Origin of the sequence: Vreelandella venusta, from assembly GCF_044809155.1 — a bacterium.
GTDB classification, from domain to species: Bacteria; Pseudomonadota; Gammaproteobacteria; order Pseudomonadales; family Halomonadaceae; genus Vreelandella; species Vreelandella venusta_B.
Genome location: NZ_CP085241.1, coordinates 575,905 through 691,247, shown reverse-complemented (window position 1 = coordinate 691,247; position 115,343 = coordinate 575,905). Strand labels below are relative to the sequence as shown.

The following is a 115,343-nucleotide window of genomic DNA, read 5'->3' as shown; positions in this document are numbered from 1 at the left end:
GCACGATATTCGTCAACTCAGCGTTACGCTCGCACGCAGTGCCGCCCATACAAGAGCACTGGCGATGAGCGCAGCCCTTGAGATTGCCCACACCGATGCCCCGTCTCCCGGCATGGCAGCGGTCGTTCAAGATATGGAGCGCTTAGCCGAGTACACCCAGCGATTATCTCGTCAACTCGACCAGTGTGCTGAGCAGATCGCCGATCAAATCAAGCAGGATGCCCAAGCGGTGGCGCACCAATGCCAGGTCACTCAAACGTTAACTCAGGCAGCGCAAGAAGCCGAAAAAGTCATAGAGCAGTTAACCGACCAAGCGCGACATATGTACAAGGTGATTCACCACAGCACCACGACAGCTTGCCTGCACGCAGCAAAACTGGAGCACGCTGCCTGGAAAAGCCGGCTGTATAAACAGCTGCTTTCAGCCCAGTTCGATGAAACATTAGAAGATCACCAACACTGCACCCTTGGCCAGTGGTACTACCTGGGCGATGGAAAACGCTACCAGCAGACAGCCGCTTACCGTGCACTGGCCGGCCCCCATCGGCGCTTCCATGAAAGTGGTTTGGAAGCACTGCGCTTTGCTCGGCAAGGAGACCATACCGGACAATTGGCGTCGCTTGCGTTAATGGAAGAGGCAAGTCTCCAGCTAGTGCAGCAGCTTGATCAGCTCATTGAGTATGCCGTGTATGAGGTCCCACTTGCGACGGGCCATCGCTCCCCCTTGGCTGATGCGCCCTAACGCCCACTTATCTGCTGAGCGCACATCGTATTGGCATCTGTGCCATGCTGAAGACGAACTACACTTCCCTACTGCTCTCAGCAAGAGGCTATATGGTGCACATCAAAAAGCTAGACCTCGCATTACAAGGGGGTGGCTCCCACGGTGCTTATACCTGGGGGGTTATTGACCGCCTTTTAGAAGACGACCGTATTGAAATTGAAGGCATTAGCGGCACCAGCGCAGGCGCTATGAACGGCGTTGTCATGGCGGATGCTCTCACCCGTGGCGACAAAGAGACAGCGCGTAAAGCGCTTCGTGATTTCTGGCATGCGGTTAGCCGTGCGGGTATGACAAGCCCTATTCGACGCTCCCCTCTGGATGTGCTGACTGGCAACTGGAGCCTGGACCACTCGCCTGGCTATATTGCGATGGATCTCATGAGTCGCCTAGTGTCGCCTTACCAATTCAACCCACTCAATATCAATCCACTGCGTGATATTGTGGCTGAACACGTCGATTTTGAACGAGTACGACGCTGCGAACAGCTTAAACTTTTTGTTGCTGCGACCAACGTACGCACGGGCAAACAGCGCGTGTTCCGGCGTGAGGAGATGAGCATTGATGCGGTCATGGCTTCCGCCTGCTTACCTTTTGTCTTTCAAGCCGTAGAAATAGAGGGCGATGCGTATTGGGATGGCGGCTACATGGGCAACCCAGCGCTGTTTCCATTAATGGAGGAGTGCACGGCTCGGGATATTATGTTGGTGCAGATCAATCCTGTCAGCCGCGACGATGTGCCTACCTCTGCCTCAGCCATTATGAATCGTCTCAATGAGATCACGTTTAATGCATCGCTGATAAAAGAGATCCGCATGATTGCGCTGCTGAAACATGCCTTTGAAGAGCAGGGCATCGAAAACAGCTATCAGCAGGCCCTGTTTCACCGCATCAGCGGCGAGCAAGCATTAGAAAACCTTTCTGTTTCCAGCAAGATGAACGCGGAGTGGCCTTTCCTCTGCCACCTGTTTGAACAAGGGCGTGATGCCGCCGAGCGCTGGCTCGCAGAGCATTTTGAGGCACTGGGTAATTACTCATCGTTGGATATCGATGCTGTGTATCTTCATGAATAGGCAGGGCTTCATTCCAAACGCAGGCGGGCGTGGCGCTAACTTGGCACCCTGCTGAACCAACGAACAGCATGGCCAACGTGGGCGATCCATTCCCGTCTGTCTGAGCAAAAAAGGCGCAACGTGCCTAACCCAAATAGGGGCACGCCCTATTTGCAAGATGCATGTTCATTGACCATTCTAATGATTCTGCTACCTAAGGATCCCCCGACTGGAATGTACAAGGAGCACATCTCTTATGCACCATCAGGTACTTTTGATTACCGGCGCTTCAAGCGGCATTGGAGCCGCCACTGCGCGTGCCGCCGCTCGCGAAGGCTACAAACTCGTGCTTGCCGCCCGCTCAGCCGACAAACTGGCCTCCCTCGCCCATGAACTCGGCCCTGAGAACGTACTTACCTGCGAGGTGGATGTCACGGACCTAAGCCAGCAACAGGCGATGGTTGACCATGCGCTTGAAACGTTCGGCCGGATCGATGCGGTCTTTGCTAACGCAGGGCGCGGCGGCTCACCCGGTGGCTTTAGCAGCGCTGATCACAACGCTTGGCGGGAGATGATTCTTACCAACATCTATGGCGTTGGCCTTACGCTGCAAGCCTGCCTGCCCGCGTTAAAACGTAGCCAAGGGCACGTGCTGCTCACCGGCTCTGCTGCCGGCCGGACGACCATCCCCGGCTCTATGTATAGCGCCACTAAATGGGCCGTCACCGGTATTGGTTACAATCTACGCGAAGAGTTACGCGGCACCGGCATGCGTGTCACGCTGATTGAACCCGGTATGGTCGATACCCCCTTCTTTGATGAGCCGCCCGAATACGCGCTAGAAGATCGCGATATCGCCAATGCTGTCGTCTATGCACTCTCACAGCCGCCCCATGTGGACGTGAACGAAATTCTGGTGCGTCCTACTCCCCCCAGAGAGTAACGCCACCCAATCGACGGCTTGCATTTACCAGCTTTCGCCCGCATAACGATTAATTACCAAGCGTGCTAACGAGATTAGCCCGACCAATGTACGTTTTGCAGGTGACCCATGAGCCAACTCGCTACCACTGCACTGTCAGTGCTGGATTTAGCACCCATTCGCCAAGGCGGCAACGCGGCTGAAACGTTTGATAATAGCGTTGCCCTGGCACAGCGAGCTGAACAGCTCGGATACACCCGTTATTGGCTCGCCGAGCATCACAACATTGCGGGCATTGCCAGCGCAGCAACCGCAGTGCTGATTGGACACGTCGCTGGGCACACCTCGACCATTCGCGTTGGTAGCGGCGGTATTATGCTGCCCAACCACCCGCCGTTGGTGATCGCGGAACAGTTCGGCACACTGGAAACGCTCTATCCTGGCCGTGTTGATTTAGGTTTGGGCCGTGCGCCCGGCTCTGATGGCGCAACCATGCAGGCCATGCGTAGAAATGCTCACGCGGGGGTCGATGATTTTCCACAGCTGCTTAATGAGCTACGCAGCTATTTAGGCGATGCGGATCCTCGTCAGCGCGTGAAAGCCGTTCCAGGTCAAGGCACTCACGTACCTATTTGGCTACTCGGCTCTAGCGGCTATAGCGCACAGCTAGCCGCTAAGTTAGGGCTGCCCTTTGCCTTTGCCGCCCAATTTGCGCCAGGCTATCTTTTTGAAGCGCTCAGGCTCTACCGCGATAACTTCCGTCCGTCGGAACACCTAAACAAGCCACACGCCATGGTAGGCCTACCCGTTATGGCGGCTGAAAGCGATGCAATGGCGCATTACCTAGCCACCACGGCACAGCAGAAGTTTCTTAACCTGATCCGTGGCAAGCCGACGCAGTCGCAGCCGCCGGTTGAGCAGCTCGACTGGTCGCCCGTTGAGCAGGCTCGGGTCAGCCAGTTTTTAGGGGCAGCCATTATCGGTGGGCCAGCGACGGTTAAAGCAGAGCTTGAAGAATTCCAAGCACGCACCGGTGCGGATGAACTCATGATTAATAGTGATTTTTACGATCATGCAGACCGCATACGCAGCTATGAGATCGTTGCAGACGTAGCCCGCTAAGCGGCCACTCTTAACGAGCCTTCCGCAATTCTATCCCTTGGCGATAAGAAAGGCACCGGCTGCGACCATGAGTGAACCTGCCGTACGGTTGGTGCCTTTCTGCGCGCGCTCTGACTGGAAGAACCGCCGCGCAGAAGAGGCAAACGAGGCCACCAGCATCAAGCCCAGCATTAGCCCCACCAGCGTTAAGCCCACCACGAGGAACATATCGCTGCTATTGAGCACCGTAAGGTCAATAAAGGTAGGCAAGAACGCAATGTAAAATAAGATCACTTTTGGATTAGACGCTGAAATCAAGAATCCTTGCGTGAAGCCCTTAAGCGCATCACGGGTCGATACGCTGTTGTTATACGCTGACGTTAGCGCGTGGTTGGTCACCTCGGCGGCCCACATCTGCCAGCCAAGATAAAACAGGTAGGCAGCCCCCACATAGCGCAGTACGGTGAAAGCCTCACCCCAGTTCTCAGCTAGCGCAGCCAAGCCATAAAACGCCAGTAATAGGTAAATAATGTCGCTTGCTGTCATACCCAGCGCCAGCGGAACACACTGGCGAGTGCCCGCTGCCATTCCCTTAGCCAAAAGCGCAAAAATACCGGGGCCTGGCGTTACCGCAAAAATAAAAATTGCTAAAAAATAGGTGAGCGCACTTTCTATCGTCATGATCCGGCCCTATGAACACATCAGAGTATGCTAACGTACGCCATGCCCTGATTATTTGGATAACAGTCTTACGGACACACCGCCCATGTCAGCACACACATTTACGCCAATGACGTCTGAAGATTTCATTACGTTTTGGCCAACGTTTCAGTCCATTGTAGCGGCACAGGAAACCTACGCGATAGACCCTAACATCACGTATAACGATGCCTTTGCATTATGGTGCCAAACGCCGCTTCACAGCATCGCGGTTAAAGATGGGCAAGGCCAACTGCTGGGCGCTTACTATTTAAAAGCAAATGCCGCAGGCCCCGGCAACCATGTGTGTAACTGCGGTTACATGGTAACGCCTCAGGCGCGCGGCCAAGGCGTTGCCCGAGCCATGTGTGAGCACTCGCAAGCAGTGGCGATAGAGGCCGGCTTCCAAGCCATGCAGTTTAATGCGGTGGTGGCAAGCAATCAGGTGGCCGTCAAACTGTGGCAACGGTTAGGATTTCATATCGTGGGCACCGTACCCAACGCCTACCGCCATGCCACGCTAGGCTTGGTCGATACGCATGTGATGTATAAAACGCTGTCAGCCTCAGCTTGCGTTTAACTGCCTTCCACACCATTCAATGTGCGCGCTTGCACTGCCATAGACCCTCACTCATTCGTACTAATACCAAAACTACGATAGGGTAAAACACATATACCGACTACTTCTTTTAGTGCCCTATGCCCCTACACCTTTCAGGCCTACAGCGCCTCTCCTTGCGCACCCGCATCATTGCGCTGGTCACAACGCTGGTATTTACCATCACGATGCTGATTAGCTGGGTGGCTTCCCGTGAGGCGGCCACTCAGTTGGAAGCAAACATTGGCCAAACCAGCGCTAATACGGCTTATCACATGGTGGACAAGCTGAACCGCAGCATGGATGCGCGCATAAAAGAGATTAAGCTGTTGCTAGGCCTCAAGGATGCAGGGCAAGCAGCTGGTCAGCTCACGCGTGACCAGCTTGAGTACTTGCAGCGTCATTACGATGTGGTGTCGTGGCTGGGTATCACCGATACCCAAGGCAACGTGGTAACCGCCACTGACCGCATCTTAGAAGGTCAGTCCATTGCCCAGCGGCCCGTCTTTACCGAAGGGCGGCAGGCATTCTGGATTGGTGATGTACACAATGCCGTCTTACTCTCGCAACTACTGCCCAACCCCACTGGGGAGCCCATTCAGTTTGTCGATATCGCGGCCCCCCTTGAAGATGCCAGCGGCGCGTTCAGCGGCGTACTAGCCGTTCATTTAAGCTGGGAATGGGCGGCGCGCGTTAAAGACTCTATGTTCTCACCAGCGCTGAAAGAGCAGCAAACCGACCTGCTGTTACTTTCAGATAATGGCACCGTACTTTTAGGCCCACCTGATTTGCGCGGCCAAGCTTTACCGTTTACGCACGATACAGGCGATCCTGCAATGCCGCAGTGGTCCGTTGAAACATGGCCCGATGGGCAGCACTATGTGACGGGCATCGCGCATAGCCAAGGGTTTGGCGATTTCCCTGGACTTGGCTGGGTAGCGATTAGCAGGCAGCCAGTTGATACCGCCTTTGCGCCCGTAGCACGCCTTAACGAACTGATTTTAGGCACAGGACTACTCGTTGCCCTGCTCTTTTCCATTGCTGGCTGGGTACTGGCATCGCGCCTTATCGCACCATTAACTCGGCTTGCCCGTGCAGCCGACACTATCCAAACGGCACAAACGCATGGCGCCATTACCATCGAAACTGGCTCCCCCGAATTTGAACGCCTTTCCACGTCGATGCGCGATATGGTCGAGCGGCTATTAGACCAGCGTCAAACCATTAGCCGCTTGGAAGATTTAGCTAATACTGACCCGCTGACAGGCCTTCCTAACCGCTCTTTTCTTGATCAATATTTACACCACACCTTGGCAGAAATGGAGCGCCAGCATCTCAGCTTGGTAATCCTCATGTTTGACCTGGATGGTTTTAAGCGTATTAACGACTCGCTTGGACACCACGCGGGTGACCTGCTGCTCATTGAAGTCACCCAGCGCATGAAAGCGACGCTGCGCAGTGGCGATGTTGTGGCACGCTTGGGCGGCGACGAGTTTGTTATGCTCATCAAAAGCCCTAGCGAACACAGCGCCTCACTGGCCAACGAAATTAGTCAGCGCTTGCTTACGCAAATTGCTTTGCCGGTGAACCTTCCAGACGGGCAAACCGCGCAGGTCGGCTGCAGCTTGGGCGCCGCTATTTGGCCTCAGCATGGCCAGGCGATCAGCCAAGTGTTTCAACGGGCAGACGCCGCGCTCTATCAAGCCAAACACCAGGGGAAGCATCGCCTTGTTATTTACGAACAGCCTCACTGAAGCAACGCTGTAACGCCGCTTCGGCAGCCGCACTACCCATGTTGGTCAAATGAGCAATGTTCCGCTCAGGGATCTTTGCCGTATCGCCATAAAAAGCAATCGCTTTCTCAACGCTCGCTTCGCGCAACAAGTGCACCATCGCATAGGGCGAGCGGTTGGTATAATTTGACGCGTCCTCAGGGTTAGCGTCGGCAAAGCAGTAATCAGGATGGAACGTGGCTAGCTGGTAGATCCCCTCATAGCCCTGCTCTTCAAGCAGGCTTTCGGCCACTTCGACGTAATCCAAGTAGTGCTCAAAACTTTTAAACAGCGTAGGAAAGACCAGTAGCGTTGTTTCCGTATCAGGGTGTTCATTCAACCACTCAATCTCAGCCACCAGCTCTTCCAGCGCGACCTCCAGCTTTTTGGAGCGCACTACTTCCACACGAATACTGCCTCTGTCCAACTCGCGTTTGGCGAATGGGCAAATATCGTGCTCCACAATAAAGCTACTTACCCATGCCAATGTCTGTTCAATAATAGTGCTGTCTGTTGCTTGCATGACGACTCATACCTTCGGTACTGAATTAGGGGCAACATCTCTCTGAAAACGCGAGTTTACATGGCAACTGCTTACTTGGCGCTAGGCATGCTTCTGGTAGCGTGCCAAGGCGACCTCGTAAGACTTGTGAATATGGTCATCCATCAGCGCCCTAGCCGCCGTTGCATCACGCTGTAGTGCTAGCGCCACTAACTCATGGTGCTGCTCATCCAACTCTTGACGAATGGTCGGCATTTTTGGGCCTAGCCGACGATAGCGATCAAACTGGTCGTGCAGCTGTTCAATAAAACGTAGCAACCATACCGATCCGCAGGGTGCGACGAGAGTACGATGAAACTGAGTATGCAAGCGCTCCCACTCTTCGCCTTTATCCAGCGTAATATCTGCGCGTTTAAGCCGATGGGCGGCGGCTAATAACTCCGCTTCCCATTGGGCGTCCCCTTGGGCAATCGCACGCTCAAGCGCCATACCTTCAAGCTCGGTGCGCATTTGGGCAATATCGTCCAGCTCATCACGGGAGAGCTTGGGCACTTTAAAGCCGCGTTGATTCTCTTGCTCTAGCAAACCATACGCCGCCAGTTTGTTAAGCGCTTCACGCAGCGGGCTGAGCCCTACTTGGTACTCATCTTTTAGCGCATTTATGGCCAGCTTTTCCCCTGCTTTAAAGCGCCCCCTCACTAAATCTCTGCGTAATACATCGTAAATGGGGCTGGATGCCTTACCGGAAGAGAGCTGAATAGGATTGTTCATGCCGGAGTCCTTTTGCGTACCTTACGCCATGCATCGGTTAACGGAGATTCTTCACATAGGTGTTGACGCCTCTTGCAAGGCTCACCTATATTCTATTTTAGACAAAATAATCGATTTTTTAATTTATAAACGATAAACAGGCATTTCGATGATTTCTGACGCAGCGTTTTTTCTCACACAGCTTCCTCTACAGGCACCTGGAAAATGAAGCAAACCGCACTGTGGTGGGCTTTTTTCCGCGTCGGCATTTTTGGCTTCGGTGGCGGCCCGTCCATGATACCTCTGGTGCGTGCAGAAGTTGTAACACGCCATCAATGGCTCACCGATGAAGAGTTTGCCGATGTTTTAGCCATTGCGAACACCTTGCCGGGGCCTATTGCGACCAAGATGCCAGGCTACATTGGCTATCGCGTGGCAGGCGCCAGCGGCTGTGCCATTGCGGTACTCGCAACTATTTTCCCCATGATTGTAGCCATGATTGTGATGCTGGGCCTTTTTAGCCGCTACCGCGACGTAGGCTGGATACGGGGTATGGGGCAGGCCGTGATTCCTGTCGTCATGGTTATGATGGGACAACTGACCTGGGATTTTTTCGACAAATCCCAGGCAGCGCTTGGCTGGCTGGCAAGTGCTGTTATGGCAGTCGCTGCCGGTGCCATTATCTATTGGCTAGGCGTACACCCCGGCTGGGTGATTGGCGCCATTTTGCTAACAGCCCTGCTGCGGCCCACGCGTAAAAAACTGGCGGAGGGCTCAGCATGATCTATTGGGAGCTGTTCTTAGCTTTTTTTATTCCTAACATCATCGGCTATGGCGGCGGCCCGGCCATTATTCCGCTCATTGAAGCAGAGGTGGTAGGACGCTATGGCTGGATGACAGCACAAGGCTTTGCCGAAACGCTGGCGCTTGGCAACGCGCTTCCCAGCCCGATTGCCACCAAAATGGCGGGCTATATCGGTTATGAAGTAGCGGGCATCGGCGGTGCGTTGATTGCCGTTACTGCTACCGTCATCCCCTCGCTATTACTAATGCTAGGCGCACTTGGGCTACTTTATCGCCATCGTGAATCGCCCCGCGTTAAGCGAATGAGCCAGTGGGTACGACCCGTCATTGCCATGATGATGGCGTGGCTAACGCTCAATTTTTTGCTGGAAAGCGTTAGTTCCAGCGGCGTATTGCATACGCTCTTCATCGGCGTAGTCGCCGCCATTGCCTTGGTACGCTTCAAAACCCATCCCGCCTTTGTTGTTATCGGCGCATTGATTTATGGAGGGCTTTTTCTCGGTTGACCTGATGTGCACGAAAAACGATTCACTGCAGACAATAAGAACCCAATATGGAACCACGCGCTCACCCCACCGCTGCTTAACACAGCGGATCACCACACCAACTCAATCATAAAGGTGTATAAAATGACGCGTTCTAAACTTGCTCTAAGTACCACCCTCGCCGCCATTGGACTTACCTCCAGCCTGGCGCTCATTTCCACTGCCCACGCGGATTATCCTGAGCAGGATATTCGCTTAATCATCCCTTACGGCCCTGGTGGTGCCACGGATATTATCTTCCGGCTGGTATCACAGGAAGCCGAGCAGCACTTAGGTGCCTCGATTGTGCCGGTGAATATGGCCGGGGCAGGCGCGACATTGGGGTCACGCAACGTCAAGGACGCTACGCCCGATGGCTACACGCTGCTGGGTAGCCATGACACGATTGCGCTTTCAAAGCTCGCAGGCACCGTCGATTACTCCTACGACGCGTTTGAGCCTATCGCCCTACTCACACAAACCATCAATATCGCCACGACCTACGAAGGACACCCTGTAGAAAGTGCGGCGGATATTGCCGACTACGTGCGTGAAAACCCAGGCCAAGTGCGCTTTAGCATGATCCCAAGCTCAACCGACCACTTCTTCTGGGCGCAGTTTTTCCAGGAAGCCGGTATTGATATGGCAGATGTACGCCTAGTGGGCTACCCCGACACCGGCCAACAAGTCTCTGCGTTAATGGCCAAAGAAGTCGACTTCGCCATGTTTAACCTGCCTTCCGGCGGCGCTTTTTATGAAGATGGCACCTTTAAAGCCCTAGGCATCGCGCACCCTGAGCGCCTGGACAACATGCCCGATGTTGCCACCCTGCGAGAACAGGGCATTGAGATGGATCACTCCACCAGCCGTGGCATCTTTGCGCCCAAGGGCACTCCCCAAGAGGTATTGGACGCCGTCGCAGAGGCCTATGGCCAAGCGCTGGAAGATGAGCAAGTTCAAAGCCGAATCGAGAATGAGTTCGGCTCGGTTGTACGCTTCCTGGCGGGCGATGACTATCAAGCGTTCTTAGAGGAAAACGAAGCGGCGCTTTCGGCAGCTGCCGAAAACATCGAGTTTCAAAACTAAGCGTTTCGACGTCATTTCTCGCTCATGCTCCCAGGGCAACGCGCCTGGGAGCACCTGGAGGCTACGCTAATGCTAACGCTTACCAAAGACCGCGCGCTGGCGCTCGCGCTGCTTTTAATGGTGGCTGTCATGTGGGTGGAGTCGGGCTCCATCCGCCCACCAACAAGCTGGCAGCCTTACGGATCTGCCCTGTTCCCACGCATCTTGCTCGTCACGATAGGGCTTTTATCGCTCTTGATGCTGATCCGCTCCCTGTTCACCCGCGTCACTCCCGTGACGTCCTGGCGAACGGAGATCAGCGACTGGTTTACCCGGCGTAAAACCGTTGTAGCGCTATTTGTAATGTTTGGGCTTTATGCAGCGCTGCTGCCCTTACTGGGCTATATCGTGGCTACCATCGGTTTTTTAGTGGCCTCTTTTGCCTTGTTATTAGGCGTCGATACTAAGCGTAAATGGGCAATCAACCTGGGCATCAGCTGCACGTTTGTGCCGCTGGTATTTGTTATTTTCCGCTACGGCTTAAACGTCTGGCTGCCCTAATGCTGAGGAACGTCTAATGTCTAATTTCTTTCTTCAAGCACTCAGCGAGGTCGGCAGCCCCTCCGTCATGGGCTTGATCATACTCGGTGTGCTATTCGGTATTGTGGGGGGAAGTATTCCTGGCTTTACCGTGACCATGGCTATTTTAGTGGTCTTCCCGTTTACCTTTGCCATGGACCCGGTGAGCGGCGTTTCGCTCATGGTCGGCGTGTTTGTAGGCGGATACTCGGGCGGTATTGTGTCGGGTGTGATGCTGGGTATCCCCGGCACTCCCTCCTCGATCACCACTGTTTACGATGGCTACCCAATGGCGCAAAAGGGTGAACCCGGCCGAGCCTTAGGCATCGGTGTCATGTCCTCCTTTCTTGGCACCATTATCAGCGTGGCCGTGCTGGTCTTTTTTGGGCCGCTGATTGCCAGTTTCAGCATGAATTTCCGCCCCTGGGAAATTACCGCGCTGATCATCTTCGCGCTAACGCTAGTGGCCGGGCTATCCAACGGCGCGCTCCTCAAAGGCCTTTTAGCCGCTGCGCTAGGCCTATTGATTACCACCGTTGGCTATGACCGCAACAGCAATCTGCGCTTTGATTTTGATTTGCCCGCCCTCAGCTCAGGGTTTGAGATGCTGCCCGTGATGATTGGTGTCTTTGCATTCTCTCAACTGCTCGGCAATATCGAAAAAATGCGCGATGGCAACGACGGCGGCAAAGGCGTCGATACGAATGTGTCGATTCCTTACCGCCAGATCATGAAAGATATGGCGGGTCAAAAGCTCAACACCCTGCGTTCATCATTGATTGGCAGCCTGATCGGCGCACTACCGGGCACCGGCGGTACTGTCGCAAATTTTGTAAGCTACGACCAGGCGAAAAAGTTTTCGCGCCACCCTGAAACGTTTGGCACGGGCACCCCTAGTGGGATTGTGGCTTCCGAGGCATCGAATAGTGCAGTGGCGGGCGGTGCATTCGTACCGACCTTAGCACTGGGCATTCCGGGTGATCTGCCCATGGCCATCATGATGGGCGTGCTGATCCTCCACGGCATCACCCCAGGCCCGATGATGTTTGAACAAAACCCGGTGCTGGTGGGCGCGATCTACGCAAGTCTCTTAATCGGTGCAGTGGTCATGGTGCTGTGTAATCTGCTGCTGGTGCGCTGGTTCGCCAAAATCTCGTTAATCCCACAACAAATCCTAGTGCCGGTTGTGCTGATGCTCTGCGCCATTGGTGCCTATGCGCTCAATAACAACCTGTTCGATATCTGGGTGCTGTTTATTTTCGGGGTGATTGGCTACTTGCTTTGGAAAGCGGGTGTTCCTCTTACGCCGCTCATACTCGGCGTGGTGCTGGGCAACAATTTAGAACGGCAGCTTTTCCGCGCGCTAGAGCTCGACCCTAACTGGCTAACCTTCCTGACACGGCCACTCTCTGCACTGTTCTTAGTGTTGGCTGTTGCTTCGGTCGTTTTTTCGCTCTACCAAGACCGTAAGCTGAAACGTCTAAAACCTGCGACATCCCAATAGCGATGACTCATCGACGCAAAGGATCATAAACATGCACAACGACGCTCTCTATTACCCCAGCGCCTCCCGACGGATGGCCACCTTTGGCAAACGCGGTATGGTAGCCACTTCCCAACCGCTCGCCGCCCAGGTAGGTATCACTATTTTGCAGCAAGGCGGCAATGCCATTGATGCGGCGATTGCCACCGCCGCCGCGCTTACCGTGGTAGAGCCTACCTCAAACGGTATTGGCAGCGACGCCTTCGCGATTGTGTGGGTCGATGGAAAGCTACATGGCCTCAACGCCAGTGGCCCTGCTCCGCAGGCGGCCACCATTGAAGCTTTGAAAGCGCTTGGCCATGACGCTATGCCTAACCATGGCATGCTGCCGGTCACCGTGCCTGGCGCGCCTGCGGCCTGGGCAGCACTCTCTGAGCGCTTTGGTAAACTTCCCTTTGCGGATCTGCTAGCGCCTGCCATCGCGCTGGCAGAAGAAGGCTTTGCGGTGACGCCGGTGATCCACCAAATGTGGGAAGAGGCCTTCCATAACTACGCGACCTACCCCGACGCGGCCTTCCAACCCTGGTTCGATACCTTTGCCCCCAAAGGCCGGGCACCGCGCCCAGGCGAGTTATGGTCCGCCCCTGACCACGCGAAAAGCTTGGCCGCGATTGCCAACACAAACGCCGAGGCGTTTTATCGCGGTGAACTGGCTGAGGCAATCGATGCGTTCTCCCGCGAACATGGTGGCTTAATTCGTAAAGAGGATTTGGCCGCTTACCAGCCCGAGTGGGTCGACCCAATTAACGTGCGCTATCAAGGCCATGATATTTGGGAAATTCCACCGAACGGCAGCGGTATGATCGTGCTGCAGGCACTCGGCATGCTGGAACGGTTAGACCCGTGCCCAGGCGATACGGTTGAAACCCTGCACCGCCGGATTGAAGCCACTAAACTTGCCTATATGGATGGCTTTAAACACATCACCGAACGCAGCGCGATGGCTCCCACCACCGAGCAAATGCTGGATGATGCCTACCTGAAGGCTCGCGCGGCGCTGATCGGCGATCAGGCCGTTGACCCGGCACATGGCAACCCGTTGCAAGGCGGCACCGTCTACCTAGCCACTGCCGACGACGAAGGCAATATGGTGTCGTTTATCCAAAGTAACTTTAAAGGCTTTGGTTCCGGTATGGTCATCCCTGGCACCGGGATTAGCCTGCAAAACCGAGGTTGGTCATTCTCGCTAGATCCTGAGCACACGAATGCCCTGGCTCCCGGCAAGCGCACCTACCACACCATCATTCCAGGCTTTATCACCAAAGATGATCAAGCCGTGGGGCCGTTTGGCGTCATGGGCGGCTATATGCAGCCTCAGGGCCAAGTGCAGGTGGTCACTGCGATGATTGAGGATCAGCTCAATCCACAGGCGGCACTGGATATGCCGCGCTGGAAATGGACGACCGGCAAAACCGTTGAGGTTGAAGCCGACTTCCCCAATCACTTAGCGCTTGCGCTGGCCCGCCGTGGCCACGACATCGTGAAGGTCGCCGACTCGATCAGCTTTGGCCGTGGGCAGGTCATTCTGCGCGACCCCGACACCGGCGTACTGCAAGGCGGCACCGAGCCGCGCACCGACGGGGCTGTACTCCCCCTATAACGTTGCCGTATTAGGCCAGTCTACCTTCTATCTCACGAAGGCAGACTGGCTATCAACGACAAAGCCACGCATCATAGCTGCCTATTTTTCTATGTTGCTGCTCAATGACACCACCGCCCTCTTACACGCCAGCTCTCTCTCCCTTTAGCGGTTTTTTTAGCGTATTTCGCTACAGCCGCCGCGCGCTTGCACTGGTGTGGGAAACCTCCCGCTGGATGATGCTGGGATTAGCCCTATGCACCCTGGTAGCCGGTGTGCTGCCTGCCGTTGCTGCCTGGGTTGGCCAGTTAATTGTTGATGGCGTAGTAGGCGCCATGGAAAGCTATCAGGCGCAAAGCTCACCCAATCTCTGGGAAACGCTCACCCCCGTATTAGGTTTAGTGGCTCTTGAAGGGCTGATTATTGCGCTAATAGCGCTGGCTCAGCGGGGTCTATCGGCTCAGCAGTCGTTGTTGCGAGCACTGCTAGGCCAGAAAGTGAACGTCATGATTTTAGAAAAAGCGGGCACGTTATCGCTCAGCCAGTTTGAGGATTCAGAGCTTTACGACAAGCTGACTCGGGCACGGCGAGAAGCCTCCACACGCCCGCTTGCTTTAGTCAACAAAACCTTTGGGCTTCTACAGAACGCTATTTCGCTGGCAAGCTTTGGTTTTTTGCTGGTGCAGTTTTCTCCCTGGGCACTGCTTATTTTAGTGATTGGCGCACTGCCGGTATTTCTCTCAGAAGCAAAGTTTTCCGGTGATGCCTTTCGACTGTTTCGCTGGCGTTCGCCGCAAACGCGGATGCAGATGTATTTAGAAACGGTGCTTGCCCGCGAAGACAGCATTAAAGAGGTCAAACTGTTCGGCCTAGAGGGACTGTTTCTTCAGCGCTATCGGGATATTTTTAGTACGCTCTTTGCCGAAGATCGCCGCCTAACCCTGCGCCGCGAAAGCTGGGGATTTATTCTTGGGCTGCTTGGCACGTTAACGTTCTACGCCGCTTACGGCTGGGTGGTGGTTGAAACGATTGCAGGGGCACTGACCCTTGGGCAAATGACCATGTATTTAATGGTTTTCAAGCAAGGCCAAGGCGCGCTATCGGCCAGCCTAACGGCCATTAGCGGCATGTATGAAGATAATCTCTACCTATCGAACCTCTATGAATACCTTGAGCAGCCCACGGAAGCGGAAGAAGGCTACGTCACCAAGGGCACAGCGCCGGGCGATGGGCTGCGCTTTGAACACGTCAGTTTTGCCTACCCGGGCGGCAGCGAAGTGTTGCACGATATTTCGCTGCATTTAGCCCCCGGCAACAGTATTGCGCTCGTTGGGGAAAACGGCTCGGGTAAAACCACGCTGATTAAGCTGTTAACGCGGCTTTACCACCCGACTAAAGGGCGCATTTTATTAGATGGTAGTGACCTTAAAACATGGGATACCCAGGCATTAAGAGAGCGTGTGGGCGTTATCTTCCAGGATTTTGTCCGTTATCAGCTTTCGGTGGGTGAAAACTTAGGCGTCGGCGATACGCAGGCGTTTGGCGACGAGCAGCGCTGGCAGCAGGCGGCTCACGACGGCATGGCAGATGGCTTTATCGACCGCATGCCGCAGGGTTACCAAACCCAGCTGGGGCGCTGGTTTAAAAACGGTCAGGAGCTCTCCGGCGGCCAGTGGCAGAAAGTCGCGCTTTCGCGTGCTTATATGCGGAAAAATGCCGATATTTTAGTGTTAGATGAGCCGACCGCCGCCATGGACGCCGCCGCTGAAGCCGAGGTGTTTGCCCGTTTCCGCGAGCACAGCCGCGATAAAATGACGATCTTAATCTCCCACCGTTTTTCGACGGTGCGCAGCGCCGATCAAATTATGGTCATCGACCAAGGGCATATCATCGAGCGCGGCACCCACGACACGCTGCTAGAAGAGAACGGGCGCTATGCGTCGCTGTTTCACTTACAAGCGGAAGGATATAGATAAAAAGTGATGGCCATATAAAAGCATCTAGCTTGCAATAAGAAAAAGCATAATGGTTATGCTTTTTCTTTTCCTTTCGCTACTAAAGTATACAGCGCTATATTCAGTATAAAAAATCTGCTTAAAATATTACCTACCTTTTATTAACTCCCATAGCGATAAAGCCGCCGACTTTTATACCTCAACACTCCCTAAAATTAATCATTCCATTTTTATATAGCTTAAAAGGTCAGCTTAAATTGCATAACGCAATAAAATTGCATCTTGCAATTCAAAACTTGCAAAATGCAAAAGCAAACCAGGCATTTAACAGCTCAAAACCGTATTAATTTCCACAATAATCTGACAAGCCACTGATAGATTTAAAGAAATATAAATATGGCACCCCTCCTGCTATTAACTCTACAACAACAGGAGGAACCAGCCATGAAGTTTCCATCTCCCCACAAGATAACCGCCGCCATCGCGTTAAGTGCCTCTATTAGCGGCTGTGCTTCTATCGGGACTGATCCTATCGCACCACGCGAAGGCTCCCCTGTAATGACTAATCACACACCTTATAGCCGCTGTCTCAGCGCGCTCAGCCAACAGCCAGGCACTAACCTCCCTATTGTCAGCGTCGGGCAAATTCTCGATCAAACAGGTCAAGTCAGCTACTCAACGATCACTGATAGCCGCACGTTAACGCAAGGCGTGTCAGAAATGCTGATTAGCGCACTATATAAAACGCGCAAAGTGAGACTAGCGGAACGCCTAGATATTCGTATTCCTCTGGCTGAGCGTCAGTTGCAAGATGCCGGGGCAATGCAAATACCTGCGGCGCCGCTGAATGTACAGCCCGTTAATTTTGTCATTCTGGGCGCGCTCACAGAGCTTAACTACAACATTCTCACACAAGGTGCCCGCCTTTATGTCGGTTTAGTTGGCGCCGGCACGCGAGAAGCGGTGATTAATGTGGGATTAGATCTTCGAGTCATAGACACCAATACATTCCAAACCGTCTATGTCACTAGTTTACAAAAGCAGATTGTGGGTAACCAAGTAGAAGCCGGCATTTACCGCTTCTTTGACAATCAGCTTGTTGAATTCGATGCCGGGTCGGTGAGGAATGAGCCTCTTCAACTTGGTGTTCGATCCGTCGTGGAAATGGCTGCTTACCAGATCCTGACGGAAGGTCTCGGCCTGCCCATTGCTGACACTGAAGAGTGTCAAGTGGCAGACGGGCATTATCCAGCGGCTTACTAAAAGGATGCCGTCATGAAAACTCTAAACAAAACTGCACTGTCCGTAGCTATCGCCTTTGCTGGCATCACTGCGGTATCAAGCGTCCAAGCCTTTGACTCCGTCACTTGGGTGTGGGACGCCACTGTGAACAGCACGGTAGACACATCAGCGTTATCTGATGTCAACGTCACACCTGCTGGCTTAACACAAACCGAAAACGATCAGACCGCTTTTGGCGCCATGACAGCCACCAGCTTGGTCACCGTTGTGGACAACCTGATTATCCCGGTGCTCAGTGGTAACTCCATTGATGACCTTGCATCGGTAGAAAGTGCCGCAACAGCGGTCGGTAATAATGGATCTATTACCTCGGATGTATCCATGCAGACGGATAATAGCCAGCTCTATGCAGGAGTAGGACTGAGCGTTGACCCATTAATTACCACAGCACTCGTACCAGGGGCCATCCTTGCATCGTCGTCAGTGCTGGGTGTCACCAATGCCACCGTGGATAGTTCCGCTACTGGTGTAGGTAACAACTTGAGCCTAGATCTCACCACGATCTCTGATCAGGATGCCTTCGCCATCGCCAACAATGAGCAGCTAGCCGTTGCCCTAGTGACCAGCACCTCTACGGTTGACGCAGTGTTGTTCGATGGTATCAGTGGCATGGCCAACAACACTAACCCCGCCGTGTCGTCAACTGCTACCTCTGTCGGCAACAACCTGTCTGTCAACGTGGATGGCAACTTCTGAATTTAAACACTATAAAAGGCGCCCATGCAGCGCATGGGCGCCAGGGAGGATTACGATGAACGCCTTCTCACTCTCCGCTCGACAGCTATTAAGTGCTGGCTTGTTATTATTCATAGCGCTACCCCATTCTTTAGAAGCGAGAGACCGTGACCCGCTCATAGGGCCATATCCTTACGATTTTCCAGAGCGTGCTAATACGCAAAGTTCGCTGCTGTTACAGGAAGCCCGCTGGAGACAAGCGCGCGAGCGCAACAATGCCATGCCTGCCGCTAACCGAGAGAATACGGCTGCAGGTGGCTTTAACCCATTGGCCAATGGGTCTACAGATGGCATCGTGATCGTGAACTCATCCACCTCTATTGCCGTGGGTAACTGGCAGCAAATTGAAATGACGCTGGGCGATGGCGCTGAAGGATTAATCATGACCGAAAATCACCAAACCAATCAAGCTGAAGCCCACTCTTCATCTAAAATAAGGAACATACTCAACATGCAGGAAGATAGTAGTGACTTAATACTTTTAGATGAGAACATCGCAGAATAAATGATTAATAAATAAACATTTATTGCTCGGCAAAATGTCAAAAAATGTCACGCCCATATCTACATAAAAATATAGGGGTATGCTTAGCCTAAGGCTTTTATTTAACCTGGCGGCAACCTATAAGGGCACTATTATTATGGGCACTACAACTACAATTGCAGCAACAGCTAAAAAGCACCAACCGTTTCCTGAAAGTGCGAATAGCGCTATCACTAAAGAAGAAAGCACCGGCACTCAACAGCAGTATCTTGTTTTAGTAGTTGAAGACGATGACGATACCGCTTCGCTCTACCACGCCATATTAACGCTGCACTACCGCAACGTTAAAGTGGCAAGAAGCGGCTGTGAAGCGGTGACTGCGTTGATAGCTCACCAGGGGCCAGCAGCCGTGATCTTAGATTACCAATTGCCCGATATGACCGGCATTGATGTCATGACCGCCTGCCGAGATCTTGAACAGCCTACCGCCTGCATGATTATTTCTGCCAATGATCTCTCTGCAGAAAATGCATCCTGTGGCGAAGTTGTTCGTCTTGTAAAACCGCTAGGGTGTAAAGCACTGCTGGATTGGACGGAAAGGCTGATTGAAAAACTTCAGCAGCAGCCAGCGCAATCTGGCGTCAACGATGCATCACCCGAAAACTTATTGCTGGGTGAAAGTAAAATAATGCACTCTTTGCGCCAGCAGATTCCGTTATTGGCGCTTTCTAACGCACCGCTTTGGCTACACGGAGAAAGCGGTACCGGTAAAGAGCTGGTGGCGCGCAGTATCCACTACTGCAGCTCTCGCTCCAATGGACCATTCATTGCCGTTAACTGCGCCGCTTTTCCTGAATCACTTATTGAGTCCATGCTATTTGGACATATCAAAGGCGCGTTTAGCGGCGCTACACGCGATCAGAAAGGCTTTTTTGAAGCGGCCGATGGTGGAACGCTTTTCCTAGACGAAATAGGCGATATGCCGCTGGCGTTTCAGGCAAAACTGCTACGAACCTTGCAAACTGGCACCATCTTACCCGTCGGAAGCACCAAGCCGGTGACCGTTGATTGTCGTATTGTCAGCGCCTGTCACCGAGACCTCTCAGCGGCTGTACAGCAGGGAGAGTTTAGAGAAGACCTTTATTACCGGCTTAATGTACTCAGCATTGAGCTTCCTCCATTAAGGGATCGGGGTAACGATGTCGTCCTAATCGCCAACCGCCTACTCTCAACCATTACCAGTGAAGAGCACACGCTGCCCTGTAGGCTTACACATAGCGCGATCAGTTTCTTAACGGAACACCCTTGGCCGGGCAATGTAAGAGAATTGGAAAATACGCTCAGGCGAGCCGCCATTCTTCACCAAGGAGTCGAGCTACATAAACACCACTTCACCGCCACTACCTCTCTGCATAGCTTGAACAACACGTCATCAAGACCCGATATCATGTCCTTTGGTACTATCAGCACCTCCGGGAAAACGCTGAAAGAAATTGAAGAAAGTATTATAGAAAACACCATTTCTGAACATCATGGCTGCATTGAATCGGCTGCTAAATCGTTGGGCGTTGCTCCATCAACGCTTTATAGAAGGCGTAAAAAGACCATTTAAAAAACCATCTAAAAGAACCATCTAGCCCGCTATCAACGTGACTCATCTTAGCCCACTATCAACCAACGCATCGATAGTTTTCAGTTTAATGTTATTCAGGTCATTAATTAAGGAAAGCAAGTAACGATCATTATCGCTAGAAGGCTTTTCCAACTTTTCAGCACAGGCCGCAATGGACGCGCACCCTAAAGACGCCGCAGCCCCTTTAAGCGAGTGAGCCTCTTTACGTAGCAACTCATGATCTTTCGTTATGCATGCATCGCTCAGCTTGGTAATTCGCGCATCTAAACGACTGATAAAATTATCAATTAACATACGAAGAGCGGCAGTATCGAACATTTCCTTTAACTCATCACACACTTTTTCATCTAATAAGCCACTCTTATGAGATACATAAAGGTCAGCGTCTAGTGTCTCGCCACATCCAGACTGAAGCGCTTCTTCCATACGGGAATATGGCTCATTGGCAATATACTGATTGATTAAACTCTGCAGCTCTACTCGTGTAAAAGGCTTATGAATCATACCGTCCATACCGCTTTCATAACAGCGTTCACGGTGCTCGGGCATGACATTGGCGGTCATCGCTACGATAGGCAATCTAGCCAGCTTGTTCTCGGCTTCAAAGGCACGCCACCGCAGGGTCGTTTCAGGACCATCTAAAATTGGCATTTGCATATCCATTAACACAAGATCAATGGTCGAAGACGCTTCTTGAAGATGCTCCAACGCTAATTGGCCGTTGTCAGCAATAGTGACGCGCTGACCCAGCTGCTCTAACATCACTTTAGCGACGGTCTGGTTAATTGGGTTATCTTCCACAATTAATATGTGGCGATTATCCGCGAACAGCTTGTGCTGTTCGCGATGTAAATATCCATCAACACACTCGGCTTCGGCTAACGGTACCGAGAACCAAAAGCAGCTACCTAGTCCCACTTGACTGGTCACGCCAATCTCTCCACCCATGGCGTGAACAAGCCGCTTGCAGATGGCAAGCCCCAAGCCGGTTCCCTCGTGGCGACGCGCAATAGATGTATCTACTTGTGAAAAGGCCAAAAAAAGACGCGCCTTATCCGCTTCGGCAATACCACACCCCGTATCGTGTATCTCAAAGAGTAGCCGGCCGTGCCCATCTAAAGATGCGCGAAACTTAACAAAACCCTCTTCCGTAAATTTTAGCGCGTTATTAATTAGGTTCATCATGACTTGACGCAGACGTGCTACATCCCCCACTACATAGTGGGGCAACGATGTATCAATAGCGTAGCTAAATATAACAGGCTTGATATTTTCCTGAAGCACATACCCGGTACACAGCGCTTCGATACACTCTTTTAAGTCAAAGGGCTTTGAGTCTAAATCAAGTCGACCACTCTCAATTTTGGTGTAATCCAAAATATCGTTGATCACAGCGCGCAAACTATCGGCACTGCGCTTGAGAGCTGATAGGTAAGCTTGGCCCTTCGCCGTATGCACTTCCTCACTCAACAAGTCGGCCATGCCTACTACACCATTAAGCGGCGTACGAATTTCGTGACTCATTACCGCCATAAACTCCGACTTAGCTTGGCTGGCAGCTTCTGCACGCTTAGCGGTCTCTCTTAGCTCGACACTCTTTTCTTCCAGCGCTTGAGCCTTCTGAAGATTACTCCTGCCTTCGCGAATTAGCGCTCTTACTAACAGGCCTCCTGAGAGCGTCAATAAGAGCAAGATCATCAATGCCACTGCATACAGCTGTGTCATTGTCTGGCGCTCGGCTGCCCTTAGTGCAGCAACACTGGCATTTGTATCGATCAAAATAGTTCCCGTATACCGCTGTAGTTCAACTACTTTTCTCAGAAACTCGTCAATCATAGCCCCGTTAATGCTATTTGGGCGCTCCCATAGGGGTTCAATAGCAATGTCTATTTCTTCAATTAATCTGCTCGATTGCTCCACTAACTCATTAATGCCTTTAATCTTGGAGACAGCCAAATAAATATCTCCGCGCTGAAAGAGCGCTTTCCTACTGTATAAAATCTCAAACCGAAGCAGCAGATCATCAACAGAAGCGTTATCTATTTTCATATCCACTAGCGTAATATGTAGCTCCCTAACCTCTCTATCAAACTGATAGCCTGTCCATACCAGGTTTTCTAACAGCCTGTTTTCAATTGCATGTTGGCGCTGAAAAATGACGCCACCAATAATGATGGCGGAAAGAAAAAAGAGGATTGCTGAGAAAGTAGCAACCCTTACGCGACGCGAAAAGTAATGCTTCAAAATGGGCAACATGGCGTCTACCTAGTGGTACTACCCGCGCTATTTGACCTCTATCCGTTTTACTTGCCATACGGAACGCGTGAGGATCTCTTCATTCAAAAGCGAAGGATTTTCATCGAAGGGATAAATAATAAACAGCGGCCCGTGATCTCGAATTCTGAGTGGCTGACCATTCGCACGCATGGCTAAAATGACCTCGTGGTCGTAAAAATCACTGACAGGCACCATCGAAGAGTAGTCATTGAGCGCTACGACGTTCATCTGATCCCCTTCAGCGCCAACGGCTTCTAATAACGCCCTTCCTAGCGGGCCTGAAAAGTTGACGACACCATCATGCCAAGGCGTGTTGGTCTGCGTGCTCCGCTGCGTTAGCGCCTCTAGCATGGCTTTATCGAAGTGTGCTTCATCACCCACGTTGGTGTGAGTAATGTTGCCCGTCACTTCGAGAATAACATGGCCTGTTGGCGTTTCCAGTGCCAGTGCGCTGTGGGCAATTAGCGCACTGGCAATAAAAAGAACTGCATTATTAATCAAATACTTAATCATGGCTTGGTCTCCACATTGGTTAACGCAGTATAGCGCCATGATCTCAGCGTTAACTGTGAACCTTTGTGTCGCTTACTTTACTTCAACTAGAATCAAAATATGCGTTTCCCGGCAGTAGTGTGGAGTTGATCACACGATAAAAATAGGCAGCTCACTATGCATATTGGCGTGCTTGAAGATGATCTCGACCAACAAGCGTTTATTGAACAGTGCCTGCTGTCTGCGGGGCATCAGATCTCGCTCTTTGGCAGAGCCAGTGAGCTGAGACGCGCGACGCAAGAGCAGCGCTTTGATTTTCTCATTATTGACTGGCGATTACCGGATGGCTGTGGAATGGATGTCGTCGCCCATCTGCGACAAAACGATGGCTGGCGCGGCCCTATCCTCTTCATCACTGCAAGCCAAAATGAAGATGACGTTGTAACAGCGCTGGAACAAGGCGCCGACGACTTTTTAGCCAAGCCATTACGCCCAAGAGAATTAATTGCCCGGGTTAGCGCACTGGGCCGTCGCGTAGGCTACGAGACATCAGGTCACGCCATCGCTTGTCCAGATATATTTTCTATTAATCAGGAAGAGCACAGCATCAGCATTGCGGGAAACTATGTGGCGCTGACCGAACGGGAATATAGATTAGCCATCCTGTTTTTTTCTAAAGTGGGTGAGCTACTAACACGCGCCTACCTTCTGGAGCTAGTGTGGGGAATCAAAGGCAGTGTTTCTACTCGTACGGTGGATACCCACGTCAGTCGGCTGCGCCGTAAGCTGGAGCTGGATGGACGTCATGGCCTACGCCTACGCAGCGTCTATCAATCGGGCTATCGCATGGAAGTGTGTAGCATCGCCTCCGTGGAGCAAGCAGCCAATCAATAAAAAAGCCGACCCACTCGGTCGGCTAAGCTGATGGGAGCTACTCGCTCAAAAGATCGAGTAACAAGATGCCAGGGGAAGGCATCGCCAAATCGCCTGGTTAAGCGGCTTGGCGATGCCCTCGCTCAGCAGATTTACCTTTACGGGAGTAGCTGCCTTTGCCTTTTTTGGGAGTTTGCTGCTGCATTTTGAACATGGGCGTTCGCAGCTTTGCTTTTAACGCATTGTCGCGAATATTACGTTGTTTCATCTCTTTCTCCTGGTATGCATAAGCACTTGCCTGAGTGGGCGCTCACTATGACAACTTCTCGCTTTTAGCGTTCATCTCCTAGCGCAATGGGGGTTTCCAAAAATTAGTGAGCAAATGCAAGCATAAGTGACTGACAAAGCCGCTGGCGATATTGCTATGCTTGCCGCCTGTTGGTGATACAAGCATGGGAGATAGCACGTTCGTGAAGACAGAATCCAGTACCCTGGCCTTTTCCGCTTTTATGGCACTTTTCATTGGCTGTGCGGGCATCGTTGCTACACTTGCCTCCAACTCTCAAGCCATCCTACTAGATGGGCTTTTCAACCTGATCTACTTCAGCGTAGCGCTGGTCACCATCAAGGTAAGCAAACTGGCCAGCCGACCAGATAGTGACGCTTACCCCTTTGGTTACAGCTACTTTGAGTCGCTGGTCAACCTGTGTAAAGGGCTGCTGATTTTAGGCGTATCCATTTTTGCTTTGGTAGATGCAGTGGCCGCACTACTGACTGGCGGGCGGGTAATTTCAGCAGGGATTGCCGTTGTTTACGCACTGTTTGCCACTGCCGCCTGCTCGCTCACTGCGTGGGTCATGCAGCGCAGCCAACGCCATGTGCATAGCCCCCTCGTGGCGGCTGATAAGCTCAACTGGGTGGTGAATAGCATCATTTCTGCCGCCGTGCTTGCAGCATTCTGTTTGGTGATGCTGTTTGAGCGCATAGGCTGGCAAGCTATTCTGCCCTACGTAGACTCAGTGCTTGTCATTGCAGTGGTCATTCTCTGCCTGGGCGTTCCGGTTCGCATGGCCTCTCAAGCGCTACGGGAACTGCTCAACAAAACCCCAGAAGAGTCCCTTGCAGAGCCTGTACGCCAAGCCGTCGCGCGTGCGCTGGCCAACGTTGATACCCACGAAGTGCGGGTGCGCATGGTACGCCCTGGTCGCTTACTGTATGTAATGGTGCACGTGGTCTTACCCAGCGCTTCATCAGAAGCGTCACTAACTCAACAAGACCGGCTGCGCCAGCGCATTGATGAAGAAGTACGCCGCGAATATTCGCCGGTCGTATGTGATGTGGTGTTTACTGCAGATACCCGCTGGGCAGCACCCTCCTGTGGTTTGCTGGTTAAAAGGCGCCCGACGATGGCTTACGCTTCAACCTCTAGGTCGATCACTAAATCATCCTGAAATAGCGGCGGGCTGAATTCATAAGGGTAACCACCGGGATTAGCGACGATACGGGTGCCGTTATGCAGCAGATCGACCGGCTCATGGACATGCCCATGCACCCAAAGATCCATTTGGCCCATCAACTGCGACAGATGCGATGCAAAGGCGGGAGAAAGCGCATCGCCGAGATATTGCTCAGGAATGCAGCGATGCAGCGGTGCGTGATGGCTAATCACTACTTTAGGGCCATCAAAGGGTTCAGCGAGTTCGCGGCTTAGCCAACTAAGCGCTGCGGCATGCAGCTCCCGGCTGGCTTGGGGCGTAAAAGGCTCCCCAGGTGCCGTTGTGACGATACGAAAATCAGGCATGTAGCGCAGTGCTTTTGCTTGGGTATCTTGCGGGTTGCGCGTTGGGTCATCTGCATAGAGCGCAAAATCGGTCCATAGCGTCGTCCCATAAAAGCGCACCCCGTCTAGCGTAACGGCTCGGTTGTCCAGTAACTCGATAGTATGACGCTCGGCTTCAAGAGCTAGCTCTTCACGCAGCAGCGGCATACAGGTGCCGTAAAACTCATGGTTACCCGGCACATATAAAATAGGGTGCATCGGAAACTGCTGCCTTGCCCAGGCCAGCCCTTCTACTTTGCGGTGAATATCACCCGCCAGCACGATAATGTCTGCCGCAACGTCAGGCAGTTCACGATGGCCGTCAAAAAATTCTAAATGGAGATCAGACAAAATTCGTAAGCGCATCGTTATCCTCGCGTTTGTTTATGAACGCACACGGCTATTGACATCCTCCAACCACTAAATCAGAGATGGTAGTGGCGGATTCCCAGGTTGTTACCTTCCTGGTTCCTGCTTCGATGTTCGTTGCCTTCAATGCCTTGGCATTGCCGGTCTTACACAAACTCCACAGGCGTCAATTCCCGAGTGCCCCTCGGTAGTTACTTCAACGCTCGGCACCGGCTAATAGCGCGGTGCCTGCTTGTAGGATGTTGCGGGCGGCGTTGAGATCACGGTCAATGCCTTCGGTGCCACAGCCTGGGCAATCCCAGGTGCGAATATTTAGTGGCAGGGATGCCATCACAAAGCCGCAGCCATAGCAGCGTTTGCTGCTGGGGTAAAAACGGTCGATCTGGACGAACTGGCGCTCTGCCCACGCCGCTTTGTAGTCAAGCTGGCGCACCAGCTCCCCCCAGCCAACATCGCTGATGGCTTTAGAGAGATGGCGATTTTTAACCATGTTCTTCACCTGCAAACTCTCCGCTGCGATCACTTGGTTCTCGTTAACGATCTGGCGAGTGAGTTTATGCAGGTGGTCACGTCGCGTGTCAGCGATCTTGGCGTGACAGCGAGCGACCTTTAACCGTGCCTTAGCACGGTTGTTGGAGCCTTTTTGCTTACGACTTAGCTGCCGTTGCGCCCGCGCTAACTTGCGCGCATAGCGCGCCGTATGGCGCGGGTTATTAACCCGTTGACCATCGCTGGTCACGAATAGGTCTTTTAATCCAAGATCAATCCCTACCATCTTCGGCGTGATCGGCAGCGCCTCAGTGTCTACCTTGCACAGACAGCTAATGAAGTAGCGGCCTGCTGCGTCCTTTGACACGGTGACGGTGCTAGGCGCTGACGGTAGCTCGCGGCTCCAGCGAATGTTCAGCGGCTCGCGGCACTTGGCGAGCGTGATCTGACCATCACGGTACGAAAATGCCGAACTGGCAAAGGTGGCTGACTGCCGGTGCTTCTTGGATTTAAAGTTGGGATACCGCGCCCGCTTAGCAAAGAAATGCTTGAAAGCGGTTTGTTGGTGGCGCAGACATTGTTGCAACGGCACCGAACTGACCTCAGCTAAAAAGACCGTATCCGGCTGCTTTTTCAACTGGGTGAGAAACGAGCTGGCGTCGGTGTAACCGATCTTTTCCTGGCGCTGATAGAACGCATCGGTGCGATAGCGCAGCACGGCATTCCACACAAACCGCACGCACCCAAACGTCCGCGCCAGCAAGGTTGCCTGCTCGGGCGTGGGATAGAAGCGGTATTGGTAGGCACGTTCGGTTTTCATGATCTACAGATTAGGTAGATTTATGTAAGGCTGCAAGATATAGGGCGCCCTAGCGGACGCCGCGCTATTCATCTCCACCCAATGCGGTCGCTTGGATGGAGTATTCCGCGCTTTTCGATAAACTGACTTACCAGCTGAACAACAAGCGCCTCTGCTTCGCGATGCGGCACGTGATGGATACCGGGCAACATCTCACAGTGGGCTGGGCCGTTTATATAGCGCGCTATTTGCTCAGGTTGGCGGTGGGAGCCGTACTCATCGTTTTCACCGTGAAGCACCAGCGTGGGGCACGTGACCCGCTCTAATGCTGGCCTAAGTGACCAATCCTCAAACGCGGGATGTAACCACGTATCCGTCCAGGCAGTTAGCACCCAGCGCGCTTTCTCGCCATGGTATTTTGCTAACTTGGCAAACTGTTCTGGGGCTTCAAATACAGCCTGAGCGTCCTGTATTCCCTGACGAGTGCGGTGTTCGTTAACAGACTGAGCCGCAATGGTAATCAGCCCAATGCACTGCTCAGCGTAGTGCCCGGCACAGTGCACCGCCATACAGCCGCCAACGCTGTGGCCCAGGGCAATGAACTTCTCAAACGGCAACGCGGCGTGAAGTGCGGCAAAACTTGTCGTCGGCTCATCATCAATAAAACTGTGAAGCGGGGCTGCTGTGCATTGCTCTGAGCGTCCATAGCCTAGCCGATCATAGGCAATGACTCGCCGCTGAGTGGCGGTGCAAAGCGCTGCAGGAAAGCTGCGCCAAAGCTCAACACATCCCAGAGAGTCATGGAAAAGGACAATCGGGATATCGCAGCAGGCGGTTTGTGGCTCCCAGGTGCGGGTAAATAAGCGTCCGCCGGGGGCGTTTATCCAGCGGTCATGGGGAGTGGTCGTCATGGCGTAGCCCTTAAACGAGTTAGTTGTTATGCGTCATTACGGTCAACATACCATGCTAAATACGGCTCGGAGCCTCTAAAATTTGAGGAAATGACTCTATTTACGCTCATTAACGACGCTGAGTCGTCTCGGGCCTTTTTAGTCGCGATGTCAAAAACCGTATCAATAACAGCACTAAAGCCTGGCGGTTGATCAATTTCTGTGCTGACTTGCGGTGGCTGTGGAGAAATCACATGCTGCAGTGCAACAAAAAGGCGCTATACTGCAGGTGTGTCCCTACAGGAGGACCACCCATGATGTTGACACTAGCAACCTATCCGCAAGACGATGAAGTGCTCTTTTTTTGGGGTTTACAAGCCCAATGGCAACAAGCCGCTAACGAAGCATTAGCCGCCTATTACGGCTAAGCTTGGTCGTATACACCGCTTTTACACCCCTTTAGACGAAAAGATAACTCTCCAAGCCGACGTGTTTTGTCGGCTTCTTTGTGTTATGAAAATCTTTTCCATTCAATAACGTATGAGATTTTTACCCTGATTTGTAAGCCAAAGCTTACGCTTAATAGCAAATCACTTACGTCCTTTGGACTACCCATAGGGCTGAAAAACGCCTAATATCTGATGTTAGAGCTAACTTGCTGCATCGCACAATGTAAGCCGTGTATAACTAAAAATCCCCTTAACCTCCCACTAGGAGTGCTCGCCATGCAACACTCAGTTACCCAAGGTCAGGCGATGGAAGTCGATGTTATGGAAGTTTGGGCGAAAAGCGCACAAGAGCAACGCGCCGCCTTTGATGCGGTTGCCGCATATATGCGCAACCAATAAGCACGCATAAACGTTAGTGCCCCCACTGCATCGGCTACCCCGGCCGGTGCAGTTTTCTTCTCCTCAAAAGGGCTACTCTTTCTTTGCGGCTACTCGCACTTACTCGTCGGCGTTTAGCTCAGCCAAGTAAGTATCTTGCAAGATATACATTCGCTTTACATCACGGTACTTGCCGTTGATGAAAAACTCCTTAACTAAATGCCCTTCTTCGATAAACCCACTCGCTTCGTAAAGATGAATGGCTTTGATGTTATCCACCGCCACAATCAGGTACACCTTGTGCAGATTTAAGATGGTAAATGAGTAGTGCAACGCTTGGCGGATAAGCGAGCGGGCAAACCCTTTACCTTGATGGTCGGGCGTAATAATGATCTGAAACTCAGCGCTACGATGGATATAGTCGATTTCAATTAGCTCTACCAAGCCAATGGCATGACCCCTGCTGTCTTCAGCAACAAAGCGTCGCTCTGCATTGTCATGAATATGCTTATTGTAAAGCTCTTCCAGCTCGTCAAAGGATTCGTAAGGCTCTTCAAACCAGTACGACATAATGCTTTGGTTATTATTTAGCTCATGAACAAAGCGTAAGTCGTTACGCTCCAGGGCACGTAAATAAAGTTGATGGCTCATTGCTAATGACTCTTGGTAACGGCGCTAAAACTGGTAATTGAGTGCTCAACGGTGCAATAGGTTCACTATTGACGCGTTAATCGTTGAAAAGAATACAGTTCTGCGAGTGGATGGTCGTTGCCTTCAATGAGTGCGCGCAACAGTTCAGCCCCTACAACGCTGTAGGTGATACCATTGCCACCATACGCTAACGCAAAATGTACTCTTGGCCCAAGCGATGCATGGGGGCCAAAATAGGGTAAACCGTCGCTCGTTTCTGCAAATGTGCCTGCCCAGCTAAACGTCGGGTTGATCTCCAGCGAGGGCCATAGCGTCTCAATTTTAGCCGCTAGCCCTTGGGCTTTTTTAATGACACTGGCATCACGGCGCTCGGGAAGGTCCTCATCGTCATCATCGCCCCCTACCAATAAGCGTCCATCCTGAGTAGCGCGCATGTATAAATAGGGGCGTGCCGACTCCCATACTAGCGTATGGCGAAGGCGCCCAAGCGCTTCATCAGCGAGTGGGTCAGTCACAAACGCATAGCTACTTCGGTTAACTGCTACGGATTCAGGTAGCCAGTTTTGCGATTCGTAGCCTGCAGCGATAATGACCTGCTGGCAGCGTAGCGAGGCGCCGTTCGTAAGGGTTATCTCAACCCCTTGCTCACTGGGGGCAATGTGCTCGACTTGGGTTCGGTCATACACCTCGCCACCCCGTCCCACGACCTTATCAAACAGCTGATAGGCCATCTGATAAGGGTCTATGCTGGCAGCAAGCCCGGATAAAATGGCGCCGGGGGCTTCAAAGCCGTAGGTCGACAACACATCCTCACGTTCAAGCCACGTAACATCGAACCCATGCTGTTGGCGTAACGCCAGCTCCGATTTTAAAGCCGCCACATCCTCCTCGCTGCTCGCGTAATAGAGGCTTTGGTGGCGCTCAAAGGCAACATTGCCCAACTCAGCGGCCAGGCTTTCTAGCGTCAAAATTGCATCGGCGCAGGCCTGATACGCCATGACGGCACTCGCCTCTCCGTACTGCTCGGCCAGATCCACCATATGGGTGTCGATTTCGTACTGCAGCAACGCGGTGCTGGCTGCAGAACTGCCCCACCCCACGTCACGGCGCTCTATCACCACAACGTGATGGCCATGGCGACTTAGCGTGTCCGCGATTAACGCCCCGGTTATTCCACCGCCTATGATGACCACTTCGCCTTCATGATTGCGGGTTAATTGCGGAAACGCCGTCAATAGCCCATTTTTTACCGCCCAAAACGGGTAGCCACTTTTAAGATCCATCTCATCACCTATGCGGAGTTGTCCTACAGTATGCTGTTAACAATAGTTGGTTACGGCCACATTGCTCTGTTAGCGACGCATTTAGGCGAGGAGATATAGATGATTGATTTGCGCAGCGATACGGTGACCCGCCCTACGGCCGCCATGCTGGATGCCATGATGACCGCCCCGCTGGGCGATGATGTATGGGGTGACGACCCAACCGTTAATGCTTTTCAGGCCAACCTGGCAGAGTTGGCAGGTAAAGAGGCAGCACTGCTGTTTCCCAGCGGCACCCAAAGCAACTTGGTAGCGCTGATGGCCCACTGTGAGCGGGGCGATGAGTATATTGTTGGGCAATCCGCCCATACCTACCGGTATGAAGGCGGCGGCGCGGCGGTGTTAGGCAGCATTCAGCCACAGCCGATTGAGAACGACGAAGATGGTAGCCTTCCTCTGGAAAAAATCTCCGCAGCCATAAAGGCCGATGACTTCCACTTTGCTCGCACTCGCCTACTGGCATTGGAAAACACCATTGGTGGCAAGGTGTTACCCACTGCCTATATACAGCAGGCGACCGATTTAGCCCGCGAACATGGTCTAGCAACCCATTTGGATGGCGCCCGGTTGTTTAATGCGGCCGTAACAACAGGCAGTTCGCTTCAGCAGCTCTGCCAGCCCTTTGACAGTATATCGCTGTGCTTTTCGAAAGGGCTCGGCACGCCCATGGGGTCTGCTTTGGTTGGCTCCCAGGCGCTGATTAATAAAGCGCGCCGATTACGCAAGATGGTCGGCGGCGGCATGCGCCAATCCGGCATTATCGCTGCGGCTTGCCAGCATGCGCTGAATCACCACGTTGCCGACTTAGCTTCCGACCATCGCCGAGCAGCCCGCTTGGCAGAAGGACTCTCGGCTCTTCCTGGCGTTGCGGTTACCTCTCAGGCCACCAACATGGTGTTTGCCCGTTTTCCTGATGAGCATGTGCAACCCCTGGCGGCGTGGCTAAAAGAGCACGGTATTTTAATCGAACTGCTCTACGCAACGCGCCTTGTTGTCCATCGTGATATCGATGATGCCGACATTGATCAGGTCATCTCGGTTATGCAGCGCTACTTCACGCGCTAATTGCGTTGCCGACAGACGCATGTAGGCCCTAGCCAAAAGACTGAACCGCCTAACGCTTTTGCCTCATTAACGTGGGGCTTGGCGTAAAAGGCGTCTACACTTTAGCTTTGCTTTTAATGCACACGAGAGCTAGCCAATGATGCCCCGCGTCTGCCCCACCGCTCTTTTTCTAACCGCGTAGACGCTTTTGGCTTACACCAGCCACTTTTTGCTAACAATTTATTACTATTTAGATACAATCTGCATTACTATAGAGACTGAAGAAACCCTGAGATGATGGAAAACAGCACCTCGGCGTAGGCAAGAGAATTGGGTCAATACGGTTCGGGGAATTAAAACTCAACTAAATATCGGAACACTATGCATGTTTCGGGCTGGGTGACGCGCTTTCAGGCGAGTCTTTACATACTATTGTTATGGTGTTGTCCCGTTACGGCTAATGCGGACACGCTACGGCTATCGCCTCCTTTTCAAGCGCACTATGCCTTAGGCCCCACGACGAGCTATTGGCACGACGCCCAAGAGCTTAGTTTGCCAGCCCTATTAGCGCTGAATCCGACGTTTGAAGACGCCCAACATAATCGTGCGTTAAACTTTGGCTATACCCAACGCGATACTTGGCTCCGCACTCATATACGCAATGAATCCGCCGAAGCCACTTCATGGATGGTGCGATTTGAATACCCCTTTTTAGATCACGTAACGCTGTATACGCTGCGAGGCCAGCATAGCGAAGTGCAACAAAGCGGCAGCGCTCTGCCCGTTTTTATGCGCGAATTAGCGCATCGCCAAGCCGTCTTTCCACTCACCCTAGCAGCCGGTGAACAGGTCACGCTGTATACCCGGATTAGCGCGTCCGGCAGTAAGTTTTTAAGCTACGATTTAATGGCTCCTGAGGCTTTTTATGCACAAAATGACCGCCATAATTTCTGGCTTGCGACCTATTTCGGGATGCTGCTAGCGCTTAGCATTTACAATCTGCTGCTGTTTTTTGGGTTGAAAGAGCGGGTATTTCTTTACTATGCGCTGTTTGCGTTCGGCTTTATCTTGGCCATATTGACATTTAATGGCCTCGGTACGCTGATGTTCTGGAGCTTTTTAGGCGATAGCTCTGCACGGTTAGTCGCATTAGGTTTTACCTTTGCCTCCACCATGGGCACGCTGTTTGCCCAAAGTTTTCTCAATACTGATCTCTATTGCCCTCGCTGGCACCGTGCTATTACGTATTTCCGGTGGTACTGCTGGCTGGCGCTTTTTGCTGTATTGCTTTTACCCACGCAACCCGCCCTGCGGCTTATGGACATAACGGGGTTTACGGCATCGTTATTAATGCTGGTGTGCGGGTTGTATTGCAGCTGGCAGCGGGTGCCCAGTGCCCGCTTGTTCGTCGTTGCTTGGTCGCTATTTTTACTTGGCGCCGCCGTTTTTGCCTTGCGCAACCTTGGTGTACTACCCGCTAACTTTATTACGTTACACGGCATACAAATCGGCTCCGCGCTGGAGATGCTGCTACTCTCCTTTGCGCTGGCAGCACGTTTTAACAAGATGAAAAAACAAAAAGAGCAGGCTCAAGCAGAAACCGTTGCCATGCTGAAACAGCAGGAAACACTCTTAGAGGCCAAAGTAGCCGAGCGCACCCTTGCGCTAGAGCGTTTGGCCAATCACGATATGCTGACCGGATTGCTCAACCGCAATGGATTGGCCCGCAGTGCTGAACAAGCGCTAGAGCGCAGCCGCCAGCAACATATCCCGCTATCCCTGTTTATGTGTGACCTGGATCGGTTCAAGCCAATTAACGACGAGCATGGCCACGAAGCAGGTGACTTTGTACTGCAGCAAGTTGCCAAGCGGTTAGCGCACTTAGCCCGTGACAATGACCACTGCGCGCGGTTTGGCGGTGACGAGTTTGTGATGCTTTTTGAAGGGCTATGCGACCCAAAAGCCATTGATGAACTGCGCTGCCGCATCGACCAAGCTATTCACCAGCCGATTAAACTTCCTAACGGCACACTGGTCTGCGTAGGAGTGAGCATCGGCGCCAGCACAAGTCATGGTATTACGACAACGCTAGAGAGCTTAATGCGCGAAGCTGACCAGGACATGTACATGGCGAAATCCTCTCACCGATGCTACCGCTATGGATCTGCTAGGTAACGGCCACTATGCTTTGTACTAAAAAGCTTGCTACAAAGCGATGGCGAGGGCCGTTAAGATGCCCGGCTAGTCAAAGAGACTCATACGCTTCATCACGTTGTCGCGCTTAATTCGCCAATGGTAGAGCGCTCCCGCCACATGAAGCGTCAGTAAAGCGAGAATTGCCCACCCCAAGCGTTCGTGCCACATGAACAACGCTTCTGAAAGCGCCTTATGTTCACCAATTAGCCCCGGCAAGTGCCAGCGAAAGAACTCCACGGGGAACCCACCGCTAGCGGTCGCCGCCCATCCTAGCAGCGGCATGACAATTAATGCCAAGTAAAGCAGGTGATGCACGCTGGTACTGGCAAACCGCTCAAATCCATTAAGAGGCGGATCATGATCCGGAACGACAAACGCCAAGCGGGTAATTATGCGCAGCGTCATCAACAGTAAAAGGGCAACGCCCAGCGTTTTATGGCTGGTATAGAGAACGTTCGTTAACGTATTGCCTACTAAGTTGACAGTCCCCTCATAACCTAAAAATCCAAGTGTTAACCCACTCGCTAAGGAAAGCAGTACAACGCCTGCCACCAACCAGTGCAGTATTCGGTGTGGGTAGATATAGTGATCCAACTCGTGCATTGAGTGCTCCTAACGGCTAATCACGTGAACTCATCGTGTCTGTCATGTGTTAATCGTAGTTCAGCCACGTACGTTGTAGGAATTTATAACGCATCCTTTGGCACCGCCAGCTGTTCCCGAATTAATTCACCCAGTCGGCGGGCAGGTTCTGAAGGCCGGTGGGGGGCACGATGCAGGGCTAGCTCAATCACCGGCAATGCGGGCATCCCACTGCTCTCATCTAATGGCCGTAGCGAAGGGGTCAGCATACTGCGAGTAACAACCACCACGGCTAACCCGGCGGTAACGATAGGCGCAAGGCCCGCCATCGACTGACTCGTATACGCTACCCGCCATGCCCGCCCCGCGGCTTGCAGCGCTTGCTCTGCTGCGTCACGAAACACATCAGCGCCGGGAGAGTAGAGCGCAAGCGAAATGGGGTCGCTCAATGAAGGCTGCTGGTGCGTGCCGACAGCCCAATAAAGCGGCTCGCGGCGGATCACCTCGCCGCCCGGCGAGTTACGCTGACGCGTGACCAGTGCCAGGTCGATCTTAGCGGCTTTGACCTGCTCAACGAGGTGCGCACTGGTGCCGCAAATAACCGTTAGCCCCACCGCTGGGTATAGCTGATGAAAGTAGGCAAATACCGACGGCAGCAGCGAAGCGTAATCTTCGGGAATACCCAGTGTTAAATCGCCCGTGACTTGCTGAGCCTGCATATCGCTCCACGCGTCGTCATTCAGCATTAACAAGCGACGAGCGTGAGTCAGTAAGCGCTCACCGTCTGAAGTGAAGCGTAAACGTCGTCCTTCGCGTTCATGTAAACGAAGCCCTAACTGCCTTTCTAAACGCTGCAGCTGCATGCTCACCGTGGACTGGGTATACGCCAACCGCTTGGCCGCAGCGGTCACGCTGCCGGTATCCGCGATGGCGACTAAGGTGCGCAAAAGCGCCAGATCTAACGTGGGTGCCCGCATACATCACCATTGTTGATATAACCAATCATAAAAGATCGATATTGTGATGAATGATTCCTGAGTATGCTGCGCGGAGTTTATCAAAGGCAAGGAGAACTCCATGTATCGCGCTCATTCAACCGTTGCGACACCCTCTTGGTTCAGCATTATCGCAGCGTTAGTGGCCGTTATACTCTGGAGCGTGGCGCCGCTATTGGCAGCGCTTGCCCATACCTCATCTCCACTGCAACTCACCGCACTGACACTGTTGGCAGGAGCACTTGCCACGCTGCCGCTTAGCCGCAGAGTCCCCATGGCGAGGTTGAGTAAAGGGTGGCAGGTCAGCGTTTGGCTGGGCGTTCCACTGCTTATTTTTGGCGCTGTTAGCAGCTACTTTGTGGGCATGCGTTTGGCGCCTGCCGCAGAAGCAGCGCTCATTACTTATACATGGCCCGTCGTGTTTGTGCTGTTAAGCCAATGGAGTCGTCTAGGAACACTGCGCCTATCGGGGGTCATCGGCGCACTCATCGCATTTTCCGGCGCTGCGTTGCTGCTGCTCCCTCAAGCGCTCAACGAAGGTCTTGGTGGGGCAGCCAACGGCTATGCCTTAGCCCTACTCGCGGCTTGCTGCTGGGCGCTTTACTCTTGGTTAGGCCAAACGGCGCCGGTGGCTTTAACACCGCTGCTGCCCCGATTGCTGCTGGTGGCTTGCGCTATTGCCGCCGCTGCTAGCCTGTTGGTGGAAGGCAGCCCTAAGGCACTGAGTAGCGAAGCCTTATTAGCCGGCATCGCTTTAGGGTTAGGGCCATATGGCATCGCCATGGTTGCCTGGGACAAAGCGCTGCGTTTGGGACAAGCAAGTGTCGTTGGCAGTCTTGCCTATGGCGTACCGATTCTAGCGGCCGCATTGCTAGTAGTCGCAGGCATGAGTGTGCTGGACTGGCGACTGCCCTGCGCCGCCATATTAGTGGTGGTCGGCTGTTGCAGCGCAGGGCGTCGTGAGAGCTGAACGTCAGCGCTTAGGTCGTCGGTTGGATATCTGCTGGCGCGGTGCTCACCTGAAGCTCAAACATTCCGCTGCCGCTGGCACTAAAGCCCCGTGCACTCACGGTATAGGTACCCGGCAGTAGCGATGTCTCCAGCAGAGAATCGGTGCCATTGCCACCATCATCATTGCTGTGGGAAACACCTTCACCGTATAGCTCAATGTAGGTGTCAAAATCGCTCGAGCGCATGGCAAGTGTAACCTGCGTGCTCTCTTCCAGCGTCAGTTCGTAGGTGAGCGGTTCACCGCTGTACCAGCCGTTTAATGTTTCGTTAGGCGTCAAAGCGCCTTCATTGCGTAATTCAATACCGTTAGGCAGATCACGCGGCGTGACGGAAAGGGCAAATAACCCACTGTCGCTACCAAAGGCGGTTCGCGCGGTGACCTGGTAAACGCCAGGGGCTAAGAAATCCGCAATGCGCGCATCCAAGCTACCCGCGCTGTCATCATCTTCGCGGAAATACCCGTTAGGTCCTTCTAACTCTAGGTAGGCATCCACATCGTTTGAACTCATCTCGATTTGGTACATGCCCGCTTCTGCAATTTCTAATTCATAGTGAAGCGCTTGGCCGCTATACCAACCATTTAAGGCCTCACTAGGGGTAATAGTGCCATCGTTACGCAGTTCGCCATCTCCCGGCAATGCTCTAGGCTCAGCGGTTAACGTGAATAAGCCATTGCCATCGCCATAGGCCGCGCGCGCGGTTAACTGGTAATCGCCAGGGGCAAGAAAATCGGTAATTCGTGCATTGAGTTCGCCAGCGCTATCGTCGTCTTCACGGTAGTACCCATTCGGGCCTTCCATTTCTAAGTAAGCGTCAAAGTCATCAGCGAGCATTTCAATTTGATACATGCCGGCCTCTTCTACCGTAAGCGTTAGCTCCCGTGAGGCACCCTCAAGCCAGCTATCAATGGGTGTATCGATGGTAAGGGTATCGGAATCGCTTAGCTCGATGGCGCGGCTATTAATGCTGAACGGGCCATAGCTGTGCTCATCAGCGCCGCTAACCACCACGATGTACTCGCCCCCCTCTTTAATAGGCTGGCGTAGCGTCGGTGCGCTCCCTAATAGTGCTAGCTGATCGTCATACAGTGCCACCACGCCTTGCAGTGCGCCCCGCAGGGAAAACTCGACCAGCGCCCCTTCTTCCAGGTTAATGGCATAGCGTAAAAAGCGGCTGCCATCTTTACCGTTCAATTCGCTGGCTGAGGTGATTTCACCGTTCGCTCGCTCGCCCAGCGTTAAGCTTTCCAACGAATTTTGTGGCTGCGATTCTTCGGTATCAAACATAGAGCCCGTAAACGTTTGCGCTGCTAAAAAACCGACAGCAGCACCGCCAATAGCAACAACAATAAGCGATAAAGGAGAAGACTTAGCCATGGGGCATCCTTATGAGTGGTGATAAGACGTGAGTGATAACGAAACTAAATTATATATTGCTTACATGCACAAAGAGAGCACTTAAAAAATATTGCAGCGCACAAAAACATTGTTTGATTATAAAGCGGCCTGAAGACAGTAACTGACTGAATCCCAAGGCCAACCGCAAAAAATTAAAAAAAACGCAATTATGAAGCTATCTGCATCGATCTTCTTAAAGCTTGCTGACTCAAAACGAGCGCGTTACTATCGGTAAGCCTAAGTAGGCCCTCATCGATCAATGATCCGCAATATGAAAAACTGAGGTACTCCCATGGGAGCCCATAAGCGACTGATTCGAACGAGCTGTTTAGCAGCACTACTAATAGCCTGCACGGCAACGACTGCTGTTGCCCATGAGGTAGAAACCGAACAAGGCGTCGCCTCTTTTTACAGTGACCGCTTTCAAGGCGCTACCACTGCCAGTGGTGAGCAATTTGACCAGCAGGAACTAACGGCGGCTCACCCAAGCTTACCGTTCGGCACCAAAGTTTTGGTTACCCGCCCGGATACAGGACAAGAAGTAGAGGTACTGATCAATGATCGCGGCCCCTTCGTTCAAGGGCGTGTTATTGATCTCTCAAAACGGGCAGCAATGAAACTTGGCATGATTCGCCGAGGCACGGCACCTGTTCTCCTGACCTTGCTCGATTAGTTTTGCTGTTCTGGCCCAGTGCAGATGGCATCGCGAGTTAACGGATAGCACACCCGCAAGTGTGTGATACCCCTTAAACGACAACTCAACACCTTAGACTCATTACACTTAGAAAGGGCGGCTTCCAAGCCGCCCTTTCTATATTGGCGATATCCGCTGCTCTATGTTTTTGCTACCTCGGTGCGCTTTAATAAAGAACGTGGCCTTAATAGCGAACTTGCGAGCATGCTAACAGTCTCTATCCTGCAGGAAGGAGATTCACTTCGCATCAGCAGGAGGCATACATGCAATCACGGTTTTTTACCTTAACTGGCTACCCCACCGGTTTGCCCGAGCGCGAACTGTTCTCGCTACAAAGCCAGGAACTTCCCGACCTCGCCGAAGGAGAAGTCCGCATTCGCAATCACTGGCTGTCGGTTGACCCCTATATGCGTGGCCGAATGACCGGCATACACACCTATGTTGCGCCTTTTGAGCTTGGCCAACCCATGGAAGGCGGTGCTGTAGGAGAAGTCATTGAGTCCAACGACGCTCGCCTCAAGGTAGGAGAGACCGTCAGCCATATGGGGGGCTGGCGAGATATTGCACAGATCTCTGCTGAGGGCGTCACACCGCTACCCGATAGCGATGTGCCTGAACAGGCATATTTAGGCGTTTTGGGTATGCCAGGCATGACCGCCTGGACGGGCCTGAACCTCATCGCTGAGTGCAAACCTAGCGATAACGTACTGGTTAGCGCCGCCAGCGGAGCTGTTGGATCGCTTGCGGTTCAACTTGCTAAAGCGAAAGGCTGCCATGTAGTGGGCATTGCTGGGGCAGCCAATAAACTTGCTTGGTTGGAATCGCTGGGTGTCGAGCCGGTTAGCTACCGTGACCGCACGGCTCAAGAGCTAAGCGATGCCATCAAGCTGGCTAGCCCGAATGGTATCGATGTTTATTTTGAAAATGTGGGCGGCATCTGCCTTGAAGCAGCGCTGAGCCAGCTTAATGAAGGCGCGCGGATTGCCGTCTGCGGCATGATCGATAGCTACAATGCAGAAACGCCGCCCCCTGGCCCTCGTAACCTAGCGCAGCTGGTGGTGCGTAAAGCCAAAATGCAGGGCTTTATTGTGGCGGATCACTGGTCTAGCTACCGCTATTTTCTCAACGAAGTAGCGCCGCAGGTTGCAAAAGGCAGCATCAGCTATAAAGAAACGATTGAGGAAGGGCTTGAAAGCACGCCCGATGCATTTTTAGCGCTTTTTGAAGGCGGCAACACCGGTAAAATGCTCGTCAAGCTAACGTAAATACGGCAAGCGGCAGTAGCATAGACCCAAACAGGGCAGCCCTAGGGCTGCCCTGTTTCTTAAAAGCTCTGTGTTAAGAGCTATGTGTTAAAAACTATGTGTTAAAAACTATGTATTAAAAACCGTACTTTAAAAACTTAGCTCTACCCCGCCAACTACGCTCCGCCCTGGGGCGGGTTCATAGTAGCGGCCAAAAGTACCGTTCAAGCGCACATTGTCAAAATATGCTTCATCAAACAGGTTCCGAATGCCTACATAGGCGTTTAAGCGCGTCTCGCCGCCTACTTGCCAACCATCTCCAAATCGCAGGTTGACCAACCAGTAGCTACCCACCTCTGTCTCATTGGCGTTATCCGCTACTAGGTCACCTACATACTGCGTTTCCAGCGTTGCAAACCGCTCGCCCACCCCTTGCCAAGTAAGCTGGTTCACCCAGGTTTGCTCGGGTAGGCCTGGGATGCGATTACCATCGAAGCGCTCGCTTGGGGTGGCAAAGCTATCAAACTCATAGCGCGCCAGCGTTAAAGCGCTATCCAAGCGCCACTGGTCGGCCAGCTGCCAGCCAAGCGCCAGTTCGAGACCCTCTCGGCTGGTGTCTCCTGCGTTTTGGTAGAAGGTGCGGCCACCTTCATCAAAAGGCACCAGCTCATCCCGAACCCGTACTGAAAATAGCGCCAAATCATAATCCATCGCCAGCGGCGCAATATAGCCACGCGCCCCCACTTCACGGTTCCACGCTTTTTGCGGCTCCACCGCCGGATTAAAACCACCGCCTGCCGGATTGGCAAACTCTGCAAAGGCTGGCGTTTCAAAGGCGGTACCGGTATTCGCGTAAACCTGATGCTGAGGCCGATAGCGATAGCTCAGCCCCGCCGAACCACTCCACTCATTAAAGGTGCGCTCGCCACTTTGGTCGCCATCTTCAACATAGCGGTCATCTACCTCCAGCGTCACGCGGTCAAAACGGGCGCCAAGAGAGAACGTCACCTGCTCAGTCAGTGCCAAATCGCCCTGGGCAAATACCCCGGTAGAGGTCGCCGTTTGCGTCTCTGCCGCCGACTGTTCGCCAACGCTACCTTGAGCGTTGACGTTGTTACGAAAGCGCTCATCCTCTTGGCGCGCTAAGTCAGCGCCCACAATGTAGTTTAGCGGTAGGCTGCCCAAGGTGATGTCGTGGTGATATTCGCTGCTGGCGCCAACATAGTCGCGCTGATAGCCCAGGCGGCTATCACCGACAAAGGGCAGCTGTTGCTCAAAGTCCCGCCGGGCAATGAACCCTTTGAGGTAAAACGCACCGGGGCCTGCGGTTAAGTCTTCGTACTGAAGGCCAAGTAGCTGCTGATCTACGTTTTGCCTTGCATCTAACGCCCTTGCGTTTGGCGCTGCTTGATTACGGCTACGGGCTACTTCGCTCGCGTTGAGCGCGCCGGGGTCTTCGGAGCGAGGATTTTCGAGTAGATTGATTATCGCAGTTAATGCTCGGCCGCTGCCCAACTCACGGCGCAGCTTTGCATTCAATAAGTACCGATCTGTGGAACTTTGTTCCCGGTAACCGTCCACATTGAGCGCTGAAACGCTCACATGGTGCGCCCAATCCCCTTGAGCGCCGCCTGTTTGCACGACTGCCTTACGGTAGCCGTCGCTTCCCATCTCAGTGCGCACACTAGAGCCGGGATCATCGCGACCATCTGCGGTGGTGACATCAATCACCCCACCCGCTGCGTTGCCGTATAGAACAGACGAAGGCCCACGAATCACCTCAATACGCTCGGCGCTGTCCAGATCAATAGCGTCTAGCTGAGCCTGACCGTCTGGCAGGGTATAGGGAATGCCATCGACCATCACCATGATACCGCGCACCCCAAACGGTGCGCGTGCGCCAAACCCGCGAACGGCAATACGCTGCCCTTGAGCAAAATTATCGCGGTTTTGCAGGAACACGCCTGGCACTCTTGTCAGCGACTCATCCAGCCGCGTGCGCTGCTGGCCTTGTGCAATTGTGCCGCGATCAATGGTTGAAACAGCCGCTGGCGTAGCGTAAAGCTCACGCGCCAAGCGCGGGGCACTTACCTCCACCGTGGGCAGCGCTGCATCTTCACTGTTAGGCACTTGCGCCCACGCAGGGCTGGCGAGAAACACGCTAACCAGCAGGAGTGATGGTAATGAAGTCGAAGACATGGCGTCCTTTCCTAGTCAGTATTCAGCGGTGCCTGTAAACACACGCTCTCTGGCAGAGAGACGATGAGAGAAAAAACTTCATACCTAAGTCGCAATAGTTCGCGAAGCGCAACTACTATGACTACACTCACGGTTGTGCCATCAACATATTGATATCAAACCGCTATCAAAACACTGGTTATGCAAGCAAAGGAGGCTTTATGGCATTTACCGCGACGGACCCGATTAAAATGATCTTTGCCGTTATCTTGCCCCCCTTAGGGGTGTTTTTTGAGGTCGGCTTCAAAGGGCATTTTTGGCTGAATATCATTCTGACGCTCTTTGGTTTTGTACCAGGTATCATCCATGCCTTTTATGTCATCTTGAAACACTAGACATACTAGAACACTGATGTACGTTTTTATACGCAACGATTCAACACCGCCTTATTAAACATAAGGCGGTGTTTTACAGTCAGCTGCTTAACGACGCCGACGCATGCAAGCGGCGATGCAAGGCATGCACCTGCTCATCTAAACCAGGAACGGGGCCATCGACAGCCAAACCGGGCACCACCGCATTAATTGGCAGCGTGGCAACGGGCGGTGGCGCTACGCCAAGTTCGGATAGCCAGACACCCAGCTGTTCAGAAGAACTGACGTAAACGATACGACCTAGCCCTACCCAACCATGGGCCGCCGCACACATCGGGCAGTGCTCTCCAGAGGTATACACAGTAGCCTTTGCACGCTCGTCAGGCGTCATATGATTCGCTGCCCAGCGAGCCAGCGAAAACTCCGGATGCTGAGTTGCGTCTCCGCCGGCGATACGGTTGCGGTCTTCAGCTAACACCTTGCCCTCGGCATTCACCAACACGCTACCAAACGGCTCATCGCCTGCATTTAAAGCCTCTTCAGCCAAAGCCACGGCGCGCTTTAGGTAAACCCATTCGTGTTCAGCAATCATAAGACACTCCTCTATTTTGACAACGCCCTTAAGCGGCGGCATTGTCTTTTCAAAGATGTTCTGCCAACGATACCATTTTTAACGGTAGCACTCTGAGCCACCGTAAAAACGCCACTACCTCTGGAGCATCCTCGTGAACACCATCAATCCGAACAAGCTTCACAACAGCAAATGGACGGCCACACAGCCGCGTAATAAAGAGAAGCACTTTATCGTCACGAAGCTCTTGCGCAATGAAGAAGAGCAGGTGGTGGAAGTGGTCATTGAAGCGGTTCACTCAAACCGCGAGATCACTCTTGCCTGGCAAGAGCTAACCGACGCTAGCGTTTGGAAAATGGGATGGAAATAACGATTGTTCAGGCATCCCCTAGAAAATATTCATGAAAGGCTTTGACCCGGCCAAAAAATCGTGGCAATGTAGCGTCAGTTGGTTAGCAAGCGGCATGGTTTCAGAAGTGTACGATCTTTTTCGGCAGCCTGATATTGTATTCCTTGTTTCACCCGCTACTTAAATCTGGGTAATACCAGGAACTTTATTACGGCGCATTAGCGCGAAAGGATCTAGACAATGGCAACTGGCACAGTTAAATGGTTTAACGACACTAAAGGTTTTGGTTTCATCGCTCCTTCTGACGGCGGCGACGACCTTTTTGCTCATTTCTCTGAAATTCAGTCTGACGGTTTCAAAACCCTTCAAGAAGGCGCTAACGTTTCTTTTGACGTTACCCAGGGTAAGAAAGGCCTTCAGGCTTCTAACATCAAGCAAATCTCCTAAGCCCTAAGCTTTAGAGTTTGCTCAGACCCTCCAAGGTCTGGATAACAAGGCCCGCTAATGCGGGCCTTGTTGCGTTTAAGCCCGCCTTGTTTTGTGCCCTCTTTTTGTGCCCACCATAGAGGCACGCGCGTCATACCCGCGTATAAACCACTAAGCGCACATCAACCGTTAGCGTTATGTTATCTAGCGCTGCCGCACGCGCACGTCCTTCAGCACTCGCTCGATACAAATGTGGTGTCATCGCCAGCAAATCAGCTACTTTCTCTGCCCCCTCAAGCACTAACGAATAACAATGCGATAGGGTTTGTCGGTGGGCAAAGCCTTCAGGCACGCTTGGCTCCGTAGCACGCTCTGGTTTTAACGTGGGGTAGATCAACTCCCGCAGTTCACGCAAATGGTTTGGCCCTGCTTCAACCTGAAGTAGCAGTCCACCCGGTTTTAATACACGAGCAAACTCCCCTGCGACCGGAAAACCAAACATGCAAAGAACGCAGTCCAGCACTGCCGACTGCACAGGTAGGTGGGCATTGCTGCCGACCACCCAACTGGCTTGATGCATATCTTGCTTGGCAGCAGCCAAAACTGCCCATTTGGAAATATCTAAGCCCATTAATGATAAAGGCGATGAACCGGCCACGGCGCCTGCCAATTTGCGCAGGTAGTACCCTTCGCCGCACCCTGCATCCAGACAGCTATAAGGGGCATGAGGCGACCCCGAAACCACGCGATGCTCTTCCACAACGCGGTTCACAGCCGCTGCGATCGCATCATAATAACCGCCATTGAGAAACCGCTGACGAGCGGCCACCATGGCCTTACTGTCGCCGGGGTCATGGGAGCGCTTGTGCTGAACGGGCAACAGGTTGACGTACCCCTGCTTGGCGATGTCGAAACTATGTCCGACTGCACAGCGCCACGTGCTGCCTAGCGGCTCTAATGGCTCGCCATCTAGCGGGCAAGCCAACGCTTGAAAAGGGGTGCTACTCATAACGATGCAAGCTCATAACATGTACACTCATGAAAAAGTGGGTATATAACTTTAGAAGCGAAGTAAAATCAGCGGCTTATTGCTAATTTTTTATCGTGTGTTTGGCACGGGCAATATCTTTAAACAGCGTGGACTGCCACTGGCGTACCGCTAGCACCGAGGTAGTGCCAAAGCGCTGATGAATGGGCAGCCCGCTCTCTCGTTCGCATAACGCATGAAACTCGTTCGCTAGGCGCTGCATGATTTGCTGCCACTCGGCGTTACCTGCCTGGGAGAGTAATCCATTAAGCACCAGTAACTTTTCACTGTCGCTATCGAAACGGGAGTGAAAAAACTCAGTCGCGATATGCTGCTGGAAAAAGCACTGAATAGGCCCGCCAGGCCGCCAACGAAAATTTGATGCCACGCGCCGCCGAATACGGTTACCGGGTAATAAATCAATTAATTTTAGCCGTTCCAGCGCCAGCAACTGCCGAATGCACTGCGCTTCACTCAGTTGGTACTGATGATGAATTTCATCAAAACTGTACCCATTGATCACACACACTGCGACTAAGAAAAGCTCACGGTCGTCCACAATACTCTGCTCTTGCGCCTGGGTTAGCTCCTGCAAACGGTGCTCTTCTGCCTGCATGGCCTGCACCAGCTCGCAAAACTCTAGGTCAAGTCGGTCGCAAATACGCTCAAGGCGCTCTAAGGTAAGATGCTGCTCGGCGAACAGCCGCTTTACCGAGGCCTCGCTTAGCTCAAGCCATCTCGCCACATCGGCATAGGTTTTACCCTGAGCGCGCAGCTGGCGTTTTAAGGTATCGATTAATGCATTCGTCTGAGACACGTAACCTCCAGACCCTAAAGTAGCGTATAACGATACCGGAAAGCCCATATAACACAACTTTATCTAACCAAGTTGCAGTGATACCCATATGTAACGAAAGTGCCCTCACTTCAGGTTTATAAGGCGACACACCATGCAACCATTGTTGCGCATTGCAGGCGCTTGGCCCTACTTGATTGCCATTTTTCTAAACGCTTTCGTGGATTTAGGGCATAAAATCGTTATTCAAAATACCGTGTTCAAAAGTTATGACGGCACAGCGCAGGTGGTACTGACGGCGCTGGTGAACGGGCTTATCCTACTGCCGTTTATTTTGCTGTTTAGCCCGGCAGGCCACGTGGCGGATCGCTATCCAAAGGTGCGCATTTTGCGGCTTTCAGCCTGGGCCGCGGTTGCTGTTGCACTGGGCATCACCACCGCTTATTACCAAGGCTGGTTTTGGCTGGCATTTGCCATGACGCTACTGCTAGCGATTCAGTCGGCCTTTTACTCTCCGGCTAAATACGGCTTGGTAAGAGGGCTATTTGGCAAGCCGCGCTTGGCGGAAGCCAATGGGTTGATCCAAGCCGTCACCATTGGCGCTATTCTGGCAGGCACCGTGGCGTTTACTGCCCTTTTTGAGAGCAGAGTCTCGCCTGATGCCGAAACGCCAAGTCAGTTGCTGCGCCAAATTGCCCCCTTAGGCTGGCTGCTCGTGCTGAATAGCATCCTCCAAGTCGCGACGCTTTACCGTCTTCCGCTGGATTACACTACCGGCCCAGAGACTCCGCTAACCTGGCAGCGCTACATCAAAGGCGCCGCTTTGAAAGACAACCTGCGAATCATCGCACGCCAACCCGTCATCAAACTGTCTATTATTGGCCTTGCGACCTTCTGGTCCGTGGGGCAAGTGCTGCTAGCCGCCTTTCCCGCTTACGCGAAAGACGCCCTTCGCATCGATAACACCTTGGTGCTACAAGGTATTCTTGCAGCCAGCGGCATAGGGATCGCGCTGGGGTCTTTGCTGGCCAGCAAGCTTTCTCGCAACCGAATTGAAACGGGGCTAATCCCTGTAGGAGCAATCGGGGTCGCGGTGGGGCTGTGGTGTCTGCCGCTCTTCACTACATCCATCGGACAAACCGTGAACTTCGTCTTTATTGGGATGATGGGCGGGCTGTTTATGATACCGCTCAATGCGCTGATACAGTTTCACGCTGCCGATAATGAGCTAGGTACCGTGCTAGCAGCCAATAACTGGATTCAGAACATCGCCATGCTGGGCTTTTTGGTGCTCACTGCGCTGTTCGCATTAGCCGGTGTAGACAGTCTTTACCTACTATTGCTAATTGCCAGCGTCGCGATGCTAGGTGGCGGTTACACCGTCATAAAGTTGCCGCAAAGCTTGGTGCGCTTTCTGCTCAGCTTCTTGATGACGCGCCGCTACCGGGTCGATGTTCACGGGCTAGAAAACTTGCCAGCCCAAGGCGGCGTGCTGTTATTGGGCAACCATATCAGCTGGGTGGATTGGGCCATGGTACAAATCGCCAGCCCGCGCCCAGTACGCTTTGTGATGCTAAAGTCTGTCTATCAGCGCTGGTACCTTCGCGGTTTTCTCAAGGCGCTCGGCTGCATTCCTATCGAACGTGGCAGCGCCGCTGAACATGCCCTGGCCACCGTCGCCGAGCAGTTAAACGCCGGTGAAGTGGTGTGTCTGTTTCCTGAGGGGGCCATTAGCCGTACTGGCCAGCTAGGCGAGTTCCGCCGTGGCTATGAACGGGCCTGCAAAATGGCCAATCCGGACGTCAAAATCGTGCCGTTCTACCTGCGTGGTCTGTGGGGCAGCCAGTTTTCACGCTCTTCCAGCAAGCTTAAAGCGTTGCGTAACCCCCCGCTGCACCGGTCGGTTGTGGTCGCGTTTGGTAAGCCGCTTGCGAAAGACACCCCTGCCGATGTCCTCAAGCGACGCATTTTTGAACAAGCCACCCACTCTTGGCAGCATGCCATCAACGAACTACCTACGCTACCCGAAGCTTGGATACGCAGCGTGAAGCGTCATCCAAGCGCGCGAGCACTGACCGACCCCAGCCGCTCATACAATGCCGACCAAGCGCTTACCACCAGCCTGCTATTAGCAAAACGTATTCGTCAACTTGCCTCTGGGCAAAACATCGGGCTGCTGCTGCCAAGCAGTAGCGCTGGCGTGCTCGCCAATATGGCGACACTCCTAGCCGGGAAAACGCTGGTAAACCTTAACTACACCGCAAGCCAAGCAGCGCTTGAATCCGCGCTTGCTCAAGCGGAGATCGGCACGCTGCTGACCTCGCGCCACTTTATTGAAAAATGCCGGCAGCAAGGGCTAAACATCAGCCGGCTGTTCACCGACATTCAGGTGGTCTACTTGGAAGACCTGCACTCATCGATGAACCGCACTGAACGCCTCTGCACCTGGCTGAGCGTTCGTTTACTGCCGGCGGGGGTACTGAAACGCCTGTTCATCGGCAACCAAGACCCCAACCGTACCGCCGCCCTAGTGTTCATAAACCACAGTGGCGACCGGCCAACAGGCGTAATGCTCAGCCACCGCAACCTGATGGCCAATATCAAACAAACCTCTGATGTGCTCAACACCCAGAGTAACGATGTGGTAATGGGGTCGCTGCCGCTCTTCCATGCCTTTGGGCTAACGGTGACCCAACTGCTGCCACTTATCGAAGGGCTGCCGCTGGTTTGCCACGCGGACCCCGACGATGCGCCTGGCATTGCCAGCGCTATCGCCAAGCACAACGCGACGATCATGTTCGGCACATCACGTTTTCTAGACCTGTTAAACCGCAGTCAGGAAGTGCCTCCACGTATGCTGGAAAGCTTAAGAGCGGTGGTTATCGGCGCAGAATCATTGGATGAACGTGTATGCCACGACTTTACCCGCACGTTCCATGCCCCTATCTATATAGGCTATGGCGCCACAGAAACCGCGCCCGTTGCCACGGTCAACCTGCCTGATGCCACAGGGGCCCATTACCAGCCTATTCAAAAGGGCAACAAATCAGGCACCGTCGGCATGCCACTACCCGGCACTAGCATCAAAATCGTTGACCCAGAACGCTTTGAAGAGCTGCCTACCGGCCAGGCCGGTATAATCCTGATCAGCGGCCCTCAAGTCATGCAGGGGTATCTTAACGACCCAGCCCGCACGGCTGCTGCCATTAAAAAGCTCGACGGCAGCCGCTGGTATGTTACGGGCGACAAAGGATTTATCGATGAAGATGGCTTCTTAACGCTGAGCACATAGCCTGCTCAGTCAACCAAGCAGCGGTGCTGGCCGCTGCCTCTTCAAAAGGGCTGATTAACGATATTCGCTACTATTTATTCACGACTGCTGTTCACCACTATCAGAGGGCTGCTCATCGGCACTGTTCGCTTCCTGCGAACGCTTGCCTTGTCCTTCTCCGCGTGCAATATCCTCATGGCTGATAACCATGATTTCTCTGGGCCACCACTCTGGATGGTTATCGCGGATAAAGGCTAGCAGTTTCTCGCGTAAGTTCATCTCGGCCGTCCAGCCCGCCATGGGGTCAGATGTCATTAAATAGCAGGTGATGGTTTGGGCTGTCCCCGTTTGTGCCGTCACGTAACAGAGCAGCTTATGGTGTTCAACAACGTTCTCCTCCTCTTTGGCAAATTCGAGGAATTTATCTCTTAACAGCCCTATATCGGCGCTTAGGTGAAGCGTTAGCACCAGGGATCGGTACAATTTTGTGCTCTTCACCGACAAATTATCGAAAGGCTTAGAGGTAAAGTAGGTGACGGGAACAATCAAACGTCGTTCGTCCCATGATCTCAGTCGAATATAGGTATAAAAGATGCCTTCCACATAACACCACTCACCCTCAAAGATCACTAGGTCGCCAATACGGATAGGTTTGGCAAGCGATAACTGAAACGAGGAGAGAATATTGCCAAGAACCGTTTGCCCCGCCACACCCACTAATACGGCCAATACGCTGGCAGACGCCAGAATAGACAAGCCAAGGGTTTCGAAAAGCTGGATTTGGCCTAGGATGTAGATAGATACGCCGGTTACAGTGATCAGAATAATGGCGCGGCGCAATGCATATAGCGAGGTTAGCAGCCGTCGCTGATCTTTAGGCTTCGTGTCATCAATTTCCCCCACCAAGCGTCGCGTTAAACGCAGCATAATCGTATCGACAAAACGCAGCGCAATAGTACCTGCCCCCCAGGCCATAATAGAGATTAACAGCACGCGGAACGTTGTCGTCGCAATTGCGGAGAACGATACGACGTAGTCCAGCAGCATCTGCGTTACCAGCGACATCACAATCATCGCCATGGGCACGCCAATTTGATCGGCAAAAATAGTAGACACGCCAGAAGGTAGAATGCGAGCCACAAGCCCAACAGCGTAGTAAGTAATCACTCCCACCATGCCGATGACGATTAAAAAAATCGGGATCGCTAACCACTCCCAGATTTTTAACATGCCAAACTTTGCCTTTAGACGCTCGGGAACATAGCGTTCCAACATCGAAGGCCCATACTCTTCGTAGAGAGTCGGAATAAACGTCACGCTCTCTGGCATGACTAACCACACTGGATCTTCTTCACCCACGCGGTAACGGCCCAGCCGAACATCGTAGGCCTGGTCGTCTGCGGTTAGGGCTGCCAGTTCAATGTTGCGCTGCGGCTCACCTGCCTGCGGGTTCTGCCCGGAAGGGTCTTCAATCACCGCGTCTTGACGGCCGGACATATTAGATGCGTCCAGCCACTCACCGCGCTTTAATACCTCAGCCAACTGCTTAGCGAGTTCGGCGCCCTGAGCCTGCTGTTCGCTTGGGTCAATATCGTTGAGGTTAAGCAAATGCGCGGCTGCGGCGTAATTCTCGCTTTCGGTGAACGCTAAAAAGCTGCGAACCATTTCCCGTGGCGACATCCGCCCCACATCCTCAGGCACATCGCCTAGCCCTGTGTTAAGCGCATCAATAGCGAACCATCGTTCATTCTCGCTCTCATCTCCTTGAGATTGCGCCGCGCAAAGGCTAGAAAAAGTAAACGTGACGATCAGTACTATCCATACGGGCCATGAGCCATTTACTTTCATACATGCCTTTTTATTTAAGGTGAGCCAAGTTTACATTTGTCCAGTAACGCCCCCCCCACAAGCCTGTCTTTAATAGCGGGCCTTCCATGGCGGCGGTTAGACCAAGTACAGCCCACCATCGTTGATCAGGCAAGGCGCACGGCGACGTCGCCGCCCGTGACACATTTGTGAATGTTGCGCGATACACTCTATACCTAACTCTCTAACTCTATTTCCCAGCGAACCTTCCGTGATATTGCGCAGCGAAGATGGTCGTTGAATCTCTCCCTCCATTTGGTGACACTCCCTCACAGGCTAGAGCCAGGAAGCTATGACACGACACGTACTGATTATTGAGGACAACCCAGGCATCAGAGAACTCGTCCGGATGCACGTGGCCGAGCTGGGCATGACCCCCCTGCTCTGTGAGCGGGGGGATACTGGGCTGGCACGCTTTCGTGAAGGCGGGATCGACTTAGTGATTCTCGACCTGATGCTACCCGGCTTGGATGGGCTTTCCGTATGTCGCGAGATCCGCACCGGCCCAGGCTACGTGCCGGTACTGATGCTGACGGCAAAAAGCACCGAGCTTGACCGGGTGCTGGGCCTAGAAATAGGGGCCGATGACTACCTCACCAAACCCTTCAGCGTGGCAGAACTCTCGGCAAGGATAAAAGCCTTGTTTCGGCGCGTGGATGCCATGTCGTCTGTTGCGGTTACAGAAACCCGCAGTGATGAGCTGACCGCCGATGGCCTGCGGATCGATCCCGCACGCCGACGAGTGTTTATCAAGGAGCAGCCAGTCGAGCTCACCGCACGCGAGTTTGATCTACTTTGGCACTTTGCCAGCCATCCGGGGCGGGTATTCAGCCGTGCTCAGCTACTAGATACCGTGTGGGGCTACAGCCACGAAGGCTACGAACATACCGTCAATACCCACATCAACCGCCTGCGGGGAAAAATCGAAAACGACCCCGCACGGCCGGAATTTATTCAAACCGTCTGGGGAGTGGGCTACCGTTTCCGTGAGTAAATTATGCTGAAAACACTCTATACCCGGCTCTCTCTCGGGCTGTTTTTACTGCTGCTGGCCGTTGGGCTGCTGTATACCTTTATCAGCCTCTATTCGCTGCGCGGGTACAGCGCTTCGGTCAGCCAGGCGTTGCATCAGGATTTGGCGCAAACCTTAGTGTCCGACAGAAATTTAGTCAGCGACGGCGGCCTTAATCCAGGCGCCCTGGAAGAGCTTTTCTCCCTGTATATGGCCATCAACCCCAGCATTGAAATCTACCTATTGGATTTAGATGGCACTATTCTCTCCTACTCGGCCAACCCCGCGCAGATCAAACGTAACCACGTGTCGCTAACCCCAATACATCAACTGCTAGCGGACAGGAGCCTTTACCCGCTACTTGGCGATGACCCCCGCAGCCACGACCGACAGAAGGTCTTTTCCGTTACCCCAGTACCGTCGGCGGACAATCCACAAGGGTACCTTTACGTGGTATTGCGTGGAGAACAGTACGATGCGGCGGAAACCATGGCCCGTGGCGGCAAAGTGCTTGAGATGAGCGCCTGGGCGCTACTGGTGAGCCTCGCCGTCGCGATGATAGGCGGGTTGGCGATCTTCCACCTGCTAACCCGCCGCCTGAGATCGCTTGCGCGGCTAGTGGCGGAATTTGAAAACAGCGATATGCGCCAACCTCTCCATCTCCCTTCAGAGGCTAACGAAGCGCATTTCAGCCATACCCGATGGCGCAACAAGCGGCCAGTGGTGCGTGACGAGATCGACTACCTGGGTGCCTCCTTCGACGATATGGCCCGGCGGATTGCCTCTCAAATTGAACAGCTCAAAGAGAAAGACGCCCAGCGCCGCCAGTTGATCGCCCAGGTGTCTCATGACCTGCGTACGCCGCTAGCCTCCATGCAAGGCTATATCGAAAGCCTAAAATTACGGCGTGACCGCTTAAGCCCCGAAGAGCAAGACCACTTTCTCGCTATCGCTCTCAAAGAGGGCCGCCGTTTAAGCCGCCTAGTGGATGAGCTTTTTGAGCTTGCCGCGCTTGAAGCAAGAGAGAAACAGCCGGTACCAGAACCCTTCCCACTGGCAGAACTCGTCCATGATGTGGTCCAGAAACATCGCCCAGCCGCCCATGAGAGCCAGTTAACGCTCACGCTCAGTGGCGACCCGGAACTGCCTATCGCCTATGCCGATTTAGCCATGACGGAACGCGTGCTAGATAACCTGATCAGCAATGCCATTGCTTACAGCCCTGCGGGTAGCGGTATTAACGTAGTAGTGGGCCAAACTGGGGGCGAACCTGAGGTATGCGTAAAGGACAGCGGCCCGGGCATTGCAGAGCAAGACCTTGCGCATATTTTCGAGCCTTTTTATCGCGGCGACACCTCAGGCGGCGCTGGTCACGCAGGCTTGGGGCTTGCGATTGCTCGCCGAATTATGATGCTTCAGGGCGGTGATATCCGCGTGGAAAACCTGGCCACCGGCGGCGCCTGCTTCTGCATACGTTTGCCGGTGAAAGGTGCTAAATCGCCCAGCGTTATAAATACGTAATAACCTTGAGAGTTATCTGTGATAACTCTGATGCAAACTGATTTTATATTCATCCCAACCGTTTTCCCTTGTGGAGGCATCCCGTGCTTATCAAGATTGCCAAACCCAGTGACCTACGCGAATCCGATGTAACGCCGGAATCTATTTACCTCTCCAGGCGGCGTTTTATGGGCGGCATGGTGGGGCTAGGCGCGGGCCTCGCCCTCTCCGGCAACGTACACGCCAATGCCGATTACTCAGAGGTGCCTGAAGGCGATGGACCTGCATGGCTAAAGGAAAAAATCAGCGACACCCAGTGGCGCGCCATTACCCCGAGCAACCCCGACAAAGACAAAATTGCCCCCTTCGATGATGCCAGTGGCTACAACAATTTTTACGAGTTCGGCACCGGCAAAACCGACCCCGCCCGACATGCTGGCAGCCTGGAAACCCAGCCCTGGAGCGTAGTGGTGGATGGCGAAGTGAATAATGGCGGGCGCTTTACCCTAGAAGACTTTGCCAAACCCTCTCAGTTTGAAGAACGTATTTACCGCCTGCGCTGTGTCGAGGCGTGGTCGATGGTAATTCCCTGGCTGGGCATTCCGCTTGCTGACGTTATCAAACGCGCCGACCCCACCAGTAAAGCCAAGTACGTCCGCTTTGAAACCCTGGTCGACCCTGAACAGATGCCTGGGCAGCGCTCTTCGTTTTCACTTATCGACTGGCCTTACGTGGAAGGCCTGCGCTTAGACGAAGCCATGAACCCGTTAACGCTGCTGGCCATGGGTATGTACGGACGCGAATTGCCCAACCAAAACGGCGCTCCTTTACGGCTCGTTGTACCCTGGAAGTACGGCTTTAAAAGCATCAAATCAATTGTGCGAATCTCGCTGGTGGAAGAACAGCCGGTCAACTCCTGGCAACTCATTGCGCCCAATGAATACGGCTTCTACGCCAACGTGAACCCAGAAGTTGACCACCCCCGCTGGAGCCAAGCCACCGAGCGTCGGCTGCCCAACAGCCTGTTTAACCCCAATACCATTGATACCCTGATGTTTAACGGCTACGCCGATGAAGTCGCTGACATGTATGCGGGGCTGGATTTGAGGGCAAACTACTAATGGCCACGCCCAAAAAATGGCTAGTGTGGCGTGTCGGTGTCTTTCTGGCGGCGCTCTCGCCGCTGCTGTTCTGGAGCTGGCAGGTGGCTAATAACGCTGCTGGCCCCGAGCCGGGTAACTATTTACTGCTGAATATCGGCATCGGCGCGCTGTGGATGCTACTACTCACGTTAAGCCTTACCCCGCTCACCAAACTTACCCGCTGGAAAGGCTTTGCACTCATCCGGCGCCAGCTTGGCCTGTGGACACTCGCCTACGCTACCCTGCATATGCTCTGCTATGTGCTGTTTATCCTAGGCCTTAACTGGGCGCTGCTGGGTAGCGAGCTGGTAAAGCGCCCCTACATTATTGTGGGCATGCTGGCGCTGCTTGGCCTTGCCGTTCTGGGCGCCACGTCCAACCGCTGGTCGATGAGGCGCCTCGGCAAACGCTGGAAGCCGCTGCACAAATTTTCCTACCCCATTTTGGGCTTGGTGCTACTGCACTTCTTTTGGGTAGTTCGCGCAGATATGCAAGAGTGGGCGATGTATGCTGCTATTGCGGCGCTCATCATGGCCACCCGCCTGCCCCCCGTTGCCCGTACGCTGCCTAAACTACGCTATCGGCTCAGCCGTGGTTAACGCTTAGGGAGCAGCAACGCCGCATAGAGACATTGATTTCAGCTTGTGTAATGCACTGCCTCACTATAATTTACTTCTATCAACGGCTCTGTATTGCTGCGTTTTATATCGCTTAACGCTTGAACAAAACTGACAAAGGTGTCGTCTATGCCCCCCGCCGCCCCCTCACACGCTCCATTACTGCACCACCATGGCCATGGCGCTTGCTGCTGTGGCTCACCGCTGCTTCAGCGCTTCCATGAACGCATAATGGCCGAGATCACCCGTCGCCAATTACTTGGTGGTGCTGCTGCGGTGATGGCACTTTTTGCGGGCCTACATGCTCCCATGTCGGTCGCTAACCAACCCAAGCGACAAGATGGCCCGCTACTGCTGACCAACCTTGCCCTGTTTGATGGCAACGGCACCGCGCTGCGCGACGGCGTGACCGTGCGCATCGAAGAGGGCCGCATCCACGCCATTTTGCCCCAGGACGCCCCCGCAGAAGGCGCCGAAGTGATTGATTGCGGCGGCCGCGTACTCATGCCGGGGTTGATCGACGCCCACTGGCACACCACCTTAGCGGCGATTAGCCAGGTCGCCGCCATGACTTCCGACGTGGGCTACGTGCATTTGGTGGCCGCTCAGGAAGCAGAGCGCACGCTGATGCGCGGCATTACGTCGGTGCGCGATGTGGGCGGGCCTTCGTTTGCGCTAAAGCGCGCTATCGATGAAGGCATTGTGGCCGGGCCGCGTATTTTTCCTGCTGGCGCCATGATCTCCCAAACCTCTGGCCATGGCGATTTCCGCATGCGCCATGAAGTGCCTCGGGGTAGCACGACGCCCTTGAGCGAACAGGAGCGCCAAGGGGTAGCCGCCATCGCCGACGGCGAAGCCGAAGTGCTTCGGCGCACCCGTGAGCAGCTGATGCTAGGGGCATCGCAAATTAAGTTAATGGCGGGCGGCGGGGTCGCTTCCACCTACGACCCACTAGACAGCACCCAATTCACCGAGCGCGAACTACGCGCAGCGGTTGACGCAGCGGAAGACTGGGGCACCTACGTTATGGTGCATGTGTATACCCCTCGAGGCATTCAGCGAGCGCTTAGGGCTGGCGTTAAATCGATAGAGCACGGCCAACTGGCCGATGAAGAAACCGCCCGAATGATGGCAGGCGAAGGCGCGTGGTGGAGCCTTCAACCCTTCCTTCAGGATGAAGATGCCAACGTTTACCCCGATGCCGCTCGTCGCGAGGCCCAGCGCCAAGTGGCAGAGGGCACCGTGCGGGCTTATGAACTTGCCCAGCGTTTCGATATTAAAACCGCCTGGGGCACCGACATTCTGTTTAGCCCGCAAAATACGCCCAATCAACTGCGCCAGCTAGCCAAGCTCACCCGCTTTTACGACCCCTTAACGGTGCTGGCCATGGCCACAGGGCGCAACGGCGAACTGCTCGCGCTTTCTGGCCCGCGGAACCCCTACCCCGGCACGCTGGGCAAAATTGAAACAGGCGCGCTTGCCGACCTGCTCCTAGTCGATGGCGACCCCACCCAAAATCTTGATTTTCTACATGATCCAGAACGTAACCTACGCCTGATTATGAAAGGTGGGCGCATCTACAAAGACACCCGATAAGGATAATCATGATGCCTACATCACGTTCACTGGTTGCCGCCATTGGCCTGATCGCTGCAGGCGTTGCCACTCACTCTCCTGCGCAGGAAAACAGCTGGCGTTATCAGCTAACTCCCTATGTATGGATGACCGGATTATCCGGTGACGTGCGCCCACTGGCCAATGCCCCCACTGTCAGTACCTCGCGCTCGTTTAGCAACGTAATGGATGACCTGGAAGGCGCGTTTTTTATGGCGGGAAGCGCGCGAAAAGATCGCTGGGTGCTGTTTGGAGATATTACCTGGGCCTCTCTTAGCCATGAGAGCATGCTGCTGCCAGGCGTTGCGGTAGAAGGCAACCTACGCCAACGCTCGCTCACCGCTGCCGCCGGTTATCAAGTGGTCAGCACGCCGACCCAGCACCTAGACCTTTTAGCAGGCGCACGCGCTTGGCGGATCGAAGCCAGCGTAGACGCGCCCGCCTTAGGGGTGAGCGCCAGCACAACGGAGCGCTGGATAGACCCACTGCTTGCCGCTCGCCTGCGCTCCACCTGGTCGCCTAAGTGGTCAACGCTGGTGCATATTGATGCCGGCGGTTTCGGCGTGGGTTCTGATAACACCTGGCAGGCGCTAGCCACCGCCAATTACCAGATAAACGACGCTTTTCACCTCTCAGCAGGCTTTCGGCACTTAGCCGTAGACCGCGACGAAAACGGCACTCGTGTCGATGTCTCAATGAGCGGCCCACTACTCGGGGTTACTTGGATGTTTTAGCCAGCCATGACGTTATATCCACGCTTTTGCAGCTAAAACCCCAACAACCGCTTACGAACAGGCCGAATAGCGACCAGCACCAGGATAGCTAAGGCCAACCACTCGACAGAGGCCGGTAGCAACTCCTGCACTTGGCTGGCCTGTTGAACCGGGTCCCATCCCGTCATCGCCAGCCCCTTATCAAACACCCAGCCGATCAACACCGTCACCAGCAGAATACTGACGAGATAAACCGCCAAGGCCTGGTTTCCAAACTCACGCCGCAAAATGGCCAGAGTAGCTAGGCTCGTTACCGGGCCAGCCAGCAGAAAGACTAACGCCATTCCCGGTGAAATGCCCGCCATCAGCAAACCCGCAGCCACCGGCGTGGCTACCGTCGCACAGATATACAAGGGAATGCCGATCACCGCCATAAGAAGCAGCGCCAGCAGCCCACCCGAAAAACCTACCAGGGTTTCTGGCGGCACAAAGGTCACCAGCACCCCCGCCAGCAATAAACCGGCAAACATCCAACGGCTGATGTCATCCAGTAAATCACTGAAGGCATACTTCAACCCTGCAATTACCCCCGTCGCCTCAGCAGCAGCGCCTGTTTCATCGCTGACCTCTTTAGACGCACAGCCTTTAGATGCGCAGCAGCTGCTAGCGGGGGTGCTTTTGGGCAGCGCAGCCTGGCCGGTAAAGCCCACCAGAATGCCCGTGACGATTGCGGTTACCAAGGCGCCCAGCACCCGCGCCAGCGCCATTAAGGGGCCTAACAGCACACTGGTGATGAGCATTGAGTCCACGCCAACGCCGGGGGTACTAATCAAGAAAGACGTGGTTGGCCCACGGCCCGCGCCACCCCGGTGCAAGGCCAGCGCAGTGGGAATCGCCCCACAGGAACAGAGCGGCAACGGCATGCCAATCACCGCTCCCCGGGTAATGCTGCCCAGCCCACGCCCCCCCATCCAGCGCTGTAGTAAGTGTTCCGGCATCCATGCCTTAATCAGCCCTGCGATCACCAACCCCAACAGCAGCCAGGGCGCAGCGGTTAAGGCAATACTCAACAGCTCATTGATCAGCGTCATCGTCGGTTACCTGCTTGTTAACTCACAAAGTAACAGCTAGCCTAAACCCTGTAACCGTTACAGGGTCAAGCTGATGAAACGCCACTATCGTATTGGTGAAGTTGCCAGCCGCACCGGATGCTCGCCGGAAAGTATTCGCCATTATGAAAAGCTCGGATTACTCACACCACCACAGCGGGGTGAGCAAGGCTATCGCTCCTATGATCAAGCGGCACTGGAACGCATTGGCTTTATTCGCCACGGCCGCAGCCTGGGGCTAGACCTGCACAGCATTCAGGAACTGTTAGCGCTTTCCGACAACCCCGACACCGACTGCACCGCCGCCGATGACATCGCCAGCCGCCATCTAGAACATTTGGAAGAACGCATCGCTGCCTTACAAGCACTGGCAGGCGAACTGCGCCAAGTGGTTCACCAATGCCGGGGCGGCAAGGCGGCTAACTGCCAGATCATTCAAACGCTGTATGACCACCAACCCGCGTGTACTGAACGGGGCTGCGGAGACGTGAAGGCGTTATAACCCTTGCCACGCCGACGTTCAGCCAACCGCCGGTAACGGTGATGTCAGCTCTTAAAAAGGAACGCCGCATGATCGAGACACGGGAAGAACTCGACGCTATTAAAGCGTCATGCTATGCGATGGTGACCAAAAGCGCAGGGATCTCGGCGGGCGCCGCCGTTGTTCCTATTCCTGGGCTGGATATCGGCTCAGACGTCGCCATCTTAATGCGCCTAATTCCTAACATTAATGCCCAGTTTGGCTTAACCCCCGAACAAATCGAAAGCCTGGATACCGAAACCAAACTCTTTGTGATGACCACCATTTCCAATACCGGCAGCAAGTTAGCCGGCAAGTACATCACCCAGAAATTAATCGTCACGCTGCTGCAAAAGATGGGCGTTAAGGTCGCCGCCAAGGGAGTCTCTAAGTTTGTGCCCTTCATTGGCAGCGCCGTTGCAGGCGGTATCAGCTTTACCGCCATGAAATACATGGGCAATAGCCATATCGACGATTGCTACAAGATTGCCCTCGCCACGCTGGAAAATAAGCCGCTAACACCCAGTACGAAAGCGCAGAGCGACCCCGCAGCCAACGACCCCAACAATATCGATTAAACCCATCGCTGCAGGCAGCGTGTGTTGGCAGTGTTATGCTTTAGCCGCTTTTGATCGTGTTGATAGTCCGCCAGGAGAAAGGAATGCCCGCTTACATTGTACTAACCCGTGAACACACCCACGACAGCGAAGAAATGCAGCGCTACAGCGAGAAAGCGAAAGCCGCCCGTGAAGGCCACGATCCACAGCCGCTTGCCTTTTATGGCGATTTTGAAGTGCTGGAAGGCAGCGCCATGGAAGGGGCAGTGATTCTACGCTTCCCCGACATGGCCGCCGCCCGCGCTTGGTACGAAAGCCCCGCCTACCAGGAAGCCCGCAAGCATCGCTTTCTAGGTGCTGATTACCGCGTGTTTATGGTGGAGGGCCTCGAAGAGGCTTAATGCACTTTTAGGTGACCGGCTCGTCACACCCAGTTAGCGCTGGTGGATGGGAACACCGCCAAAACGTTTGAGAACTGCAGAGACTTATTCGGCTCACTTATTGAGCCGAATAGCCGCTCTATTCGGCTCAACCAGGTGGTTAATCTCACCTTAGGCGTTGGGCAGCATAATCTGCCCGGTTAAATAAGGCGCTACACGGCCTTTAATCATTACCCGCTCATCTTCTACCACACAGCTAAGTGCGCCTTTACGTGCACCGCCTTGGCGGGCAGTAAGCGCTTGCTTACCCAAACGCGCCGCCCAGTACGGGGCAAGCGACGTATGCGCCGAGCCAGTCACCGGGTCTTCCTCCACGCCCACCTTGGGGCCAAACCAACGGGACACAAAGTCCACATCATCGCCTTTCGCGGTAACCGCCACACCCCGCCCCGGCAGCTGTTTAAGCCGCTGCATATCCGGTGCAAGGCGCTCAATCACGCGCACATCTTCAACGACCACCACAATGTCATCTGAGATTAAGAGTGCCTCAATCTCGATACCGCCGAGGGCTGCGGCGACCTCCGCGTGCATGTCTAGCGGTGCGAGCGTTTTCGCGGGGAAATCCATCGCCAGTTCATCGCCCTCACGCTGCACTAATAGCGGCCCGCTACGCGTTTCAAACTGCAGCGTTTCAGCACTATCGCCCAGCACATTAAAAATGACCCACGCCGCCGCCAGCGTGGCATGGCCACACAGATCCACCTCCACCGAAGGCGTAAACCAGCGCAGGTGGTAGCCCGCTTCAGTCGGCACAAAAAACGCCGTTTCGGAAAGGTTGTTCTCCGCGGCAATGGCCTGCAGCAGCGTATCATCCAACCACGCATCCAGCGGGCACACCGCCGCTGGGTTGCCTTCAAAGGGCTTTGAGGCAAAGGCATCTACTTGGTAGAGGTCGATTTTCATGGGGCTCAACTTGGCAAATAAGCGTTTAAAGGTAGCAGTATATCAATACTTAGGAGACTGATTGGGCTTGCCCAAACACCACGGCATAGCGTGTGCTGCGCCCGCCGCCGGGCAGCTTGGAAAGGCAGCCTTTCTCCAGCAGCTCTGCCAGATCCCGCGTGACCCTGCGCTTAGCTTACGGAAAATTCTACTTTTGAACACTCTGGTTTTTCGGGGGGATTATCACATCTAAAGCATTAGCTGCAGTTCGCAAAGATTTTCGCACCCTGCTAACAAGCCTGAAAAAGGCCGATAGAAATTTTAGCGGCTAAAATTTAGGTCGTAGCCCAAGGAGGCTGAAGCCCCAAATCACTGTAAACACCTTCCAGTGGCTCAAGATCAAGAGGCCATTTTCGATGCAATGAAGCACGAAACCTTTTTGCAAGGAAGTATATTAAAAGAACAAACGGATGCCTAAACTCTACCGAACCGGTTTGTCTCTCTTTAATCTTTTCACTTACATAGGAATAATTTGGATCTTCAAGGAAAGCTAAAAATTCATCCGTTGAAGTTTTTTGCAATAAATCACTAATTGAGTTAAGTAGATGGTCCGCACTCTTACTATCATCAATGAGCTGGATGTCACCAAGACGTTTTTTTGCTTCGGTGTTGATGACATTCTTCCATGCATTTATATCGGCCGTCGCATTTTCTAATAATTTTTTTGCATTACACAATAAATCATCAGTAGTTTCCATCAGAGCCATACTTTTTGCGAATGTTCTGTGGACCTCTGGTGAAGCCGCTATATTGCCTTTATAGATAGTATCATGAGCAAGCTCCGCATAAGCATGTTGAAGCAAAGTCCTTAATTGCACTTCGCAGGGGGTGCCTTCATTTATTTGAATGCCTTTATACTCAATATCCCTAGCAGCGTAAACAATATAGTGAACAGACTGATAATCAAACAATCTCGGATCATCACCCTTCCACTCATCAAATTCTTTATCCTTTGAATAAGTCCAACCTGTAGCTTCTTCAACTATATTACACAACAGCTCAAGTTGAGATGTTAGCAGTACAACAAATCGAATACCTGCTTTATCAGTTATTTCCTTGTAAGGGTCTTTATACTTGTTACGCTTCCTGATAAATGCCTTCGTAACCAGCGAGTCTACCTGTTTTACTCTTTGAGATGGTGGTATTTTCACCCATTCCAAGTACGCACTTTTTGTTCCCGCATGAGACAAAATACTGGAATCAATTTCAGTCAGTACAAAGTCGGCCCACGCTTTATACATGGGCAACTCAGTTTCATACAACTCGATGAAATCGTCGCGCTCCATTATTCTTGCTCAGTCAGCTTACCCTGTATTCTCAGGGTAGTATGTTCATCAGTAACGTCAAGAACCTGAACCATTTCTTCAAAAGTATCTGCTGGAGCTGTCAACTTAACGCTGGAAGAGAAATTCATTTTACGATGTTGCAACTTCCTCTTAATTAAAGAGTTATCTTTAACTATTGCATTTGTTGGAAAATTCTTACTTTCCATATAAGAAGCATAATCATCTCTTAATTCCTCTTCCATGAATTGGTCAGCAAAACCACTAGTCTGTATTGTGTTGCTCTGATCAGTTTTCAGGTATGTATGTAGAGCTTGTTGAAGATCGACCTTACTTTCTGTCGACAGATCAGAATCATTAATGAAATTTTTTGTATATTCAAAAAAGTCCCGAGTTCTCTGCTCTGAGTTTTCAGGAATTCTTAAACCCAAGAAACCAGAATAAAAATACCTTGCAGCCTTCCTATCATCTTTTGCCTGGATATTACTATCAAAAACATAGGCTTCAAAGTCGTCAGCATTTCTAATTTCATTGCCAACACTTTCCCTGCTTATTTCAACAAATGCGCCAACCTTGTAGAGTTTCGCTTGAGGGGTAAGTATTAAGTTGTCCAAGTAATCCATGACAACCTTATCACCCTCTTCTTTTCCCACAAACCCTGCTTGCTGCTCCGCTTTAATGATGAACAAGCATCTCTTATTCGCAGCTCCAGCAGTTCCATCAATAATTACTAAAGTTCCACCAGGCCAGCTCTTGCTTGTATGGGCGGTGGTATGCAATTCAGCAATTTCTACTGAATTTTTTATAAAACTAGCATCGTCATCAGTTAAGAGTCGGGTAGCACAATGAAAACAGCTAGCAGCGCCATCCTGAGCTATGTCCATTTGCAAGCTGTGGGAACCATTACCGAGTACACTGCTGATACGCTGTTGTAGCTTATCTAAACCAGTAACAGCTAACTGCGTTAATACACGACTAGGAAACGGATCAACACGCCCTTCATCGTTAGGCTTATAGACATTGTGTAAAATTATTCTGTGGAAATTAAGGTTGTCAAATGTAAAAGTCATTAAAAATCGCCACTCCCTGCAGTATTTTTTATTTAAAACCACCGGCGTTAAGAGACCCAATCATCTATAATGTCCGCCCAGTCTTGCAGCATTGATACACACTGCTCTCTATATTCTGCCTTGTTATAAACAGCCCTAACACCTTTTTGTTCATGAGCTAAGCATTTCTCAATCCAGTCGGTATTATAGCCAGCTTCATAGAGCAAGGTACTTGCTGTACGCCTCAGATCGTGGGGCCCAATCTTGGCAAGGGACTGCCCTTCTTTCTGAGCTAGCTTGTAAGTCATCGTCATCACCCGGTTCAGCGTGACACGGCTCATGGGGACGTCAGAATCGTAGCGTGACGGCAGAACATAATCCGATCCACCGGAGAACGTCTTCAAAGCGATGAGAATATCCATGGCCTGCCTGGATAGAAACACCAGGTGAGGGTTTCTCCGTTTCATCCGCTCCTTGGGGATTGTCCAGAGCGCTTCGCTGAAGTTGATCTCACTCCAGATAGCGTTCGTCAGCTCGCTTTTTCGCACCATCATCAGCAACAGCAGTTTGACCGCTGCTCGGATCTATGGTGATGTGCCAATACGCCCCATGTACTGGTACATGATCCTGATTTCTTCGGGCGTCAAGGTTCGATCTCTTGGCTCAAATCTGGCAATGCTTGCTGGCCTCACCAGGTCTGCCGGGTTCTCAACCTTCTGGCCTCGCTAAGTCGCCCAGCGGTATACCTGGATTACAATCTCACGCGCACGAACCGCCGTAGCAGGCGCACCGCGCTCTACGATGGCGTCGGTTAGTGCTCGCAAGTCCTCGTGGGTGATTTCAGTCAGCTTCTGATTGCCGAATTTCGTTTCCAGCTCTCTCGTAGAAACCGAGCGGCGCATATCACGTGTAGAATCGGCCATCTGGTAGCCACGTAACCACTTTTCCGCCCAGGCACCAAAGATTTCAGCCCCTTTAACACGCGCCTTGTCTCGGGGCTTCTCCTTCGCTGGGTACTTTCCATCGGCGACCATCCGCTTGGCTTCACCAAGTCGCTCATGGGCTTCTGCCAGAGTGATACCCCCAACGCCATAGCGGCCAAAGGTGATTGTCTCTTGCCTGCCATTGATCGAGTAGTTGTAACGGAATGAGATAGAACCGGCAGGAGTGACAGCCACATAGAGGCCATCCCGGTCATTCACCTTGTAGAGTTTATCCCTCGGCTTGAGGTTGCGCAGCTTGGTGTCGGTCAGCATGAGTCTTATCATTCTTTGATTCCAATACCATACTGGAAGATCATCCGAAAACCAGGCCATAAAACAAATAAAAACATATAGTTAAATAACTTCGATACCATAAACACACAGGATCAAGCAGCATGGTATCGGCTATCACTCATGGCATCATGTCTCGATAATACCACCTTGGATACCATGCTCAAGCGGTGCTTCCCGCTGCCATCAATTGCCAAATACTGCCAGACGAAAAAAAAAGCCCATGTAAACATGGGCTTAATTGTCATTTAATGCCAGTTAGTACCAGATAGTGCCTAACGTGTAATCACTCCCACTCAATAGTAGCAGGCGGCTTACTACTCACGTCATAAGTCACCCGCGAAACCCCTTCCAACTCATTGATAATACGGTTGGACACCTTTTCCAGCAGCTCGTAGGGCAGGTGCGCCCAGCGGGCGGTCATGAAGTCGATGGTTTCTACTGCGCGTAGCGCGATGACCCATTCGTAGCGGCGGCCGTCGCCGACGACGCCTACGGATTTCACCGGTAGGAACACGGCGAAGGCTTGGCTGGTTTTTTCGTACCAGCCGGAGGCGCGTAGTTCTTCAATGTAGATGGCGTCGGCATCACGCAGGATGTCGGCGTAGTCTTTTTTCACTTCACCCAGAATGCGCACGCCCAGGCCGGGGCCAGGGAACGGGTGGCGGTAGACCATATCGTAGGGCAGGCCAAGCTCTAGGCCGAGTTTGCGCACTTCGTCTTTAAACAGTTCGCGCAGCGGCTCGACTAGCTTGAGCTTCATGGTTTCCGGCAGGCCACCCACGTTGTGGTGGGATTTGATCACGTGCGCTTTGCCGGTTTTAGAAGCGGCGGATTCGATCACGTCCGGGTAGATGGTGCCCTGGGCCAGGAAGTCGACGCCGTCGATTTTGCTGGCTTCTTCATCGAATACGTCGATAAAGGTGTTGCCGATGATTTTGCGCTTGGCTTCCGGGTCTTTCTCGCCTTCCAGCTTGCCGAGGAACAGCTCTTCGGCGTCTACACGAATCACCTTCACGCCCATGTGCTTGGCGAAGGTTTCCATCACTTGGTCGCCTTCGTTCTTACGCAGCAGGCCGTTATCGACGAACACGCAGGTTAGCTGGTCGCCAATCGCTTTGTGCAGCAGCGCGGCCACAACAGAAGAGTCGACACCGCCGGAAAGGCCCAGCAGTACGTGGCGGTCGCCCACTTGCTCACGCACGCGCTGTACTTGGTCTTCGATGATTTGTGCAGGCGTCCACAGCTTTTCGGCACCGCAAATATCCAGCACGAAGTGCTCAAGAATGCGCTGGCCTTGCAGGGTGTGGGTTACTTCCGGGTGGAACTGTACGCCGTAAAACTGCTTCTCTTCCCAGGCCATGGCGGCAATGGGGCAGCTCGGGGTAGAGGCCGTCACGGTGAAGGTGTCAGGCACTTGGGCGACTTTATCGCCGTGGCTCATCCACACATCCAACAACGCTTTGCCGGTAGCGGTATCGACGTGGTCTTTAATGTCTTTGAACAGCGCGTTTTCAGCATCGATTTGAATTTGGGCGTAGCCAAACTCGCGCTGGTTGGAGCCTTCCACTTTGCCGCCCAGCTGCTCGGCCATGGTCTGCATGCCATAGCAGATACCCAATACCGGCAGGCCCATTTCAAACACGCACTGCGGGGCGCGGGGGGAATCCAGCTCGGTGACGGATTCCGGGCCACCGGCCAGGATGATGCCGTTAGGGTTGTATTCGCGAATCTCTTCTTCGGTGATATCGAAGGCGCGGATTTCGGAGAATACGCCGATTTCACGTACCCGGCGGGCGATCAGCTGGGTGTACTGTGAGCCGAAGTCGAGAATCAGAATCTTATGGGCGTGAATGTCACTCATGGCAGGGTCTCGGTTAAGCGGTGCGGGTGCCGCTGGTAAGGCCAAAAAGCAAGCGGCGAGCTGCAATGCTCGCCGCGCCATTTAATGAAACGTGCTGGTTAGCTCACCCGGTAGTTGGGAGCTTCTTTGGTGATCTGCACGTTGTGAACGTGGGATTCGTTAAAGCCAGCGCTGGTAATTTGTACGAATTCCGGCTTGGTGCGCATTTCTTGAATATCGCGGCAGCCGGTGTAACCCATGGAAGCGCGCAGCCCGCCCATCAGCTGATGAACGATAGCGGCCATCATGCCTTTATAGGGTACGCGGCCTTCAATGCCTTCCGGCACCAGTTTCTCGGCGCCTTCGCTCTTGTCTTGGAAGTAGCGGTCGGCGCTGCCCTGGTTCTGGGACATGGCGCCCATGGAACCCATGCCGCGGTAGGCTTTGTAGGTACGGCCTTGGTAAAGCTCGACTTCACCCGGCGCTTCTTCGGTACCGGCCAGCAGGCCACCCACCATCACCGCGCTTGCGCCTGCGGCGATGGCTTTGGCTAGGTCACCTGAGAAGCGAATGCCGCCATCGGCGATCAGCGGAATATCAAACTCTTTCAGCGCTTCTGCCACGTTAGAAACCGCGGTGATTTGTGGAACGCCAACGCCCGCCACAATGCGCGTGGTGCAAATGGAGCCGGGGCCGATACCAACTTTAACCGCGTCGGCGCCCGCCTCGGCCAGCGCTTTGGCGGCAGCGGCGGTGGCGATGTTGCCGCCAATCACTTGAATATTGGGGAAGTTCTCTTTGATCCAGCGTACACGGTCAATCACGCCTTTGGAGTGACCGTGGGCGGTATCCACAATAATCACATCCACACCGGCATCGGCTAAGGCAGCAACGCGATCAGGCGTTTCCGGGCCGGTGCCTACGGCCGCGCCTACCAACAGGCGGCCATCGCTATCTTTAGCCGCCATTGGGTAAGTGCGGGCTTTTTCGATATCTTGGAAAGTCACCAAACCGCGCAGGTGAAACTCGTCATCGACGATCAGCATTTTCTCAATGCGGTGTTCGCGCATTTTGGCTTTGCTGGTTTCAAGGTCGGTGCCTTCTTTAACGGTAATCAACCGCTCGCGGGGAGTCATGATGTCCGCAACGCTGTCGCCGTGGTTGGGCTGGAAGCGCATATCGCGCTCGGTCACAATCCCGACCAGGGTTTCGCCTTCAACCACGGGGAAACCAGAGAAGCCGTTCTCACGTGCCATCGCCAGCAGGTCGTCCAGCTTCGCCTTGGGGCTAACGGTCACCGGGTCTTTTACAATCACGCTTTCGTGCTTTTTAACTTTACGCACTTCAGCGGCTTGCTGGCTCATGGCCATGCTCTTATGGATAATGCCGATGCCGCCTTCCTGAGCCATCGCAATTGCTAGACGCGCTTCGGTAACGGTGTCCATTGCAGCGGAAAGCAGCGGGATATTGAGTGAAATATTGCGGGTCAGGCGGGTTTTGAGGCTGACATCCTTGGGCAGAATATCGGAGAAGCCGGGAACGAGGAGTACGTCATCGAACGTAAGTGCTTCTTGGGCCATACGTAGCATAGCGGCAACACCCTGATGGAAGAGGAAGTGGGGCGTGGAAAGTTAATCCCCTATTATAACGTTTGGAGGGGTGTGCCAGCAATGCGATGGGAGCATATACAAAACAAGCAGCCCCCCTAAAGGGGGCTGCTTGTCTGTTTCAACCTAGGCGACGTTAGTCTAGCGCGCGGTCATCGGCCTCGCTGGGAAAGTCGAGATCTTCCAAACGCCCGGTTACCGCTGTGGCAATGTTGGCCAAGTGGGAAGAAACCCGCTTGTAGTGGCGCGCGAGCAGCGAGTACGCCACGGCCTCATGAAACTCAACCGCCTCTTCTTCACCCAACAGCGCTTCGATGAGGTCATCACAGATTCCGCCGATGTCGCGGGCAGCCGTGATGATACGGTGGGCTTGGGCTTCGTTTGAGTCTCGTGTAGCCGCGATGAGCTCTTTAAACAGCCCGGATAAACGCTCGGAGATCTCATCCAAGGGCTTTTGATAACGATCCACATGAAAGCCTTCACTGTAAAAAGCGCCAACTTCAAAGACGTTTTTACAGTAATCGCCAATGCGCTCGGCATCTTTTGCAACGCTCATCAACGCCAAGCAGATAGCCACATCGTGGCCGGGATTAACGGTCAGGTGGCGCAACACCTTACGGCGGATGGAGCGCTCAAGCTCGTTGACCGCCACATCGCGTTGATAAAGCGGCTGGCGCACGTCTTCGGCCGGCACCGTGCTGTAAAGCACCTCGTTAGCACGTGCGAACATCCAGGCACCATGCTCCAGCATTTTGGTCAGATCCGCGTAGGCCTGATCAATGCTGGTTTCCGAGGTAAGCGCACTATAAAGCTGTTTGAACATGATAAACCCCTCGGTTGGCCGCGCTTAGCGCAGGCGCATGAACAATTCGGTTAAAGTAATGCCGACCACCGGCACCACCAGGAATACGCCGATCAGGAACATAAAGGCGTAGCGGATCTGTTTACCAGCCAAGCGGCCATACCAAGTGGCAATGCGCAGCGGAATCACCCGAAGCGGCCACCAAATGAAAGTACCGGTTAAGTTAAAAATAACGTGAAACAGCGCCACCGTCATCGCCGCAGCGATAGGATTAGCAGTCGCCGCCAGTACGCTGGTAATCGTGGTACCCAGGTTGGCGCCCATCATAAAGGGTAGCACTCGACGTAGGCGCACCACGCCCGCTCCCGCCAAGGGCACCATCAGGCTGCTGGTAATAGAACTCGATTGCACCAGCACCGTAGACACCACCCCGACCCCGTAGGCCCGCGCATCAGTACGGAAGAAATAGGTGCGGAAGAGGCCATCCATATGGCGCAGCAGCGCACCACGCAGATTCTTCACCATAAAGACCAGCGCTGCGAACATCAGCAGCAGGCCTAACCCCGCGACGAACAGGCCAGCCGCCGCCACGCTGGGCATCAGGGAGGCCCCCAGCCAATTAGCGACATCAACAATGGGGGCAGTGATTACCTTAATGGGACTACTGGGCTTGGCAACTTCCTCCAAGCCAATCAGCTCCGCTACCCAACCGGCTAGCCGTGTAAAGATGCCGTAACCATTCTCATGGAACATTCCCGTCAGCCACTCCACCGGGAAGATCAGCAGAACCGTGAGAATATTGAATAAGTCGTGCATCAGCGCCGCGGTGAACGAGCGGCGGAAGTTGCGCTTGATCCGCACGTTTGCCAGGGCCACGATGACACCGGTAACGGCGGTGCCGATATTGGCGCCCATGATGGCAAAAACGGCAGTGCCCAGCGTCATCTCGCCGCTAGCTACCAGGGTAACGATCAGCGCCGACGTGAACGACGAACTCTGCACCACCATGGTGACTAAAACGCCAGCCATTAAGGCAATGAAGGGGTTTGCGCCAAGCGCAAAGGCACGGGTTAGCAGGTCGCTATCGCTACCAAACGTGCCCAGACCCGAGCCCAGCACGTTAAGTGCGGCCAAGAACAGGTACAGGCACAGGCCAGCGTAAATACCGCGCAACCACGCGGGCACCTCACGCGGCACCTCGCGAGCTAGAGCAGGACGATCGGTTGAAGGTCCGAGATTCGACATAAGTGGTCTGCCGTGTTGGTGGACAATCTATGTATGACGCTTTGATGACAGTTTTGTGTCGGCGAGCAACGTAACACGGTTATGTGACAATTTGATGACGAAAACAAAACAATCTAGTGAATAATCGAGGAACGACGCTCTATTCCTGTCCCCATCACAACGACCATCAAAACGACCAGCGCAAAGACCATTGCTGATACACGTTGTCGTATTGTCTAATGATCGTCTCCCTTCATTATTGACCGCACCGCAAGCGTTGGATGACACCTGCCTCCATGAGCGCCACAAACAGCACCATCTTCTCAGTCAGCGAACTCAACCTCAAGGCGCGCAAAGCGCTAGAGCGAGACATGGGCGAAGTATGGGTTGAGGGCGAGCTGTCTAACGTTTCTCGCCCCACGTCGGGGCATATTTACTTCACACTTAAAGATGATCGCGCGCAAATACGCTGCGCGCTGTTTCGTCAGCGGGCGCGGTTTGTGGCCGCTCCCATGCGCGATGGCGACCAGGTCAAACTACGTGGGCGTGTCTCGTTATTTGAGCCGCGGGGCGACTACCAATTAATTGCCGAAGCAGTGCAGGCAGCGGGCCTAGGCGAACTATTGGCCGCCTTCGAGCGCTTAAAAGCGCAGCTGGAAGGCGAAGGGGTGTTTGCCAATACCCGCCCCCTGCCCTTTCCACCCCGCAAAATTTTGATTTTAAGCTCTGCCAGCGGCGCGGCCATTCGCGATGTACTGGCCGTACTTGAAACACGCTGGCCGTTGGCGGATGTGACGCTGATTCCGGTGCCTGTTCAGGGGGCTGATGCGGCACCTGCGATGATTTCCGCGCTGGGGCTGCTGAACCGCCAAGCACGCCTCGACCCCGAGCAGGATCTCGTGCTGATTACCCGTGGTGGCGGCAGCCTTGAAGATCTGTGGGCGTTTAATAATGAGCACTTGGCACGGGCGATTTTTCACTCCCGCTTGCCGGTGATGTCGGCGGTGGGCCACGAGGTGGATGTCACCCTAGCGGATTTTGCGGCGGATATGCGCGCCCCAACGCCTTCCGCCGCCGCCGAGCGCTTAGTGCCGGATCAAAATACCCTGAAGCGCCAGCTGGAACAGGCGGAAAGCCGCCTGCACCGCGCCATGCAGGCTCGCCTCGAGCGCGACAGCCAGCGCCTGGATACCCTGCGCGCCCGCCTTCGCCACCCCGGCGAGCAGCTTAACCGCCAGCGTCAGCACCTCACCGCCCTTACACAGCGGCTGCAGCGCGCAATGCAGCACATACTTCTCCAGCAACAAGCCCGCGTAACGCAGTTAGAAAGGCGCCTAGCCAGCCAGGATATGGCCCGGCTATATCGCGCTGAGCAGGAGCGTTTAGCCAGCTTACAGCGCCGCTTGGGCAGCGCCATGCAGCGCGCCTTGGAAGCACGGCAAGTGCGCCTCAACAGCGCCGCCCGTGAATTAAACGCGGTTAGCCCGCTTGCAGTATTAGGGCGCGGCTACGCCATCGCCCAGGACGAAAAAGGCCACATTATTCGCCGCGCAGACGACACCACTCCGGGACAGAAGCTCTCGCTGCGGCTAGGTGAAGGAAAACTCAGCGTGGAAGTAAAGCGGCGCTACAAAAAGTAGCGCCGCACAGGTCTAAATCGGCCAGTCCGCGTTTATTTGCGCTCTTTCTTGTCGGATGAGTCGTCGCTATTGGGATTAACATGATGCGTATCCGGCATCGGGTTGGCGTCGTCGTGATGGTCATCACGCTGGTCTTTTTTAGGATCGTCTTTATCGGGATGGGCGCTTGCAGCAGAAAGTGCGGTGTTCATATTACCTCCTGATCCTTGGTGGCGGTCGTTAGTGAATAGCGTTAACTCTGTTGAGTGTTGCCCCTTCACTATAGCTGCTAAGGGCGTTCTTTCCATGAAGCGCCCGACATGATGATGAGATGGCTCCGCTGCCCGTGGTTAAACCCACAGTGCTAATGAGGCTGCAGCAAAAACGGCAGCGCCTCCTCCAGCAAGGTATCGGGTATTTCTTCGGCGATGTAGTGGCCGCAGGGAAGTGCTTTGCCGTCAACCTGAGTGGCCACGTTGCGCCACTCAGCAAGCGCATCGAAACACGCATCTATTGCCCCGTCGGCTCCCCACATCACCTTGAGGGGGCAGGTGAGCAGCGTGCCTGCATCAATATCCGCTTGGTCGTGGATCAAATCAATACTGGCGCTGGCGCGGTAGTCGCCACAAATTCCTGTGGCGGCGCCGGGAAGCGAGAGGCAGCGCTCATACTCCGCCAGCGCTTCTGCAGTAAAAGGCGCCATGCCTGCACTGCGCGCTCCCATCACACTTTTTAAATACTGGGCGGGGTCACTGTTAATCAGCATTTCCGGCAGCGGCTGAGGGCGAATGAGAAAAAACCAGTGCCAGTAGGCGCGCGCAAAGGCTTCATTAGTACCGCGATACATGGCCAGGGTGGGGGCAATATCCAATAGCACCATGCGCTCAACGCGCTCCGCGTGGTCGAGCCCCAAACGGTGGGTCACCCGCGCCCCGCGGTCGTGGGCCAGCACCTTAAAGCGCTCAAAACCTAACGCGCTCATCAATGCGGCCATATCGTTGGCCATGGTGCGCTTGGCGTAGTTGAGATGCTCAGGGTCGTCGTCGGGTTTCGCACTATCGCCATAACCGCGCAAATCCGCAGCCACAACGGTAAAGTGTTGGGCCAGGGTATCCGCCACTTTATGCCAAATAACGTGGGTTTGCGGATGGCCGTGAAGCAGCAGTAACCCAGGGCCGCTACCGCCTAGGCGATAGGCAATATCCACGCCGTTAACGTGGCGTGTGTGCTTCTTAAACCCGTGAAACATACCCTCACCCCACTGCATACGCTGGCGTTATTGCGCCAGCGATGTTTCAGCGCCGACGGGCGTGTCGGCCTTTAATACCTGCTCAAACAAAATCGCCTCAAAGTGCTCCATCGGTGCGACGGATTTGAGCGTTTTTGCGCGTAAAATTGCGCCTTCCCAACCAGAAAGCACAAAACTTGCCAGGGCGTCTGGCGCGATAGTCGTGTTGACGGCGCCCTCGGCTTGCGCATCGCGCAGGCAGGTCACCAGGCGTTTCTCCCAGCGCTGGAACACAAGGTTAAGCGCATCGCGGAAAGTATCGCTCTGGCCGGAAAGCTCTTGCCCCAGATTGCCAATTAAACAGCCGGTTGTATGATCGCATTCGCGCATGTGCGCGCGGCCAGTGGCAAAGTAGCGGCGCAGCCGCTCTAAAGGCGGCAAGGTGGCGTCTTCAAGCAGCATGGCCAAGTTATCATCGTACTCCGTGGCAAAGCGCTCTATCACCGCCAAACCAAAATCTTCCTTGCTGGAGAAGTAGTGATAAAACGAGCCTTTGGGCACACCGCAGGATTTTAGAACGGCATTAATACCCGTCGCGTTATAGCCCTGTTGGGCAATAAGCGCAGCGCCAGTTTCGATTAACTTATCGCGGGTCGCGGTGTTTTTTATCATGTGACGTAGACCAGTAGTCTAATGATGTTCAAATACAGTGAGCAGGCGTTCTTTTTTACGACGCTATTAGGTAACGCCATACTGGGCAAGCGTGTTGCACGCAAATTGCACATTACTTACCTAATCGCTGCTTAGGAATCGTAGATGCTAGCATGATACGCCTAATGACCTGGAATTTTCGCCCCTAGCCAACGGATGACGCCCGTTAATGACCCCTTCTCGCTCTTACGCTTCACATCAACAAGGCCGCATTCGTTTCGGCGCCCTAGCCGCGCTGCTGGTATTCGCCGGCGGGCTGGCGCTGGCCTGGTGGATTATTAGCCAGCCGCCCCGCGTTGAACGGCGACCCCCGCCGCCAACACCACCGCCGGTTGTCGATGTCATCAGCGTAGAAGAGCGTCTCCAAGCGCCGCAACTCAGCGGTTTTGGCCGGGTAGAGGCTGAAAAAGCCACCCAGCTGGCCAGCCGCGTTGCTGGCCAGCTGGAACGTTTTGGGCCAGGCGTCCTCCCCGGTCAAGTGGTGGAGCAAGGCGCCCCGCTGGTGTATATCGACCAAGCAGACTTACAGCTAGCGCTTGAAGACGCTGAGGCGCAGCTGGCCAACGCCCAAGCGCTGCTCGCCTTAGAACAGGCGGAACAGCAGCGCGCCCGCAGCGAATATGAATCCTTTGGTCGCCAGCTTTCTACCGAACGCCGCGCCCTGGTACTGCGCGAACCGCAGCTGCGTCAGGCGCAGGCGCAGCTTACCCAGGCCCGCGTCGCGCGTGATCAGGCGGCATTAAATCTAGAGCGCGCTACGTTAAAAGCACCCTGGCGGGCCATGGTGCAAGAGCGCTTAGTCGGCGCGGGCAGCCTGCTCAGCCAAGGCACGGAAGTGCTTAGCTTGGTGGGGGTTGAGCAGTTTTGGGTACGCGCTTCGCTACCTGGAGAGACCTTAGCGTGGCTTCAGCCCGGCGATGCCGTGACGCTTACCAGCCAAGGCTGGCCAGAAGGCGCCTCACGGGAAGGCAGCTTACTTTCGATTTTGCCCAACCTGGAGGAGAACGGTTTACAAGCGCAGCTGCTGATCGCAGTCGATGATCCTCTCGCACTTGAGAACGACGCACTTGAGAACGACGCACTTGAGAACAGCGCTCTTGAAAACAACGCCCCCGCCCTGCGCCTGGGTGATGTGGTGCGCATTACTTATCACACCACGGCCACAGAAACGCTGATTGCCCTGCCCTCTGCGGCGCTGCGCCCTGGCGAGCAGGTGTGGTGGGTCGATGAGGATGAGCGCTTACGCAGCACCACCGTTACGCTGGCCTACCGCGGCCAGGAAGAAGCGCTGGTACGCAGTGGCCTAGCGGCAGGCCAGCGCGTCGTAGTGGCCGGGCTTGCCCAGCCTCGCGAGGGCCAACAGGTGCGTTTGCGCCAGCGGAACGCCCCGCCTGGCCAAGATAATGGAGCCACCCAATGACCCGCCGCGGCCCGCTGGCGTGGATGGTCGACCACGGTGTAGCGCCCAACCTTTTGATGGTTCTGTTTATCGTTGGCGGCCTCTTTGCGTCTTTCGCGATCAAAAAAGAGGTCTTTCCTGAGTTTGAGACGGAAATTGTCCAAGTCACCATTAGCTACCCCGGCGCCACGCCGGAAGATGTCGAACAGAGCCTGCTTCTGCCTGTAGAAGCGGCCATTGCCAATGTTGAAGGCATTGATGAACTCACTGCCAGCGCTAGCGAAGGCAGCGCCAACGTTAGCGCGACGCTGACCGATGGCGTCGATGTCATGCGCGCCTATCAGGATATCCAGCAGGCGGTGAACGCGATTACCACCCTGCCCAGTGCCGCCGACCCGCCGCGCTTCACCCTAGCGGGCCGCTCGCGCAGCGTGGTCAGCCTGCAAGTCTATGGCACGGTGGGCTTGGCAGCGCTCCACGACGCCGCCGAGGACGTGCGCGCCGAATTGCAGGCCACCAGCGGCATCTCCCGTGTCGAGCTCTCCGGCAACCGAGATCGCGAAATCCAGGTGCACCTAGACGACGAAGCCATTGAACGCTATGGACTGGACCACCAACAGTTAGCCAGCCGCATCGCCGCTGAAGCGCTGGACTTAGCCAGCGGCCAGCTCACTACCGCCGAAGGTGAGTGGCTGATCCGCTATCAAGGGCGGCGCAACAGCGCCACTGAATTCGCCCAGCTGCCTATTCTAACCACTGCCCAAGGCGCCCAGGTTGTGCTGGGTGATATCGCCAGGGTGAGCGAGGGCTTTGCTGAAACCGACCGCGAAGAGTTTTACAACGGCCTGCCGGGGCTTTCGGTGGATGTTTACCAGGTAGGCACTCAAACCCCCACCAGCCTTTCCACAGCCGTGCACGACGAGCTTGAACGGCTGCGCACTGCGCTGCCAGAAGGCGTGAGCCTGGACGTGTCCCGAGACAGCTCCGAGGTGTACCAAGACCGCCTTAGCCTGCTGTTGAAAAACGCCTGGATGGGCCTAGCGCTCGTCATGATTCTGATGGCGCTGTTTCTGGAAGCACGGCTGGCGTTTTGGGTAACGCTGGGTATACCCACCGCGTTTTTAGGCGCCATGCTGTTCCTGCCATGGATGGGCGTCTCGTTGAACCTTATGTCGATGTTCGCTTTTATTATCGCGCTCGGCATTGTGGTAGATGACGCCATTATGGTGGGCGAGAATATCTACAGCTATCGCGAGGAGGGCTACTCGCTGCGCGATGCAGCGGTGAAGGGCGCGGGGGAAATCGCAGTGCCACTCACCTTTGCCATCCTGTCTAATATCGTGGCGTTTTTGCCGCTGCTGTTTTTACCCGGTTTTTTAGGGCTGATTTTCGCCACGGTGCCAGTGGTGGTGATTACCGTCTTCTTGATCTCCTGGGTAGAAGCGCTGTTCATACTTCCCGCTCACCTTGCCCACAGCCGCAAACCGCGCCAAACACCGGCGTGGCAGCGCCCCCTTGAAGCGGTGCGTCAGCGCATGCAGGGAGGTTTGCACCACTTCACTTACCAGCAGTTTGAGCCATTTTTGCAACGCGCACTCAACCAGCGCCTGCTCTCAGTAGCCCTTGGGGTGGCGATACTCTCGATAGCCCTGGCCTGGGCAATGAGCGGCCGGCTGGGATTTTCACTCATGCCACGGGTAGAGTCCGACCAAGTGCAAGCCAGCGTGACGCTCCCCATTGGTAGCCATATCAGCATTAGCCGAGAGCTTAGCCAGCAGCTGCTAAACGCCGCTGAACAGCTTAGCGAGCGTGAAGAGACGCTCAGCTTTAGCAGTTCGCGGAGCCGCCTGGACGGTGAAAGCCTCTCGGTGCGCCTGGATATCGCCAGAGAGAGTCTAGACGCTTGGCCGCCTTCCCGGATTGCCGGGGAGTGGCGGGAGCTCACCGGCGATTTAGTCGGCGCGCAGTCCGTCCGTTTTGAGTCTGACGTTGGCGGCCCTGGCAGCGGCGCGGCGCTGAGCCTGCGCCTCTCTCATCCCGACACTCTGGTGCTAGAAGCCGCCGCCACCCGGCTGGCAGAGCTGCTGGGCGAGTACGGGTTAACCGATATCGACAGCGGCTTGGGCGACGGCAAGCCGCAGCTTGAAATGCGCCTTTCCGCCGAAGGGCGAGCGCTGGGCTTAACCGGCAGCGACCTTGCCCAGGCGCTGCGCGGCCCCCTACAAGGCGCCACCGCCGTTGAGCAGTTTATAGGACGGCGGGAAGTTAGCGTGGAAGTCCGCCTGCCCGAGCAGGCGCGCGACAGCTTAAACGAGCTTTATCGCCTGCCCATACGCACCCCCGATGGGCTCAACGTGCCGTTATCACGGGTCGCCGATATCACTCTCAGTCAGGCGTCCAGCAGTTTGCAGCGTATTGATGGCCGCCGGATTATCACCGTAACCGCCGACACGGAAGGCGACGCGTCGATTAACCAGGTACTCGCCACCCTTCAAGAGGACGTTTTCCCCACCCTGAGCAATACCTGGCCGGGGCTTGAGGTCAGCATGGGCGGGCGCCAGCAGGATACCGCCGATAACCTCGCCACCCTGCGTACCGCCATGTGGTTAATGCTCGCTGCGCTCTATGCACTGCTCGCTATTCCGTTTAAAAGCTACCTGCAGCCGCTGCTGGTACTCGCCGCCATTCCCTTTGGCATTGTGGGTGCCGTAGCCGGACATATGATTATGGGCTTTGGGCTTTCGATTATCAGCCTGCTAGGCATGCTGGCGCTCTCCGGCGTGGTGATTAACGATGCCCTGGTGTTAATCGACTACGCTAATCGCAAACGCCGTGAAGGCATGGCCCCACGAGAAGCCATCGTGGCCGCCGCGACGCGGCGCCTACGCCCGATTATGATGACCACGTTAACGACTTTTTTAGGCCTTGCCCCAATGATCCTGGAAACCTCTCGCCAGGCGCGCTTTATGATCCCTATGGCGATTTCGCTGGGGTTTGGCATGCTGTTTGCCACGGTTATCTTGCTGGTGCTGGTGCCCTGCCTTTACCTTGGCCTTGAGAACCTGCGCGAACGACTGAGCAAGCCACACTCGCCAAGCCCAGAAGGAGCACGTTAATGAAACGGCTCGCGTTACTTCGCCAGTGGCAGCCTTCGCGGCTCGGGTTAAAGTTGTTTGTGGTGATTTTGAGCGTCAACGTCGCCATTGCGGCCAGCATGTTTCTCGCGGTCTCCTACAGCATCGATCGCGGCTTTTTAGACTACCTGAACCAAGCCCAAGAGCGACGGGCGACGCTGCTCGCCGACGGGCTGATTACCCGCTGGGAAACCCAAGGCAGCTGGGAGTGGCTGGAACAGTCCCCGGAACGCTGGCCGTTTATTGTGCGTTTCGAGCTTGGCCAGGAGCACCGCGACCGCCCCTCCTCGCTGGGCGAAGCGAGTGATTTTGCCCTACGCGACGCAGAGGGCAATGACGTTATCGCACCGAGCGGCCGTCGCCTTGGCCCGAGTGAATGGCGCTGGCTCACGCTCTATAGCGACATGACGGAAAACGGCGATAACCACGCCATTGGCGCCCTTGGGTTTCGCCCACCGCAGCATATGATGGAGCGGATGGAGAGCCGCTTTTTAGAGCGCCAGCAGCGCAACCTGGTGGTAATTGTGGTCTCGCTGGTGCTGGCATCCTTACTGCTGGCGGGAGGAATCTCCTGGTGGTTAGGCCGACGAACCCGCGCCTTAGCGGGCGCCACCCTGCGACTCACCGAAGGGGATTACCACACCCGCCTGGCGGTTAAGGGCCGTGACGAACTTTCTCGCCTCGCGCGGGACTTCAACGTACTAGCGGCCACCCTGGAGGCCAGCCGTGACGCCCGGGCACGCTGGGTTTCCGATACGGCTCACGAACTGCGTACGCCGCTGGCGGTGCTGCGCGGCGAAATTGAAGCGATGCAGGACGGCATTCGCCCTCTCGACCAGGAGAACCTTGCCTCGTTAGCCCAGGAGGTCGCCCAGCTTGAGCGGTTAGTGACCGACCTGCGCCTGCTCTCCCAAAGCGATGCAGGCGCGCTGGATATTCAGCTAGCGCCCATGAACTTAAGCGAGTGCCTGAGCGGCCGCTTAGCCGATGCCGACCGCTGGCTTGAGGAGAGCGGCTTAGCGCTGACAACCCAAATAAGCCCTGAGGTGATGATTCGTGGTGATGCCCAGCGCCTGCGCCAGCTATGGAGCAACCTACTCGATAACAGCTGCGCTTATACACAGCCCCCAGGCGAGTTGCAGGTCACCTTACGCAGTGAGCACTCACACGCGGTCGTCACATGGCAAGACAGCGCGCCGGGCGTGCCCGAGAGCGAGCTGACCCGACTCACCGAGCGCCTTTACCGTGTTGAGGGCTCGCGCAACCGCGCCAGCGGCGGCAGCGGACTAGGGCTGTCCATTGCCAGTGCGCTGGTAAGCGCCCATGGCGGTACGCTAAAGGCCAGCGCTTCGCCCCTGGGCGGCCTGAAGTGGACGCTGCGCTTCCCTCTCTTAACGTCTACCCCTATCTAGCGAGCTGACGATGACCCAACAAGATACGCCCCGCACCCCCTCATTACTGATCGTTGAAGATGAGCCGAAAATTGCCCGACTAATGGCCGACTACTTAACGAGCCACAACTTCGACACCACCATCATTAGCCATGGCGACGACGTTATGCCGTGGTTAAGCCAGCACGTACCAGCCCTGGTGCTGCTGGACGTTATGCTGCCGGGTAAAGATGGCCTAACGCTCTGCCGGGAAATTCGCCAGCAGTGGCCGGCGCTGCCCATTATTATGGTCACCGCCAAAGTAGAAGAGGTCGACCGCCTGCTAGGGCTGGAGCTGGGTGCCGATGACTATATTTGCAAACCGTTTAGCCCCCGCGAAGTAGTCGCCCGAGTGAAGGCCGTGCTACGCCGCAGCCAAGCGGCAGTTGAGCCGACGGAGGCGGGGGGCCAAGCGCCGGTCACGCTGGATGAAGAGGGCTGGCAGGCATTGGCCCACGGCCAAGATTTAGGTCTCACCGCGGTTGAGTTTCAGCTGCTTCGCGTAATGATGCAGTCGCCGGGGCGCATCTTCAGCCGCGAACAGCTGATGGACCACATGTACCGCGACAACCGCATCGTTTCCGAGCGCACCGTGGACAGCCATATCAAAAAACTGCGCAAGAAAATCCACGAGGCGCTGCCGGAGCTGGAAATCATCCGCTCGGTTTATGGCGTTGGCTATAAATATCAGCCAGAGGGGTAAATGCCGTGGCTAGGGCATCACCTGCCGGTTAAGAAACGCGATGCCCGCATCGATAGCGCTGCCGCGTAGCAAAAAGCTGGCAAAGTGGCCGCGAAAGCGTTGCAAGTAAAGCTCGCTTTCGATGTTGTTGTCTTGCAGCGCCTGATAGAAATCCGTGGCGTGGTCGACTGGCACTAATTGATCCCACTTGCCGTGAAAAAGGAAAAACGGCGGCGCCTCTGGGGTGATCTGCCGGACGGGGGACGCTAATCGATAGGCTTCATTTTTTTCGGCACGGGTTCCCCCAATGAAATCCACCACAAGTCGGCCATCGTTAAACTTAAGCAGATCGCTCGGCAAGCCGCCGGCCAACACTGCCGCTAAGCGCGTATGCTCGCCGCCGTAAGGGTCGGCTAATGGCCCCTCTTCCCCTGCCAGCGCCAACAGGCTCACTAAGTGCGCCCCGGATGAGAACCCAACGCCTACAATTCGCTGGGTATCAATGTTCCACGCTGCCGCATTGGCGTGAACCCATGCCATTGCCTGCTGTAAATCATGCAACTGGGCGGGAAAACGGTGTTCAGGGGCAAAACGGTGTTCGATATTCACCGCGACATACCCTTGCGCCGCTAATTGTTCCGCGATGCCTTCCATATCCTCTGGGCCGCGATTACGCCAGCCGCCGCCGTGAACCACCAGCGCGGCGGGACGCCGTTCAACCCCCGGTGTTGTGGGCAGCAGTACTCGGGCCTCTAATGCCTGGGGCCAGTCCGCCGGGGTAAAGCGCTGAGGCGGTAAGCGGGTAAAGGGGATGCTCCTTGGCTGGAGCGAGGCTTGTTCAATGGCCGGGACGGTTGTGCTTTGATGGGTGGCCCCGCAGCCGCTGATCAATAGTGCAAGGGCGCTTAGGCTAAGGTAGTGACGTACAGCGCGTAGAGCTGGCATTCATGCCTCCTCATTCAACTAGCGAGCGATTAACCGGGCCCTCACCCTGACGCTATGACCCCCTAGCGCCTCAAATGATCATGATTGTTGCACACTTAATGCAAACGGTTTGCACGCGTCTCAACCATACTGACACTGTCTCATTAACTATTGAGAACGCTAAACCCTTATTGAGAGGTATTTTTATGTCACTTCGCCAGCTATTTGCCCCCGCCCTTCTGGCCGTCGCATTAACGCCGTTAGCGTTTACCGTACAGGCAGGCCAGCATGAAGATCGCGGCTATGATCGTGAGCATATGGTAGAACGCATGGAAGAGCGCCGCCAGGAAGTGTTTCAGCGTGCCGGGTTAAGTGAAGAGCAGCAAGCAGCGCTGAACGAAGCCCATGCCGAACACCGCGAGGCCGTCCAAGCCTTACAAGAGGAACACCACGCGCGGGTCGCTGACATTCTTAGCGAAGAAGAGCAGCAGGCAGTGCGCGAAGCGATGCGTGAGATTCATCAAGAGTACCGTGGCGAACGTGGGCACGGTAAGCGTGGCGCGCATCATAACGGTACTGAAGAGGACAGTGCTGAAGAGGACAGTGCTGCGGAGTAAAACGCTACTCAGTTAGCAATGACTGTCAGCAATTACTCACCGTTTAGTTTCGATGACATGCCCGGCTTTGCCGGGCATTTCTGTTTCTACACGCCTAAAAACACCCAGGGTTGAGAAGGCGTTGACTTGAACTGGGCGTCGAAACCACGTATTTTATTTGAACGTTCATTCAAAATAAATATTCCCCTTACCTTGTCTAACAACAGGAGTCCGCCTCCATGGCGAAAGACAATTCCGTTCTTCCCTCCCGCGACCGGCTGAATCCCGTGGTTTTTCACGGCAGCGTAGCTGGCATTCTCGTGTTTCTTATCCTAACGATGCTGTTCACAGAACAAGCGGGCGCTTTTTTTGATGCTGGCCTCGCCTGGGTAAGCAAAACGTTTGGCTGGTATTACATGCTGGCGATCGTGGCCTACCTACTGTTCGTCGTGGTGATTGGCATGTCCCGCTTTGGCAGCATACGGTTAGGGCCTGATCATTCTCGCCCAGAGTTTTCGCTGCTCTCCTGGTCGGCGATGCTGTTTGCTGCGGGCATAGGCATCGACCTGCTGTTCTTCAGCGTAGCTGAACCCGTGGCACACTACCTGGCACCGCCAGATTTAACGCCCGAAAGCCAGGAGGCAATGCGCAACGCCGTCGTTCAAACCTATCTGCACTGGGGGCTTTCCGGTTGGGGGCTGTACGTGTTGATGGGTATGGCGCTGGCCTACTTTAGCTACCGTCACCGCCTGCCGCTGGCGATCCGTAGTGCGCTTTACCCACTGCTGGGCAAACGTATCCACGGGCCTATTGGTAATGCGGTGGACATTACGGCGGTTATCTCTACCGTCTTTGGTATCGCAACCAGCCTGGGCATCGGGGTCATGCAGTTGAACTATGGCCTGGCCTACATGTTCGATGTGCCTGAGTCATTGACCGTGCAGGTTATCTTGATCGCGCTCGTGGTGGTGCTTGCGACGATTTCGGTAGTGACCGGCGTCGAGAAAGGCATCCGTCGCCTGTCTGAATTCAACATGCTGCTGGCGCTCGCGCTGATGCTGTTTGTATTGTTCTCTGGCGATACGCTGGTACTGCTGGATAAAGTGGTGAATAACGCCGGTGACTACCTTTCTGGTTTTGTGGCAGCAAGCTTTGACACCTACGCCTTTGCCGATGAAGGCGCTCAAGAGTGGAAGATGTGGTGGACGATTTTCTTCTGGGGCTGGTGGATTGCCTGGACACCGTTTGTGGGTCTGTTCTTGGCGCGCATTTCACGCGGCCGCACGATTCGTCAGTTTGTTGCGGGCGCCCTGTTTATTCCGCTCTCCTTCATGATGGTATGGATGTCGGTCTTTGGTAATAGCGGCATTGAGCTGGTGGCTAACCAAGGTGTTGTTGAACTGGGTGAGCAGGCACTTAACTCGCCGCAAACCACGCTTTACACGCTGCTTGAGTACTACCCCTATGTGGGCATTACCGCCGCCGTCGTGACTGTTCTGGGTATCGTATTCTTCATTACCTCGGCGGACTCCGGTGCGCTGGTACTGGCCAACTTCACCTCTATCTTGAGCGATGTGAACCATGACGCGCCGGTGAAGCTGCGTATCTTCTGGTCGGCGGTGATTGGCTTGATTACCGTGGCCTTGCTGATGGCGGGTGGTTTAAACGCACTACAAAGCGCAGTCGTGATTACGGCGCTGCCTTTCTCGGTGGTGATCTTCGCCATTATGGTAGGCACCTATAAAGCGCTGAAGCTAGAAGGTAGTAAAGCCGATGCTCGCCGCATGATTGCAGGCGGTGCCCCCGGCGGCGACTGGCGCGAGCGGTTGGATCGCGCGCTAGACACCTCTAACCGTGCCGGTGCGGCAGCCACGATTGAGCACTCGATTCGCCCAGCGATGACGCAGTTTGCCCAGGAGCTTGAGAGCCGTGGACAGACGGCCAATGTGACCGAAGAGCAGGTTGAGGGGGAATCACTGCCCAACCTGATGCTGCAGGTCGATTTTGGCGATGCGACGAGCTTTGTCTACCAAGTGTGCCCGCACCGCATGCGCACCCCAAGCTTCATCCCCGCTGATGATGACTTCTACGTGCGCTTGGATGTGTTTTTAGCTGAGGGTGGCCAAGATAAAGACCTGAACGGCTACACCCGAGGCCAGGTAATTGGGGACTTAGTGGCGGAATATGAACGCCATCTACACTTCCTCACTCTGGCAGGCCAGCAGATGGGCCATGTGCAAGCGATGCCCGGCACCATCGGCGAACCACCTGAAGATGCGCAGATGTAAGTAGCGCTTTACGTACAACGCATAAAACGAAGAATCCCGGCCACGCGGCCGGGATTTTTTATGCGCGCTGGGCGTTTAACCCGCCATGTCTAGCACAATACGCCCTTCGATTTTACCGTCTATCATGCGCTGAAAAACATCGTTGATATTGTCCAGTGTATCCGTTGCGACGGTGGCTTCCACTTTACCTTCCGCCGCAAAATCGAGCGCTTCCTGAAGGTCGCTACGCGTGCCGACAATCGAGCCACGAATAGTGATCCCATTGAGCACGGTGCTAAAGATGGGCAGTGGAAAATCCCCTGGTGGTAAGCCATTAAGTACCAGCGTACCGCCACGGCGCAGCATATTTTGCGCCTGATCGAAGGCCTTCGGCGACACTGCGGTGACCAGCGCACCATGGGCACCGCCAATGGTCTTTTTAAGGTATGCCGCGGGGTCGGTTTTCATGGCGTTTACCGTAACCGTCGCGCCCAAGCGCTCAGCCAGCGCCAGCTTGCCGTCATCAATATCGACAGCCGCCACGTTAAGCCCCATGGCTTTGGCATACTGCACTGCCATGTGGCCAAGGCCACCAATGCCCGAAATCACCACCCATTGGCCGGGGCGGGTATCGGTCATTTTTAAACCTTTATAAACCGTTACGCCGGCACACAGCACCGGAGCCAGCTCCACAAAGCCAACGTTATCCGGCAGCCGCCCCACATACCCCGCATCGGCCAAGGTATAGTCGGCAAACCCACCATTAACGCTGTAACCGGTATTTTGCTGGGACTCACATAAGGTTTCCCAGCCGCCTAAGCAGTGTTCGCAAAAACCGCAGGCCGAGTAGAGCCAGGGAACACCAATACGGTCGCCCTCTTTGACATGGGAGACACCGGCCCCGACCGCTACGACGTGCCCAACGCCTTCATGCCCTGGAATAAAGGGAGGTGAAGGTTTGACTGGCCAGTCGCCGTGCGCTGCGTGTAGATCCGTATGGCAGACCCCCGAGGCCGCCACCTTCATCAATACCTCCCCCTGCTTTGGGCGTGGAACATCGACTTCTTCTATGACTAACGGCTGTCCGAACTCGCGCACGACGGCCGCCCGCATTGTATTATCCATGATGCGACTCCTAATAATGGTTAACGGCAGTTCTAAGCTGCTCTTATCCGTAGAGTTAGCGCCAGAGGATGTGCAGCATCGCCCGGCCTAGGCCGGGCGATGGGACGACATAACAAACGTTTAGAAGAACCCAAGCGGGTTGATATCGTAGCTGACCAGCAGGTTTTTAGTTTGCTGATAGTGATTCAGCGCCATTTGGTGCGTTTCGCGGCCAACGCCAGATTTCTTATAGCCACCGAAGGCCGCATGGGCGGGGTACTGGTGGTAGCAGTTGGTCCATACACGGCCTGCTTGAATGCCACGTCCCATGCGGAACGCCACGTTCATATCGCGGCTCCATACGCCTGCGCCCAGGCCAAACTCGGTGTCGTTGGCAATCGCCAGCGCTTCTTCTTCATCTTTGAAGGTCGTGACCGCGACCACTGGCCCAAAGATCTCCTCTTGGAAAACGCGCATCTGGTTATTGCCTTTCAGCAGCGTGGGCTGAATGTAATAACCGCTGTTAATGCTGTCATCCAGGGTCTCTTTGTTACCGCCGGTCAGGAATTCAGCGCCTTCGTCACGGGCGATATCCATGTACGACATAATCTTATCGAACTGCTCTTGAGACGCCTGGGCGCCCACCTGCACGTCGGTATCCAGCGGATTGCCGCGCTTGATGGTTTTGGTGCGCTCAATCACCTTCGCCATAAACTCGTCGTACATACTCTCCTGAATCAAGGCTCGCGACGGACAGGTACACACCTCCCCCTGGTTGAAGAACGCCAGCACGAGTCCTTCTACCGCTTTATCAATGAAGGTCGGCTCGGCATTCATGATGTCGGCAAAGTAGATGTTGGGAGACTTGCCACCCAGCTCGACGGTGGAAGGAATAATATTCTCTGCCGCGCACTTCAGAATATGCGAGCCAACGGGCGTTGAACCCGTAAAGGCAATTTTGGCAATCCGCTTGCTGGTCGCCAACGCTTGGCCTGCTTCCGCACCGAAACCATTGACGATGTTGAGCACGCCAGGGGGCAGCAGGTCGCCAATCACTTCCATCACTTTCAAAATCGAGGCGGGGGTTTGCTCAGCCGGCTTGAGCACCACGCAGTTGCCTGCTGCCAGCGCGGGGCCTAGTTTCCAGGCCGCCATCAGAATCGGGAAGTTCCAGGGAATAATCTGCCCCACAACACCCAGCGGCTCGTGGAAATGGTAAGAGACAGTGTTAGCGTCGATATCGGCAGCGGTGCCCTCTTGGGAGCGCAGGCAACCCGCAAAATAACGGAAGTGATCAACGGCGAGCGGAATATCCGCATTGAGGGTTTCACGAACGGCTTTACCGTTGTCCCATGTTTCGGCCACGGCGAGCATTTCAAGGTTTTGCTCAAGGCGGTCGGCAATTTTGAGTAAAATATTACTGCGCTCTTGAACCGAGGTTTTGCCCCATGCCGGTGCGGCCTTGTGCGCGGCATCCAGCGCTTTATCAATGTCTTCAGCGCTCGAACGGGGGATTTCGCAAAATACTTGACCGTTAACTGGACTAATATTGTCGAAGTACTGGCCGTTGACAGGGGGAACAAACTCACCGCCAATGTAGTTGCCATAACGTTTTTCAAATGACACCACGGAACCGGTATCACCAGGGTTGGCGTAGATCATCGTAAAGCTCCTGAGTATTATGATTATTAAAAGGTGCCAACTCAGTGTTGAACACATAGGCCTTTCTCGATATAGCCCGATGGCAGGACGCACCCTCATCCCTTGGTAGGAGACGCCATGTACTCGCTGTTAGTGGCAGATGATCATCCACTGTTCCGCGATGCGTTACTTGCAGTGGTAAGCGCTGGTTTAGCCGACACCCAACTCCTGGAAGCCGACAGCTTGGCAGCAGCGCTCCAGTGCGTTGAAAACAACGACGGGTTGGATCTGTTACTGCTCGATTTAAGCCTGCCCGATACGGAAGGCTTGGAGGGGTTAAAAATCCTGCGCGATACCTGCCCATGGCTGCCCGTTGCGATTGTGTCTGCGCTTCAAGAGCGCCAGCTGGTGCTGGACGCCATTGCACTGGGCGCGGTGGGCTATATTCCCAAATCAACGCCAAGGGAGCAGCTCTTGGCGGCAATCACGCAAATACTCCAGGGCCAGCTCTACTTACCCGCCGACATTATGCGCCGCCCGCCTCCGCGTAACCTTACCCCCACCACGGCGGAGAGCGCAGACCACCCACAAAACCGCCTGCCTCGGCTCACCGACAAGCAGCTGGATGTACTGAGCTGTATGAGCCAGGGGATGTCGAACAAGCAGATTGCCCGCGAGCTGACAATTGCTGAAACCACGGTGAAGACCCACGTCTCGGCTATTTTGCGAAAATTGGGGGCCAGCAGCCGAGTACACGCGATTGTGATTGCCGGGGAGGAGGACCTAAGCGGCTATATCGCCAAACGTGCAGCATTATCGAAGGATTAGCCGCTATCGAGCAGCGTACCTAGCAACATTTTTAAACGCAGTGGTTTAAGTGGCTTTAACAGGCAGTGCATGCCCGCTTGCCGCGTGGCGCGTTTCACAGACGCTTCATGGTTAGCCGTAATGACCACCGTGGCCAAGCCAGGATAGCGGCGGCGCAGACGGGCCGCTAAATCAATACCGTTTTCTCGGTGCTCGCCTAAATGGTAGTCCACCAACAGCGCTGCCGGGCGCTCTCCGTCGCTGGCGGCCTCCAGTGCGCTCAACGTTGCCGCTGCCCGCACTCGACACCCCCAACTGCCTAATAACGCCTGCATCCCTTCAATAATAGCCGGGTCATCGTCGATCACCCACACCACACAGCCTTGCAGCGGGTCATCACACCACTGGGCAACCAGGCGCGAACGGGGCGCTGTTTCTACGCTGCCGCTGGGCGCTGCGTAAGGGACTAAGATAGAGAACAGCGCCCCCTGGCCAAGCCGTGACGCCAGCGTGACGGGGTGGTTTAGCATAGTGCTAATGCGATCAACAATGGCAAGGCCTAAGCCCAGACCTCGACTATGATGGGCCTGCGGCTGACTGGCGCGCCGGAACTCTAAAAAAATTGCTTCGCGCTGCGGTTCTGGAATACCGGGACCGGTATCTCCCACCATGATTTCCAGCCCGTCGGGACGGCGGCGACAGCCTAACAGCAGATGCCCCTGCTCGGTGTAGCGCACTGCGTTACTGAGAAAGTTACGCACCACCCTCGCGAGCAGGGCCAGATCAGAGTCGACCCATGCACGTGAAGGAACATAGTGCAGCGCCAGGCCCCGAACTGCCGCCACTTGCCGGTACTCTTCGGCCAGTGCATCCAGCAGCGTGCTCACAGCAAACGGCGCTTTATCGGCATGCAGCACCCCGGCATCCAGGCGGGAAATGTCCACTAGCGTGCCCAGCAAGCCTTCAACATCTTTCAGCGAGCGCCCTATATGCCCCACTAGCGCTTGAGAGGCATCAGGCAGCGCATGGGTTTCCAGAGCACTGGCAAATAACCGGGCAGCATTTAGAGGCTGTAGTAAGTCGTGGCTAACCGCCGCCAAAAATTTCGTTTTAGAAAGATTCGCCGCTTCCGCTTCGGCATTCGCGGCTAATAGCCGCGCATTCACTTGGCTGAGTTCATCGAGCGTGCGGTGCAGCGCATCGGTTCGCTCACGCACCTGTTCAGCCAGCAACACTGAGCGCTCGAACGCCGCGTAGGGGGCGCCGTTGGGGCTGCCTCCCGACTCGACCCGCTCCATCAGTGCGTGGCAGACTTTACGCAGGCGGCGATTTTCTTCGCGTAGCGTCGCGTTATCCGCCGTTTCGTCACTGCTTGTCGCTAGCTGGAAGAGCGCCAAACGCCACCCCCGTAAAGGTTTGATTCACATGCATACCGTGGTGCTGCTCGCCATAGGTATTAAACCCGACGACTCGCGCTTGGCGTAGCAGCGATGATGCCTGATCCAACTGCTGCAGGGACTCCAGCGCCATACGGCGCAGAAAACAGTCGCAGCCGATAATCGTTGCGGTATCGCCTAAGCGCTCGCGCACGCTGAGCAGCATCGCTTCTAGGTCTTCTAACAGCGGCGCTGGCTGCATGGCGGTAAGCACGATACCGGTCTCAACCGCGCAGTAAAAGCTGAGACTGCCATCGTCATTGACCCGCTGAATAGAGCGAATGTAGTGCTGCTCGCCTAGGTGCACCGCAAGAGGGTGCTGGGCAAAAACGTGGGGGGTCAACTCCTCCACCCGGCAGCCCACCAGAGCCGCATATACCTCGGCGGCAGGCAGCCCGTTAAGCTCTAGCACTCGCCGCCGCTCGCGGTCAGCCACCGTGACCACTAGTTTATGAGCCAGCGGCACAAGATGATGACTTGAAAACACCTCAAACGGCAGCCGAGTATTCAGCATAACCACCACTGCAGCACGGGTATGGAAGCGTCCTTTGGCATATACATGGGTGTGCGTTAAGTGGTTATCATCCCCCGCTGAGCCGCCAAAACTGGGTATACGCCCCAGGGCAGCATCCAGCGTTGCCAACACCTGCTCTTCACGGCTGGATAATCCGTCTAACAGCGTGAGCGCAAAACTGTGATCATTAATAGGCGCCAACGCCTGATGGCGGCAGCGCTCTAATAAGTCATCAACCAACGGCTGTGCACGGGTAAGATCAAAGTGTTCCAGGTCATCAATCAGCTCGGTTTCCACCGCGAAAACCCGACGATCAAATCCAATAGCGACAATCGACCCCCGATCATACCCCTCAGGCGTCATCTCCCCTGCCGTCGTACAGCCACTCATTGGCACATCACTAAACGCATCGCTAAGGGCGTCGGCGAGGGTGTCTAGCGGGTACTCGGCGCTGCAGAAAAACAGCACAAACCCAAGCTGCGCATGGCATAGCGCCTGGGACAGTTCCATGGCCGCCTTGGTGGGTTCAGGGTGACGGCTGGCGGCGGAGAGTAGCCCATTAGGCGTTGGGGAGGTTGTCACGGTACCACGCCTCCAATGCACCATGAGTACGCGCGACACTTTGCCGTAACGCACCAAAAGCGTCTTCTATTTGGCTGTAAGAGCGCTGCGCCTGCGTCATCAATAGCTCTAGCCGCTGCGCCCGCCACGCCAGCTGTTCTGCGCCCACGCTTAGCGATTCGCCTTTCAGCTGGTGTGCCAAGCGCTCCACCTGCTTAGCCTGAGCACTCGAAAGCTCGCTAGGCCCGGAGAGGTACGCGCCAAGCTGTGCAGCGTAGTCATCTACTTGCTGATGATAGAGCACGACCAGCTGGGCAACGCTCGCCTGCCCTAAAGAACTCAGCAGCGTTTGCAGTGTGGTGCTGTTAAGCAGGGCCTGCCCCTCATTTGGCTTTGCGTGCGCCTCTAAAGTGGGCAGTTGCTGCGATGATGGAAAAAGCTGCAGGGATAAAACGTTGCTTAATGACAGCAGCGACAGCGGCTTGATGATGTAATCATCCATTCCCGCTGCCAGACAGCGGTTTCGATCATCTTCAGCACCGCCTGCCGTCATCGCGACAATGGGGACACTCGCCAGCCATCCGCCTTTCTCTCGCAGCATTCGCGTCACCGTCAGGCCATCCATATCCGGTAACTGAACATCCATAAAAATAAGATGTACCTGCTGAGTCTGCACCATCTCCAGCGCGTCTTGGCCATTTTCGGCACACACCACATCACATCCCAAACGTGAGAGGAGGCCCGTGGCAACTTTCCGGTTAACCGCATTATCTTCAACTAGCAGTAGCGACGTACCGATGAAATCCCGCGTGGGTTCAGAAGGCAGCGGAGAGCTTTGGGGGGGCGCCTCAATCAAGGGCAGATCACAATAAAACGTGCTGCCCTGGCCCGGCGCACTGACTACCCGCAAATGCCCTTGCATGGCGTCACACAGGCGTTTACAAATCGCCAACCCTAAACCGGTTCCACCAAAACGCCGAGCTACGCTTTCATCTGCCTGCTGAAAAGGCTCAAATAAAAGCGTCTGCTGCTCTTGGCTTAACCCGCAGCCGGTATCGCTCACCTCAAAGGAGAGGTTGTTCACAGTGGCATAGAGCCGAAGCGTGACCTGGCCATGGTCGGTAAACTTGATCGCATTGGCAATCAGGTTCAGCAAAATCTGTCTCAGCCTACCCGCATCCATCATGACCCAGGCCGGTACCAAGGGGTCAATGTGAAGCACGAGCTGAAGTCCCTTTGCTTGGGCACGCGGTTCAAAGAGTGCCATCACGCTATCCACCAGCGGTTTCACCGCCATGGGCGAGGTTTCCAGCGTTAAGTGCCCCGCTTCGATTTTAGAAAAATCGAGTATTTCATTAATCATCGCCAACAGCTGGTTAGCGCTGTCGTGGATAGTGCGTGCGTAGTCTTCTACCTGAGCGGGACTGACCGGCTCGCGCAGCAGCTCGCTCATGCCAATAACACCGTTTAGCGGCGTGCGAATTTCATGACTAACCATTGCCAGGAAATCAGACTTTGCGTGGTTAGCGGCTTGCGCCTGCTGAGCGGTGACCTCTAACTGGCGACTCAACTGCTCCTGTTCACGCCGCGCGGTAGCGCTTTCTCGCATTTCACGCACTAGAAAGCCAATAACGAGTAGAACGGCCAAGCTCATTCCTATGAGCAGTGTCATCAATACGTTGTATAGCGTGCTGAGCAGCGCACGCTCTTCCGTTGCGGATTCTGCCAAGTAACCATTGATCGCGATCACAAAGCGCTCGGTAAGCCGAGTGAGCACCTGCAGCTCTGTTTCTAAATTAATGATGGGTAACTGGGCGAGAGAGTCGTGGGGGTCAACCATGGGGTCCAGCGTGTCTAGCTGCTGCTGGATTTGGCTAAGCAGCTCGTTTGCCATAGTGACATTTTGCAATAGGGCATTCACCTCACCCTCTTTAAGCAACGTGATACGGCTATAGAGCAGTTCAAAGCGTAAGTTGAGCGCATCCTGTTCAGCTGGCGAAATAGGCCCACGGGTTGCCGCAAGTAAATGATTAAGCAGCTGAACCGCATCACGATCCAGCTTATAGACAACCCAGGCGGTATCTTCTCGCAGGCTTTGCGTTAGTTGGTCTTGACGCCAAGCCGCCAGTGCCGCGACCACCAGCGCCCCGGCAAACAGCAGCACGGTAATCATAGCCACAACTTTAAAACGCCGTGGATAACGCAACAGGCGAGGCGCACTCACCATAGGGCCGTTAATGGACATTAATGTGCATAACCTGCCAAACGGCCCTGAAGCGTATTTTCTCGCTTAACAGCTCCTCATTTTGATCAAAAGGATACAGCACCCATAACGGGCCGTACTCGCGAATAGGAATGGCTTTTTGATCGCGTTCGAGCGTCAAAATCACATCGTAATCATAAAAATCGCTAACCGGAATATTGGCTTCGTAACCGTTAAGCGCCAGTACATGCACGCTTTCTCCTTCGGCATCCAGGTGTTCTAGCAAGGTGCGCATTAGGGGCCCGCTATAGTGGCTAGTGCCTTCGGTCCATGGGGTACTCGTTTTAACCGTATGCTGTGGTAATGACTGCAGCATTTCCCTATCAAAATGCGCTTCTCTATGACTGCTATCACCCGTATTCGTGCGTGCAATATTACCTTTCACTTGCAGAATCACAGGCCCATCAGGAGAGGCCAATCCCGCCTGCGTTTCAGCTTGCACCGCTTGAGGAATGCTGAACGCCAGCACAACCCACCCCAATAACAACGCTTTCACAGCCACTACCTCGCTTTAAAGCGCTCAGAGCATAGCCTGATACATCCCGGCCACCCAGCGCGAGCAATAAAAAAAGAGACAACGTAGAGGTTACGCCATCTCTTTTCGTAGGTCAGGTAATTTACGCGTTTTTCGTCAACGAACGGACGCCTTTAAACGGCTGCTGTTTTGAACGCGAAGCGATTAGGTTTTTATCTCCTCAATAGTCTCAAAGCGCACGAGTTCCTCATAAGCGTGCCAGCTTGCATGACCCAACACTGGCAATATAAGTGCTAAACCGATGTAAAAGGTCATTACCCCCACCAACACGCACCCTGTGAGGATAGCGGCCCAAAGCAGCATAGGACGGAAGTTACGTGCAACGCAGCGAACACTGGCTTCTATGCCTTCCATAAACGTCAGATCTTGATCCATTAAGGTGGGAATAGCCACTACGCTAATGGCAAAGGCACCAAAGGCGAGAATAGCGCCCGCCGCGGTGCCTACAGCCAACATGCCGATTCCTTCAGGGGTCGTGAGTAGCGCAGTGTAAAGCGTTGCGGGACTTGGTACTTCAAAACCAAAAAACAGCGCAAACAGCAGCGTGGCCAGACGGATCCAGGCAAGAAAGAAGATCATCATCATGACGCCCATCATTGCTAACTGCCCAGCGTGGGGTTTCCAGCTGCCAAATGCATCACCCAAGTTAGGCACTCTGCCCTGCTCTAGCGCCTGACTAATGCCATAAGAGCCCACCGCGACCAAAGGGCCCACAAACATAAAACCTGCAATCATCGGCAATAGCCAATACCAATATCCCAGAGTAAACGCCCCAAACGTGATAGCAATACTCAAGCCCACCCAAAACATGCCGTAGGACAAACTAACGGCGGTGGCACGCCGGAAGTCTTCAAGGCCTGACGTTAACCAGGCACGTGGACGATCCATTCCCACTTTATTGATCGTGATTTTAACTGAGGGTGTGTCTTTAGTCGTTGGCATATGTGCGTGGTCTTGTGTTTTTGTAGTGGTCGCATTCATGGCATAACTCCTGTGATGTACCAGGGCTGCATTCTTGCCTTTAACATTAATCCCAACTTAATGGCTTAACGTACTTTTAATGTAGTTGAACGCAGTGATACTGAGAGCTAATAAGGCTAGCAAGTACAAAAAATCCACCATCAGCGCTGTTACCACGAATTAAATTGATGTGTTAGCACCTCCTAACTTTCCCCGAAAAACACACAAGCATCAGCGGCATGACGGCCAGCACAAACCAAAACGCCAGGCTCAAGGCCTGGCGTTGGGGAAAAAAGAGCAGAGATTCGGTGCTCTTATCGTACGATCATTACCGATGTTTTAGCGTGGTGAACCACGTGTTCGGCGTTAGGCCCCAGTACGTAATCGACAAATTTCCGCTTATTGTGGGAAGCCATTACAATCAGGTCGACATCCAGCTTTTTACCGGCCTTAATAATTGCCTCCCAGGGCGAGCCATCCACAATCACACTCTGCGTTTGTATACTTTCAGGTATGTTCTTTTGGATGAACACATGCTGCGCTTCTTTAATAGCGTCGTGCGCCTTTTTAGAAAAATCTTTCGGAAAATAAGCGCCCACCATAGGCATCTTAAATTCCGGCAGCACTGTCACAATATGAAGCGAAGCCCCAAAGGTTTCACATAGCGTAATCGCCGTGGGTAGCGCCTTTTTCCATGACGCCTCTTCGTTTAGATCAACCGGCAACAGAATCTTTTTGTACATGGTGACCTCCTTTAGGCTTCAGCAGCCGCGTTATCCGGCCGGCCTGTATGACGGCGGCGACGTTGAAGAAGAACCACTAAGGCAAAAACGGCAAAGCCAGGTAACCACATCCACTCTTTCGCCCAACGGTCTACCGGTGCAAGCACTTCGATGATCTCCTGGTCGAAGTCAAAGCCAATATCCTGTGCCAAGCTGCCGAACTCTACAAAGTCAACGAGCGTTTGATCACCATCGGTGTAAAGCTCTATACCCAGATTCGCCATACGCTCTTCGCCGCTATCGCCACGGGGCACAGGCACAAGTAGGTAGGTGGTTATGGGATCACCGAAATCGTCTTCCCCTGCAATTTGGATGCGCAGATTACTGCCATCGTCCACCTGTCCTAGCGCCTCTGCAAACTGTGCCGGCGGAACCGACTCGTAGGGGTCGTGGATGCGATCCATCCAAAAGCCCGGACGGAACAGCGTAAAGGCCACCAACAGCAGCAGCAGCGACTCATACCAGCGATTACGAGCAATCATGTAACCCTGGGTTCCTGCCGCAAAGATCAGCATCGCGGTGGTCGAAACGATGAACACGACAATCCCCTGCATAAACGTAACGTCAATCAACAGCAGGTCGGTATTAAAGATAAACAGGAACGGCAGCGCGGCCGTGCGCAGGCTGTAGTAAAACGCCTGGAAACCGGTACGCAGTGGATCACCGCCGGAAACCGCCGCAGCGGCAAACGAGGCGAGCCCCACGGGCGGCGTGACATCTGCCATGATCCCGAAATAGAACACAAATAAGTGCACGGCAATCAGCGGCACAATAAGACCATTCTGCTGACCCAGGAGCACAATGACCGGTGCCATGAGTGCAGATACCACAATGTAGTTAGCTGTGGTTGGCAGGCCCATGCCCAAAATCAAGCTCAGCAGTGCCGTTAGCAACAGAATCATCATCAGGTTGCCGCCGGAAAGGATCTCCACCACATCCGCCAGCACTAACCCTACGCCAGTTTGTGAAACGGCACCCACCACGATACCGGCGGTGGCGGTAGCAATACCAATACCGATCATATTACGGGCACCGGCGACCAGGCCGTCCCACAGATCCTTAAAGCCTTCTTTAACATCCGCGCCGAACTGGCTATGGCCCCGGAAAAAGGCAATCACCGGCCGCTGAGTGACCATGATAAAGATCATAAACATCGTCGCCCAAAACGCCGACAGCCCTGGCGACATACGCTCCACCATCAAACACCACACCAGCACAACGACCGGCAGGATGTAATGTAAACCCACCATCACTGTGGGCCGTGTTTGAGGCAGTTTGACAACGGCCGAATTGGGGTCATCCATTTCCAGCTCTGGGTATTTCGAGCTGATCTTCAATAAGCCGATATACGTTACCGCCAAGCCCACGGCGATCACCCAAGGTGTGGCCTCACCGAGCACTGGCTTAAGCCAGCCGAGGCCGTAATAAACGGCAAAAGAGAGGGCCATCAACAGTATCAGCCCCGTCATAAAACCGAGGACCTTGTTAAGCAGCGGGCGCACAGGGTTGCTTGAAGGCAGCCCCTTCATATCAGCCTTCAACGCCTCCAGATGCACGATATAAATCAACGCAATATAGGAAATAATCGCTGGCAAAAAGGCGTGCTTGATAACGTCAACGTAAGAGATGCCTACATATTCCACCATCAAGAAGGCGGCCGCCCCCATTACCGGTGGCATAATTTGACCATTCACTGACGAAGCTACTTCAACAGCACCCGCTTTTTCGGCGCTAAAGCCCACGCGCTTCATCATCGGAATTGTAAAGGTGCCGGTGGTCACTGTATTGGCGATCGACGACCCCGAAATCAAACCGGTCATGCCCGAAGCCACCACAGCCGCTTTCGCAGGACCACCTTTAAAGTGACCCAGCATAGAAAAAGCCACTTTGATGAAGTAGTTACCGGCACCCGCTTTATCTAACAGGGCACCAAACAGCACAAATAGGAAAACAAAACTGGTGGAAACCCCCAGCGCGATGCCAAACACACCCTGAGTACCCAACCACTGGTGATTAATCAACCCGCCTAGGCTCACGCCGCGGTGGGCCAATATTCCCGGCATATGGGGGCCAAATAGCGAGTAAACAATAAACAAACCGGCCACAATCATCAGCGGCGGCCCTAGCGCACGCCGGGTGGCTTCCAGCAGCATAATAATGCCGATCACGCCAATGATGATGTCTTGAGTAATCGGGCTACCCGGACGCTGAGCCAGGTCATCGTAAAACAAAAACAGATAAGCGCCGCAAAAAGCCGCTACCGCTGCAAACGCCCAATCCTGAAGCGGAATACGATCGCGCGGAGAACGTTTTAAAGCGGGATAGGCCATAAAGGCTAAAAACAGCGCAAACGCCAAATGTATCGAGCGTGATTCAGTCGCACTGAACACCCCAAAACCCAACATGTAAGAGAGTGGCGATGCTATCCATAGCTGGAATAGCGACCACGCTGCAGCAATGCCTACCAGCAGCTTGCCCGGCACCCCCGCTGGCTTTCGTGCCCCGGAGTCGCTGGATGCGACCATATCCTCCAGGTCAGTATCAGCGGCCGCCGAAGGTTGTTTGTCATCACGCATACGCTTGCCCTGCCTATGGTCAGCGCTGACAATCAGCGCTTTCAACAAGAAACGCGGACACTTTGGGCGTCCGCGCTTTATTACTTGCAGTGAACGCTGTTCACCTGCTGCTCTTTATGTGACGGTTCAGAATTACTCGATCCAGCCACGCTCACGGTAGTAACGCTCTGCACCATCGTGCAGCGGCGCCGTTAAGCCGTCAGCAATCATGTCTTCTTCGTTCAGGTTTTCAAACGCTGGGTGTAGACGCTTGAAACGATCGAAGTTTTCAAACACGGCCTTAACCGTTTCGTAAATTACGTCTTCATCAACGTCAGTGGAAGAAACGAACGTTGCTGCAACACCGAAGGTTTCAACATCTTCGTCGTTGCCACGATATAAGCCACCCGGGATCACAGAGCGGGTGTAGTACGGATACTCTTCAATCAGCGCGTCAATTTCTTCGCCAGTCACCGGTACTAAACGCGCATCAATTGTCGTAGTGGCTTCTTGGATAGAACCATTAGGGTGGCCTACCACGTACACCATGGCATCGATGTTGTTATCTGAAAGCGCGGCGGACTGCTCGGCGGCGTCCAGCTGTGAGGCAAGGGCAAAGGTGTCTTCATCCCAACCAAACGCATCCATGACCACATCCATGGTGTTACGCTGGCCAGAACCAGGGTTACCAATGTTGACGCGCTTACCGGGGAAGTCGGTAATCGTTTCAATACCGGAATCAGCACGAGCAACAACGGTGAGCGGCTCGCCGTGCATGGTAAATACGGCGCGCATATCTTCCCAAGGGCCCGTATCTTCGAAATTGGCTTCGCCATTGTAAGCACGGTACTGGACATCCGACTGCACCACGCCCATGTCCAGCTCGCCGCTCTTCATGCCGTTAACGTTAGCGACCGAACCACCGGTAGACGGTGCATTACAGCGAATATTGTGCTCATCGCTACCGCGGTTAACCATCCGGCAAACCGACTGGCCCACCACATAGTAAACGCCGGTTTGACCACCGGTACCGATGGTAATGTAACGATCTTGAGCCACTGCCGGAGAGGCAAAGCTTGCCGCTGCAATCAGCGCGCCTGAAAAGGCAGCGGTAGAAAATACATGGCGTTTCATGGAAATACCTCTTTATCTTGATGTTGTGAGCGTTATGCGCTTTGAAACCACCTGCAGAACGGTTCCCTTCAGGTGCCTCGATATCAAAACGTTTTCAAGACAATCTTTTATCTGCATCGGCGGTTAGTGCCGACTTCTACTACTTTAGCGAAAAAACACGCGTTTGGCGAAACCCCATTCGGTCACAAGCACTTGTGTTTCAAGCACCGCTAACGCTATGAGTGTTTAAGTCTAGCGGGCTTAAACGTTTAGTAGGCGTTAATTGATGCTTACGTCGAAAGAATATGCGTTTCGCGCATAGCCTATGAATATTTAAGCATGCACCTACCTTGCTTAAGGTTTAGGGCTCATCCGGCTTTTTTGATAAGCGCTGCCGCCAGCCGCTGAAGCCGTGGCGCACCAAGCAAAATCAAACAAAATGCGATGGGCCAGGCAATGTAGAAAGCGCGCCACCAGCGCCCTAAAAAGCCTTCTATCAGCCCCGTATTTGCCCAGGTGATGACAAACGTCATCAGAGTAACCATGTAGATCGACATCAAAAATGCAAACACTAATGGGGCGAAGCGTGGGGGGAATATCATCTTATCTCCAACGTAAATACGGCGTAGGGTAAGTGGCACACCATACAACAAAAAGAAATATACTAATAACCTAAAAGAAGCACCAAAACAGGATGCGCCGACCAACTATCAAACGTTGTAACCCAACATCGTCGGTAGCCACAGCGCAATGCTTGGAAAAATTGCAACCAGCGTCAGCGCGCATGCCATGGCCACTACAAACAGCAGTGCCCAACCGATGGTGTGCTCCAAACGTATCTTGGCGACTTCCGTCGTCACCATCAGGTTCACCGCGACGGGAGGTGTAAATTGTCCAATCGCAATGTTCATGGCTAATAAAATCCCGAACCACACCGGATTCCACTCGAAGTGCTGCATCACAGGAATCAGAATAGGCATCATAATCAGATAGATGGAGATGGCATCCAGCAGCATACCGGCTACCAATACCGCTAACATCACGAGCACCAATAGCAGCACGCCGTTATCAGTTAGGCTAATGATCCATTCGGCTAAATGGCGGAAGGTGCCTAGCATGGTGCCCGCCCAGGCAAAAATACCTGCCAGGGCAATAATGAGCATCACCACCCCAGAAATAATCGCCGCTTCGCCGAGCAGCTCCCATAAATCGCGTAGCGACAGCTCTTTGGTGAGAAACAGCCCCACCAGCGTGCCGTAGGCAACCGCTACCACCGCGGCTTCGGTGGGCGTAAACAGGCCAGAGCGAAGACCACCCAAAATTAGCACCGGAGCAAAAAGGGCTGGCAGCGCTTGTTTAAACGTCGTGCGTACGCTGAGCAACTCAGCGCCTTCCACCGGCGTGCCGCCTTCCCACCCGTAGCGTTTGGAAACAATCAATGCCGGCACTAAAAGCGCTAACCCCGCTAAAATACCGGGAAAGAGGCCTGCTGCAAAAAGTGCGCGAAGATCTACCCCAGGTACCACAATGGAGTACAGAATCAGCGCCACCGACGGAGGAATCAAAATCGCCGTTGAGGCGGAGGCCGCGATCAGCGTGGCCGAAAATGGTTTGGGGTACCCCGCCTTTGTCATGCTTGGCAGCATGACCATGGCCACCGCTGCGGCGTCTGCAGGGCCGGAGCCACTCATGCCGCCCATAATCATGCACACCAACACTGCCACCAACGCCAAACCACCATGGCGCGGGCCAATCAGCGCCTGTGCAAAGCGCACTAAACGAAGCGCAACGCCAGAGCGTTCAAAAATCAGCCCGGTCAGGATAAATAGCGGTATCGCAATCAATGGGTATTTCGCAATGCTGTTATAGGTGTTGGTACCCAACGTTGCCAGCATGTCGGGGGAAAGCCCCACCAGAATGCCCACCGCCCCAGAAAGCGCTAGCGAAAAGGCCACCGGCACGCCGGCAATGAGCAACCCGGCGAAGGCCAGGATCATCCAGATATCAGGCGTCATTGTTCAGCTCCCCCTGCAACCGATCGCGGGTTTGCTGAACTAGGCGCCACAACATGGCGCCAGAAAGCACCGGCAACCAAAGAAGATACCACCACTGGGGCAGTCCTAAGCCCGGTGAAAGCGACTCCCACTGGTACTCCTGCCACGCTAGCTTGCCGCCGTACCAGGTAATCAACCCCAGCACGATCAGCCCACACAAAGCTTGAAACAGAATCAAGGCACTCCGCCACCGCCCAGGCAGTGCGCGTTCTAAAAAACTAATGCGGATATGCCGATTACGCCTTAGCGCCACCGATGCGCCCGCGAATGTCAGCACCACCAGTAGAAAAACCGAAAACTCTTCAGTAAACGAAAACGAGCCGCCTGTGAGGTAGCGTGTAACCACATTCCCCAGGCTAATCAGCGAGATAACAACAAGAGATAGCGCACCAAGCCAGCGTTCGGGGCGCGCATCGGGAAAGCCTTTCATCGGCAACCTCTTAAGAAAAGCTACCGGCCCAGTCATCGGGCCGGCAGTTAAAGCATCAGGCGTGATTAACGCGCGTCGATGGCTGATTGAGCGGCTTCTACCAGCTCTTCGCCGATGCGCGGCGCCCATTTTTCATAAACGGACTGGGTCGCATCCACAAAGGCTTGATACTGCTCGTCAGTAAGCTCCGTTACCGTGACGCCGCGCTTCTGAATAGCCGCCAGGCGCTCGCTCTCCTCATCACGGGTCATGGCGATTTCCCATGCGCCTGCTTCTTCGGCGGTTTCACGCAGTAACGTCTGATGCGCTTCGCTCAGCGAACGCCATACCTGCTGATTCACGGCAAAAATCAGCGGGTCGTTCATGTAGTTCCAGAGCGTTAAGTGCTCCTGGCCCACTTGGTCAATACGCGCCACGTCAAACACCGAAAGCGGATTTTCCTGGCCATCAACCGCGCCAGTGGTCAGCGCGGGCTGGGCATCTGTCCAGCTCATTTGCGTAGGGTCTGCACCGAGCGCCGAGAACGTATCCTGGAACAGCGGCGAACCGACAACACGAATTTTCAAGCCATCCAAATCACTTGGCTGGCTAATCGCCCCTCGGGAGTTAGAGACTTGGCGAAAGCCATTTTCGCCCCAGGCGAGCGGCACTACACCGCGAGACTCAATGGCTTCGAAGACCATTTCTCCCGCCTCACCGCCAGTGACGGCATCTACCGATGCTTCATCAGGAATAAAAAACGGTAAAGAGAACAGGTTGAGTTCAGGCACCTGAGGGGACCAGTTGATGGTTGACCCTACCGCCGCATCAATCAACCCCGAGCGCATGGCGGAAAATTCGCGGGTTTGATCGCCAGAAACCAGCTGCGAGTTCGGGTAAACCCGAAGCGTCAGCTCTCCCCCGCTACGCTCCTCCACCAGTTCAGCCCACTTTTCAGCGGCCTGCCCCCAGGGAAAGGCATCCGACAACACCGTGGAAACCGAAAGCTCACGCGCCTGAGCAGAAAGTGAAGCGGAAAGTAGTGCGGCACCGGCCAAGCCAGCGGTAAAACGAGCCATAGAGCGTGTCAGCGTCATTGTGTCGATCCTTATTGGTTTTTATGGTGCGTTTTTTATGAATTGTGCGGTTTTATGCTGCTTAGCGCACATTTGCAGGCACTGTACGCTATCGAAGCAGCCCTCCATTGTAGGCACTCGCGGTTTGAAAGAAAGCGAAGGATTGAGCTTTTAACTTTCAACTTTTGGTGCAAATGGCGTTGAACGTTACTGTGTCGCTTGCTTGCTGCTAAGCTACATCACTTTCTCTCACTTCAGGGACAGCCACGTGCCGCTTCGTGATTTGCTATTAGGCCTCTTTGTTATTGCCATTTGGGCACTCAATATTATCGTGATCAAAGTAGGCGTAGCAGAGCTCCCACCGCTGTTAATGACCACTCTCCGGTTTATGTTAGTGGCCTCCCTGCTGGTGCCTTTTTATCCGGTTGCCCGCGCCCAGCTGCCATTCTTACTGCTGCTCTCAATCACCTTTGGCAGCCTGCACTTTGCGCTACTGTTTATTGGTCTGGGCCAGGCAGAAGCGGGCACCGGTGCGCTATTGGTACAGATGGGCACGCCCTTTGCCACGCTATTAGCGGTGGTATTTCTTAACGAAAAACTGGGGCCCAAACGTATCGTGGGGCTTTTGCTCTCATTTTCAGGAATCATTGTGTTAGCCGGTGGGCCCACGTTGCCCACCCCTATCCCCCTGGCAATTCTTTTGTTGAGTGCATTCGGCTGGGCGGTATCGCAGCTGTTGATCAAACGTGGGCCGCCCATTGCCCCGCTGGCATTGGCGGGCTGGGTGGCGCTATTTGCTGTACCTCAAGTTGCGCTGGGGTCGTGGCTATTTGAAAGCGGCCAGTGGCAGGCGATGCGGCAAGCCAGCTGGCTAGGGTGGGGGGCGATGATTTACACCGCCGTGATGTCGTCGATTGTGGCCTACGGCATTTGGTACGGGTTATTGCGGCGTCACCCGGTTAATCGTGTGGTGCCAATGACGCTGCTGATACCCGTTCTCGCAGTTGGCCTGGGCGCGCTGCTAATGGGCGATAGCTTAGGCTTTCACAAGCTTACCGGCGGCGGGTTAGTCGTGGCGGGTATCGCGCTGATCGTTTTGAAAATGGGTAAGCGCCGACGTTCCAGCACCGCCTAATTCACCGCATGCAAAAACGCACGTTTAACTATCGGGGCGGCAGAATCCCGCTAAAGCGGGTACAGACACACAGTCGCCCACTTGAATACCGCGCTCAGCGAAATAACCGGCGTTTACTTCAAGTGCAGAGTAATAGGCGGTTCCTGCTGGGTAACTAGGGCACTCTCTCGGCGCCTCAGCGTCACAGGGCTGCATGGTGTTAATCGCCACAATGCGCCCTTCGCCATCTATATAAGCAATATCCAGCGGAATCAGCGTGCGGTACATCCAAAAGGCATTACCCGCTGGTTGTTCGCTCTCAAACCGAAACAGCATTCCGCGCGTTTCCGGCAAGTGTTCACGCCCCATTAGACCCCGCTGGCGCTGAGCCGTGGTTTCCGCCACTTCCACATCCAATCGATGGGGGCCATCCTGGCTGTGAATCGCAAGCGGTAGCGTAGCAGCTTGGCTGGACTCCACTGCCCAAGAAAGCAGCGGCACTGGCAAGCTGGCGGCCAGAGAAACACCGAGGGAGGTTTTTAACAACTGACGGCGCGTCATAGTCATAGCGAGTTCCTTTTGTTATGCGGTGCCACATGGGGACGATGCGCTGGCATCAGGTGTATGCCTTCCGCCAGCAGCGACACATGCACCTGCTCGCCAAGCGTGAGCTGGTTACGCCTAGCCGCATGCGTCGCGATGTCGAAACGTAACATATCGCCATTTGAAACACGCAGCACAATCGACGTAATGCCACCGAGCACCACCATTTCACTGACGAAGGCCGCTACGGGGTTTTCGCGCTCACCCTGGGAGGGCCGCCCTCGTCGATGCAGTACAATATCCGATGGCGGCAGGTACCAGCCTATACGGCTGCCCACGGCAAACGATTGGAGTCCCTCGCCGACTTCCAGCAGCCACTCGCCCCACTTAAGACGGCGCTGCCCCTGCCAGTCCACCACTTCGCCCTCAAAGACATTATGACGATCAAGCAAACGCGCCACTAAAGGTGAGATAGGCCGTCGGAACAGCGTTTCAGGCGTGCCCTGCTGAAGGCTAGTGCCGTTATGTAGCACGCAGATTTGATCCGCTAGCGCAGCGGCTTCCTCTAAGTCGTGGGTAACTAGCACAATGGGGATAGGTATTTGCTGGCGCAGCAGCGCTAGCTCCCGCTGTAAGCGGCGTCGCGTGACTTGGTCGACTGCCGAAAAAGGCTCATCCAGCAGTAACACTCGTGGCTCGCGGGCCAGTGCTCGCGCCAGCGCCACCCGCTGGCGCTGGCCACCGGAAAGCTCATTAGGAAAGCGTGCCTCTAACCCTTCCAAGCGCACCTTACTCAGCCACTGCATTGCATGGGCATAGCGCTGGGATTTGGGCAGATGGCTAAGGGCAAGCTGAATATTATCCAGTGCGTTTAAATGCGGAAACAGTGCGTAATCTTGAAATACCATGCCGATTTGGCGCTGCTGGGGAGATAGCGAAATACGCTTGCCATCTGCATGTTCAGGTGTTGAAAACCAGGCCTGCCCGGCACAGGTCACCTCGCCGTATTTGGGTTGATAAAGCCCCGCGATAGTGCGCAGCAGTGTGGTTTTACCACTGCCCGATGGCCCGACCAGCGCCAGCAGCTCTCCCGGCGCGCAGCTAAACGACGCGTGAAGCGGTATCGGGCCGCTTTGCTCAACCGTTACCGTGAGATTAGCCACGTGCCCACCTGCGCTTGCCTGCTAGGCCATATACGAGGCCCAGAGTGGTGAGCGATACCAACAGCAGCAGCGCTGACATACGCGCCGCCCCCTGCTCGTCAAATGCCTGTACACGGTCGTAAATCGCAATCGCCAAGGTGCGGGTTTCACCATCGATAGCGCCCCCCACCATCAAAATAACGCCAAACTCACCCAGCGTGTGGGCAAAGGTTAAGGCGGCAGCGGAGAGAATACCTGGCCACACTAGCGGCAGCTCAATACGCCAGAGGGTTTGCAAGGGGCTAAGGCCGCTACACCACGCCGCTTCGCGCAGGTTAGTGGGCACATGCTCAAAGGCTCGTTGAATAGGCTGAATAGCGAAGGGAAGATTAGCAATGAGCGACGCTAACAAGATGCCGCTAAAGGTGAAGTTTAACCCGCTTCCGGTAAGCGTTGCCCATACGCTGCCTAACGGAGCATCACGGCCAAACTGCTGCAGTAAATAGAACCCCAGCACCGTGGGCGGCAGCACCAGCGGCAGCGCGATAAGGGCTTCGCATAGCCCTTTGCCCCGAAAGCGTGCCGTTGCCAGGGCGCGACCCGCCCATATTCCAACGGGAAGTAAAAACAGGCACGTTAACGCGGCCAAACGAAGCGAAACCGACAGCGCCGACCAATCCATTACTCGGTACTAAAGCCATACTGCTTGAGAATCGCTAGCGCTTCGTCTTCCTGAAGCCAGGCATAAAAGGCTTTCGCCACGTCACCCGCTTGGCGGGTGAGCACCATGCGCTGGCGTAGCGGTGCATGCCACTCCTCAGGAATCAGTACGTACTCACTGCGCTCGGCAAGGGCTGGGGCTAACGCCAGCGAATAAGCCACCAAGCCACCGCGGGCATCGTCTGCCAAAGCAAACTGGGCCGCTTGGGAGACATTCTCTCCTAACACGCGAAGCGGCGCGACCGGCTCCCATAACGAAGCATGGCTCAGCGCCTGCTGGGCAGCAACGCCGTAAGGCGCATGCTCAGGATTTGCCAAAGCGATACGCGCGCGCGTACCGCTGGCTTGGGCGGCAATGGCTTGCTCGACGCCGGCTAACGGGGCGGTGTCATCGGGCAAGTCGCCACGCTGTGAACGCTGTAGCCATACCAGCCGACCAGCAGCGTAAATAGTGCCCTCATCCAGGGTATGGCCCTCCTGATGAAGCGCGAAGACATACGCTTCATCAGCGGAAAGGTAGAGTTCAAAGGGCGCCCCCTGGGCAATTTGACGGCGGAAGTTGCCCGATGACCCAAAGTTAAGCCTTACGTCTGCCCCGGTCTGCGCCTTAAACCGCTCAGCCGCTTCGGTAAGCGCAAACTGTAAATCCGATGCCGCCGCGATAATCGGTGGCTGCGCACTGGCCAATGCCGGTGCGCTGACGAACATCAAACAAGCCAATAGCAGTGCACGCATGGCGTTACACCTGTGCTTGCGCGACGTGTTGCTCAGTAATGGCCATCACCTTCATGGTGTTGGTTCCTCCATGGGCGTTCATGTGGTCACCACGGGTAAGAATCACGTAGTCACCCGCCTTGGCGACCCCTTGCTTCACCAGCAGGATAAGCGCTTGGTCATTAAGCTCAGTGGCGCTCATTTCAGACGTATCGAAGGGGAGTGATACCACACCCCGGTAGAGCGCCATGCGCCGCTGGGCGATAGGGTTGTGTGCTAAGCCAACAATGGGCAGGCCCGAGCGAATGCGCGAAGCAATAAGCGGCGTATAGCCAGATGACGTCATGCACGCAATGGCCGTGATGCCTTCCATGTGGTTCGCTGCGTACATCGCGGAAAGCGCAATGGTTTCATCAGGCCGAGAAAAGCCTTCATGCATACGGTGGCCCGACTCTTGAGCGGTTTTTTCACGCTCGGCACCTAAACATACCCGCGACATGGCTTCTACGGTTTCTAGCGGATAGTCACCGGCCGCCGTTTCCGCTGACAGCATGACGGCATCGCTGCCGTCCAGCACCGCGTTGGCCACATCAAACACCTCGGCGCGGGTGGGTAGCGGTGCTGAAATCATGCTTTCCATCATTTGCGTAGCAGTAATGACCGCACGGTTCAGCGACCGCGCACGCTTGATCATGCGCTTCTGAACACCCACCAGTTTGGCGTCGCCAATCTCAACGCCTAGGTCACCCCGCGCGACCATCACCGCCTCAGAGGCTTCAATAATGCCATCCAGGGTAGCGTCATCTGCGACTGCTTCGGCGCGCTCTACTTTGGCGACTAAACCAATCTCTTTGCCTGCTTCGCCCAGCAGGCGGCGCGCTTCGTGCATATCTTCTGCATGGCGCGGGAATGAAATCGCCAAATAATCGACGCCAATCTCAACGGCGGTTTTTAGATCGACTTTATCTTTTTCGGTTAATGCCGGAGCAGAAAGCCCGCCGCCCTGCTTGTTGATGCCTTTGTGATTGGAGAGCTTGCCGCCTACCACTACACGGGTATGCACCTGCTGGCCGTCAACGCGGGTCACGTCGAGTACCACGCGCCCATCGTCTAACAGCAGGCGGTCACCGGCGCTCACATCTTGCGAGAGCGTTTTATAGTCACAGCCCACCTGGTGGATATCGCCAGCATCGCTATCCAGCGACATATCCAGCACAAACGGCTCGCCTTCTTTCAACACTACTGCGCCATCCCGAAAGCGGGCGATACGGATTTTAGGGCCTTGGAGGTCACCTAAGGCGGCCACACTGCGACCAAGCTGGGACGCGATTTCACGCACGCGCATCAAACGACGCCGATGATCCTCGGCGGTACCATGGGAGAAATTCAAACGCACCACATCTACACCCGCCGCGAGCATAGCCTCAAGCACCCCTTCACGGTCGCTGGCTGGGCCTAGGGTGGCGACAATTTTAGTGCGACGGATCGAAGAGAAGTGCAGTGCGTTCATAGCGTTCCAACCATGCAAATTAACGTTTAATGTCTTTAGCTTATCAGTTTAACGCGCGCTATATGACAGTTATGGAGCATTCCTGAAAGACGGCGCCCTATTCAAGATCATCATTAAGATTATTTAAGAAAACTGACCTATCGGTCAAAGGGTACAATTACTACTATTTATTGTATACAGTTGGTTCACCATAGAACGCCTTGGAGAGTTTTTGTGCCTACATCCCCCTTGCCTACTCTTTCACCTGCGCCAAGCACCTGCAGCCTGGAAAGCTTTACCCATCATTACGGCGATATTTATGAGCACTCACCGTGGGTGGCAGAAGCCGCGTGGGAGCAGGGGTTAAGTGAAGCGCATAATGCCCCCGACGCGCTTGCGGATCTAATGGGACTGATGCTGCAGCAAGCATCGCCCGAGCAGCAAATTGCGGTCATTCAAGCGCACCCGGATTTAGCCGGTAAAGCCGCTTTGGCAGGTGAACTGACTGAAGACTCCAGCCGAGAACAGGCGGGGGCGGGATTAGATCAGTGTACTCCTGAAGAGTTTGCTCGCTTTGAACAGCTGAACGCCGCGTATAAAGCTAAATTCGGTTTCCCGTTTGTTATTGCCGTTAAAGGCCTGGATCGCCACGCTATATTGGCCGCATTTGAAACGCGCCTGGATAACGATTTAGCCCAGGAGCGGAAAACCGCCATTGAACAAATTATCCGCATTGCACGCTTTCGACTAAGAGCACGGGCTGAACAGCCGCTGTGAACGCGTTAAAAGATAGAAGCAACGGCTAGACATCGCGTTATAAGAGCAGCGTTAAACACTCATTGTTTGAAAGCCGTTTTATGCTGCCAAAAAAATGCCGCGCCCAAAGGCGCGGCATTTTAGCGAAGAGCGGCGGTGAGTTACTGCTTAACAGCTTCAACCGCCTTTTTGGTGCTATCTTCAGCCATTTTCTGGCTATCTTCCATAAAACTTTGGCTGATAGAGGTGACTTTTTCAGAATCACCTTTTATGCGCTCCATAAGATCAGTCGCTGCTTTTTGCTGGCTGTCCATGGCTTTTTTAAAGCCCTCAGCATCTTTGACATCTAGCCAAACACGCGCCTGGGCAATGGTCATGTCGGAGTACGCACGCGCTGCGTCTAGCTGAGCGCTGACAAGCAGTTCGTAGTAATCAAGCGCGGCCAACGTATACGAACGCATAGGCGTTACGAATGCGGACTCAAGCTGCTGGTTAGTTTTCTCGACTGTTTTATTCATTAGAGAGTCTCCTTAAGCGTGCTAGCAATTCAGTGCGCCTTTGCAGGCGATGGTTAAACATCTGCCTTTAACTATCTACAAAGCTAGCAGTGCTTTTTGTGCAGTGCAACATGATTTTCGTCATACATATGCAAACCGGCGGTTGAGAATCAAAAAGCTACTTAAAAACTTCCTAATAACCACTATAAAACAGTCGATTAAAAAACTTTCCCATAATGGCACTAAAAGCATAACGGGCTATTTTAAAACCCAGCTCCTGTGCTTTAGGTCGCCGTCGACAAGTCACGTACGGTTATCGCTTTACCCGCGACACCGTTATGCACCTTGAGCATGCGTTTGAACCATTCGTCTACCGGGTCCCCCGGAGCGACTAACGTCTCTAATGACACTGTGTAAGCCCACATCCAACTACCAAATAACAGGTAGTCGGCGCCGCTTGGTGCATCGCCATCCAAGAACGCACTCTCTCTTAATAGATCGCGTACCGGGGCAAGTGCCTGTTTGAGCTGCTGACGGCCCTGCTCTGGCTGGTGGACTTCTTCTAAACGCGCACCGAAACGAGCCTCGCGGGTTTCGCGAAAATAGGCACGATCATCCGGATGAATGGCGCTTAGCAAGTCCATCACCACTATCCGAAACAGTGCCGGGGTCACGCTGCGCTCTACAAAGAGTTTAAAAAACAGCACGCGCTGGAAGCTCTCCCCTTCGCCCAGCACAGGGGCATCCGGATACGCGCGATCTAGGTAGCGCATAATGTCGAAACTGTCGGTAACCACTGTATCGCCATCGGTAAGGACGGGCACCTTGCCGTAATCCGCAAACGCTAACGCCTCTTTTTCAAGAAAACGCCAGGCGACGGTCTCAAATGCCAGACCTTTATGGGCTAGCGCCATACGCACACGCCAGCAGTAAGGTGAAAAGCGTAACTGTTCGTCCCGTCCACACAGATCATAAAGAGTAATTGCCACGGTCATAACCTCGGAGAAATTGATTGTCGTTATTAAAGAGTGTTACCGATGATAACAATGGGCGTAAGCCACTTACGACGCAAGGCTACACTAGATCTGTACCTATTTTTTAGATAGCAACTGTACTGTCTATTAGTCTAATGAGTTCGCCAACTTCCCTTTTTCTAAAAATACTTAAAAATTCAATAAAAACAATTAGCTAGAAAATTAAAAATCGTCTAAATCTAGATATCATGCCGCCACTTCGCTGGTAAGACCAATTTTCCAATGTAGTCATTCACTCAGCCTAAACGTATCTTTCACACTGACCCAACCAGTATTGCAGTCGCAGGCTGGTCGGCTACTGCGGCGCATACCAAATTAATAACAAGGGGCAGTTCCTCCCATGAATGAAACGACACTTGCACTCCTGGCATTTCTGCCGCTGTTGTTAGCAGGTATTTTGCTCATAGGCTTTAAAATACCTGCCAAAATAGCGATGCCGATTGTCTTCCTAACCGCTGCGGTTATCGCTCTGACCGCCTGGGACATGTCATTCAGCCGCGTAGCTGCGTCGACTGTTCAGGGTTTGATTCAGACCGCCGGCCTGCTGTGGATTATTTTTGGCGCTATTCTGCTATTGAATACGCTGAAACACTCCGGTGGCATTACCGCCATTCGTAACGGCTTTTCGGGCATCAGCCCTGACCGCCGCGTCCAGGCGTTAATCGTTGCTTGGCTGTTTGGCTGCTTTATTGAAGGCGCCTCAGGCTTCGGTACACCGGCAGCCGTAGCAGCACCCTTGATGGTAGCGCTTGGCTTCCCTGCCTTGGCCGCGGTCGTTGTGGGTATGATGATTCAGTCTACGCCGGTGTCATTTGGTGCTGTGGGCACTCCGGTAGTGGTAGGGGTTGGAAGCGGACTTGACCGAATCGGCATTACCGCTGAGCTGGAAGCGGCGGGGTCAAGCTGGGATGTGTTTTTCCAGATGATCACCAGTGGCGTTGCCATTACTCACGGTATCGTAGGTATTTTAATGCCGCTGATTCTCGTGCTGATTATGGTGCGCTTCTTTGGCGCTAACCGCTCGTGGAAAGAAGGCCTTTCCATTGTACCCTTCGCTATCTTCACCGGTATTTCCTTTGTTGTACCTTACACCTTGGTTGGCGTTTTCTTAGGTCCAGAATTCCCGTCAATGATTGGCGCGATGGTGGGCTTAGCGATTGTGGTACCTGCAGCACGTAGAGGCTTCCTGCTGCCCAAAGATACGTGGGACTTCCCGGAATCTTCCTCCTGGCCCGATGAGTGGATCGGCAATCTGCAGATCAAGCTGGATGACGTGGCAGGCAAAGCGCCGATGTCGACGTTGAAAGGCTGGATTCCCTACGTACTGCTGGCAATTTTCCTGGTCGCTTCTCGCACCGTTGAGCCACTGCGTAACGCGCTTACCTCGATCAACCTAAGCTGGGCTAACATCTTTGGCGAAGCTGGTATTAGTGGCGGCTTGCAGCCCCTCTACCTGCCGGGCGGCATTATAGTTGCCGTGGTTATCGTGACGTACTTCTTGCATCAAATGAATACACGCCAGATGAGCGCAGCAGTATCGGAGTCCACCAAGACGATCTTTGGTGCCGGTTTCGTACTGATTTTCACCGTGCCGATGGTGCGTATTCTAATCAACTCCGGTGTGAACGGCGCTGACCTGGTCTCCATGCCGGTTATGATGGCGCAGGCGGTTGCTAATAGCGTCGGCGGGGTCTATCCGTTCTTTGCGCCTGCGGTAGGTGCCATGGGCGCCTTCATTGCCGGCTCGAACACGGTATCTAACCTGATGTTGGCCGAGTTCCAGTTCAGCATTGCACAAACGCTGGGCCTCTCTACCGCGATGATGGTAGCGCTCCAGGCAGTCGGTGCGGCGGCGGGTAATATGATTGCAATCCATAACGTTGTAGCCGCCTCAGCCACCGTTGGCTTACTTGGCCGCGAAGGCGCGACGATCCGCAAAACCATTATCCCGACCATCTACTACCTAGTATTCACCGGCATCATTGCGCTCATCGCGTTCTATGTTATCGGCGTTACCGATCCGCTTATGTAGGTAGCCCAGGTTTACGGATAAGGTTAGTAACTCGATAACGCACTTCCCACACCCTAGGCCTTGCCTGGGGTGTGGCGTTTTAAGGCATATCAGAACGACTAACCGATACGCTTTAGGGTGCTTGCATGCTGCTGACCGCGCATCACATAGCTTTGCGCGTTTAGCTTCAGCCCCTCGACGGCCTCGGCAGAAAGCTCTCGCACTACTTTGGCCGGCGAGCCCACAATCAGTGAATTAGGCGGAAACACCGCGCCTTCCTTGATAAACGCCCCCGCCCCTACCAAGCTGTTTTCCCCAATTACAGCCCCATTAAGCACCACCGCCTGGATACCTATTAAGCAACCATCACCTATCGTGCAGCCATGCAGCATTGCCTGATGCCCCACCGTGACACCTTTACCAATCTTAAGCGGGTAACCTGGATCCGCGTGGAGCACGGCGCCATCCTGAATATTGCTCTCTTCGCCTACTTCTAAATGGTCGCTATCGCCGCGCAATACTGCCTGATACCACACGCTTGAACGCGCCTTAAGCGTCACCTGACCGATAACGTCGGCTGTCTCGGCGATATACACATCCTCATGAACATCGGGCGTTAACTCGCCAAACTGATAAATAGCCATGCTTTACTCCTTTTTATGGGTTGCAGCCTACGGGGGCACTGTCAGCGAAATCTTGTCACATCACTGCCACTGCTCTAAACGCATAGCCGAGCGCTCTAGGCGGTCATGCTCGGCTTCTACTTCACGCAACAGCTCGCTAATGCTGGTCAGGTGCTCTAACGCAATGCGCCTTGCCTGCTCCGCATCGCCACTCACCACCGTATCATGCAGGTGAGCATGCTGTTGATTGATCATCTCCCTGGGGCCAGGGCGATGGTAAAGATGCTTCACAGAGGCAAACACCGAGCTAAGTAGTAAATCGGTCAGGCTTTGCAACGTATGTACCAGCACCGGGTTATGGGAAGCTTGCGAAATGGCTAAGTGGAACGCGTGATCAAGCCGTGCCAGCTGCTCAACATCGATGTTATCGGGCTGAGCGGCGTACTCGGCTAACGCTCGGTAGCGGCGGGTGATCAGCACGCGATCCATTGACGTACCGCGCCTGGCCGCTAAGTAGGCGGATTCGCCCTCCAACAAGGCGCGTACCTCCAGCAAGTCAAACAGCGTGCGCGGATGGTCACGAAACAGGTGCATTAAAGGACTTTGCTGGTGCATCGGCAGCAGCGACGCCACCGTGGAGCCATGCCCCTGACGCGTATTGATAATGGCTTTGCTACGCAAAATTCTTAACCCTTCGCGCAGGGAGGCGCGAGACACTCCCAGGCGCTCGCATAAGCGCCGCTCGGAGGGCAGCAGCTGTCCGGGCCGAAACACGCCTTCTAGGATTAACTCTTCGAGCTTAGCAGCCACGTGCTCGGGAGTGCGCCGCCCCATGGGAACATCGTCACTATTTACTACCACTGGTCGCTCCTTCGGTCAGCCTTCCCCCTACCACCAGGGTCAGACCACATTGCAAACGTTGTTAGCTAACGTAAAGGCTAAGGCGATAAAAGCCACTAGGGTGCGTGTGACTATCGACTAATTACTGGTCAGACCATTGCACCACAACCTAGACAGGCGCACAAAAAAAGCTCAAATTGGTCAACAGGTAAAACAGTGCTGCCGTTACCCTATGGCCATTACTTCTCATGATAAAAAGCTAGGATGTCGCTATGAATATCCTTTTTGACGAGCGTCTTGATGGCGAATTCGTCCACCGTGATAAAGCTGAGGTGCTTAGCGACCTGCAAAGCGCCGTTCCTTCTTTAACGCTACTTCACCGCGAAGAGGATTTACGCCCCTTCGAGTGCGATGGACTGGCGGCCTACCGTGTCCTGCCCATGCTGGTCGCGATGCCCGAAACCCTTGAACAGGTAGAAGGTCTTCTGAAACGCTGCCACGCGCTAAGCGTACCGGTGGTCACACGCGGAGCAGGCACCGGCCTTTCAGGCGGCGCCCTCCCGCTTGAACACGGCGTGCTACTGGTCATGTCGCGGTTCAATCAAATTATCAAGGTTGACCCCGACGCTCGCATCGCCCAGGTACAGCCTGGCGTGCGAAACCTGGCTATTTCCGAAGCAGCCGCGCCGTACGGACTCTATTACGCGCCCGACCCTTCCTCGCAAATAGCCTGCTCCATCGGTGGTAACGTCGCTGAAAATGCCGGCGGCGTCCACTGCCTCAAATATGGCCTTACGGTGCATAACGTCATGCGGGTCGATGTGTTGACCATCGAAGGCGAACACATGACGCTGGGGTCTGAAGCACTCGATGCGCCAGGCTTTGACCTACTGGCGTTAATGAATGGTTCCGAAGGCATGCTGGGCGTGGTGACCGAGATTACCGTTAAGCTGCTGCCCAAACCTGAGACGGCCAAAGTTTTAATGGCAAGCTTTGACGATATCGAAAAAGCGGGGCGCGCGGTGGGGGACATCATTGCCGCTGGCATCATCCCCGGCGGCCTGGAAATGATGGACAAGCTGGCGATCAAAGCCGCTGAAGACTTCATCAAAGCGGGCTATCCCGTTGAAGCAGAAGCGATTCTTCTTTGCGAGCTAGACGGCGTTGAGGCCGATGTAGACGATGATTGCAACACCGTACGCCGTGTATTAGAAAAAGCGGGCGCCACGGATATTCAGCAGGCACGCGATGAAGCCGAGCGCGCCAAATTCTGGGCAGGCCGCAAGAACGCCTTCCCTGCGGTCGGACGTATGTCACCCGATTACTACTGCATGGACGGCACCATTCCTCGCCGGGAGCTGCCGCGGGTACTTAAAGGCATTGCCGCCCTCTCTGAGGAGAGCGGCCTGTTAGTCGCCAACGTCTTCCACGCGGGTGACGGCAATATGCACCCACTTATCTTGTTTGATGCCAACAAAGAGGGACAGCTGGCGTTAGCAGAAGATGTCGGCGGCAAAATTCTTGAGCTTTGCGTGGCAGCAGGCGGCTCGATCACCGGCGAACACGGTGTAGGGCGAGAGAAAATCAACCAAATGTGCAGCCA

At 54.3% G+C, this 115,343-nt stretch carries 104 protein-coding genes and 1 pseudogene (2 of these 105 only partly in view); 50 read left to right on the top strand and 55 right to left on the bottom strand.

Annotated elements, in window-relative coordinates; genetic code table 11:
- From LG301_RS03355 to LG301_RS03340, 4 genes are all read left to right on the top strand, one after another.
- Positions 1–742, top strand: partial view of a CZB domain-containing protein gene (locus LG301_RS03355; protein ID WP_404473431.1) — the 3' portion only. It extends 347 nt beyond the left edge of the window; the window shows 742 of its 1,089 coding nt (coding positions 348–1,089); its start codon lies off the left edge, out of view; the stop codon is at positions 740–742.
- A gap of 92 nt (positions 743–834) precedes the next feature.
- Positions 835–1,854, top strand: a complete 1,020-nt coding sequence (locus tag LG301_RS03350; protein ID WP_404473429.1) for a patatin-like phospholipase family protein — start codon at positions 835–837, stop codon at positions 1,852–1,854.
- A 235-nt stretch (positions 1,855–2,089) separates the two neighbouring features.
- Positions 2,090–2,776 (top strand): SDR family oxidoreductase, encoded by a 687-nt coding sequence (locus LG301_RS03345; RefSeq protein ID WP_404473427.1) that lies wholly within the window; start codon positions 2,090–2,092, stop codon positions 2,774–2,776.
- Positions 2,777–2,884: 108 nt separating this feature from the next.
- Entirely contained in the window at positions 2,885–3,877 is a 993-nt protein-coding gene (locus tag LG301_RS03340) for an LLM class flavin-dependent oxidoreductase (RefSeq protein WP_404473425.1), read from the top strand.
- Positions 3,878–3,907: 30 nt separating this feature from the next.
- On the opposite strand, the gene LG301_RS03335 is transcribed toward LG301_RS03340, so the two are convergent.
- Complete coding sequence (locus tag LG301_RS03335) at positions 3,908–4,537, bottom strand: LysE family translocator (RefSeq protein ID WP_404473423.1); 630 nt, start codon at positions 4,535–4,537, stop codon at positions 3,908–3,910.
- Positions 4,538–4,622: 85 nt separating this feature from the next.
- On the opposite strand from LG301_RS03335, the gene LG301_RS03330 reads away from it, so the two are divergent.
- A complete protein-coding gene (locus tag LG301_RS03330) occupies positions 4,623–5,135 on the top strand; it encodes a GNAT family N-acetyltransferase (RefSeq protein ID WP_404473421.1) in 513 nt (170 codons plus the stop codon).
- A 119-nt stretch (positions 5,136–5,254) separates the two neighbouring features.
- Positions 5,255–6,907 carry a diguanylate cyclase domain-containing protein gene (locus tag LG301_RS03325; protein ID WP_404473419.1) on the top strand — a complete coding sequence of 551 codons (1,653 nt, stop codon included), beginning with the start codon at positions 5,255–5,257 and terminating at the stop codon, positions 6,905–6,907.
- Here LG301_RS03325 and LG301_RS03320 read toward each other — a convergent pair.
- Both LG301_RS03320 and LG301_RS03315 read right to left on the bottom strand, forming a co-directional pair.
- Positions 6,885–7,448 (bottom strand): DUF1415 domain-containing protein, encoded by a 564-nt coding sequence (locus LG301_RS03320; protein ID WP_404473417.1) that lies wholly within the window; start codon positions 7,446–7,448, stop codon positions 6,885–6,887. The genes LG301_RS03325 and LG301_RS03320 overlap by 23 nt on opposite strands.
- Before the next feature lie 81 nt (positions 7,449–7,529).
- Positions 7,530–8,198, bottom strand: a complete 669-nt coding sequence (locus LG301_RS03315; RefSeq protein ID WP_404473415.1) for a GntR family transcriptional regulator — start codon at positions 8,196–8,198, stop codon at positions 7,530–7,532.
- A gap of 204 nt (positions 8,199–8,402) precedes the next feature.
- Here LG301_RS03315 and LG301_RS03310 point away from each other — a divergent pair, with 204 nt between their 5' ends.
- The 11 genes from LG301_RS03310 (at position 8,403) to LG301_RS03260 (ending at position 20,359) form a co-directional block, all read left to right on the top strand.
- Positions 8,403–8,960, top strand: a complete 558-nt coding sequence (locus LG301_RS03310) for a chromate transporter (protein ID WP_404473413.1) — start codon at positions 8,403–8,405, stop codon at positions 8,958–8,960.
- On the top strand, positions 8,957–9,487 hold the full coding sequence (locus LG301_RS03305) for a chromate transporter (protein ID WP_404473411.1): 531 nt from the start codon (positions 8,957–8,959) through the stop codon (positions 9,485–9,487). Before LG301_RS03310 ends, LG301_RS03305 begins: the two co-directional genes overlap by 4 nt.
- Positions 9,488–9,610: 123 nt before the next feature.
- A complete protein-coding gene (locus tag LG301_RS03300) occupies positions 9,611–10,591 on the top strand; it encodes a Bug family tripartite tricarboxylate transporter substrate binding protein (protein WP_404473409.1) in 981 nt (326 codons plus the stop codon).
- A 69-nt stretch (positions 10,592–10,660) separates the two neighbouring features.
- Positions 10,661–11,131, top strand: a complete 471-nt coding sequence (locus tag LG301_RS03295; protein ID WP_404473407.1) for a tripartite tricarboxylate transporter TctB family protein — start codon at positions 10,661–10,663, stop codon at positions 11,129–11,131.
- Between the two features lie 16 nt (positions 11,132–11,147).
- Positions 11,148–12,653 carry a tripartite tricarboxylate transporter permease gene (locus tag LG301_RS03290; RefSeq protein WP_404473405.1) on the top strand — a complete coding sequence of 502 codons (1,506 nt, stop codon included), beginning with the start codon at positions 11,148–11,150 and terminating at the stop codon, positions 12,651–12,653.
- A 31-nt stretch (positions 12,654–12,684) separates the two neighbouring features.
- Complete coding sequence (locus tag LG301_RS03285) at positions 12,685–14,292, top strand: gamma-glutamyltransferase family protein (RefSeq protein ID WP_404473403.1); 1,608 nt, start codon at positions 12,685–12,687, stop codon at positions 14,290–14,292.
- 104 nt (positions 14,293–14,396) lie between these two features.
- Positions 14,397–16,247: an ABC transporter ATP-binding protein gene (locus LG301_RS03280; RefSeq protein WP_404473401.1), complete on the top strand. Its 1,851-nt coding sequence runs from the start codon at positions 14,397–14,399 to the stop codon at positions 16,245–16,247.
- Between the two features lie 423 nt (positions 16,248–16,670).
- Positions 16,671–17,489 carry a CsgG/HfaB family protein gene (locus tag LG301_RS03275; protein WP_404473399.1) on the top strand — a complete coding sequence of 273 codons (819 nt, stop codon included), beginning with the start codon at positions 16,671–16,673 and terminating at the stop codon, positions 17,487–17,489.
- A gap of 12 nt (positions 17,490–17,501) precedes the next feature.
- Complete coding sequence (locus tag LG301_RS03270; protein ID WP_404473397.1) at positions 17,502–18,224, top strand: hypothetical protein; 723 nt, start codon at positions 17,502–17,504, stop codon at positions 18,222–18,224.
- A 55-nt stretch (positions 18,225–18,279) separates the two neighbouring features.
- Positions 18,280–18,768 (top strand): hypothetical protein, encoded by a 489-nt coding sequence (locus LG301_RS03265; RefSeq protein WP_404473395.1) that lies wholly within the window; start codon positions 18,280–18,282, stop codon positions 18,766–18,768.
- 136 nt (positions 18,769–18,904) lie between these two features.
- The gene (locus LG301_RS03260) at positions 18,905–20,359 is read left to right on the top strand and encodes a sigma-54-dependent transcriptional regulator (RefSeq protein WP_404473393.1); all 1,455 of its coding nucleotides are present in this window, start codon (positions 18,905–18,907) and stop codon (positions 20,357–20,359) included.
- A 42-nt stretch (positions 20,360–20,401) separates the two neighbouring features.
- Here the strand turns inward: LG301_RS03260 and LG301_RS03255 are convergent, their stop codons facing one another.
- Positions 20,402–22,636: an ATP-binding protein gene (locus tag LG301_RS03255; RefSeq protein WP_404473391.1), complete on the bottom strand. Its 2,235-nt coding sequence runs from the start codon at positions 22,634–22,636 to the stop codon at positions 20,402–20,404.
- Between the two features lie 27 nt (positions 22,637–22,663).
- Entirely contained in the window at positions 22,664–23,170 is a 507-nt protein-coding gene (locus LG301_RS03250) for a molybdopterin-dependent oxidoreductase (RefSeq protein WP_404473389.1), read from the bottom strand.
- A 156-nt stretch (positions 23,171–23,326) separates the two neighbouring features.
- On the opposite strand from LG301_RS03250, the gene LG301_RS03245 reads away from it, so the two are divergent.
- Entirely contained in the window at positions 23,327–24,043 is a 717-nt protein-coding gene (locus LG301_RS03245; RefSeq protein ID WP_404473387.1) for a response regulator transcription factor, read from the top strand.
- A 97-nt stretch (positions 24,044–24,140) separates the two neighbouring features.
- Here the strand turns inward: LG301_RS03245 and arfA are convergent, their stop codons facing one another.
- Complete coding sequence (arfA, locus tag LG301_RS03240) at positions 24,141–24,290, bottom strand: alternative ribosome rescue factor ArfA (protein WP_404473385.1); 150 nt, start codon at positions 24,288–24,290, stop codon at positions 24,141–24,143.
- A gap of 202 nt (positions 24,291–24,492) precedes the next feature.
- Between arfA and LG301_RS03235 the strand changes: the two genes are divergently transcribed.
- Positions 24,493–25,473 (top strand): cation diffusion facilitator family transporter, encoded by a 981-nt coding sequence (locus LG301_RS03235; RefSeq protein ID WP_404473384.1) that lies wholly within the window; start codon positions 24,493–24,495, stop codon positions 25,471–25,473.
- On the opposite strand, the gene LG301_RS03230 is transcribed toward LG301_RS03235, so the two are convergent.
- The 3 genes from LG301_RS03230 to LG301_RS03220 form a co-directional block, all read right to left on the bottom strand.
- Positions 25,434–26,207, bottom strand: coding sequence for a metallophosphoesterase (locus tag LG301_RS03230; RefSeq protein ID WP_404473382.1), 774 nt, complete (start codon positions 26,205–26,207; stop codon positions 25,434–25,436). The genes LG301_RS03235 and LG301_RS03230 overlap by 40 nt on opposite strands.
- A 199-nt stretch (positions 26,208–26,406) precedes the next feature.
- Positions 26,407–27,519 (bottom strand): RNA-guided endonuclease InsQ/TnpB family protein, encoded by a 1,113-nt coding sequence (locus LG301_RS03225; RefSeq protein WP_404473380.1) that lies wholly within the window; start codon positions 27,517–27,519, stop codon positions 26,407–26,409.
- Positions 27,520–27,587: 68 nt separating this feature from the next.
- Complete coding sequence (locus LG301_RS03220) at positions 27,588–28,409, bottom strand: alpha/beta fold hydrolase (protein ID WP_404473378.1); 822 nt, start codon at positions 28,407–28,409, stop codon at positions 27,588–27,590.
- A 704-nt stretch (positions 28,410–29,113) separates the two neighbouring features.
- On the opposite strand from LG301_RS03220, the gene LG301_RS03215 reads away from it, so the two are divergent.
- Positions 29,114–29,236 carry a hypothetical protein gene (locus LG301_RS03215; RefSeq protein ID WP_263065945.1) on the top strand — a complete coding sequence of 41 codons (123 nt, stop codon included), beginning with the start codon at positions 29,114–29,116 and terminating at the stop codon, positions 29,234–29,236.
- Between the two features lie 99 nt (positions 29,237–29,335).
- On the opposite strand, the gene speG is transcribed toward LG301_RS03215, so the two are convergent.
- The gene (speG, locus tag LG301_RS03210) at positions 29,336–29,866 is read right to left on the bottom strand and encodes a spermidine N1-acetyltransferase (RefSeq protein ID WP_404473376.1); all 531 of its coding nucleotides are present in this window, start codon (positions 29,864–29,866) and stop codon (positions 29,336–29,338) included.
- A gap of 65 nt (positions 29,867–29,931) precedes the next feature.
- Positions 29,932–31,149, bottom strand: a complete 1,218-nt coding sequence (locus LG301_RS03205) for an NAD(P)/FAD-dependent oxidoreductase (protein ID WP_404473374.1) — start codon at positions 31,147–31,149, stop codon at positions 29,932–29,934.
- A gap of 99 nt (positions 31,150–31,248) precedes the next feature.
- On the opposite strand from LG301_RS03205, the gene ltaE reads away from it, so the two are divergent.
- Positions 31,249–32,253, top strand: coding sequence for a low-specificity L-threonine aldolase (gene ltaE / locus LG301_RS03200; protein WP_404473372.1), 1,005 nt, complete (start codon positions 31,249–31,251; stop codon positions 32,251–32,253).
- 531 nt (positions 32,254–32,784) lie between these two features.
- A complete protein-coding gene (locus LG301_RS03195; RefSeq protein WP_404473370.1) occupies positions 32,785–34,407 on the top strand; it encodes a 7TM diverse intracellular signaling domain-containing protein in 1,623 nt (540 codons plus the stop codon).
- A 66-nt stretch (positions 34,408–34,473) separates the two neighbouring features.
- Here the strand turns inward: LG301_RS03195 and LG301_RS03190 are convergent, their stop codons facing one another.
- Together LG301_RS03190 and LG301_RS03185 are read right to left on the bottom strand one after the other, a co-directional pair.
- Positions 34,474–35,031 carry a cytochrome b gene (locus tag LG301_RS03190; protein WP_404473369.1) on the bottom strand — a complete coding sequence of 186 codons (558 nt, stop codon included), beginning with the start codon at positions 35,029–35,031 and terminating at the stop codon, positions 34,474–34,476.
- Between the two features lie 83 nt (positions 35,032–35,114).
- Positions 35,115–35,987, bottom strand: coding sequence for a LysR substrate-binding domain-containing protein (locus LG301_RS03185; RefSeq protein WP_404473367.1), 873 nt, complete (start codon positions 35,985–35,987; stop codon positions 35,115–35,117).
- Positions 35,988–36,087: 100 nt separating this feature from the next.
- Here LG301_RS03185 and LG301_RS03180 point away from each other — a divergent pair, with 100 nt between their 5' ends.
- The gene (locus tag LG301_RS03180; protein ID WP_404473365.1) at positions 36,088–36,975 is read left to right on the top strand and encodes a DMT family transporter; all 888 of its coding nucleotides are present in this window, start codon (positions 36,088–36,090) and stop codon (positions 36,973–36,975) included.
- A 10-nt stretch (positions 36,976–36,985) separates the two neighbouring features.
- Here the strand turns inward: LG301_RS03180 and LG301_RS03175 are convergent, their stop codons facing one another.
- Positions 36,986–38,392 (bottom strand): hypothetical protein, encoded by a 1,407-nt coding sequence (locus tag LG301_RS03175; RefSeq protein ID WP_404473363.1) that lies wholly within the window; start codon positions 38,390–38,392, stop codon positions 36,986–36,988.
- Between the two features lie 313 nt (positions 38,393–38,705).
- Here LG301_RS03175 and LG301_RS03170 point away from each other — a divergent pair, with 313 nt between their 5' ends.
- Both LG301_RS03170 and LG301_RS03165 read left to right on the top strand, forming a co-directional pair.
- Positions 38,706–39,086 (top strand): septal ring lytic transglycosylase RlpA family protein, encoded by a 381-nt coding sequence (locus LG301_RS03170; RefSeq protein ID WP_404473361.1) that lies wholly within the window; start codon positions 38,706–38,708, stop codon positions 39,084–39,086.
- A 284-nt stretch (positions 39,087–39,370) separates the two neighbouring features.
- Entirely contained in the window at positions 39,371–40,372 is a 1,002-nt protein-coding gene (locus LG301_RS03165) for an NADP-dependent oxidoreductase (protein ID WP_404473359.1), read from the top strand.
- A 129-nt stretch (positions 40,373–40,501) separates the two neighbouring features.
- On the opposite strand, the gene LG301_RS03160 is transcribed toward LG301_RS03165, so the two are convergent.
- Complete coding sequence (locus LG301_RS03160; protein ID WP_404473357.1) at positions 40,502–42,550, bottom strand: TonB-dependent receptor family protein; 2,049 nt, start codon at positions 42,548–42,550, stop codon at positions 40,502–40,504.
- Between the two features lie 200 nt (positions 42,551–42,750).
- Between LG301_RS03160 and LG301_RS03155 the strand changes: the two genes are divergently transcribed.
- Positions 42,751–42,924, top strand: coding sequence for a YqaE/Pmp3 family membrane protein (locus tag LG301_RS03155; protein WP_009722289.1), 174 nt, complete (start codon positions 42,751–42,753; stop codon positions 42,922–42,924).
- Positions 42,925–43,003: 79 nt separating this feature from the next.
- Here the strand turns inward: LG301_RS03155 and LG301_RS03150 are convergent, their stop codons facing one another.
- Positions 43,004–43,495: a nucleoside deaminase gene (locus tag LG301_RS03150; protein WP_404473355.1), complete on the bottom strand. Its 492-nt coding sequence runs from the start codon at positions 43,493–43,495 to the stop codon at positions 43,004–43,006.
- A 133-nt stretch (positions 43,496–43,628) separates the two neighbouring features.
- Between LG301_RS03150 and LG301_RS03145 the strand changes: the two genes are divergently transcribed.
- Positions 43,629–43,844: a TIGR02450 family Trp-rich protein gene (locus tag LG301_RS03145; RefSeq protein ID WP_404473353.1), complete on the top strand. Its 216-nt coding sequence runs from the start codon at positions 43,629–43,631 to the stop codon at positions 43,842–43,844.
- Between the two features lie 219 nt (positions 43,845–44,063).
- Complete coding sequence (locus LG301_RS03140; protein WP_009095703.1) at positions 44,064–44,270, top strand: cold-shock protein; 207 nt, start codon at positions 44,064–44,066, stop codon at positions 44,268–44,270.
- A 130-nt stretch (positions 44,271–44,400) separates the two neighbouring features.
- Here the strand turns inward: LG301_RS03140 and LG301_RS03135 are convergent, their stop codons facing one another.
- Both LG301_RS03135 and LG301_RS03130 read right to left on the bottom strand, forming a co-directional pair.
- Positions 44,401–45,258: a putative RNA methyltransferase gene (locus LG301_RS03135; protein WP_404473351.1), complete on the bottom strand. Its 858-nt coding sequence runs from the start codon at positions 45,256–45,258 to the stop codon at positions 44,401–44,403.
- 82 nt (positions 45,259–45,340) lie between these two features.
- Entirely contained in the window at positions 45,341–46,093 is a 753-nt protein-coding gene (locus LG301_RS03130) for a helix-turn-helix domain-containing protein (protein WP_404473349.1), read from the bottom strand.
- Positions 46,094–46,226: 133 nt separating this feature from the next.
- Here LG301_RS03130 and LG301_RS03125 point away from each other — a divergent pair, with 133 nt between their 5' ends.
- The gene (locus LG301_RS03125; protein ID WP_404473347.1) at positions 46,227–49,364 is read left to right on the top strand and encodes an acyl-[ACP]--phospholipid O-acyltransferase; all 3,138 of its coding nucleotides are present in this window, start codon (positions 46,227–46,229) and stop codon (positions 49,362–49,364) included.
- A gap of 78 nt (positions 49,365–49,442) precedes the next feature.
- On the opposite strand, the gene LG301_RS03120 is transcribed toward LG301_RS03125, so the two are convergent.
- Positions 49,443–51,191 carry a mechanosensitive ion channel family protein gene (locus LG301_RS03120; RefSeq protein ID WP_404473346.1) on the bottom strand — a complete coding sequence of 583 codons (1,749 nt, stop codon included), beginning with the start codon at positions 51,189–51,191 and terminating at the stop codon, positions 49,443–49,445.
- A gap of 310 nt (positions 51,192–51,501) precedes the next feature.
- On the opposite strand from LG301_RS03120, the gene LG301_RS03115 reads away from it, so the two are divergent.
- The 6 genes from LG301_RS03115 (at position 51,502) to LG301_RS03090 (ending at position 57,828) form a co-directional block, all read left to right on the top strand.
- On the top strand, positions 51,502–52,203 hold the full coding sequence (locus LG301_RS03115) for a response regulator transcription factor (protein ID WP_404473344.1): 702 nt from the start codon (positions 51,502–51,504) through the stop codon (positions 52,201–52,203).
- A 3-nt stretch (positions 52,204–52,206) separates the two neighbouring features.
- Positions 52,207–53,742 (top strand): sensor histidine kinase, encoded by a 1,536-nt coding sequence (locus LG301_RS03110; RefSeq protein ID WP_404473342.1) that lies wholly within the window; start codon positions 52,207–52,209, stop codon positions 53,740–53,742.
- A gap of 83 nt (positions 53,743–53,825) precedes the next feature.
- On the top strand, positions 53,826–54,842 hold the full coding sequence (msrP, locus tag LG301_RS03105; protein WP_404473340.1) for a protein-methionine-sulfoxide reductase catalytic subunit MsrP: 1,017 nt from the start codon (positions 53,826–53,828) through the stop codon (positions 54,840–54,842).
- Positions 54,842–55,462, top strand: a complete 621-nt coding sequence (gene msrQ / locus LG301_RS03100; protein WP_404473338.1) for a protein-methionine-sulfoxide reductase heme-binding subunit MsrQ — start codon at positions 54,842–54,844, stop codon at positions 55,460–55,462. The genes msrP and msrQ overlap by 1 nt, the downstream gene beginning before the upstream one ends.
- Positions 55,463–55,609: 147 nt before the next feature.
- Positions 55,610–57,076, top strand: coding sequence for an amidohydrolase family protein (locus tag LG301_RS03095; protein ID WP_404473336.1), 1,467 nt, complete (start codon positions 55,610–55,612; stop codon positions 57,074–57,076).
- An 8-nt stretch (positions 57,077–57,084) separates the two neighbouring features.
- Positions 57,085–57,828, top strand: a complete 744-nt coding sequence (locus tag LG301_RS03090; RefSeq protein ID WP_404473334.1) for a hypothetical protein — start codon at positions 57,085–57,087, stop codon at positions 57,826–57,828.
- A gap of 32 nt (positions 57,829–57,860) precedes the next feature.
- On the opposite strand, the gene LG301_RS03085 is transcribed toward LG301_RS03090, so the two are convergent.
- A complete protein-coding gene (locus LG301_RS03085; protein WP_404473332.1) occupies positions 57,861–58,898 on the bottom strand; it encodes an SO_0444 family Cu/Zn efflux transporter in 1,038 nt (345 codons plus the stop codon).
- A gap of 73 nt (positions 58,899–58,971) precedes the next feature.
- Here LG301_RS03085 and LG301_RS03080 point away from each other — a divergent pair, with 73 nt between their 5' ends.
- The 3 genes from LG301_RS03080 to LG301_RS03070 all read left to right on the top strand — a co-directional run bounded on the left by LG301_RS03080 (position 58,972) and on the right by LG301_RS03070 (position 60,394).
- On the top strand, positions 58,972–59,418 hold the full coding sequence (locus LG301_RS03080) for a helix-turn-helix domain-containing protein (RefSeq protein ID WP_404473330.1): 447 nt from the start codon (positions 58,972–58,974) through the stop codon (positions 59,416–59,418).
- Between the two features lie 68 nt (positions 59,419–59,486).
- The gene (locus LG301_RS03075; RefSeq protein WP_404473327.1) at positions 59,487–60,014 is read left to right on the top strand and encodes a hypothetical protein; all 528 of its coding nucleotides are present in this window, start codon (positions 59,487–59,489) and stop codon (positions 60,012–60,014) included.
- Between the two features lie 83 nt (positions 60,015–60,097).
- The gene (locus LG301_RS03070) at positions 60,098–60,394 is read left to right on the top strand and encodes a DUF1330 domain-containing protein (RefSeq protein WP_404473325.1); all 297 of its coding nucleotides are present in this window, start codon (positions 60,098–60,100) and stop codon (positions 60,392–60,394) included.
- Between the two features lie 150 nt (positions 60,395–60,544).
- Here LG301_RS03070 and LG301_RS03065 read toward each other — a convergent pair whose 3' ends face one another.
- From LG301_RS03065 to LG301_RS03030, 8 genes and pseudogenes are all read right to left on the bottom strand, one after another.
- Entirely contained in the window at positions 60,545–61,336 is a 792-nt protein-coding gene (locus LG301_RS03065; protein WP_404473323.1) for a PhzF family phenazine biosynthesis protein, read from the bottom strand.
- A gap of 314 nt (positions 61,337–61,650) precedes the next feature.
- Positions 61,651–62,661 carry a GTP pyrophosphokinase family protein gene (locus tag LG301_RS03060; protein ID WP_404473321.1) on the bottom strand — a complete coding sequence of 337 codons (1,011 nt, stop codon included), beginning with the start codon at positions 62,659–62,661 and terminating at the stop codon, positions 61,651–61,653.
- The gene (locus tag LG301_RS03055; RefSeq protein WP_404473319.1) at positions 62,661–63,728 is read right to left on the bottom strand and encodes a nucleoid-associated protein; all 1,068 of its coding nucleotides are present in this window, start codon (positions 63,726–63,728) and stop codon (positions 62,661–62,663) included. The genes LG301_RS03060 and LG301_RS03055 overlap by 1 nt, the downstream gene beginning before the upstream one ends.
- 47 nt (positions 63,729–63,775) lie before the next feature.
- Positions 63,776–64,963: pseudogene (locus LG301_RS03050) on the bottom strand (tyrosine-type recombinase/integrase).
- A gap of 304 nt (positions 64,964–65,267) precedes the next feature.
- Entirely contained in the window at positions 65,268–66,845 is a 1,578-nt protein-coding gene (gene guaA / locus LG301_RS03045) for a glutamine-hydrolyzing GMP synthase (RefSeq protein ID WP_404473317.1), read from the bottom strand.
- Between the two features lie 98 nt (positions 66,846–66,943).
- Complete coding sequence (guaB, locus tag LG301_RS03040; RefSeq protein ID WP_404473315.1) at positions 66,944–68,413, bottom strand: IMP dehydrogenase; 1,470 nt, start codon at positions 68,411–68,413, stop codon at positions 66,944–66,946.
- A gap of 154 nt (positions 68,414–68,567) precedes the next feature.
- Positions 68,568–69,254 (bottom strand): PhoU domain-containing protein, encoded by a 687-nt coding sequence (locus LG301_RS03035; protein WP_404473313.1) that lies wholly within the window; start codon positions 69,252–69,254, stop codon positions 68,568–68,570.
- A gap of 24 nt (positions 69,255–69,278) precedes the next feature.
- Complete coding sequence (locus LG301_RS03030) at positions 69,279–70,478, bottom strand: Na/Pi symporter (RefSeq protein WP_404473311.1); 1,200 nt, start codon at positions 70,476–70,478, stop codon at positions 69,279–69,281.
- Positions 70,479–70,753: 275 nt separating this feature from the next.
- On the opposite strand from LG301_RS03030, the gene xseA reads away from it, so the two are divergent.
- The gene (xseA, locus tag LG301_RS03025) at positions 70,754–72,097 is read left to right on the top strand and encodes an exodeoxyribonuclease VII large subunit (protein WP_404473309.1); all 1,344 of its coding nucleotides are present in this window, start codon (positions 70,754–70,756) and stop codon (positions 72,095–72,097) included.
- 32 nt (positions 72,098–72,129) lie between these two features.
- Here the strand turns inward: xseA and LG301_RS03020 are convergent, their stop codons facing one another.
- From LG301_RS03020 to LG301_RS03010, 3 genes are all read right to left on the bottom strand, one after another.
- The gene (locus LG301_RS03020) at positions 72,130–72,288 is read right to left on the bottom strand and encodes a hypothetical protein (RefSeq protein ID WP_404473307.1); all 159 of its coding nucleotides are present in this window, start codon (positions 72,286–72,288) and stop codon (positions 72,130–72,132) included.
- Positions 72,289–72,440: 152 nt separating this feature from the next.
- Entirely contained in the window at positions 72,441–73,325 is an 885-nt protein-coding gene (locus LG301_RS03015; RefSeq protein ID WP_404473305.1) for an alpha/beta fold hydrolase, read from the bottom strand.
- A gap of 27 nt (positions 73,326–73,352) precedes the next feature.
- On the bottom strand, positions 73,353–73,973 hold the full coding sequence (locus LG301_RS03010) for a TetR family transcriptional regulator C-terminal domain-containing protein (RefSeq protein ID WP_404475155.1): 621 nt from the start codon (positions 73,971–73,973) through the stop codon (positions 73,353–73,355).
- Between the two features lie 211 nt (positions 73,974–74,184).
- Between LG301_RS03010 and LG301_RS03005 the strand changes: the two genes are divergently transcribed.
- From LG301_RS03005 to LG301_RS02990, 4 genes are read left to right on the top strand one after another with little or no spacing between them, the layout of a single operon-like run.
- Positions 74,185–75,435 carry an efflux RND transporter periplasmic adaptor subunit gene (locus LG301_RS03005; protein WP_404473302.1) on the top strand — a complete coding sequence of 417 codons (1,251 nt, stop codon included), beginning with the start codon at positions 74,185–74,187 and terminating at the stop codon, positions 75,433–75,435.
- Positions 75,432–78,530 carry an efflux RND transporter permease subunit gene (locus LG301_RS03000; RefSeq protein WP_404473299.1) on the top strand — a complete coding sequence of 1,033 codons (3,099 nt, stop codon included), beginning with the start codon at positions 75,432–75,434 and terminating at the stop codon, positions 78,528–78,530. Before LG301_RS03005 ends, LG301_RS03000 begins: the two co-directional genes overlap by 4 nt.
- A complete protein-coding gene (locus LG301_RS02995) occupies positions 78,530–79,960 on the top strand; it encodes an ATP-binding protein (protein ID WP_404473297.1) in 1,431 nt (476 codons plus the stop codon). Before LG301_RS03000 ends, LG301_RS02995 begins: the two co-directional genes overlap by 1 nt.
- Positions 79,961–79,970: 10 nt before the next feature.
- Complete coding sequence (locus LG301_RS02990) at positions 79,971–80,681, top strand: response regulator (protein WP_404473294.1); 711 nt, start codon at positions 79,971–79,973, stop codon at positions 80,679–80,681.
- A gap of 9 nt (positions 80,682–80,690) precedes the next feature.
- Here the strand turns inward: LG301_RS02990 and LG301_RS02985 are convergent, their stop codons facing one another.
- Positions 80,691–81,605 (bottom strand): alpha/beta hydrolase fold domain-containing protein, encoded by a 915-nt coding sequence (locus LG301_RS02985; protein ID WP_404473292.1) that lies wholly within the window; start codon positions 81,603–81,605, stop codon positions 80,691–80,693.
- A gap of 185 nt (positions 81,606–81,790) precedes the next feature.
- Between LG301_RS02985 and LG301_RS02980 the strand changes: the two genes are divergently transcribed.
- Entirely contained in the window at positions 81,791–82,201 is a 411-nt protein-coding gene (locus LG301_RS02980) for a hypothetical protein (RefSeq protein ID WP_404473290.1), read from the top strand.
- Between the two features lie 218 nt (positions 82,202–82,419).
- Positions 82,420–84,468 (top strand): choline BCCT transporter BetT, encoded by a 2,049-nt coding sequence (betT, locus tag LG301_RS02975; RefSeq protein ID WP_404473288.1) that lies wholly within the window; start codon positions 82,420–82,422, stop codon positions 84,466–84,468.
- Between the two features lie 75 nt (positions 84,469–84,543).
- Here betT and adhP read toward each other — a convergent pair whose 3' ends face one another.
- Both adhP and LG301_RS02965 read right to left on the bottom strand, forming a co-directional pair.
- Entirely contained in the window at positions 84,544–85,572 is a 1,029-nt protein-coding gene (gene adhP / locus LG301_RS02970; RefSeq protein ID WP_170968122.1) for an alcohol dehydrogenase AdhP, read from the bottom strand.
- Between the two features lie 120 nt (positions 85,573–85,692).
- Positions 85,693–87,213 (bottom strand): aldehyde dehydrogenase family protein, encoded by a 1,521-nt coding sequence (locus LG301_RS02965; RefSeq protein ID WP_404473286.1) that lies wholly within the window; start codon positions 87,211–87,213, stop codon positions 85,693–85,695.
- Between the two features lie 117 nt (positions 87,214–87,330).
- Here LG301_RS02965 and LG301_RS02960 point away from each other — a divergent pair, with 117 nt between their 5' ends.
- Positions 87,331–88,020, top strand: coding sequence for a LuxR C-terminal-related transcriptional regulator (locus LG301_RS02960; protein ID WP_404473284.1), 690 nt, complete (start codon positions 87,331–87,333; stop codon positions 88,018–88,020).
- On the opposite strand, the gene LG301_RS02955 is transcribed toward LG301_RS02960, so the two are convergent.
- The 12 genes from LG301_RS02955 to LG301_RS02900 all read right to left on the bottom strand — a co-directional run bounded on the left by LG301_RS02955 (position 88,017) and on the right by LG301_RS02900 (position 102,278).
- Complete coding sequence (locus tag LG301_RS02955) at positions 88,017–89,396, bottom strand: NahK/ErcS family hybrid sensor histidine kinase/response regulator (protein WP_404473282.1); 1,380 nt, start codon at positions 89,394–89,396, stop codon at positions 88,017–88,019. The two genes, LG301_RS02960 and LG301_RS02955, sit on opposite strands and share 4 nt — an antisense overlap.
- Positions 89,365–90,555, bottom strand: coding sequence for a nitric oxide-sensing protein NosP (gene nosP, locus LG301_RS02950; protein ID WP_404473280.1), 1,191 nt, complete (start codon positions 90,553–90,555; stop codon positions 89,365–89,367). The genes LG301_RS02955 and nosP overlap by 32 nt, the downstream gene beginning before the upstream one ends.
- Entirely contained in the window at positions 90,509–92,755 is a 2,247-nt protein-coding gene (locus tag LG301_RS02945) for an ATP-binding protein (protein ID WP_404473277.1), read from the bottom strand. The genes nosP and LG301_RS02945 overlap by 47 nt, the downstream gene beginning before the upstream one ends.
- Positions 92,745–93,275 carry an oxidoreductase gene (locus tag LG301_RS02940; RefSeq protein WP_404473274.1) on the bottom strand — a complete coding sequence of 177 codons (531 nt, stop codon included), beginning with the start codon at positions 93,273–93,275 and terminating at the stop codon, positions 92,745–92,747. Before LG301_RS02940 ends, LG301_RS02945 begins: the two co-directional genes overlap by 11 nt.
- Positions 93,276–93,452: 177 nt before the next feature.
- Complete coding sequence (locus LG301_RS02935) at positions 93,453–94,289, bottom strand: DUF2189 domain-containing protein (protein WP_404473273.1); 837 nt, start codon at positions 94,287–94,289, stop codon at positions 93,453–93,455.
- Between the two features lie 293 nt (positions 94,290–94,582).
- Positions 94,583–95,011 (bottom strand): universal stress protein, encoded by a 429-nt coding sequence (locus tag LG301_RS02930; protein ID WP_404473271.1) that lies wholly within the window; start codon positions 95,009–95,011, stop codon positions 94,583–94,585.
- 11 nt (positions 95,012–95,022) lie between these two features.
- Positions 95,023–97,626, bottom strand: coding sequence for a TRAP transporter permease (locus LG301_RS02925; protein WP_404473269.1), 2,604 nt, complete (start codon positions 97,624–97,626; stop codon positions 95,023–95,025).
- 132 nt (positions 97,627–97,758) lie between these two features.
- Positions 97,759–98,739, bottom strand: coding sequence for a TAXI family TRAP transporter solute-binding subunit (locus tag LG301_RS02920; protein ID WP_404473267.1), 981 nt, complete (start codon positions 98,737–98,739; stop codon positions 97,759–97,761).
- Between the two features lie 347 nt (positions 98,740–99,086).
- Positions 99,087–99,320: a DUF2798 domain-containing protein gene (locus LG301_RS02915; RefSeq protein ID WP_404473265.1), complete on the bottom strand. Its 234-nt coding sequence runs from the start codon at positions 99,318–99,320 to the stop codon at positions 99,087–99,089.
- Positions 99,321–99,428: 108 nt separating this feature from the next.
- Positions 99,429–100,733 carry a TRAP transporter large permease gene (locus LG301_RS02910; RefSeq protein ID WP_404473263.1) on the bottom strand — a complete coding sequence of 435 codons (1,305 nt, stop codon included), beginning with the start codon at positions 100,731–100,733 and terminating at the stop codon, positions 99,429–99,431.
- The gene (locus LG301_RS02905) at positions 100,723–101,202 is read right to left on the bottom strand and encodes a TRAP transporter small permease (protein WP_404473261.1); all 480 of its coding nucleotides are present in this window, start codon (positions 101,200–101,202) and stop codon (positions 100,723–100,725) included. The genes LG301_RS02910 and LG301_RS02905 overlap by 11 nt, the downstream gene beginning before the upstream one ends.
- A gap of 65 nt (positions 101,203–101,267) precedes the next feature.
- Positions 101,268–102,278 carry a DctP family TRAP transporter solute-binding subunit gene (locus tag LG301_RS02900; RefSeq protein WP_404473258.1) on the bottom strand — a complete coding sequence of 337 codons (1,011 nt, stop codon included), beginning with the start codon at positions 102,276–102,278 and terminating at the stop codon, positions 101,268–101,270.
- A 247-nt stretch (positions 102,279–102,525) separates the two neighbouring features.
- On the opposite strand from LG301_RS02900, the gene LG301_RS02895 reads away from it, so the two are divergent.
- Positions 102,526–103,392, top strand: coding sequence for a DMT family transporter (locus LG301_RS02895; protein ID WP_404473256.1), 867 nt, complete (start codon positions 102,526–102,528; stop codon positions 103,390–103,392).
- A 24-nt stretch (positions 103,393–103,416) separates the two neighbouring features.
- On the opposite strand, the gene LG301_RS02890 is transcribed toward LG301_RS02895, so the two are convergent.
- Genes LG301_RS02890 through pyk form a run of 5 tightly spaced genes read right to left on the bottom strand, consistent with a single transcriptional unit; the run spans position 103,417 to position 108,000 of the window.
- Positions 103,417–103,938 (bottom strand): DUF192 domain-containing protein, encoded by a 522-nt coding sequence (locus tag LG301_RS02890; protein ID WP_404473254.1) that lies wholly within the window; start codon positions 103,936–103,938, stop codon positions 103,417–103,419.
- Positions 103,935–105,077: an ABC transporter ATP-binding protein gene (locus LG301_RS02885; RefSeq protein ID WP_404473252.1), complete on the bottom strand. Its 1,143-nt coding sequence runs from the start codon at positions 105,075–105,077 to the stop codon at positions 103,935–103,937. Before LG301_RS02885 ends, LG301_RS02890 begins: the two co-directional genes overlap by 4 nt.
- A complete protein-coding gene (gene modB / locus LG301_RS02880; protein WP_404473250.1) occupies positions 105,070–105,738 on the bottom strand; it encodes a molybdate ABC transporter permease subunit in 669 nt (222 codons plus the stop codon). Before modB ends, LG301_RS02885 begins: the two co-directional genes overlap by 8 nt.
- Positions 105,738–106,511, bottom strand: coding sequence for a molybdate ABC transporter substrate-binding protein (modA, locus tag LG301_RS02875; RefSeq protein WP_404473248.1), 774 nt, complete (start codon positions 106,509–106,511; stop codon positions 105,738–105,740). Before modA ends, modB begins: the two co-directional genes overlap by 1 nt.
- 4 nt (positions 106,512–106,515) lie before the next feature.
- A complete protein-coding gene (gene pyk / locus LG301_RS02870; protein WP_404473246.1) occupies positions 106,516–108,000 on the bottom strand; it encodes a pyruvate kinase in 1,485 nt (494 codons plus the stop codon).
- A gap of 213 nt (positions 108,001–108,213) precedes the next feature.
- Between pyk and uraD the strand changes: the two genes are divergently transcribed.
- On the top strand, positions 108,214–108,756 hold the full coding sequence (uraD, locus tag LG301_RS02865; protein WP_404473244.1) for a 2-oxo-4-hydroxy-4-carboxy-5-ureidoimidazoline decarboxylase: 543 nt from the start codon (positions 108,214–108,216) through the stop codon (positions 108,754–108,756).
- A 140-nt stretch (positions 108,757–108,896) separates the two neighbouring features.
- Here uraD and LG301_RS02860 read toward each other — a convergent pair whose 3' ends face one another.
- Positions 108,897–109,253 (bottom strand): phasin family protein, encoded by a 357-nt coding sequence (locus LG301_RS02860; RefSeq protein WP_404473242.1) that lies wholly within the window; start codon positions 109,251–109,253, stop codon positions 108,897–108,899.
- Between the two features lie 263 nt (positions 109,254–109,516).
- Positions 109,517–110,221: a glutathione S-transferase family protein gene (locus LG301_RS02855; RefSeq protein WP_404473240.1), complete on the bottom strand. Its 705-nt coding sequence runs from the start codon at positions 110,219–110,221 to the stop codon at positions 109,517–109,519.
- A 385-nt stretch (positions 110,222–110,606) separates the two neighbouring features.
- Between LG301_RS02855 and LG301_RS02850 the strand changes: the two genes are divergently transcribed.
- Positions 110,607–112,298 (top strand): L-lactate permease, encoded by a 1,692-nt coding sequence (locus tag LG301_RS02850; protein WP_404473238.1) that lies wholly within the window; start codon positions 110,607–110,609, stop codon positions 112,296–112,298.
- Between the two features lie 98 nt (positions 112,299–112,396).
- Here LG301_RS02850 and LG301_RS02845 read toward each other — a convergent pair whose 3' ends face one another.
- The gene (locus LG301_RS02845) at positions 112,397–112,921 is read right to left on the bottom strand and encodes a gamma carbonic anhydrase family protein (protein WP_404473236.1); all 525 of its coding nucleotides are present in this window, start codon (positions 112,919–112,921) and stop codon (positions 112,397–112,399) included.
- A 60-nt stretch (positions 112,922–112,981) separates the two neighbouring features.
- Positions 112,982–113,761: a transcriptional regulator GlcC gene (glcC, locus tag LG301_RS02840; protein ID WP_404473234.1), complete on the bottom strand. Its 780-nt coding sequence runs from the start codon at positions 113,759–113,761 to the stop codon at positions 112,982–112,984.
- 251 nt (positions 113,762–114,012) lie between these two features.
- On the opposite strand from glcC, the gene glcD reads away from it, so the two are divergent.
- A protein-coding gene (gene glcD, locus LG301_RS02835; RefSeq protein WP_404473232.1) for a glycolate oxidase subunit GlcD crosses the window boundary here: on the top strand, positions 114,013–115,343 show its 5' portion. Its footprint extends 169 nt past the window's final position; 1,331 of the gene's 1,500 nt are visible here — the first part of the coding sequence; it begins with the start codon at positions 114,013–114,015; its stop codon lies beyond the right edge, outside the window.

What these genes read in the sequence shown, in the direction of transcription:
- LG301_RS02890 (WP_404473254.1), bottom strand. Translation starts at nt 103,938, where the DNA reads ATGACTATGACGCGCCGTCAGTTGTTAAAAACCTCCCTCGGTGTTTCT.
- guaB (WP_404473315.1), bottom strand. Translation starts at nt 68,413, where the DNA reads ATGCTACGTATGGCCCAAGAAGCACTTACGTTCGATGACGTACTCCTC.
- LG301_RS03090 (WP_404473334.1), top strand. Translation starts at nt 57,085, where the DNA reads ATGATGCCTACATCACGTTCACTGGTTGCCGCCATTGGCCTGATCGCT.
- betT (WP_404473288.1), top strand. Translation starts at nt 82,420, where the DNA reads ATGGCGAAAGACAATTCCGTTCTTCCCTCCCGCGACCGGCTGAATCCC.
- LG301_RS03320 (WP_404473417.1), bottom strand. Translation starts at nt 7,448, where the DNA reads ATGCAAGCAACAGACAGCACTATTATTGAACAGACATTGGCATGGGTA.
- LG301_RS03190 (WP_404473369.1), bottom strand. Translation starts at nt 35,031, where the DNA reads ATGCACGAGTTGGATCACTATATCTACCCACACCGAATACTGCACTGG.
- LG301_RS02980 (WP_404473290.1), top strand. Translation starts at nt 81,791, where the DNA reads ATGTCACTTCGCCAGCTATTTGCCCCCGCCCTTCTGGCCGTCGCATTA.
- LG301_RS02930 (WP_404473271.1), bottom strand. Translation starts at nt 95,011, where the DNA reads ATGTACAAAAAGATTCTGTTGCCGGTTGATCTAAACGAAGAGGCGTCA.
- LG301_RS03270 (WP_404473397.1), top strand. Translation starts at nt 17,502, where the DNA reads ATGAAAACTCTAAACAAAACTGCACTGTCCGTAGCTATCGCCTTTGCT.
- LG301_RS03245 (WP_404473387.1), top strand. Translation starts at nt 23,327, where the DNA reads ATGCATATTGGCGTGCTTGAAGATGATCTCGACCAACAAGCGTTTATT.
- LG301_RS03285 (WP_404473403.1), top strand. Translation starts at nt 12,685, where the DNA reads ATGCACAACGACGCTCTCTATTACCCCAGCGCCTCCCGACGGATGGCC.
- LG301_RS03160 (WP_404473357.1), bottom strand. Translation starts at nt 42,550, where the DNA reads ATGTCTTCGACTTCATTACCATCACTCCTGCTGGTTAGCGTGTTTCTC.
- LG301_RS03335 (WP_404473423.1), bottom strand. Translation starts at nt 4,537, where the DNA reads ATGACGATAGAAAGTGCGCTCACCTATTTTTTAGCAATTTTTATTTTT.
- LG301_RS03230 (WP_404473382.1), bottom strand. Translation starts at nt 26,207, where the DNA reads ATGCGCTTACGAATTTTGTCTGATCTCCATTTAGAATTTTTTGACGGC.
- nosP (WP_404473280.1), bottom strand. Translation starts at nt 90,555, where the DNA reads ATGGTGCATTGGAGGCGTGGTACCGTGACAACCTCCCCAACGCCTAAT.
- LG301_RS03120 (WP_404473346.1), bottom strand. Translation starts at nt 51,191, where the DNA reads ATGAAAGTAAATGGCTCATGGCCCGTATGGATAGTACTGATCGTCACG.
- LG301_RS03185 (WP_404473367.1), bottom strand. Translation starts at nt 35,987, where the DNA reads ATGCGGGCACCCACGTTAGATCTGGCGCTTTTGCGCACCTTAGTCGCC.
- xseA (WP_404473309.1), top strand. Translation starts at nt 70,754, where the DNA reads ATGAGCGCCACAAACAGCACCATCTTCTCAGTCAGCGAACTCAACCTC.
- LG301_RS03280 (WP_404473401.1), top strand. Translation starts at nt 14,397, where the DNA reads ATGACACCACCGCCCTCTTACACGCCAGCTCTCTCTCCCTTTAGCGGT.
- LG301_RS02910 (WP_404473263.1), bottom strand. Translation starts at nt 100,733, where the DNA reads ATGACGCCTGATATCTGGATGATCCTGGCCTTCGCCGGGTTGCTCATT.
- ltaE (WP_404473372.1), top strand. Translation starts at nt 31,249, where the DNA reads ATGATTGATTTGCGCAGCGATACGGTGACCCGCCCTACGGCCGCCATG.
- LG301_RS03165 (WP_404473359.1), top strand. Translation starts at nt 39,371, where the DNA reads ATGCAATCACGGTTTTTTACCTTAACTGGCTACCCCACCGGTTTGCCC.
- LG301_RS03135 (WP_404473351.1), bottom strand. Translation starts at nt 45,258, where the DNA reads ATGAGTAGCACCCCTTTTCAAGCGTTGGCTTGCCCGCTAGATGGCGAG.
- LG301_RS03140 (WP_009095703.1), top strand. Translation starts at nt 44,064, where the DNA reads ATGGCAACTGGCACAGTTAAATGGTTTAACGACACTAAAGGTTTTGGT.
- LG301_RS02900 (WP_404473258.1), bottom strand. Translation starts at nt 102,278, where the DNA reads ATGACGCTGACACGCTCTATGGCTCGTTTTACCGCTGGCTTGGCCGGT.
- LG301_RS02945 (WP_404473277.1), bottom strand. Translation starts at nt 92,755, where the DNA reads ATGTCCATTAACGGCCCTATGGTGAGTGCGCCTCGCCTGTTGCGTTAT.
- LG301_RS03330 (WP_404473421.1), top strand. Translation starts at nt 4,623, where the DNA reads ATGTCAGCACACACATTTACGCCAATGACGTCTGAAGATTTCATTACG.
- LG301_RS03080 (WP_404473330.1), top strand. Translation starts at nt 58,972, where the DNA reads ATGAAACGCCACTATCGTATTGGTGAAGTTGCCAGCCGCACCGGATGC.
- LG301_RS03015 (WP_404473305.1), bottom strand. Translation starts at nt 73,325, where the DNA reads ATGTTTCACGGGTTTAAGAAGCACACACGCCACGTTAACGGCGTGGAT.
- LG301_RS03095 (WP_404473336.1), top strand. Translation starts at nt 55,610, where the DNA reads ATGCCCCCCGCCGCCCCCTCACACGCTCCATTACTGCACCACCATGGC.
- LG301_RS03260 (WP_404473393.1), top strand. Translation starts at nt 18,905, where the DNA reads ATGGGCACTACAACTACAATTGCAGCAACAGCTAAAAAGCACCAACCG.
- LG301_RS03225 (WP_404473380.1), bottom strand. Translation starts at nt 27,519, where the DNA reads ATGAAAACCGAACGTGCCTACCAATACCGCTTCTATCCCACGCCCGAG.
- LG301_RS02845 (WP_404473236.1), bottom strand. Translation starts at nt 112,921, where the DNA reads ATGGCTATTTATCAGTTTGGCGAGTTAACGCCCGATGTTCATGAGGAT.
- modA (WP_404473248.1), bottom strand. Translation starts at nt 106,511, where the DNA reads ATGCGTGCACTGCTATTGGCTTGTTTGATGTTCGTCAGCGCACCGGCA.
- LG301_RS02860 (WP_404473242.1), bottom strand. Translation starts at nt 109,253, where the DNA reads ATGAATAAAACAGTCGAGAAAACTAACCAGCAGCTTGAGTCCGCATTC.
- LG301_RS02850 (WP_404473238.1), top strand. Translation starts at nt 110,607, where the DNA reads ATGAATGAAACGACACTTGCACTCCTGGCATTTCTGCCGCTGTTGTTA.
- LG301_RS02990 (WP_404473294.1), top strand. Translation starts at nt 79,971, where the DNA reads ATGACCCAACAAGATACGCCCCGCACCCCCTCATTACTGATCGTTGAA.
- LG301_RS02960 (WP_404473284.1), top strand. Translation starts at nt 87,331, where the DNA reads ATGTACTCGCTGTTAGTGGCAGATGATCATCCACTGTTCCGCGATGCG.
- LG301_RS02995 (WP_404473297.1), top strand. Translation starts at nt 78,530, where the DNA reads ATGAAACGGCTCGCGTTACTTCGCCAGTGGCAGCCTTCGCGGCTCGGG.
- LG301_RS02920 (WP_404473267.1), bottom strand. Translation starts at nt 98,739, where the DNA reads ATGAAACGCCATGTATTTTCTACCGCTGCCTTTTCAGGCGCGCTGATT.
- LG301_RS03340 (WP_404473425.1), top strand. Translation starts at nt 2,885, where the DNA reads ATGAGCCAACTCGCTACCACTGCACTGTCAGTGCTGGATTTAGCACCC.
- LG301_RS03315 (WP_404473415.1), bottom strand. Translation starts at nt 8,198, where the DNA reads ATGAACAATCCTATTCAGCTCTCTTCCGGTAAGGCATCCAGCCCCATT.
- LG301_RS03250 (WP_404473389.1), bottom strand. Translation starts at nt 23,170, where the DNA reads ATGATTAAGTATTTGATTAATAATGCAGTTCTTTTTATTGCCAGTGCG.
- LG301_RS03310 (WP_404473413.1), top strand. Translation starts at nt 8,403, where the DNA reads ATGAAGCAAACCGCACTGTGGTGGGCTTTTTTCCGCGTCGGCATTTTT.
- LG301_RS03275 (WP_404473399.1), top strand. Translation starts at nt 16,671, where the DNA reads ATGAAGTTTCCATCTCCCCACAAGATAACCGCCGCCATCGCGTTAAGT.
- LG301_RS03300 (WP_404473409.1), top strand. Translation starts at nt 9,611, where the DNA reads ATGACGCGTTCTAAACTTGCTCTAAGTACCACCCTCGCCGCCATTGGA.
- LG301_RS03000 (WP_404473299.1), top strand. Translation starts at nt 75,432, where the DNA reads ATGACCCGCCGCGGCCCGCTGGCGTGGATGGTCGACCACGGTGTAGCG.
- LG301_RS03150 (WP_404473355.1), bottom strand. Translation starts at nt 43,495, where the DNA reads ATGATTGCTGAACACGAATGGGTTTACCTAAAGCGCGCCGTGGCTTTG.
- LG301_RS03170 (WP_404473361.1), top strand. Translation starts at nt 38,706, where the DNA reads ATGGGAGCCCATAAGCGACTGATTCGAACGAGCTGTTTAGCAGCACTA.
- modB (WP_404473250.1), bottom strand. Translation starts at nt 105,738, where the DNA reads ATGGATTGGTCGGCGCTGTCGGTTTCGCTTCGTTTGGCCGCGTTAACG.
- LG301_RS03175 (WP_404473363.1), bottom strand. Translation starts at nt 38,392, where the DNA reads ATGGCTAAGTCTTCTCCTTTATCGCTTATTGTTGTTGCTATTGGCGGT.
- LG301_RS02985 (WP_404473292.1), bottom strand. Translation starts at nt 81,605, where the DNA reads ATGCCAGCTCTACGCGCTGTACGTCACTACCTTAGCCTAAGCGCCCTT.
- LG301_RS03180 (WP_404473365.1), top strand. Translation starts at nt 36,088, where the DNA reads ATGTATCGCGCTCATTCAACCGTTGCGACACCCTCTTGGTTCAGCATT.
- msrQ (WP_404473338.1), top strand. Translation starts at nt 54,842, where the DNA reads ATGGCCACGCCCAAAAAATGGCTAGTGTGGCGTGTCGGTGTCTTTCTG.
- pyk (WP_404473246.1), bottom strand. Translation starts at nt 108,000, where the DNA reads ATGAACGCACTGCACTTCTCTTCGATCCGTCGCACTAAAATTGTCGCC.
- LG301_RS03115 (WP_404473344.1), top strand. Translation starts at nt 51,502, where the DNA reads ATGACACGACACGTACTGATTATTGAGGACAACCCAGGCATCAGAGAA.
- LG301_RS03065 (WP_404473323.1), bottom strand. Translation starts at nt 61,336, where the DNA reads ATGAAAATCGACCTCTACCAAGTAGATGCCTTTGCCTCAAAGCCCTTT.
- guaA (WP_404473317.1), bottom strand. Translation starts at nt 66,845, where the DNA reads ATGAGTGACATTCACGCCCATAAGATTCTGATTCTCGACTTCGGCTCA.
- LG301_RS03345 (WP_404473427.1), top strand. Translation starts at nt 2,090, where the DNA reads ATGCACCATCAGGTACTTTTGATTACCGGCGCTTCAAGCGGCATTGGA.
- LG301_RS03110 (WP_404473342.1), top strand. Translation starts at nt 52,207, where the DNA reads ATGCTGAAAACACTCTATACCCGGCTCTCTCTCGGGCTGTTTTTACTG.
- adhP (WP_170968122.1), bottom strand. Translation starts at nt 85,572, where the DNA reads ATGGATAATACAATGCGGGCGGCCGTCGTGCGCGAGTTCGGACAGCCG.
- LG301_RS03220 (WP_404473378.1), bottom strand. Translation starts at nt 28,409, where the DNA reads ATGACGACCACTCCCCATGACCGCTGGATAAACGCCCCCGGCGGACGC.
- LG301_RS03035 (WP_404473313.1), bottom strand. Translation starts at nt 69,254, where the DNA reads ATGTTCAAACAGCTTTATAGTGCGCTTACCTCGGAAACCAGCATTGAT.
- arfA (WP_404473385.1), bottom strand. Translation starts at nt 24,290, where the DNA reads ATGAAACAACGTAATATTCGCGACAATGCGTTAAAAGCAAAGCTGCGA.
- LG301_RS03005 (WP_404473302.1), top strand. Translation starts at nt 74,185, where the DNA reads ATGACCCCTTCTCGCTCTTACGCTTCACATCAACAAGGCCGCATTCGT.
- LG301_RS03295 (WP_404473407.1), top strand. Translation starts at nt 10,661, where the DNA reads ATGCTAACGCTTACCAAAGACCGCGCGCTGGCGCTCGCGCTGCTTTTA.
- LG301_RS03325 (WP_404473419.1), top strand. Translation starts at nt 5,255, where the DNA reads ATGCCCCTACACCTTTCAGGCCTACAGCGCCTCTCCTTGCGCACCCGC.
- LG301_RS03205 (WP_404473374.1), bottom strand. Translation starts at nt 31,149, where the DNA reads ATGGATCTTAAAAGTGGCTACCCGTTTTGGGCGGTAAAAAATGGGCTA.
- LG301_RS03030 (WP_404473311.1), bottom strand. Translation starts at nt 70,478, where the DNA reads ATGTCGAATCTCGGACCTTCAACCGATCGTCCTGCTCTAGCTCGCGAG.
- LG301_RS03055 (WP_404473319.1), bottom strand. Translation starts at nt 63,728, where the DNA reads ATGACTTTTACATTTGACAACCTTAATTTCCACAGAATAATTTTACAC.
- LG301_RS03215 (WP_263065945.1), top strand. Translation starts at nt 29,114, where the DNA reads ATGCAACACTCAGTTACCCAAGGTCAGGCGATGGAAGTCGATGTTATG.
- LG301_RS03125 (WP_404473347.1), top strand. Translation starts at nt 46,227, where the DNA reads ATGCAACCATTGTTGCGCATTGCAGGCGCTTGGCCCTACTTGATTGCC.
- LG301_RS02925 (WP_404473269.1), bottom strand. Translation starts at nt 97,626, where the DNA reads ATGCGTGATGACAAACAACCTTCGGCGGCCGCTGATACTGACCTGGAG.
- LG301_RS03060 (WP_404473321.1), bottom strand. Translation starts at nt 62,661, where the DNA reads ATGGAGCGCGACGATTTCATCGAGTTGTATGAAACTGAGTTGCCCATG.
- LG301_RS03020 (WP_404473307.1), bottom strand. Translation starts at nt 72,288, where the DNA reads ATGAACACCGCACTTTCTGCTGCAAGCGCCCATCCCGATAAAGACGAT.
- LG301_RS03305 (WP_404473411.1), top strand. Translation starts at nt 8,957, where the DNA reads ATGATCTATTGGGAGCTGTTCTTAGCTTTTTTTATTCCTAACATCATC.
- LG301_RS02965 (WP_404473286.1), bottom strand. Translation starts at nt 87,213, where the DNA reads ATGATCTACGCCAACCCTGGTGATACCGGTTCCGTGGTGTCATTTGAA.
- LG301_RS03265 (WP_404473395.1), top strand. Translation starts at nt 18,280, where the DNA reads ATGAACGCCTTCTCACTCTCCGCTCGACAGCTATTAAGTGCTGGCTTG.
- LG301_RS03350 (WP_404473429.1), top strand. Translation starts at nt 835, where the DNA reads ATGGTGCACATCAAAAAGCTAGACCTCGCATTACAAGGGGGTGGCTCC.
- LG301_RS03290 (WP_404473405.1), top strand. Translation starts at nt 11,148, where the DNA reads ATGTCTAATTTCTTTCTTCAAGCACTCAGCGAGGTCGGCAGCCCCTCC.
- LG301_RS03075 (WP_404473327.1), top strand. Translation starts at nt 59,487, where the DNA reads ATGATCGAGACACGGGAAGAACTCGACGCTATTAAAGCGTCATGCTAT.
- LG301_RS03070 (WP_404473325.1), top strand. Translation starts at nt 60,098, where the DNA reads ATGCCCGCTTACATTGTACTAACCCGTGAACACACCCACGACAGCGAA.
- LG301_RS02905 (WP_404473261.1), bottom strand. Translation starts at nt 101,202, where the DNA reads ATGAAAGGCTTTCCCGATGCGCGCCCCGAACGCTGGCTTGGTGCGCTA.
- LG301_RS03255 (WP_404473391.1), bottom strand. Translation starts at nt 22,636, where the DNA reads ATGTTGCCCATTTTGAAGCATTACTTTTCGCGTCGCGTAAGGGTTGCT.
- LG301_RS02915 (WP_404473265.1), bottom strand. Translation starts at nt 99,320, where the DNA reads ATGATATTCCCCCCACGCTTCGCCCCATTAGTGTTTGCATTTTTGATG.
- LG301_RS03155 (WP_009722289.1), top strand. Translation starts at nt 42,751, where the DNA reads ATGGCATTTACCGCGACGGACCCGATTAAAATGATCTTTGCCGTTATC.
- speG (WP_404473376.1), bottom strand. Translation starts at nt 29,866, where the DNA reads ATGAGCCATCAACTTTATTTACGTGCCCTGGAGCGTAACGACTTACGC.
- LG301_RS03085 (WP_404473332.1), bottom strand. Translation starts at nt 58,898, where the DNA reads ATGACGCTGATCAATGAGCTGTTGAGTATTGCCTTAACCGCTGCGCCC.
- LG301_RS02935 (WP_404473273.1), bottom strand. Translation starts at nt 94,289, where the DNA reads ATGAATGCGACCACTACAAAAACACAAGACCACGCACATATGCCAACG.